Source organism: Vibrio sp. LaRot3, assembly GCF_027587025.1.
Classification (GTDB): Bacteria; Pseudomonadota; Gammaproteobacteria; order Enterobacterales; family Vibrionaceae; genus Vibrio.
Genome location: NZ_JAPPTI010000001.1, coordinates 575,128 through 690,470, shown reverse-complemented (window position 1 = coordinate 690,470; position 115,343 = coordinate 575,128). Strand labels below are relative to the sequence as shown.

The 115,343-nt window shown below is 45.1% G+C and carries 102 protein-coding genes, 1 pseudogene, 1 riboswitch and 1 other annotated feature (2 of these 105 only partly in view); of the genes and pseudogenes, 65 read left to right on the top strand and 38 right to left on the bottom strand.

The window, feature by feature from the left end:
• Positions 1 to 574 carry the 5' end (the start) of a ShlB/FhaC/HecB family hemolysin secretion/activation protein gene (locus tag OH461_RS03270; RefSeq protein WP_270019196.1) on the bottom strand. It extends 1,124 nt beyond the left edge of the window, so only the first 574 of its 1,698 coding nucleotides appear in the window; the start codon lies at positions 572 to 574; its stop codon lies beyond the left edge, outside the window.
• Positions 575 to 1,001: 427 nt separating this feature from the next.
• Between OH461_RS03270 and OH461_RS03265 the strand changes: the two genes are divergently transcribed.
• Both OH461_RS03265 and OH461_RS03260 read left to right on the top strand, forming a co-directional pair.
• On the top strand, positions 1,002 to 2,564 hold the full coding sequence (locus OH461_RS03265) for a hypothetical protein (RefSeq protein ID WP_270019195.1): 1,563 nt from the start codon (positions 1,002 to 1,004) through the stop codon (positions 2,562 to 2,564).
• Between the two features lie 192 nt (positions 2,565 to 2,756).
• On the top strand, positions 2,757 to 3,239 hold the full coding sequence (locus tag OH461_RS03260) for a hypothetical protein (RefSeq protein WP_270019194.1): 483 nt from the start codon (positions 2,757 to 2,759) through the stop codon (positions 3,237 to 3,239).
• Between the two features lie 33 nt (positions 3,240 to 3,272).
• Here OH461_RS03260 and OH461_RS03255 read toward each other — a convergent pair whose 3' ends face one another.
• The 5 genes from OH461_RS03255 to OH461_RS03235 all read right to left on the bottom strand — a co-directional run bounded on the left by OH461_RS03255 (position 3,273) and on the right by OH461_RS03235 (position 6,649).
• Entirely contained in the window at positions 3,273 to 3,710 is a 438-nt protein-coding gene (locus tag OH461_RS03255) for a hypothetical protein (RefSeq protein ID WP_270019193.1), read from the bottom strand.
• Positions 3,711 to 3,839: 129 nt separating this feature from the next.
• Positions 3,840 to 4,466, bottom strand: coding sequence for a sugar O-acetyltransferase (locus OH461_RS03250; RefSeq protein WP_270019192.1), 627 nt, complete (start codon positions 4,464 to 4,466; stop codon positions 3,840 to 3,842).
• Between the two features lie 117 nt (positions 4,467 to 4,583).
• Positions 4,584 to 5,132, bottom strand: coding sequence for a GNAT family N-acetyltransferase (locus OH461_RS03245; protein ID WP_270019191.1), 549 nt, complete (start codon positions 5,130 to 5,132; stop codon positions 4,584 to 4,586).
• Positions 5,133 to 5,416: 284 nt separating this feature from the next.
• A complete protein-coding gene (locus OH461_RS03240; protein WP_270019190.1) occupies positions 5,417 to 6,109 on the bottom strand; it encodes a DUF4336 domain-containing protein in 693 nt (230 codons plus the stop codon).
• A gap of 54 nt (positions 6,110 to 6,163) precedes the next feature.
• Complete coding sequence (locus tag OH461_RS03235; RefSeq protein ID WP_270019189.1) at positions 6,164 to 6,649, bottom strand: hypothetical protein; 486 nt, start codon at positions 6,647 to 6,649, stop codon at positions 6,164 to 6,166.
• Positions 6,650 to 6,920: 271 nt separating this feature from the next.
• Here OH461_RS03235 and OH461_RS03230 point away from each other — a divergent pair, with 271 nt between their 5' ends.
• From OH461_RS03230 to OH461_RS03220, 3 genes are all read left to right on the top strand, one after another.
• On the top strand, positions 6,921 to 8,258 hold the full coding sequence (locus tag OH461_RS03230; protein ID WP_270019188.1) for an MATE family efflux transporter: 1,338 nt from the start codon (positions 6,921 to 6,923) through the stop codon (positions 8,256 to 8,258).
• Positions 8,255 to 8,701, top strand: a complete 447-nt coding sequence (locus OH461_RS03225; RefSeq protein WP_270019187.1) for a hypothetical protein — start codon at positions 8,255 to 8,257, stop codon at positions 8,699 to 8,701. Before OH461_RS03230 ends, OH461_RS03225 begins: the two co-directional genes overlap by 4 nt.
• Before the next feature lie 174 nt (positions 8,702 to 8,875).
• Entirely contained in the window at positions 8,876 to 9,805 is a 930-nt protein-coding gene (locus OH461_RS03220; protein WP_270019186.1) for a DUF7916 family protein, read from the top strand.
• A 72-nt stretch (positions 9,806 to 9,877) separates the two neighbouring features.
• On the opposite strand, the gene queD is transcribed toward OH461_RS03220, so the two are convergent.
• Positions 9,878 to 10,240: a 6-carboxytetrahydropterin synthase QueD gene (queD, locus tag OH461_RS03215; RefSeq protein ID WP_005376896.1), complete on the bottom strand. Its 363-nt coding sequence runs from the start codon at positions 10,238 to 10,240 to the stop codon at positions 9,878 to 9,880.
• A gap of 334 nt (positions 10,241 to 10,574) precedes the next feature.
• On the opposite strand from queD, the gene asnS reads away from it, so the two are divergent.
• Both asnS and OH461_RS03205 read left to right on the top strand, forming a co-directional pair.
• Positions 10,575 to 11,975, top strand: coding sequence for an asparagine--tRNA ligase (gene asnS, locus OH461_RS03210; RefSeq protein WP_270019185.1), 1,401 nt, complete (start codon positions 10,575 to 10,577; stop codon positions 11,973 to 11,975).
• 258 nt (positions 11,976 to 12,233) lie between these two features.
• Positions 12,234 to 12,533 carry a hypothetical protein gene (locus OH461_RS03205; RefSeq protein WP_270019184.1) on the top strand — a complete coding sequence of 100 codons (300 nt, stop codon included), beginning with the start codon at positions 12,234 to 12,236 and terminating at the stop codon, positions 12,531 to 12,533.
• Between the two features lie 135 nt (positions 12,534 to 12,668).
• Here the strand turns inward: OH461_RS03205 and OH461_RS03200 are convergent, their stop codons facing one another.
• Positions 12,669 to 13,175 carry a TetR/AcrR family transcriptional regulator gene (locus OH461_RS03200; RefSeq protein WP_270019183.1) on the bottom strand — a complete coding sequence of 169 codons (507 nt, stop codon included), beginning with the start codon at positions 13,173 to 13,175 and terminating at the stop codon, positions 12,669 to 12,671.
• A gap of 625 nt (positions 13,176 to 13,800) precedes the next feature.
• Here OH461_RS03200 and OH461_RS03195 point away from each other — a divergent pair.
• Positions 13,801 to 14,991, top strand: coding sequence for an amino acid aminotransferase (locus OH461_RS03195; RefSeq protein ID WP_270019182.1), 1,191 nt, complete (start codon positions 13,801 to 13,803; stop codon positions 14,989 to 14,991).
• Between the two features lie 54 nt (positions 14,992 to 15,045).
• On the opposite strand, the gene OH461_RS03190 is transcribed toward OH461_RS03195, so the two are convergent.
• From OH461_RS03190 to OH461_RS03180, 3 genes are all read right to left on the bottom strand, one after another.
• The gene (locus tag OH461_RS03190) at positions 15,046 to 15,675 is read right to left on the bottom strand and encodes an outer membrane beta-barrel protein (RefSeq protein ID WP_270019181.1); all 630 of its coding nucleotides are present in this window, start codon (positions 15,673 to 15,675) and stop codon (positions 15,046 to 15,048) included.
• 129 nt (positions 15,676 to 15,804) lie between these two features.
• Entirely contained in the window at positions 15,805 to 16,182 is a 378-nt protein-coding gene (locus OH461_RS03185) for a transporter (protein WP_260258628.1), read from the bottom strand.
• Positions 16,183 to 16,414: 232 nt separating this feature from the next.
• Entirely contained in the window at positions 16,415 to 18,763 is a 2,349-nt protein-coding gene (locus OH461_RS03180) for a helicase-related protein (RefSeq protein ID WP_270019180.1), read from the bottom strand.
• Between the two features lie 219 nt (positions 18,764 to 18,982).
• On the opposite strand from OH461_RS03180, the gene OH461_RS03175 reads away from it, so the two are divergent.
• The 3 genes from OH461_RS03175 to OH461_RS03165 are packed head-to-tail and all read left to right on the top strand — an operon-like array spanning position 18,983 to position 21,786.
• Positions 18,983 to 20,671, top strand: coding sequence for an NAD-dependent malic enzyme (locus OH461_RS03175; RefSeq protein WP_270019179.1), 1,689 nt, complete (start codon positions 18,983 to 18,985; stop codon positions 20,669 to 20,671).
• Between the two features lie 51 nt (positions 20,672 to 20,722).
• On the top strand, positions 20,723 to 21,046 hold the full coding sequence (locus OH461_RS03170; RefSeq protein ID WP_270019178.1) for a DUF3392 domain-containing protein: 324 nt from the start codon (positions 20,723 to 20,725) through the stop codon (positions 21,044 to 21,046).
• Positions 21,019 to 21,786, top strand: coding sequence for a SanA/YdcF family protein (locus tag OH461_RS03165; RefSeq protein ID WP_270019177.1), 768 nt, complete (start codon positions 21,019 to 21,021; stop codon positions 21,784 to 21,786). The genes OH461_RS03170 and OH461_RS03165 overlap by 28 nt, the downstream gene beginning before the upstream one ends.
• Positions 21,787 to 21,874: 88 nt before the next feature.
• On the opposite strand, the gene OH461_RS03160 is transcribed toward OH461_RS03165, so the two are convergent.
• A complete protein-coding gene (locus OH461_RS03160) occupies positions 21,875 to 23,200 on the bottom strand; it encodes a GGDEF domain-containing protein (protein WP_270019176.1) in 1,326 nt (441 codons plus the stop codon).
• A 292-nt stretch (positions 23,201 to 23,492) separates the two neighbouring features.
• On the opposite strand from OH461_RS03160, the gene OH461_RS03155 reads away from it, so the two are divergent.
• Positions 23,493 to 24,323, top strand: coding sequence for a DUF2797 domain-containing protein (locus OH461_RS03155; RefSeq protein WP_270019175.1), 831 nt, complete (start codon positions 23,493 to 23,495; stop codon positions 24,321 to 24,323).
• A 34-nt stretch (positions 24,324 to 24,357) separates the two neighbouring features.
• Here OH461_RS03155 and OH461_RS03150 read toward each other — a convergent pair whose 3' ends face one another.
• Both OH461_RS03150 and OH461_RS03145 read right to left on the bottom strand, forming a co-directional pair.
• Positions 24,358 to 25,587, bottom strand: a complete 1,230-nt coding sequence (locus tag OH461_RS03150) for a cysteine desulfurase-like protein (RefSeq protein ID WP_270019174.1) — start codon at positions 25,585 to 25,587, stop codon at positions 24,358 to 24,360.
• A complete protein-coding gene (locus OH461_RS03145) occupies positions 25,571 to 26,227 on the bottom strand; it encodes a 2OG-Fe dioxygenase family protein (RefSeq protein ID WP_270019852.1) in 657 nt (218 codons plus the stop codon). Before OH461_RS03145 ends, OH461_RS03150 begins: the two co-directional genes overlap by 17 nt.
• Positions 26,228 to 26,639: 412 nt before the next feature.
• On the opposite strand from OH461_RS03145, the gene trxB reads away from it, so the two are divergent.
• The 11 genes from trxB to OH461_RS03090 all read left to right on the top strand — a co-directional run bounded on the left by trxB (position 26,640) and on the right by OH461_RS03090 (position 36,107).
• Entirely contained in the window at positions 26,640 to 27,602 is a 963-nt protein-coding gene (trxB, locus tag OH461_RS03140) for a thioredoxin-disulfide reductase (RefSeq protein ID WP_270019173.1), read from the top strand.
• Between the two features lie 164 nt (positions 27,603 to 27,766).
• Positions 27,767 to 29,554, top strand: a complete 1,788-nt coding sequence (gene cydD, locus OH461_RS03135) for a heme ABC transporter permease/ATP-binding protein CydD (RefSeq protein ID WP_270019172.1) — start codon at positions 27,767 to 27,769, stop codon at positions 29,552 to 29,554.
• Positions 29,547 to 31,268, top strand: a complete 1,722-nt coding sequence (cydC, locus tag OH461_RS03130) for a heme ABC transporter ATP-binding protein/permease CydC (protein WP_270019171.1) — start codon at positions 29,547 to 29,549, stop codon at positions 31,266 to 31,268. Before cydD ends, cydC begins: the two co-directional genes overlap by 8 nt.
• Before the next feature lie 280 nt (positions 31,269 to 31,548).
• The gene (locus OH461_RS03125; RefSeq protein ID WP_270019170.1) at positions 31,549 to 31,956 is read left to right on the top strand and encodes a lysozyme inhibitor LprI family protein; all 408 of its coding nucleotides are present in this window, start codon (positions 31,549 to 31,551) and stop codon (positions 31,954 to 31,956) included.
• Positions 31,957 to 31,965: 9 nt separating this feature from the next.
• Complete coding sequence (locus OH461_RS03120) at positions 31,966 to 32,565, top strand: hypothetical protein (protein ID WP_270019169.1); 600 nt, start codon at positions 31,966 to 31,968, stop codon at positions 32,563 to 32,565.
• Positions 32,562 to 33,362 (top strand): hypothetical protein, encoded by an 801-nt coding sequence (locus tag OH461_RS03115; protein WP_270019168.1) that lies wholly within the window; start codon positions 32,562 to 32,564, stop codon positions 33,360 to 33,362. The genes OH461_RS03120 and OH461_RS03115 overlap by 4 nt, the downstream gene beginning before the upstream one ends.
• 1 nt (position 33,363) lies before the next feature.
• Positions 33,364 to 33,900: a hypothetical protein gene (locus OH461_RS03110; protein WP_270019167.1), complete on the top strand. Its 537-nt coding sequence runs from the start codon at positions 33,364 to 33,366 to the stop codon at positions 33,898 to 33,900.
• Positions 33,901 to 33,903: 3 nt separating this feature from the next.
• The gene (locus OH461_RS03105; protein WP_270019166.1) at positions 33,904 to 34,347 is read left to right on the top strand and encodes a hypothetical protein; all 444 of its coding nucleotides are present in this window, start codon (positions 33,904 to 33,906) and stop codon (positions 34,345 to 34,347) included.
• A 5-nt stretch (positions 34,348 to 34,352) separates the two neighbouring features.
• Positions 34,353 to 34,964 carry a hypothetical protein gene (locus OH461_RS03100; RefSeq protein ID WP_270019165.1) on the top strand — a complete coding sequence of 204 codons (612 nt, stop codon included), beginning with the start codon at positions 34,353 to 34,355 and terminating at the stop codon, positions 34,962 to 34,964.
• A 104-nt stretch (positions 34,965 to 35,068) separates the two neighbouring features.
• Positions 35,069 to 35,401, top strand: coding sequence for a hypothetical protein (locus OH461_RS03095; RefSeq protein ID WP_270019164.1), 333 nt, complete (start codon positions 35,069 to 35,071; stop codon positions 35,399 to 35,401).
• A gap of 88 nt (positions 35,402 to 35,489) precedes the next feature.
• Entirely contained in the window at positions 35,490 to 36,107 is a 618-nt protein-coding gene (locus OH461_RS03090; RefSeq protein ID WP_270019163.1) for an HAD family hydrolase, read from the top strand.
• 89 nt (positions 36,108 to 36,196) lie between these two features.
• Here the strand turns inward: OH461_RS03090 and rluB are convergent, their stop codons facing one another.
• From rluB to rnm, 3 genes are all read right to left on the bottom strand, one after another.
• Positions 36,197 to 37,138, bottom strand: coding sequence for a 23S rRNA pseudouridine(2605) synthase RluB (gene rluB, locus OH461_RS03085; RefSeq protein ID WP_270019162.1), 942 nt, complete (start codon positions 37,136 to 37,138; stop codon positions 36,197 to 36,199).
• 118 nt (positions 37,139 to 37,256) lie between these two features.
• Positions 37,257 to 37,877, bottom strand: coding sequence for an L-threonylcarbamoyladenylate synthase (locus OH461_RS03080; RefSeq protein ID WP_270019161.1), 621 nt, complete (start codon positions 37,875 to 37,877; stop codon positions 37,257 to 37,259).
• 83 nt (positions 37,878 to 37,960) lie between these two features.
• Positions 37,961 to 38,827, bottom strand: a complete 867-nt coding sequence (gene rnm / locus OH461_RS03075) for an RNase RNM (RefSeq protein ID WP_270019160.1) — start codon at positions 38,825 to 38,827, stop codon at positions 37,961 to 37,963.
• 157 nt (positions 38,828 to 38,984) lie between these two features.
• On the opposite strand from rnm, the gene OH461_RS03070 reads away from it, so the two are divergent.
• From OH461_RS03070 to OH461_RS03035, 8 genes are all read left to right on the top strand, one after another.
• Positions 38,985 to 39,110, top strand: a complete 126-nt coding sequence (locus OH461_RS03070) for a Trp operon leader peptide (protein ID WP_270019159.1) — start codon at positions 38,985 to 38,987, stop codon at positions 39,108 to 39,110.
• Positions 39,057 to 39,167: a sequence feature (Trp leader region), on the top strand. (Overlaps the previous gene by 54 nt.)
• A 147-nt stretch (positions 39,168 to 39,314) precedes the next feature.
• On the top strand, positions 39,315 to 40,892 hold the full coding sequence (locus tag OH461_RS03065; RefSeq protein ID WP_270019158.1) for an anthranilate synthase component 1: 1,578 nt from the start codon (positions 39,315 to 39,317) through the stop codon (positions 40,890 to 40,892).
• Between the two features lie 4 nt (positions 40,893 to 40,896).
• A complete protein-coding gene (locus tag OH461_RS03060; protein ID WP_270019157.1) occupies positions 40,897 to 41,532 on the top strand; it encodes an aminodeoxychorismate/anthranilate synthase component II in 636 nt (211 codons plus the stop codon).
• Positions 41,533 to 41,543: 11 nt separating this feature from the next.
• Positions 41,544 to 42,542, top strand: a complete 999-nt coding sequence (gene trpD, locus OH461_RS03055; protein ID WP_270019156.1) for an anthranilate phosphoribosyltransferase — start codon at positions 41,544 to 41,546, stop codon at positions 42,540 to 42,542.
• Positions 42,543 to 42,549: 7 nt separating this feature from the next.
• Positions 42,550 to 43,983, top strand: a complete 1,434-nt coding sequence (gene trpCF / locus OH461_RS03050; RefSeq protein WP_270019155.1) for a bifunctional indole-3-glycerol-phosphate synthase TrpC/phosphoribosylanthranilate isomerase TrpF — start codon at positions 42,550 to 42,552, stop codon at positions 43,981 to 43,983.
• 11 nt (positions 43,984 to 43,994) lie between these two features.
• Entirely contained in the window at positions 43,995 to 45,185 is a 1,191-nt protein-coding gene (gene trpB, locus OH461_RS03045; RefSeq protein WP_270019154.1) for a tryptophan synthase subunit beta, read from the top strand.
• Positions 45,185 to 45,991 (top strand): tryptophan synthase subunit alpha, encoded by an 807-nt coding sequence (trpA, locus tag OH461_RS03040; protein ID WP_270019153.1) that lies wholly within the window; start codon positions 45,185 to 45,187, stop codon positions 45,989 to 45,991. Before trpB ends, trpA begins: the two co-directional genes overlap by 1 nt.
• A 324-nt stretch (positions 45,992 to 46,315) precedes the next feature.
• Positions 46,316 to 47,575: a dicarboxylate/amino acid:cation symporter gene (locus tag OH461_RS03035; protein WP_270019152.1), complete on the top strand. Its 1,260-nt coding sequence runs from the start codon at positions 46,316 to 46,318 to the stop codon at positions 47,573 to 47,575.
• A 99-nt stretch (positions 47,576 to 47,674) separates the two neighbouring features.
• Here the strand turns inward: OH461_RS03035 and OH461_RS03030 are convergent, their stop codons facing one another.
• A complete protein-coding gene (locus OH461_RS03030) occupies positions 47,675 to 48,427 on the bottom strand; it encodes a hypothetical protein (RefSeq protein ID WP_270019151.1) in 753 nt (250 codons plus the stop codon).
• 320 nt (positions 48,428 to 48,747) lie between these two features.
• Between OH461_RS03030 and OH461_RS03025 the strand changes: the two genes are divergently transcribed.
• From OH461_RS03025 to OH461_RS03015, 3 genes are read left to right on the top strand one after another with little or no spacing between them, the layout of a single operon-like run.
• A complete protein-coding gene (locus OH461_RS03025; RefSeq protein WP_270019150.1) occupies positions 48,748 to 49,470 on the top strand; it encodes a CDP-alcohol phosphatidyltransferase family protein in 723 nt (240 codons plus the stop codon).
• Positions 49,471 to 49,475: 5 nt separating this feature from the next.
• Positions 49,476 to 50,408, top strand: coding sequence for a phosphatidate cytidylyltransferase (locus tag OH461_RS03020; RefSeq protein WP_270019149.1), 933 nt, complete (start codon positions 49,476 to 49,478; stop codon positions 50,406 to 50,408).
• 9 nt (positions 50,409 to 50,417) lie between these two features.
• Positions 50,418 to 51,065, top strand: a complete 648-nt coding sequence (locus tag OH461_RS03015; RefSeq protein WP_270019148.1) for a lysophospholipid acyltransferase family protein — start codon at positions 50,418 to 50,420, stop codon at positions 51,063 to 51,065.
• A 67-nt stretch (positions 51,066 to 51,132) separates the two neighbouring features.
• Here the strand turns inward: OH461_RS03015 and OH461_RS03010 are convergent, their stop codons facing one another.
• The 3 genes from OH461_RS03010 to OH461_RS03000 form a co-directional block, all read right to left on the bottom strand.
• Positions 51,133 to 51,654: an outer membrane beta-barrel protein gene (locus OH461_RS03010; RefSeq protein ID WP_270019147.1), complete on the bottom strand. Its 522-nt coding sequence runs from the start codon at positions 51,652 to 51,654 to the stop codon at positions 51,133 to 51,135.
• A gap of 181 nt (positions 51,655 to 51,835) precedes the next feature.
• A complete protein-coding gene (hrpA, locus tag OH461_RS03005; protein WP_270019146.1) occupies positions 51,836 to 55,777 on the bottom strand; it encodes an ATP-dependent RNA helicase HrpA in 3,942 nt (1,313 codons plus the stop codon).
• 129 nt (positions 55,778 to 55,906) lie between these two features.
• The gene (locus tag OH461_RS03000) at positions 55,907 to 57,229 is read right to left on the bottom strand and encodes a MipA/OmpV family protein (protein ID WP_270019145.1); all 1,323 of its coding nucleotides are present in this window, start codon (positions 57,227 to 57,229) and stop codon (positions 55,907 to 55,909) included.
• 99 nt (positions 57,230 to 57,328) lie between these two features.
• Between OH461_RS03000 and OH461_RS02995 the strand changes: the two genes are divergently transcribed.
• The 4 genes from OH461_RS02995 (at position 57,329) to OH461_RS02980 (ending at position 60,925) form a co-directional block, all read left to right on the top strand.
• Complete coding sequence (locus tag OH461_RS02995; RefSeq protein WP_260258672.1) at positions 57,329 to 57,694, top strand: hypothetical protein; 366 nt, start codon at positions 57,329 to 57,331, stop codon at positions 57,692 to 57,694.
• Positions 57,695 to 57,705: 11 nt separating this feature from the next.
• Positions 57,706 to 59,616: an alkaline phosphatase D family protein gene (locus OH461_RS02990; RefSeq protein WP_270019144.1), complete on the top strand. Its 1,911-nt coding sequence runs from the start codon at positions 57,706 to 57,708 to the stop codon at positions 59,614 to 59,616.
• Between the two features lie 71 nt (positions 59,617 to 59,687).
• On the top strand, positions 59,688 to 60,137 hold the full coding sequence (locus tag OH461_RS02985) for a tellurite resistance TerB family protein (RefSeq protein ID WP_270019143.1): 450 nt from the start codon (positions 59,688 to 59,690) through the stop codon (positions 60,135 to 60,137).
• A gap of 194 nt (positions 60,138 to 60,331) precedes the next feature.
• On the top strand, positions 60,332 to 60,925 hold the full coding sequence (locus OH461_RS02980) for a DUF2726 domain-containing protein (RefSeq protein WP_270019142.1): 594 nt from the start codon (positions 60,332 to 60,334) through the stop codon (positions 60,923 to 60,925).
• 85 nt (positions 60,926 to 61,010) lie between these two features.
• On the opposite strand, the gene OH461_RS02975 is transcribed toward OH461_RS02980, so the two are convergent.
• Positions 61,011 to 61,541, bottom strand: a complete 531-nt coding sequence (locus OH461_RS02975; protein WP_270019141.1) for a 3'-5' exonuclease — start codon at positions 61,539 to 61,541, stop codon at positions 61,011 to 61,013.
• A gap of 329 nt (positions 61,542 to 61,870) precedes the next feature.
• On the opposite strand from OH461_RS02975, the gene OH461_RS02970 reads away from it, so the two are divergent.
• The 14 genes from OH461_RS02970 to OH461_RS02905 all read left to right on the top strand — a co-directional run bounded on the left by OH461_RS02970 (position 61,871) and on the right by OH461_RS02905 (position 77,849).
• Positions 61,871 to 62,503 (top strand): DUF2760 domain-containing protein, encoded by a 633-nt coding sequence (locus OH461_RS02970; protein WP_270019140.1) that lies wholly within the window; start codon positions 61,871 to 61,873, stop codon positions 62,501 to 62,503.
• Positions 62,504 to 62,545: 42 nt separating this feature from the next.
• A complete protein-coding gene (locus OH461_RS02965; protein ID WP_270019139.1) occupies positions 62,546 to 64,447 on the top strand; it encodes an Hsp70 family protein in 1,902 nt (633 codons plus the stop codon).
• Positions 64,448 to 64,521: 74 nt separating this feature from the next.
• On the top strand, positions 64,522 to 67,347 hold the full coding sequence (locus OH461_RS02960) for an Hsp70 family protein (RefSeq protein WP_270019138.1): 2,826 nt from the start codon (positions 64,522 to 64,524) through the stop codon (positions 67,345 to 67,347).
• Between the two features lie 72 nt (positions 67,348 to 67,419).
• On the top strand, positions 67,420 to 67,773 hold the full coding sequence (locus OH461_RS02955) for a hypothetical protein (protein WP_270019137.1): 354 nt from the start codon (positions 67,420 to 67,422) through the stop codon (positions 67,771 to 67,773).
• A gap of 43 nt (positions 67,774 to 67,816) precedes the next feature.
• Positions 67,817 to 68,416, top strand: a complete 600-nt coding sequence (locus tag OH461_RS02950) for a thiol:disulfide interchange protein DsbA/DsbL (protein ID WP_270019136.1) — start codon at positions 67,817 to 67,819, stop codon at positions 68,414 to 68,416.
• Positions 68,417 to 68,485: 69 nt separating this feature from the next.
• Positions 68,486 to 69,172, top strand: coding sequence for a DNA-3-methyladenine glycosylase I (locus tag OH461_RS02945; protein WP_270019851.1), 687 nt, complete (start codon positions 68,486 to 68,488; stop codon positions 69,170 to 69,172).
• 241 nt (positions 69,173 to 69,413) lie between these two features.
• Positions 69,414 to 70,064 carry a hypothetical protein gene (locus OH461_RS02940; protein WP_270019135.1) on the top strand — a complete coding sequence of 217 codons (651 nt, stop codon included), beginning with the start codon at positions 69,414 to 69,416 and terminating at the stop codon, positions 70,062 to 70,064.
• A 10-nt stretch (positions 70,065 to 70,074) separates the two neighbouring features.
• The gene (locus tag OH461_RS02935) at positions 70,075 to 70,773 is read left to right on the top strand and encodes an ABC transporter ATP-binding protein (RefSeq protein WP_270019134.1); all 699 of its coding nucleotides are present in this window, start codon (positions 70,075 to 70,077) and stop codon (positions 70,771 to 70,773) included.
• Positions 70,761 to 72,023 carry an ABC transporter permease gene (locus OH461_RS02930; protein WP_270019133.1) on the top strand — a complete coding sequence of 421 codons (1,263 nt, stop codon included), beginning with the start codon at positions 70,761 to 70,763 and terminating at the stop codon, positions 72,021 to 72,023. The genes OH461_RS02935 and OH461_RS02930 overlap by 13 nt, the downstream gene beginning before the upstream one ends.
• Positions 72,016 to 72,798 (top strand): outer membrane lipoprotein-sorting protein, encoded by a 783-nt coding sequence (locus OH461_RS02925; RefSeq protein WP_443088433.1) that lies wholly within the window; start codon positions 72,016 to 72,018, stop codon positions 72,796 to 72,798. The genes OH461_RS02930 and OH461_RS02925 overlap by 8 nt, the downstream gene beginning before the upstream one ends.
• Positions 72,799 to 72,800: 2 nt before the next feature.
• Complete coding sequence (locus OH461_RS02920) at positions 72,801 to 74,105, top strand: hypothetical protein (protein ID WP_270019132.1); 1,305 nt, start codon at positions 72,801 to 72,803, stop codon at positions 74,103 to 74,105.
• On the top strand, positions 74,105 to 75,148 hold the full coding sequence (locus OH461_RS02915) for a sensor histidine kinase (protein WP_270019131.1): 1,044 nt from the start codon (positions 74,105 to 74,107) through the stop codon (positions 75,146 to 75,148). Before OH461_RS02920 ends, OH461_RS02915 begins: the two co-directional genes overlap by 1 nt.
• Positions 75,145 to 75,918 carry a LytR/AlgR family response regulator transcription factor gene (locus tag OH461_RS02910; protein ID WP_270019130.1) on the top strand — a complete coding sequence of 258 codons (774 nt, stop codon included), beginning with the start codon at positions 75,145 to 75,147 and terminating at the stop codon, positions 75,916 to 75,918. The genes OH461_RS02915 and OH461_RS02910 overlap by 4 nt, the downstream gene beginning before the upstream one ends.
• 374 nt (positions 75,919 to 76,292) lie before the next feature.
• Positions 76,293 to 77,849, top strand: a complete 1,557-nt coding sequence (locus tag OH461_RS02905; protein ID WP_270019129.1) for a purple acid phosphatase family protein — start codon at positions 76,293 to 76,295, stop codon at positions 77,847 to 77,849.
• 100 nt (positions 77,850 to 77,949) lie between these two features.
• Here OH461_RS02905 and OH461_RS02900 read toward each other — a convergent pair whose 3' ends face one another.
• The 4 genes from OH461_RS02900 to OH461_RS02885 form a co-directional block, all read right to left on the bottom strand.
• Positions 77,950 to 78,627: an ABC transporter permease gene (locus OH461_RS02900; protein ID WP_270019849.1), complete on the bottom strand. Its 678-nt coding sequence runs from the start codon at positions 78,625 to 78,627 to the stop codon at positions 77,950 to 77,952.
• 3 nt (positions 78,628 to 78,630) lie between these two features.
• Positions 78,631 to 79,371 carry an ABC transporter permease gene (locus OH461_RS02895; RefSeq protein ID WP_270019128.1) on the bottom strand — a complete coding sequence of 247 codons (741 nt, stop codon included), beginning with the start codon at positions 79,369 to 79,371 and terminating at the stop codon, positions 78,631 to 78,633.
• Between the two features lie 120 nt (positions 79,372 to 79,491).
• Positions 79,492 to 80,259 carry an ABC transporter substrate-binding protein gene (locus tag OH461_RS02890; protein WP_270019127.1) on the bottom strand — a complete coding sequence of 256 codons (768 nt, stop codon included), beginning with the start codon at positions 80,257 to 80,259 and terminating at the stop codon, positions 79,492 to 79,494.
• A 75-nt stretch (positions 80,260 to 80,334) separates the two neighbouring features.
• Positions 80,335 to 81,105: an ABC transporter ATP-binding protein gene (locus OH461_RS02885; RefSeq protein WP_260258698.1), complete on the bottom strand. Its 771-nt coding sequence runs from the start codon at positions 81,103 to 81,105 to the stop codon at positions 80,335 to 80,337.
• Between the two features lie 656 nt (positions 81,106 to 81,761).
• On the opposite strand from OH461_RS02885, the gene OH461_RS02880 reads away from it, so the two are divergent.
• The 9 genes from OH461_RS02880 (at position 81,762) to OH461_RS02840 (ending at position 95,976) form a co-directional block, all read left to right on the top strand.
• Positions 81,762 to 83,309 (top strand): DUF3360 family protein, encoded by a 1,548-nt coding sequence (locus OH461_RS02880; RefSeq protein WP_270019126.1) that lies wholly within the window; start codon positions 81,762 to 81,764, stop codon positions 83,307 to 83,309.
• Between the two features lie 315 nt (positions 83,310 to 83,624).
• Positions 83,625 to 85,901 (top strand): formate C-acetyltransferase, encoded by a 2,277-nt coding sequence (gene pflB, locus OH461_RS02875; RefSeq protein WP_270019125.1) that lies wholly within the window; start codon positions 83,625 to 83,627, stop codon positions 85,899 to 85,901.
• Positions 85,902 to 86,090: 189 nt separating this feature from the next.
• Entirely contained in the window at positions 86,091 to 87,071 is a 981-nt protein-coding gene (locus OH461_RS02870) for a lipid A deacylase LpxR family protein (RefSeq protein ID WP_270019124.1), read from the top strand.
• Positions 87,072 to 87,286: 215 nt separating this feature from the next.
• Complete coding sequence (pflA, locus tag OH461_RS02865; protein ID WP_270019123.1) at positions 87,287 to 88,027, top strand: pyruvate formate lyase 1-activating protein; 741 nt, start codon at positions 87,287 to 87,289, stop codon at positions 88,025 to 88,027.
• Positions 88,028 to 88,227: 200 nt separating this feature from the next.
• Entirely contained in the window at positions 88,228 to 88,728 is a 501-nt protein-coding gene (locus OH461_RS02860) for a YfbU family protein (protein ID WP_270019122.1), read from the top strand.
• 282 nt (positions 88,729 to 89,010) lie between these two features.
• Entirely contained in the window at positions 89,011 to 90,945 is a 1,935-nt protein-coding gene (locus OH461_RS02855) for a PrkA family serine protein kinase (RefSeq protein WP_270019121.1), read from the top strand.
• Positions 90,946 to 91,028: 83 nt separating this feature from the next.
• On the top strand, positions 91,029 to 92,300 hold the full coding sequence (locus tag OH461_RS02850; RefSeq protein WP_270019120.1) for a YeaH/YhbH family protein: 1,272 nt from the start codon (positions 91,029 to 91,031) through the stop codon (positions 92,298 to 92,300).
• Positions 92,301 to 92,310: 10 nt separating this feature from the next.
• A complete protein-coding gene (locus OH461_RS02845; protein WP_270019119.1) occupies positions 92,311 to 93,855 on the top strand; it encodes a SpoVR family protein in 1,545 nt (514 codons plus the stop codon).
• A gap of 222 nt (positions 93,856 to 94,077) precedes the next feature.
• Positions 94,078 to 95,976, top strand: coding sequence for a methyl-accepting chemotaxis protein (locus tag OH461_RS02840; protein WP_270019118.1), 1,899 nt, complete (start codon positions 94,078 to 94,080; stop codon positions 95,974 to 95,976).
• Positions 95,977 to 96,028: 52 nt separating this feature from the next.
• On the opposite strand, the gene kdsB is transcribed toward OH461_RS02840, so the two are convergent.
• From kdsB to OH461_RS02815, 5 genes are read right to left on the bottom strand one after another with little or no spacing between them, the layout of a single operon-like run.
• Positions 96,029 to 96,775: a 3-deoxy-manno-octulosonate cytidylyltransferase gene (kdsB, locus tag OH461_RS02835; RefSeq protein ID WP_270019117.1), complete on the bottom strand. Its 747-nt coding sequence runs from the start codon at positions 96,773 to 96,775 to the stop codon at positions 96,029 to 96,031.
• The gene (locus OH461_RS02830) at positions 96,775 to 96,954 is read right to left on the bottom strand and encodes a Trm112 family protein (protein WP_270019116.1); all 180 of its coding nucleotides are present in this window, start codon (positions 96,952 to 96,954) and stop codon (positions 96,775 to 96,777) included. The genes kdsB and OH461_RS02830 overlap by 1 nt, the downstream gene beginning before the upstream one ends.
• Positions 96,935 to 97,942: a tetraacyldisaccharide 4'-kinase gene (lpxK, locus tag OH461_RS02825; RefSeq protein ID WP_270019115.1), complete on the bottom strand. Its 1,008-nt coding sequence runs from the start codon at positions 97,940 to 97,942 to the stop codon at positions 96,935 to 96,937. Before lpxK ends, OH461_RS02830 begins: the two co-directional genes overlap by 20 nt.
• Positions 97,943 to 97,944: 2 nt before the next feature.
• The gene (gene msbA / locus OH461_RS02820) at positions 97,945 to 99,696 is read right to left on the bottom strand and encodes a lipid A ABC transporter ATP-binding protein/permease MsbA (protein WP_270019114.1); all 1,752 of its coding nucleotides are present in this window, start codon (positions 99,694 to 99,696) and stop codon (positions 97,945 to 97,947) included.
• A gap of 31 nt (positions 99,697 to 99,727) precedes the next feature.
• Positions 99,728 to 101,953, bottom strand: a complete 2,226-nt coding sequence (locus OH461_RS02815) for a DNA internalization-related competence protein ComEC/Rec2 (protein WP_270019848.1) — start codon at positions 101,951 to 101,953, stop codon at positions 99,728 to 99,730.
• An 83-nt stretch (positions 101,954 to 102,036) separates the two neighbouring features.
• Between OH461_RS02815 and OH461_RS02810 the strand changes: the two genes are divergently transcribed.
• Positions 102,037 to 102,546 carry a DUF2062 domain-containing protein gene (locus OH461_RS02810; protein WP_270019113.1) on the top strand — a complete coding sequence of 170 codons (510 nt, stop codon included), beginning with the start codon at positions 102,037 to 102,039 and terminating at the stop codon, positions 102,544 to 102,546.
• A 179-nt stretch (positions 102,547 to 102,725) separates the two neighbouring features.
• Here OH461_RS02810 and lolE read toward each other — a convergent pair whose 3' ends face one another.
• The 3 genes from lolE to lolC are packed head-to-tail and all read right to left on the bottom strand — an operon-like array spanning position 102,726 to position 105,852.
• A complete protein-coding gene (gene lolE / locus OH461_RS02805; protein WP_270019112.1) occupies positions 102,726 to 103,970 on the bottom strand; it encodes a lipoprotein-releasing ABC transporter permease subunit LolE in 1,245 nt (414 codons plus the stop codon).
• On the bottom strand, positions 103,971 to 104,657 hold the full coding sequence (lolD, locus tag OH461_RS02800) for a lipoprotein-releasing ABC transporter ATP-binding protein LolD (protein WP_270019111.1): 687 nt from the start codon (positions 104,655 to 104,657) through the stop codon (positions 103,971 to 103,973).
• The gene (lolC, locus tag OH461_RS02795; protein WP_270019110.1) at positions 104,650 to 105,852 is read right to left on the bottom strand and encodes a lipoprotein-releasing ABC transporter permease subunit LolC; all 1,203 of its coding nucleotides are present in this window, start codon (positions 105,850 to 105,852) and stop codon (positions 104,650 to 104,652) included. The genes lolD and lolC overlap by 8 nt, the downstream gene beginning before the upstream one ends.
• A gap of 248 nt (positions 105,853 to 106,100) precedes the next feature.
• On the opposite strand from lolC, the gene OH461_RS02790 reads away from it, so the two are divergent.
• The 3 genes from OH461_RS02790 to OH461_RS02780 are packed head-to-tail and all read left to right on the top strand — an operon-like array spanning position 106,101 to position 110,950.
• Entirely contained in the window at positions 106,101 to 106,667 is a 567-nt protein-coding gene (locus OH461_RS02790) for a PilZ domain-containing protein (protein WP_270019109.1), read from the top strand.
• A gap of 7 nt (positions 106,668 to 106,674) precedes the next feature.
• Complete coding sequence (gene mfd, locus OH461_RS02785; RefSeq protein ID WP_270019108.1) at positions 106,675 to 110,151, top strand: transcription-repair coupling factor; 3,477 nt, start codon at positions 106,675 to 106,677, stop codon at positions 110,149 to 110,151.
• Between the two features lie 37 nt (positions 110,152 to 110,188).
• The gene (locus tag OH461_RS02780; protein ID WP_270019107.1) at positions 110,189 to 110,950 is read left to right on the top strand and encodes a peptidoglycan binding protein CsiV; all 762 of its coding nucleotides are present in this window, start codon (positions 110,189 to 110,191) and stop codon (positions 110,948 to 110,950) included.
• Between the two features lie 147 nt (positions 110,951 to 111,097).
• On the opposite strand, the gene OH461_RS02775 is transcribed toward OH461_RS02780, so the two are convergent.
• The 4 genes and pseudogenes from OH461_RS02775 to OH461_RS02765 form a co-directional block, all read right to left on the bottom strand.
• Positions 111,098 to 111,592 carry a DHHA2 domain-containing protein gene (locus tag OH461_RS02775; protein ID WP_270019106.1) on the bottom strand — a complete coding sequence of 165 codons (495 nt, stop codon included), beginning with the start codon at positions 111,590 to 111,592 and terminating at the stop codon, positions 111,098 to 111,100.
• Positions 111,576 to 111,634: riboswitch (Fluoride riboswitch) on the bottom strand. Its footprint overlaps the gene before it by 17 nt.
• Positions 111,635 to 111,637: 3 nt before the next feature.
• A pseudogene (locus tag OH461_RS20110) lies at positions 111,638 to 112,003 on the bottom strand (DHH family phosphoesterase); the annotation flags it as partial.
• Between the two features lie 238 nt (positions 112,004 to 112,241).
• Positions 112,242 to 115,016 carry a M16 family metallopeptidase gene (locus OH461_RS02770; RefSeq protein WP_270019105.1) on the bottom strand — a complete coding sequence of 925 codons (2,775 nt, stop codon included), beginning with the start codon at positions 115,014 to 115,016 and terminating at the stop codon, positions 112,242 to 112,244.
• A protein-coding gene (locus OH461_RS02765) for an ABC transporter ATP-binding protein/permease (protein WP_270019104.1) crosses the window boundary here: on the bottom strand, positions 115,013 to 115,343 show its 3' end. Its footprint extends 1,373 nt past the window's final position; 331 of the gene's 1,704 nt are visible here — the last part of the coding sequence; its start codon lies off the right edge, out of view — the gene reads right to left on this strand; its stop codon occupies positions 115,013 to 115,015. The genes OH461_RS02770 and OH461_RS02765 overlap by 4 nt, the downstream gene beginning before the upstream one ends.

Here is a 115,343-nt window from a genome sequence, read left to right as displayed (position 1 = left end):
GTTCGATGTCTCTCAGGTTTAGTAAATCTCCAGCCTTAACTGGATATGCTTGAGTAATCGCGCCTTGTTCTTTCCCATTCAACATTCCCTTCTCTACTTGACCTTCGATAATGATTAGCTCAAGAACACCATCACTCAAATCCTGCGGTGCTAAAAATGCCCGTGAAGTAACATAGCCTAACGAAATGTATTCATTAGTTATTACTCTTAAGTATTCGTTAATATCGGTAATAGATAAGCACGAAGGAACAAATTCTATTAGTTCAAGAAGTTCTTCACTTGAAAATAGCGTACTACCTTTAAACTCGATTTCTTTTATTTCAAAGCATTGATGACTATCTTGAGAAGGTAATTCTGGTAGTGGTTCAAAGGTGTTTAAGCGTTCAATATCTTGTTCCGAGCTTTCAATATTCTTTAATCGCTCAGCTTGTTCTTGCTCAATTTGGTCTCGAGCATTAGGCGACAATAATGCAACAGATGCACTAAACGCACTTGACGAAAAAAAACAAACCACTAAATAAGTAGACAAACAGCTTGAACGCTTGGGCATTAACCAATCAATCACAGATTTCACATACATTTATCTTATGAATAATTATCCAGGCTAATTACTACTAAAGTTCATTGCAATACAACTAATATAAACTAAATGACGTATGTCTAATTCGCCTACACCCTACACCTCAAATTTCCAACACTCGTCGTAAAAACAATTTAAAATATTATTATCAATTACATTGCTGTTATTAACAATACTCTCAGCAATCATGATCGATAATTGAATTCAAATAAACAAAATGACACCCTGCAATAACCAGAGCAAGTTTTCAGACCGACGTTTTATATAAATTATTGAAACTTATTTTTCTTAGATAGCTCATCTTACAAACACATCAACAGAGAGAAAATTCGTCATCTTTGCTATAAATCTTGAAGTGATAAATTGTTTCAATTATGAGATGTGGTATGTTACTGATCTTATTAAAACAAATCCTACCATTATGAAAAATTCGCTATTTCGCTTGGGTGCGCTCGCTCTAATCGCATCAAGCTTTTCAGCCTATTCCGCTGAACCGATTCTAGAATGCAGTAACCAAGCGACGGAAAAAGCAAGGGCTCTGTTTCTCGACCATTACCAAAGAAAAGACTACGACGCAGCGTACTATGCGCTCTATTTATATACTGACGCCTGCCCTAATCAATTTGGTGCATTAGCAAGTGAGCAAGCGTTATGGCTGCTAAGCGACTATGCATTGGTTGCGACCAAGTTTGAAAAAGCGGAACGGTGTAACCAAGCGTCAGAACTTATTCAAGCAAGCTCGAATAACCGAACCGAGGGTCTAGAACGCGCCTTTCAAACTAACCTTAGCCTTTGTTCAGTCCAGCAACTAGAGAAACAAACTGAACAATATTTTTCTCGCAGTAGCTGCGCTCACGACAAATCGATGCTCACCCTACCCGTGAGCTGGCAAGCTCGTTTCGCAGGCTATCAGAACGTGGAATGTATTGGTCCTAAGACCCTCAAGCCTAACGAGCAATTACATCTATTGGTGAAAAACGAAACTGGCGGCTTAGATAAAGTAACCATAAAAACCGACCAAGCTATTGAAGGCGAGCAAACACGACTACTCTTCCTCGATGAAGATAAGCCGGTGATATTAGCAAACTTGTTTAACCCAAAAGGCTCAGAGACACTTCAACCCGCAGATAAACCGATTGAGTACCTTACCGCAAGGAACGCTCAGCCAAGCCCGCAACAACTGGCGCAGGTTAAAGCCATCAATAAAGGGATGAGTTTGATTATTGCGGATAAAGGCGCTCAAGCCTCGCAAGAATATATGGAGAAGATGAAATCGCACGTCGCGTCCGATTTCACTGTAAACTCTAACGCCACTTGGTACGGGAAAGAATTGGTCACCGAGCAATCTTTCTCATCCTCCACCAGCTATGTTGTCGCGCAATACGATGGCCAAGTGAAAGTGATATTTTCTCGAGTTTCCTCTCCTGAGATACGTCAGTTAGATTTACTGACTGGTGAAGAGTCTTTGTTATATACCATGCCAGCCGATGTTCAAGTATCCGCTGTTTCAGGTTCTAAAGTCTACCTAACCTATTATGATGACCGACTAGACGCGTGGGAAATCGACCTTGGCCAAGACGAGATTAAAGCGCTACCCACCGATAACCCGCCTAACAAGATCACAGGTTATGCGAGCGATTTTGTCCCATCTTCTGATGGCAAAGCTTATATTACGGCCAGTGACAGTGCCCTAAAAGTTGAGAGCAACCAACACGATTCAATTATCATCGATGATGTCTACAACGGTTGGGTGATTAACAATCTTGGGTGGGGTATCGACAACTACGAGTTTTACTTCGATAACTCATCGGCTTATGCCTGCATTTGGCGAGCAGATTTACTAGAGAAACGGTTAGAACGAATTGTGCCTATTGAAGATGCAGTAAGACCGTATGCGTTTCGAATCGGTAATGTCCCTTATGTGCTTTACTCGCGCTACTGGGAGAAGAAGCTGTTTATTGCGAGCCCGAAACCAACCAATTAACTCTCCATTAAGCCAAAGACCCTAAATAAAGAGAGCAGTGAAATCGCTGCTCTCAACCTATCGAGTAACCTTCACACCCTACTCTACACCCCGACTCGCGGGTTACGTCTCGCGAATGGCAGTTATTGATTGATAAAACAGCACGTTGACGCTAAGTTGCAAATTAAACGACTTTATTAATACCAACAACCAATGACTGATTACCACCAAGCCGCTGTAATACAAGCTGGCCCGCACGCAATTTGCGTCGCTGAACCCGGCTTTGAGAGCTGCCCTGCGAAATACACCATGTGTTTCTTTATAAGAGAGAAAGCCAGTTCGCTCGGTGGCTGTCAATCACTTGCATTTACCACAGCCTTTCGAGGAATTCCTCTTAATGAAACCATAGGCCACTACGTATTAAGAACCAATCGTAAATTCACTTTTGAGTACTTTCCAGCCAAAGACATCGCCCAAGAAATCAGTATCAAGAAAGTCTATGAAGATGGCCATAAACTTAAATATATGGTAATTTTTCAAACTAATGATGGGGATTACGGCGGCTTTGTAAAAGCAAAAGAAGAGATTAGCCAATTGGATGAGGAAGAAGTTTGGCAGAACATTGTTGAAAACAATGCCTTTTTGCTGCCAAACGATCTCGCGCTACTGTTTGAAAACGATCCAAACCACGGCTAACTCAGCCATTTCTTAGTCCGCTTGTTTATCTCATTATTTGGTAAACATACTTGCGATGGCTTCTTGATCAACATAATGCGCATAGTTAGAGATTGAGCTCGTCACCGATTGGTCTGCCAACAATTCTTGCATCGCTACTTGGCCAACAAACTCAAACGCTCGTTGAATCGCTAACGGATCTTGGTGCATTGCGGTCACCACTTGCTCAGAACAATCTTTTGTCAGTAAGCGTGTCATCAACTTCGCCACACTCTTATCCATTTCGAGACGGCTATCTTGACTTACTGTCGCAAACTCTTTCAACTCAGGATGAGCTGCCATTGCATAAAAGACCCACGTCGCAAGCTGTTTACGCTCTTTTCCATTCAGCGAGTCTGCTAAGCAGATAGAGAGATCATTAACATTCGCTTGAACAGGTGCAACGAGAGCACAAGACAGAGCTAATGCCGCTGCGGTAAATACCTTTTTCATACGTAATCCTTAGTAATTGGTCAGAATGACTCTATTTAGATTAGTCCAAATCATTGATAGAAATAATAAAAAAGGATTATGCCACAGCATCCAAGCGAATTTTATAAATCATCCACAAAAATTTGCGGCCTAGCTCTCTGTTTGGTTGATTAGCGATTCTGGGTCGAAGCGCTTATCTCGGTAGTAGAACTGCTTATCCCTCTCACCAATCTCTCGCAGTACCTTACAAGGATTACCAACCGCCACCACATTGGCTGGGACATCTTTCGTCACAATGCTGCCAGCGCCTATTACGCTGTTTTCTCCGATCGTCACCCCTGGCAATACCACCACATTCGCACCTATCCACACATTATCTTGAATAACGATGGGGATATTAAATTGAGCCGCTCGTTTGCGAGTATCAGGGTCTATGGGATGACCGGCCGTCGATAATGTCACATTTGGGCCAATCATTACGTAATTGCCGATGGTGATATAGGTATCATCGACCAAAGTAAGATTAAAGTTAGCGTAAAAATAGTCACCAACAGATGTATGTCTCCCCCAGTTTGCTCTTAACGGCGGCTCAACGTAACAATCTTTACCTGCACTGGCTAAGATATCGTGCAGAAGCTGGCCCCTCTTTTCCGTTTCTGAAGGTCGTGATTGGTTATAGTCATAAAGGCGCTCCATACAGGCTTTTTGCTCTTCGATGAGCGCACTGTCTGCGCAGCAGTAGATTTGTTGGCTATGGATTTTGTGTTGAACAGACATCAGTTGGCTACCTTATGTTTGATTTAGTCCTCAGTGTAATGAAAACGAACAAAAAACAAGCATAAGGAGCGATGAGATGCGACTAACACCAAAAACAGCGTTAGTCGCTCATTCAGATTACAGAGATAAGAACCTTTCGCGCTCTATTTGGTACAAGCAATGTGGCGCAAGCTCGTGTTCTTCTGGTAGTCGAGGGTGAATGAAGTCGTTACAGGTGTTGACCATCCCTAAACGGGTCATGACTTCTTGTGAAGGTAAGTTTGTTTTTGCTGTAAATGAATACACCTGATCAAAATCAAGTACGTAAAACGCATAGCGCAATGCTTGTTCCGCCGCTTCTGTTGCGTAACCTTTATGCCAGTGAGATTTGGATAAACGCCAACCTATTTCTACAAATGGCGCATTCGGTAACCCACTGTTCTTATCTTGATAATGCAGACCGACAAAGCCGATAAACTGAGACGTCGCTTTATGTTCAACCGCCCACAAACCCCATCCATTTTCATCAATTGAGGAGCGAATTTTATCCGCTAATTCATTACTCTCTTGTGCAGAAAGTGGCTTCGGGAAGAATTTCATCGTCATTGGGTCAGCGCACATGCGCGCAAAATGAGGATAGTCCTCATCTTCCCATTGTCGAAGTATCAGTCTTTTTGTTTCCAGCATCCGAGCCCTACCTAATTTAACAATGAATAGGCCGCGGTTTGCTTTCTCATGCACTTTCGTATTAGAAACAACACCAGCCCAAACAAGCAATTAAATGAAACTGCTTTAATATCATTATCATATCAGTGACTTGTATTAATACTGAGGAAAAATGTTAATTGAAGTCCAAAAAAGGGACTCTACACACATAAGTTACCACCGTTTTCATGGCAAGCACTCAATAGCGTAACCCTTTTGACACGCCAAAAAAATGCCATGCGTAAATCATCTAAAATTAGGCCGGTTTATAGTGGATTCAACCAACTGAAAGAACGCGTTAAAAAGGCAACCGCGTCTTGTTCAACAATATTGCCATGGGACATCACAATGCGTTTTGGCTGCCACGCTAAAATCGCGCTGACATGTTCCCTCGCCTCTCGCTTACTAAACGAAAAGGTGAACCGCCAATCAATCGGCATTTTTCCATTTGGTGCAACAATCCCCACTAATCTGCCAACACACCGTTGAAACGGAGTGAGTTTACTTGGTTCAAAGTTTTCAATCAGATCGGTAACAATCAAAGTGGATGATGGCTGATGGAAGAAAATGCTCTCTTGCATCGCTGGCGAACCTGTGAAAAACAGATGGGATATCGACTCTCCCCATGGTAATAACGTATCGCTATCTAACACGCGATCAAACTTAAGATCTTTTCGTTTATTGATGACTTGCTGAGTGCCGAGTGTCATTGCTAATGGGTAAGCAACTTGCCACTCGCGTAGAAACAGATGGTGTAAATGGTTTGGAGCAACGAGAAAGGCTACCGTTCCCAGTTTATCAATACGATGCTGGAGTTCATCGCTTATCCGAATAGGGCTGTGAATCCATAAACGGCCATCGTCTAGACGAACAATGGTCATTCTGGTCGAGAAAGGAAATGAGTAAAACGAAACCACTTCTCCTTCCACTATCCATACATTGTTATCGAGCTGCTGCATTCAAACCTCCTTTCAAAGCCTAATCATCGCTTATCAGTGAGGCCAGACGCCCCACTAGACTGAGATTAAGCGTAAGTTGTCTAACGCCACTTCTGACACTCTTTGATAATCAATTTGGCAATAGTCCTGCTTATCAATTTTACGTACCGGAATATCATAGAAACTCAGCGCTTGTTTCGCCTCATCAAAATGATAATGGACCTGAGGAGAGAGCATCACGAGAGACACTTTTCGCCCAAAATCCTCCAAGAAACTTGGGGTAGACAATAGCGTCACTGCAGAATACATCACGTAATAAGGCAGTTGGTGTTGATCAAAATAATTTTGCATTGCTCGCGCGAGCAAACTTGAAGTAAAGCCACCGACGCACATCAGTGCTATCACTTGCCGATCACCAATATCTTGCTGAGTTTGGTGGTCAAACGGCGATTCCATTACGTTGTCCTTAACTGTATCGAATTCAAAATCGTGATAAGGATCAATATTGAGCCCGAACTCAGCAAGCGCTTTTACTAACTCGTGGCCAATTAATAGACGCATGTCGAAAAAATAACCGGTTTAGCATATAGCATCCATTATAGAAATGGTTGACAACGTCAATTTACACTTCTACCGAACCCCCTAAAACCCTCAGTTTACCGTATAACTACCAAGACAATACCAAGCGTGGAGAACAGCCTAAGCCGGCTTGATTCCCGCAGAATGAAAAGCGAACAAAATTTAGGATAAAAGTCATTTGAATCACAGCGCAGAATGCAGTTAAATGTCTCAAAAAGTAGACAAAATAATTCACTAATCTTAGAGCAATCCTTTGAATAAAATACTTTCACTCGCTTTCCCACTGATCATCTCTCAACTGATTGCTATGGCATTAGTGCTTACTGATGTCTGGATGATGTCCCAACTGAGCATCGCGGCTCTCGCCGCAGGCGGTTTAGGGGCATCTATTTATACCTTTGTGTTTATTATTGCCGGAAGCACTATCGGCTGTGTCGCAAACCTCATTGCAATTGCCTATGGTCAGAGGGTCGCTCGCCCTGACTTTGGTAATCAACAAATCCGCCTCAACGTTAAAGGCGCAGTACTGCTATCCGTTATTCTTTCTTCACTGCTGACCATCAGCTTTATATGGGCTCCAGAATTACTGACGTTGGCCAAACAGCCAACCGAACTCATTGACCCTGCAATGCAATATATTGGCGCATTAAAATGGGCTATGCTTCCGTCCCTCCTAATGTTGGTATTGAGAGGTCTCACCAGCGCCTTTGGTAATGTTCGTTCCATTATGGTGGTCTCTGTCGCGACGGTGTTACTCAATGTACCCATCAGCTACGTGCTCGCATTTAACTTTGGTTTCGGGTTATCTGGTCTAGGGGCTGGCACTGCATTAGCTGCTGCCATCACAACTGTGCTTTACGCCTGCTGGGTATTTAGCCGCGACGAGTACAAAGAATTTGCACCTTGGCTCAACCTTCATGAATACTCTTTTTCTTCCATGCTGCCGCTACTGGGCATGGGGCTACCTATCGCACTTGCGGCGCTGTTAGAACACGGCCTAATTTACGGCGGAACATTAATGGCAGGTATGATTGGCGTTGCTTCATTAGCGCTACATCAAATACTGCTACAATGTTTAAGCTTTACGTGGAATGTCAATTTTGGTTTCTCGCAAGCGGCGGCGATTTTAGTCGGACAGCAATATGGCGCGGAAGATTACCCTGCAATTAAGCTGACGGTAAAACGCAGCTTCTTTTTAACCTCAGTCATCAGCATCATCATCGCCGCAGGTTTTATCATTTGGCCGCAATTTATTGCCAACCTATTTAGCCTTGATAATGCGCTCACCACACTGCTCGCCAGCGTTCTGTGGGTGGTTGCGCTATCATTTATTGTCGACGCATGGCAGTTACTCGCCATCAACCTACTTCGAGGTATGAAAATCGTCGTCGGTCCAACGATAATTACTGCTATCGGCTACTGGGTAATTGGCATACCTGCCGCTTGGTGGCTCGCAAGTCACTTCGATCTCATGGGCATCTGGGCAGGGATCGGTATTGGGCTAGGAGCAACAGGCATTATGCTACTGGCCTTGCTGTTAAAAGCACTGCATAAACATCAACCAATAAGCCATGTGCAGGCTAACTCATGACTGATTTGGATATCGAGTTTGAACACCTATGGCTAGAGCTTTCAGCCCAGCGTTGGGTAATGGTCGAGCGGTTTCTATTTAACTATTATTGCTTTCGCGAAGGCTACCTATCAAAGCAAGGTAAACCGGATTGGGAAACCGCACGTTTATCTGCAGCAAAAGCCGATGGCTGCACATCGATTAAACATGCGGAACTTGAGCCTATCGTGCCCTTAACCGTTATTATTGGCGAGCTAAAACGCTATGAGCGCGATGGTGAATTAAACCGACAGTCGACGCGTCGAGTCCTTGATAGCCTGCTTGATTTTGCTGTCATTACCAAACAACAAAAACAAACCTTACGCCAGCTTGGCCTTGCGGATTCAATGCCAAAGGAGTGGTATACCAGTACCACCCGCGATCCTTATGCCCGCTTTGCAATAGCCGGTATTCAGCTCCCTTAACGCCTCTGATTCCATTAAGATCAAGTTAAGATTTTTGACTCTGTCGCCCAGTTCCAAAAAGTCATTTCTAATTCAGAATAACATGCTGGGAGTTGCTACCCTTTTGGCAGTTTTCATTTACCTAAGCCATTAGCTATTTGGCTAATGAGCGTTATGGTGCATTAAGGATTCGTTATGACAAAAAGATATTTAGATTGTTCAGCTTCAGAAATCAAACAGCTTCAAGGCCAATCTCTCCTAGACTCTCTTCGCATGAGTGAAGGTCGCATCATCATGGCCGAAACTATTGGCGCGTTACAGCCAATGCTGCTCTCAGTCAGCAACGCAGAATTAGCCGCGAGCCAAGGTGCTGACTTACTTCTACTCAACCTGTTCGATGCGGACAAACCTGAAATCAAAGGTATGCCTGACAGCATCGAGCCTCAAAACTTACTCTCTGAATTGGCGCATTATACTGGCCGTGCAGTTGGCGTTAACCTTGAAGCGGTTGCCCCTGACTTTGAGCCAACCCACCAAGAGTTCTGGCAGGTATCCGCTGGTCGTTTAGCCACCGGGAAAAACGCCAAAAAACTGTATGACATGGGCGCGCGCTTTATTACCGTGACAGGTAACCCGGGCAATGGTGTGAGTAACGAAGCCATCTCACACAGTCTGAAATCTATCCGAGCGTCGGTTGGCAAAGACATGGTATTAATTGCGGGCAAAATGCATGCTGCTGGCATTCTTCGCTCTGGCAGCGAGAAAATCATCACCAAAGAGGATGTTAAAGAGTTTGCCGACAATGGCGTAGATATTGTGTTGATTCCTGCGCCGGGTACAGTCGCAGGCATCACGACGGAATATGCTGCCAGCCTGATCGATTACGCACATGATATTGGCATTATGGCGATGACGGCAATTGGCACATCGCAAGAAGGGGCTGGTATTGAAACCATCCGCCAAATCGCGTTAATGAGTAAGATGGCTGGCGCAGACCTACATCATATTGGCGACACTGGCTGCGCGATTGGTATTGCCGCACCAGAAAACATTCGCGAGTACAGCATTACCATTCGTGGTGTACGCCACACCTATACACGTATGGCTCGCTCAGTGTGTCGATAATAAAAAGCGCGTAACCCTTAAACGAAAAAAGCCAATCTCTCGATTGGCTTTTTTATCTAATGCGGCAAAGAATTACTCGCCTTTGTAAATACAACCTGCGGTGCAAGTTTCTTTAATTTCCACTTTGCTTAACAGTGGCAGTGATGGTTTTAGCTGCTGCCAAATCCACTTTGCTAGCACTTCGCTGGTCGGGTTTTCAAGACCTTCAATGTCATTCAAATAGTAGTGATCTAAGCGGTTGTATATAGGTTTAAACGCCGCTTTGATTTCAGCAAAGTCCACTACCCAGCCTGTATGGGGATCAACTTCGCCTTCTACATAAAGACGAACTAAAAAAGAGTGCCCGTGCAGACGACCACATTTGTGCCCTTCTGGAACGTGAGGCAAGTGGTGAGCGGCCTCAAACATAAACTCTTTGTACAATTCTGTTTTCATCTTAATTCTCAGGCTTTATAAAAGTGACGCAATACTAAGGATTTCAACCAGTGCTGACAAGTCAATCTCCCCACATCCCCTTATTTCATCGATTGCTCAAGCTCGATTTCGTCCAGTTTCTACTCATAAAACAAAGCCATCACTGAAAATAATGAAATTATCGCAAGCATTTTGACAATAAAGGTTGAAGCATTGGATTTGACAGGTAATATGGAGGTTCGATTAAAAAATATCGCCAACCCAATGTTTTGACGAATTTTTGGCCACATCCAACCATAAATCGTCGCCAAAGACATTGGGTTGAATTTTTACCTCAATGGAGATTATTTTAAACATGACTTACGCGCCTGTAACAGACGTTTTGAGCGGTAAGCTAGCAGTAGACAGTGAAGTCACTGTTCGCGGCTGGATTCGTTCACGTCGTGATTCCAAAGCTGGAATCTCTTTCCTTGCCATTTATGACGGCTCTTGTTTCGACCCGATTCAGGCCGTGGTCCCAAATAATCTAAATAATTACGAAGACGAAGTACTTAAGCTAACCACAGGCTGCTCTGTTGAAGTAACTGGTAAGATTGTAGAGTCTCCTGCTAAAGGTCAAGACTTCGAGCTAGCAGCCACTGACGTTAAAGTTGTGGGCTGGGTTGAAGACGCAGATACTTACCCAATGGCAAAAACTCGTCACTCTATTGAGTACCTACGTGAAGTGGCGCACTTACGTCCGCGCACTAACGTCATTGGTGCGGTAGCACGTGTACGTAACTGTCTATCTCAAGCAATCCACCGCTTCTACCACGAGCAGGGTTACTTTTGGGTTTCTGCGCCACTAATCACAGCTTCTGATGCAGAAGGTGCTGGTGAAATGTTCCGCGTATCTACGCTAGACATGGAAAACCTACCTCGCACAGAAGAAGGTAAAGTGGACTACAACGAAGACTTCTTCGGTAAAGAAACCTTCCTAACGGTATCTGGTCAGCTTAACGGCGAAGCGTATGCTTGTGCGCTAAGCAAAGTTTACACATTCGGCCCTACTTTCCGTGCTGAAAACTCAAACACTAGCCGCCACCTAGCGGAATTCTGGATGGTTGAGCCTGAAGTAGCGTTCGCAGATCTAGAAGACATCGCTAAGCTGTCTGAAGATATGCTGAAGTACGTATTCAAAGCTGCACTTGAAGAGTGTCGTGATGACCTTGAGTTCTTCGCTCAACGCATCGATAAAGAAGCAATCACTCGCCTAGAGCAATTTGTTTCTTCTGACTTCGCACAAGTTGACTACACAGATGCAATCCAAATTCTTCTAGATTCTGGTAAAGAGTTTGAGTTCCCTGTTGAATGGGGCATCGACATGTCTTCTGAGCATGAACGTTACCTAGCTGAAGAGCACTTCAAAGCACCAGTTATCGTTAAGAACTACCCGAAAGATATCAAAGCTTTCTACATGCGTCTAAACGACGACGGTAAGACAGTTGCAGCTATGGACGTTCTTGCACCGGGCATCGGTGAAATCATCGGTGGTTCACAGCGTGAAGAACGTCTAGACGTTCTAGATGATCGCATGCGTGAAATCGGCATCGACCCAGAGCACATGAACTGGTACCGCGACCTACGCCGCTACGGCACAGTGCCACACGCTGGTTTTGGTCTAGGTTTCGAGCGTCTAGTGTCTTACGTAACAGGTATGGGTAACGTTCGTGACGTGATTCCATTCCCACGTACTCCACGTTCAGCTAACTTCTAATCTGAACGAATAAGACTATTTAAAGCCCTCTTTTTAGAGGGCTTTTTTTGTTATGCTACGTTCGCCAATCCACAGCTTTAGTTACTATTCCCCTACTCTTAGTCAACAAACTTCAATAATGGCTATGAGATCACTTTCTTTCTCACAACGTATATTACATTTAGCTCAGGTTCTATAATTAACCTATCGTTTAATACGCTTGCGCTAACGAGACCAAGGTTGGTCAATAAAGTCAGCAAATAACTGGTGAGAATAACAATGAAAAAATACGACGAATCCAATATCGAATATAAAGGTGAAACCAACGGCGTGCACACATGGTCTACCCCTTCAGGCCAACCGTACTACTGGCACCCTGATTGGCTGCACATTGCTGAAGATGCAACCGGAACACACCCTAAAGAAGAAATTGCGGTGAAAACGGATGAAGCTCCAACTCAAAAGCACGCGGTAAAAGCGATTTTGAGTCATTTGAATAAATGGGCAAGTGATAAGATGTCATCAAACCCAGATTTCGAGACAAATGCTCACGAATCAGAAATTGACCTTAAAAAATAATCCGTGGTGAATTAAAAATCTAAAAAGCCTCAAGAATTACACAAACTCTTGAGGCTTTTCTCTATAGGGTCATTCCGCACAACTTAAAAGTTGAATTTATAAATAGAGCAAATGCTTAATCAGTACCAGCACCCATTAAGCATGGTTTTCTTCGTTGCACCATTGGCTACCATCGTACTTTAGTAGCGCTTTATGAACCAACACACCACCAAGCATCTCTGAAATCGCCATTTCAGCATCATGCTTACTCATGTGCTTCATCATATTTTTTCTAAGTTTGAGCAGCGGTTCTAATGCATCTTCACTGTCTTTACCACTCATGATCACACTAATATAAATTCGAACCAATTGCTCAAACATCTCATCTTTGTTAATGAGTGAGAACCAGGATTGACGAAATCCTTCGACACTTGTTTTATCGAACTTTTCTCCGCTAATTTTACGAAATTTCTTCGTAATCACTACGCCAAAATCTTCCTTGGTTGGATAGTAATTCTGCATGGTGGTCTTAGGCACACCACAAGCATCGGCAACACTGCGATGGGTGATATAATCCCAACCTTTAGTAATAAACAAATCAACGATCATTGCATCAAACTGTGCTTTATTACGATCCTTCTCTTTCTGTGAAATCCTCGGCATTACGACTCCTAACTCTATTTGGTATTTATACCCAATAAACTCTATTTTTAAATTAAATCTATTTCTTTTTAATCAGTAACTTATGAGCACTCCAAGGTATCGCGTTCAGTATAATACAGTTATAAATTAAGGTGAATGCCTAAAAAGTGTTAAAGCAACAAGTTGCACTTAATCATTTCGGCCTTGGGCGCGTAAGCCCGCTTCCTTTGCTCAAACTTCTTCATCCCTTTGCTATAAACTCTAGCTCAAAATGACTAACCGTCCCTCAATTTAGCTCCCAAAAGCAGTGAGCTATTTAGCTGTTGTACGTCAATCAAGTAAAACTGAGCTTTTCACCCCATAACCATTCCTTATAGATACACCAAAATCCCCGATGGGATATGGCCTTAACCCTGAGTTTTCTGCAAAAACTGCTTATAACTAAAACTTTAAAAGTGATGGAAAAGTTACGAGTAATTGGATAAATCACTGCTATGCAAATAGATAAATTCCCCCCTTAATCCGAAAACAAAGCAGACTAATGAATAAATTTGCATTTTATTTGTGCTAGCTGTTGTCAGTATGGCTTCATAAAGGTATAAATATTCGAAGTATTTTTCCCTTCGACTTTACATGGATGACGATTATGTTTGAAAAAGTAGTAGCTGCACCAGCAGACCCTATTCTCGGGCTTACTGAAGAGTTTAAAAAAGACGCGCGCGCTGAAAAGATCAACTTAGGTGTTGGCATTTACAAAAACGAGCAAGGTGAAACACCCGTCCTCGCTACAGTAAAAAAAGCAGAAGCAGCACTGGTTGAAACCGAAAAAACCAAGTCATACCTAACGATCGAAGGTACGGCGGAATACGGCCTAGCAGTACAAAAACTACTATTCGGTGAACAAGCAGAAATCGTCACCTCTAAACGTGCGAAAACCGCACAAGCTCCCGGTGGTACTGGCGCTCTTCGCGTTGCTGGCGAGTTCATTAAACGCCAACTAGGCGATGTGAAGATTTGGATCAGTAACCCAACTTGGGCGAACCATAATGGCGTATTTACCGCTGCTGGTATTGAAACCGCGCAATACAGCTACTACAACGCTGAAACGAAAGACAAAGACTTTTCAGCGATGCTGGCTGATTTAGAGAAAGCAAACGCAGGTGATATCGTTCTTCTTCACGGCTGCTGCCATAACCCAACAGGTATCGATCCAACAGCTGACGAATGGGAAACATTGGCAAAACTGATTGCTGAAAAACAACTTCTACCTCTGTTTGACTTCGCATACCAAGGTTTTGCAACGGGTGTTGAAGAAGATGCCGCTGGTCTTCGTACTTTTGCTAAGTACAACAAAGAGATCCTAGTTGCTAGCTCATTCTCTAAAAACTTCGGCCTTTACAACGAGCGTGTCGGCGCGTTCACGCTAGTGGCAGAAAGTGAAGAAACAGCAACCACTGCGTTCTCTCAAGTTAAAGCCATCATTCGCTCTATCTACTCAAACCCACCAGCGCACGGCAGTGCAGTTGTGACATATATTTTGAACGATGCCGATCTTCGTGCAGAATGGGAAGCAGAAGTAAAAGAAATGCGTGACCGCATTCAAGAGATGCGTGAACTGTTTGTCGCTACATTAAAAGAGCAAGGTGTCGATGCAGACTTTAGCTTCATTGAACGTCAAAACGGTATGTTCTCGTTCTCTGGTCTAACAAAAGATCAAGTAAACCGTCTAAAAGAAGAGTTCGGTATTTACATTGTTGGCTCTGGCCGTATCAGCGTAGCGGGCATGACCAAAAACAACATGCTACCACTATGTAAAGGTATCGCTGCGGTTCTATAACACTAAGCGACCACCTAATAGATATTGAGCCAGCACTTTGCTGGCTCTTTTTATTTAGAAATGGACTCTTAACGACACACCACCCTCATTGGTGGTACTGTCACCAGAATTTCGATGCGTATAAAATCCGCCAAAGCTAATTCGCGGAGAAACCCGATAATTAGCGCGTAATGAGTAGGCATCGACGTCAATAATATCACTGCGATTCCATTCAACATCAGCGATGGCACTCCACCTCTCATTAAGCTGGTAGATTAAACCTAGCTCACCGCCCCACGTAAATTCGTCACTGCTAGACAAGGTGGTATTGGTTAGATCATTGGTCTGCTCAGCCCACTGCATACCAGCCTTAACTAACGCCTGCATCGCGAGATTTTGAGCGAGATTAAACTGCAAACCAGCGCCGGGTAATAAGGTGTAAATTTCCGTCGTGGTTTCGTCAGGATGAATAAACCGCGCCGAATAATCGAGACTAGCAAGCAAGCCAAAGCTAATTGGCATAACGCCTCCGACGCTCAATGCGGTCACATTGCTGTTTGTCCCAATATCATCGTCCAATGCCCCTGCCGCTAAATCCGCGTAGAAATACTTAGGTGGATCAACCATCGCCACCGCAGGCAGCGAGGCGAGACCGAACATACAACAACCGAAAACGGGCAATGCTTTGAGTGGATTTATGCGCATAACTGACCTCACACTGTTTTTGATCAGCGTAGTGCACAGTTAAGAAATTCGCCTATAAGCGGTTATATTTATGTGGGTTTTGTGGCAAAAACGCAGTAGTAAAAATAAAAAAGGCCCAAATAGGGCCTCTTAAAAAGTAATCATTAATTCATCTTGTTGAAGATTTTGAATATCCACTTTTGAACGTTTTTTTAATCGCTCTATTTGTTCTTGTTCTAGCTCGTATGGCATGACAAGTTTTATTTCGTGAATACCCTCCGTTTTTGCAAGCTTTAACAGCGTATGAATATTCGATTCATCACTTCGACTCGCAGAGAGCGACTTCATGGCTTGATTCCATAAACGCTCTTCGGCCGTCTCTTGTGATTTGATACCGTCTTTCCATGCTAGCCCAAAGATAGGTGCAATAGAGCTAATTGCTTCGAGAAATGTCCATTTCTTACTACAAGAAGCGCCTAGAAAAGAGGTGTAATCAAATACCACACATGCCTTGCCTTGATGTTCCATATCATCCCCCGTGATCGCGGCAACACAGTGAATTTAATATCGGACATCATTCTTCATATAGCAATAGGATATAAAACAATAGTCTTTTATACCCCTAATTTCAGCAGAAAAGCTATATAAAAACCAAAGCGGTAACAAACCGTGAACAAGACAATTATATAAGGAATCAGTTGCTTAATATTTACGCTACCAAAATAATCCATTCCAAAAAACAAGAAAGGATCCCATCCCGTTAAACGACATTGATGATGCGACTCGCTTTTTTGTACTGAACTCGCCAGCCCTTCCAGCGTGGGAGCTCCCACCTCTTAGGGTCGCCTTTTCTTAGACCGTCTCGGTATATTACGTAAACTAATTTTTTATCCGCATGATATTCAACATCTAAATTTAAATCCCCGAGCAAAAGTGTAAACGGATAGGTTTGAGCAAACTCTTCATACTCCCAATATGGGATTCCCTCGAACTGAAAATCGTCATCACTGAATAACTCAAGATCTTCCATGGAGTCCAGTTCTAGCATGATTAACTGCTCGGTAAACCAGCTTTCAAAAGTTACTTGTTGGTGATCTTTTACCTCGTCGCTCAAGCCGAGTTCAACGTATAAACGCCAATGTTCGATTTGCTGTTTACGCTGCGAATAAAACCCTTGCAGTGCATCACCACTTTTTACAGCCTCTAGCATTGGCTTAATCGCCAACGCACCCTCGGCTTGTTGCAGCTCCCGAGCAATAACCCGACCAGCGTACACCAAGTGCATCTCTACTTGAGTAGAACCATCTTCACAAACCGTTTCACCTTGCTGCCATTCGCCAATATCTAACGCCTTCATCTGCTCGAATGAAAATGGCATCATCTGCGTCGCTAAGGTGAGTGTTTGTTTTACTCCTCGCCCCGGTAAACTGTGAGTATCTAATACAATTGCGCCTTCAGAGCGCGCTGAAAAGCGACTTTCTCTGCCTAGCACAACTTCTAACCCGCCATTACTGAACGCTTCTTGCCTGCGCTCACGTCGCACAAACACCAACTCTGGATGCAAAGTAGCAATGGCGTTTACCCATTGGCGATGCTCATAACGAGATGCTACGTCTAGTTGTGGTAACTCAAACACCTCACGCATCTGAGATGATAACGCTCTCGCTTCATTCAGCGCCTCGTTATCCACATCGACTCCCGGTAAGGTTTCACCACGAATGATTTTTATCGCGAGTTGGCCGTCACAACCCAGCGGCTCTTGCAACGCTAGTTGCTCACGAAGTTCTTCTCCGGTTTTTAACCGATACAATTTGCCGGGCGTTGCTAATATTGCCGTATAGTCAATCATCACTTCTTGCAACGCTTTGGTTGGCATGCGTGTTACAAGGTCAGCCAACAGTGCATCAATAGGCAGCGGATAAATCTTTTTACCATGCTCAGTTGCGAACCCTTGAGGCGTAATGGCGTTCATTGCCAGCAATAACGTTTTCGCTTGTTCCATTGATCGCACTGGTAAAGGTTGTAAAAATTCCAATTGATCTAGAGCTATACCGCAACTCGCTGAGGCCAGCATCGCCTCCGTTAGTGACTCTCTAAACATTTCAGGTGGTGTCACTTCGCTTAGTGCAGCGTGTTCACCATACAGGCGAATGCAGAGACCATCCATGACACGGCCTGCTCGGCCTGCGCGCTGCTTAGCACTAGATTTTGAAATATGTTTCAAGCTGAGGGTTGTGCGCCCGTTGCGCTGCTCGGTTCTGCGCTCTAAACCTGAATCAATCACCGCGACAATGTTGGCGATGGTCAATGAGGTTTCGGCAACGTTTGTGGCCAGTACCACCTTGGTTTTACCTTGCGGATTTAACGCAATATCACGCTGTTGGTTAGTGACCGACGCATGAAGCGGCGCCACGATAATCTCTTCAATATGACTCAGTGCCGATTGGCATTGTGCTATCTCCTTTCTTCCCGGTAGAAAGACCAGAATATCCCCCTGACAATCAGGTAATAGTGCTTCCACTTCTTGGCGTATTCTTTGCTCTAAATGACGCGCATCTGGCAGTTGGCGAGACTCCTTCGCTCGATGGCCAATCGCGACATCATAAACACGCCCTTCGGCATGCAGCCTTTTCGCGCCCAGATACGCGGCAAGTTTTTCACCCTCTATGGTTGCCGAGGTCAACACTACTCGATGCTGTTTGTTCTGTTTCAACAACGCTACTAATAGGTCGGTATCCCAGCGACGTTCATGAAACTCATCCACAATGATGGTAGAAAAGTCACTCAACTGGTTTTCACTCATCCACCGTAGCGCAACCCCTGGAGTAACAAACATCACTTGTGTTTGCTCGTTAGCACAATGATGAAGCTTTATTGAATAGCCAATGCTCTCTCCTATCGCCTGCCCCGCTTGTTTAGAAAGAAACTCCGCCAAAGAGGTACAAGCCAAACGCCTTGGTTCAACGACCAACACTCGACCATACTCTGCAGCCCATAGCGGTAAGCGTGTGGATTTGCCAGACCCGGTTTCGGCTTCTACGATAAGGTCGCTCTGTTTAAGCAAGTTTAAAAAATCAGATTTTAAGGAATCGATAGGAAGTTGGAGCATAGTTAATAGAAAGGAAGCAATAATTGGCGTCAGTATAACACGCTGAAAAGTGAGTTTTTTAACTCACCCCATTCTCATAGGTAAATGATCGCACTATTCCTCTAATCAATCTCTCACTCTGCGCTGTGATTGTTGTCGAGATTACCCATAGCAGTTTACAATAGTAACAATTTCCCTGTTCCCCCTGCCCAACTATGGGTCGAAATTAATAGGTTCGTAATGAATAACGACAAACGCCCTTTGTATATCCCTTTTGCTGGTCCTGCGCTTCTTAGTACCCCCCTTCTTAATAAAGGCAGTGCTTTTACTGCTTCAGAACGTATTTCTTTTAACTTAGAAGGTTTGCTGCCAGAAACCACTGAAACCATCCAAGAACAGGTTGAACGCGCGTATCAACAATACCGTAGCTTTGAAAGTGATATGGATAAACATATCTACCTACGTAACATCCAAGATACTAACGAAACGCTTTTCTACCGTTTGGTACAAAACCACATCACCGAAATGATGCCTATCATCTACACGCCAACGGTTGGTGCGGCATGTGAAAACTTCTCTAACATCTACCGTCGTGGTCGTGGTTTGTTTGTCTCTTACGCTAACCGTGAGCGTATGGATGACATTCTAAACAACGCGTCAAATCACAACGTAAAAGTGATCGTTGTAACGGATGGTGAACGTATCCTTGGCCTTGGTGACCAAGGCATCGGTGGTATGGGTATTCCAATTGGTAAGCTATCTCTGTATACCGCTTGTGGTGGTATTAGCCCTGCTTACACTTTGCCGATCGTACTTGATGTGGGTACGAATAACCCGCAACGTCTTGCTGACCCAATGTACATGGGCTGGCGTCATCCTCGTATCACAGGTGCGGATTACGACGCGTTTGTTGAAGAGTTTATTCAAGCGGTTCAACGTCGTTGGCCGGATGCTCTTATTCAGTTTGAAGACTTTGCTCAGAAAAACGCAATGCCGTTACTTGAGCGCTACAAAGATCGTATTTGTTGCTTCAATGATGATATTCAAGGTACAGCTGCGGTTACGGTAGGTTCGCTATTGGCAGCATGTCAGGCAGCAGGCAGCAAGTTATCCGATCAACGTATCACGTTCTTGGGTGCAGGCTCCGCTGGTTGTGGCATTGCAGAAGCAATCATTGCTCAGATGGTTTCTGAAGGCATTTCTGATCAGCAAGCTCGTTCTCAAGTTTACATGGTTGACCGCTGGGGTCTGCTACAAGAAGGTATGCCAAACCTTCTCGACTTCCAACAGAAGCTAGTTCAAAAATCTGACAACACTCAAGGTTGGGAAACTGACAACAACGCTTATTCGCTACTTGATGTCATGCGTAATGCTAAGCCGACAGTACTTATCGGCGTATCTGGTGCACCGGGTCTATTTAGTAAAGACGTGATACAAGAAATGCACAAGCATTGCGAACGTCCAATTATTTTCCCACTGTCAAACCCAACAAGCCGTGTGGAAGCAACACCGAATGACATCATTCGTTGGACAAACGGTGAAGCGTTAGTCGCAACTGGTAGCCCATTTGATCCTGTGGTTCATGATGGTAAAACGTACCCAATCGCACAATGTAACAACAGCTACATCTTCCCAGGCATTGGCTTAGGTGTGTTGGCGGTTTCAGCGCGTCGTGTAACCGACGAAATGCTTATGGAATCAAGCCGCGCGCTGGCTACGTGTTCACCACTAGCCATTAATGGTCAAGGCGCACTACTGCCGCCACTGGAAGCGATTCATTCTGTGTCGAAGAAAATTGCCTTCGCAGTCGCGAAGAAAGCCATTGAACAAGGCGTCGCATTAGAAATTACCGACGAAGCACTGGAAGAAGCGATCGATGCTCACTTCTGGCAACCTGTGTACCGTCGTTACAAACGCACAGCTTTCTAATCTCCCTACTCAAAGCCCCTTATCTAGGGGCTTTTTGCTTTGGTCATAAACATGTTGGAATTTTTAGCCCCTGCGGGGCGTTACATCGCCCCATACTTAAGTGAAATATCTACCGCTCTTATTGCTTGTGCATTAGTAATGTTTGGCGGTGAGATCAACGCCAATCTGCGTCGATTGCTACGAACTCAGAACTTTGTCGTAAGAACGGTAGTCTTTGTATTGATTAATGCATTTGGTTACGGCTTAATCATAGTAAAAGCATCCCCTTACCTAGCGCGGACATTACGCGACTTACCTTATGGCATGATGTTTTGCATAGTATTGACGAGCTTTATTTTGATAGGGCTTTGGGCACAAAGGAATCGACAAATCTAGTGAGAAAGATTTTTTACCACCGCTCTCCTAAATCCCGCTTTCTTGTTCGATGCAAGAAAGTACTTTGGACAATATTAGTATTGGCCATATTAGGCGTTGCCGCTGTTATCTCAATTGATCGATGGGTGAGTAATCAAACTCAGGGTCAACTCTATTTCGACGCGAGCGAAGTGAAGCCTCACGAAGTCGCTGTCGTACTAGGTACGAGTAAATACTTAGGCCGTACCCTAAACGAGTATTACACCAACCGAATCGATGCCGCTATTGCACTTTACCAAGACAAAAAAGTCAGTAACTTCATTCTTAGTGGTGATAATGCCCATCGCTCTTACAACGAGCCATGGACGATGAAGCGTGATTTACTCAAAGCTGAGATCCCAGAAGAACGTATCTATCTTGATTATGCTGGCTTTCGTACTCTCGATTCCATCATTCGCGCAAAAGAGATTTTCGATACCGATAACTTTTTGATCATCTCGCAAAAGTTTCATTGTGAGCGCGCGCTGTATATCGCGAATTATCATCAAATCAACGCCCGCTGTTTTGCTGTCCCGGGGCCAAGCTCTCACTCAGGATTCAAAGTCCGCTTTCGTGAGGTGTTCGCCCGTACCAAAGCGTTCATCGATCTTTATTTAATTGGTACACAGCCTAAATTTCTTGGCCCTAAAGAGCCCATCTCTAAAGCTGAGCCAGTTTCAGACACAAGCCAAAGTGCCGCTCAGCCGACAATCGCTGAATGAAACCCATTAAAAAGGTGACTCATGGTCACCTTTTTAATGTTCTAATCTCTTAGCTTTCGAATCCTTTTACTTTCTAACCAATCTGCTGCTAAACCATTGCTTCGGATGCGCGGTCTGCGACTTCCACTCGGTTACGTCCATTACGCTTCGCAAGGTAAAGAACTTCGTCAGCTCTTGCCAACATATCTGTTGGGCTCTCGTCACCTAAATCAGCAACACCTAAACTCGCGGTCAACACTTCACCATGTACCCAAATGTGCTGCGCAATTTTACGGCGTAAGCGTTCCGCGACAATCACTGCTTGGTCAAGGGACGTGAATGGGCTGAAAATGACAAACTCTTCACCACCCCAACGCACTAGGCGATCGGTCACTCGCAGCTGACCTAGAATCACCATAGTGAACTCACGTAAAATGTCATCACCCATTTTATGACCAAACTGATCGTTAACCTGTTTAAAGTGGTCAATATCGACGTAGATAACCGACAGTTCTAAGTTACTGCCATCGGTTGCGACGAATTCTTTGTCTAACCATTCGCGAATCGAATGGCGGTTCATCGCCCCCGTCAGTGGATCATGATGAGCCATCTCTGCAAACTGAACGTTCTGTTCACGCAGATTACGGTTTAATGTTTTCAGTTTTTGACGGCGATGCTCTGTGTCTGCAATCAGTTTACGGCTGTGACGAATCTCATGGACGCTGTAGGTTATACCAGTGAGTATCCACATGATAAGTAGCCCCATCATTAGGTCTTCGCCAGCAATATATTCACCAATAAACTCTATGCTATTGACGGTTAATTGATATTTCCCTTCAGGGCTGCCAGAACCGGTAGCAAATTCAATACGATTGATGTTATTGAATTCTGGCGAGGAATGCTTAATCGGAATTTGATTATCCACCAGCCACCACGTAAGCACTTGAAGACTTTTTAAAGGAATCTCAAGTGGCTCACTATAATCACCAAGGCGATAGTCTAAACCATTGTATTTGTGCGTATACTCGTTATCGATCTTTGAATAAGCGGGATTAAAGTTGCGTAAATAAAAGCGCATTGTTGGCTTTTCATCGCTATCCACACGCTCAAAATCTATATCTAGACGCACAGTGTGGTAATCGGACAAGTCGATGCCTTTTGCCGCGTTTTCAGGTTGGATATGAATAGAAAGACCGCAATACGGCCATGCATAGTCAGGGCTATTTTGTAATCGGCACTCTAAAACGGTTTTATGTGGTGTTTGGGTCAGTGAGCTTGTCGAGGCGCCTTTTTGAACTTGGTCGTTAGTTGCGACATATTCAAATTGATGGGGACTAATCTTAAAGACTTTGGTATCGCCATAAAGCCAGTGTAACCATACGGCCGTCACTGAAAATATCGTCATGACGAAAACGAGCTTGTGAAAACTTTTCAAGGTTACTCACCTTCCTAACCAGCGAAATATGAGTCGAAAGACCCTAGTCATTGTTGTCCTATTTTTGATACAAAATGTACGATAAAAATAGTCTGTTGCACAGAAAAATTGCCGTTCCTAAATCAATAATTTTAACCCCATCGAATAGCGCTCAATTATGCATCAGTGCCACTTCACACATAACGGTTGTAGTCCACACGTGCGGTACTTTCTGATAAAATAACAGAATAATCATTAGGGTTTATTGACCCAGCCACTCAAGTGGTCAAATAAAGCAATAAAGAGCAAAGTCATGTCATCTATCGCCACCGGAACACTGCGTAAAATGCGCGGTGTGCTTGAAGACGCGGTTCACTACCATTTACCTGTCGGTGAACACGCTATTGATCTAAAACCCTTCCTTGGACAATCCATTACGCTTACCCACACCGGCAATATTTTTTGCCAGTCATGCGGTAAAAAAACCAAGAAGAGCTACTCTCAAGGCCATTGCTTTGTGTGCATGAAAAAACTCGCAAGTTGCGATATGTGCATTATGAAGCCAGAAACTTGCCACTACGATCAAGGCACGTGCCGCGAGCCTGAATGGGGCGAAGCGAACTGCATGGTTGACCATTTCGTCTACCTATCGAATACCTCCAGCTTGAAAGTCGGCATTACGCGTCATACGCAAATTCCAACGCGCTGGATTGACCAAGGGGCAACTCAGGGCTTACCTATTTTTAAGGTGAAAAGCCGTTATATCTCTGGTCTGATTGAAGTAGAGCTCGCTAAACATATCGCAGATAAAACCAACTGGCGAACGCTGCTTAAGCAAGACGGAGAGCCAATGGCGCTTGAAGCGAAATTTGCCGAATTACTGCCATTAGTCGAAGAGAAGATCGCGCTAATCAAACAACAATTTGGTGAAGATGCGATAGAAATATTGCAAGACTCCATCACCGACATTCACTATCCGGTGACGAATCATCCAACCAAAATCATCTCTCATAACTTCGATAAGAATCCGGTTGTATCGGGCAAAGTTGAAGGTATAAAGGGTCAGTATTTGATTTTAGATACTGGTGTTATCAATATTCGTAAATTCACTTCTTACGAAGTTGAAGTGTCCGCTGATAGTTGATTCATCGCTAAGCCGCTCTTTAAGAGCGGCTTTTTTAATACAGCGCATCGAGCGCAGCGAAGAGTCCATCAATTTCTTCGATGGTGTTGTAGTGCATCATACCTATACGCACTACCCCGCTACTCTCTTCTAGCCCTAATTGACGAATCACACCTAAGGCATAAAAATGGCCACTCCAAACACAAATATTAAATTCCGCTAGATAACGAGCAATTTCCATTGGGCTATGACGTTCAAAAGTCAGTGCAAATGTCGGGGTTCTTAAGCTGCTTTCGCTATCATTAATACCCCAAAGCCGCAGATAAGCTCGCTCATTGACTCGTTGTAGAAAGTGATCGCTCAACGCTTGTTCATGCTGATTATAAACCGCATAAGATTGAGCCAACTTATCGCGCAACGCAGACTCAGGATTTCCCCATTGAGCAAGGTAATCGACGGCCGCCACCAAACCTGCCAACGCTTCAAAACTCTGCGTGCCCGTTTCAAATCGTCCCGGACCAATATTAGTGGCAGGCTCGACTTTATAGGGCAATAAAGTGTGTAGCCATTTAGGTGCTACATAGGCTATCCCAACGTGTGGCCCGAAGAATTTATACGCTGAACACACCAAAAAATCACACTCTAACTGCTGTACATCCACTAGATGGTGTGGTGCATAATGAACCGCATCAATGAAGACTTGCGCACCGTACTCTTGTGCTTTTCGAATGATTGGCTCAACATCGACAATACTGCCCGTCGCATTTGATGCTAACGTCACTGCAACTAAGCGCGTCTTCTCATTCATCAGTGACAGTAAGTGAGTCACATCTAACGTGCTCTCGTCACTATTGATGTTGGCATTGAGCACCTTAACATCCTTGTCTTCTGCTGCTTGCTGCCAACTGCTCACGTTTGAATAGTGATCGAGAGCAGTAACAATCACCTCATCTCCTTGTTGCCAGTTGCGGCTAATTGCGCGGCTAAGAGAGAATGTCAGTGAAGTCATATTGGCACCGAACACCACATTATCGGCGCTTTCGGCATTAAGCAGTGCTTTCGCGCTCGATCTTGCGCTTGCCATCAGCTCATCCGTTTTGCGACTGGAGAAGTAATGACCACCTAAATTAGCGTTGTAATGTCCAAGGTAGTTTTGCATGGCTTCTAATACCGAGAGCGGCACTTGAGAGCCTCCTGGGCCATCAAAGAAACAGACGTCACGCCCATTGTGTTGCTGATTTAACGCTCCGAACTGAGCGCGAACTGCGTTAAGATTGAAGCGCATTCACACCATCCTTAGCAGTTAACACGAACACATCCATATGACCTTCTTTGCCATGCTCTATAGCGCGAATTGGGCAGGCGTTATGCCAAAGTTTACCGTCAGCTAATAAAGCGACTTCACCATTTTCCAACACTTTGCGGAAAAACGGCGCTTCATGATTATCGTTATACAACATGATTTCACCGCCGACGATATTGTGTCGGTCAATACCAATGAGCGCGATGTGATCGAAGCCATCTTGGTGAACGCCCTCAGGGGCAACTTGGGTTTCATCAAACACCGCAGTGATACGAATCTGATGGATCTCAATTTCTTGACCATTCGGCAGTTCATTGCTTTCAACAAACAATTCACACATCTCACGCATCCCTTCACTGTTAATCGTTTTACTCAGTAAGGGCTCAAACTGACGAACGATGTCGCCTTGGAAATGGTTGATTTGCTCAGATTGGACGAAATCATGTTTATCCGTCGCTACAACGTTACCGTCAATAAACTGCACCACTGAATAGCGACGTAAACGATACTGACCATCTGCATGCTGAGTATGAGGTAAAGAGGTAAAGGTGGGAGAAAGTTGATGGATCGCTTCGCGACTTAATTGTGTCAACTGCAATGTGTTTTCATGACCGTGTAGCATCATCGACTCCTTAATGAATACGCTCAATTTAACAATGTATTTACATTTTACTATCACGCATAAATTCTAGTCAGTCAACTTTTTGCGATATATAACTCCATCAAAAAAGTTAATTCAGAAAATAACACCACCAAAGCTATGCTAGTCAGATTTTATGACTAAGTTATTCAACTGCATAGGCGGATTTTTGGAGTTCTTAACTAGGAAATACCTCGATTGTCTATTGTTTCAGGGTGTTACATCGTGTTCGTCAGTTTCAACCACTAATGCAACTGGTTCTAAGCTATAGCGATTTATTTATCCATTCAGGCTTGAATGCGCGTTTCCTATCCCCATTATTTTTATTACAATCGATTCTAATTCCCAAACAGTGATCAATAGCGATAACGCTATATGTAAAAATGGAGCGCCAATGAGCAACGTAAAACACTGTAACCTACTTATTCTTGGTTCTGGCCCAGCGGGTTACACAGCAGCGGTCTACGCCGCACGTGCAAACCTTAAGCCTGTTTTGGTTACAGGTATGCAGCAAGGTGGTCAGCTAACGACAACTACAGAAGTTGAAAACTGGCCCGGCGACCCTACTGGCTTAACCGGCCCTGATTTAATGGAGCGCATGAAAGAGCATGCTGAGCGCTTCGAAACGGAAATTTTGTTTGATCATATCAACGAAGTTGATTTCAGCCAGCGCCCTTTCAAGCTAAAAGGTGACAGTGCCGAGTACACTTGTGATGCATTGATTATCTCAACGGGTGCTTCGGCGAAATATCTTGGCTTAGAGTCAGAAGAAGCGTTCAAAGGTCGCGGCGTGTCTGCGTGCGCAACTTGTGACGGTTTCTTCTACCGTAACCAAAAAGTCGCGGTTGTTGGCGGCGGTAATACCGCGGTTGAAGAGGCACTTTACCTATCTAACATCGCATCAGAAGTTCACCTTATTCACCGCCGTGATACATTCCGCGCAGAAAAGATCCTCGTTAAGCGTCTGATGGATAAGGTAGAAAATGGCAACATTATTCTACATACCGATCGTACTCTTGATGAAGTGGTTGGTGATGACATGGGTGTGACTGGCGTTCGCGTTAAAGACACCAAATCTGATGCTATCGAGCAAATTGATGTCATGGGCGCGTTCATTGCGATCGGCCACCAGCCAAACACAGGCATTTTTGAAGGCCAATTAGCAATGAAAGATGGCTACATCATTGTTAACTCAGGCCTAGAAGGCAACGCAACACAAACCAGTGTTGAAGGCGTATTTGCCGCCGGTGATGTAATGGACCATAACTACCGCCAAGCAATTACCTCAGCGGGTACAGGTTGTATGGCCGCCTTAGATGCAGAACGTTTTCTTGATGGCTTAGCTGATCAAAAGTAACTGCCTGACATAATTTAAAACAATGATTTAAGCCCCGCGGTACTCCAGCGGGGTTTTATTTTGTATAATCGAGCGTTCACAAGTCAGAAAAAGTGAAATCTGAGCCATCGTAAACATAACAGTGCGCTTCAGGTTACCTATAAAAACAGCAGTAAGCCTTCATAATGGATAAAAATAAACAACGCAGCTTGAACAAATGGCTCAGACAGCAAAGTAAACTGGCGAAACGCTGGTTACTGGCCGCGGTCGGCCTCGGTGTGTTATCAAGCGTGTTTTTACTTGGGCAAGCGGCCTTACTTGCCTCAATACTTCATCAGCTGATTATTGAACAAGCCGATAAATATTCGTTACTCCCTCAATTCGCCGGATTGGCTGCACTGATCTCGCTAAGAGCGCTATGCTCTTGGGGGCGTGAAATTGCCGGCTATCGCTGTGGTGAACAGATTCGTACTTACATGCGACAGCTGATTCTCGACAAATTACGTGAATTGGGCCCAGCCTACATAAAAGGTAAGCCCGCGGGTACTTGGGCAACCCTGATACTTGAGCAAGTTGAAGAGATGCACGATTTCTTTGCCCGTTATTTACCACAAATGTCACTCGCTGTGATTATCCCTTTCATCATTCTCGTTGTGGTGTTTCCGGTTAACTGGGCAGCAGGTTTCATCTTCTTACTGACGGCACCTCTTGTGCCTTTATTTATGGCGTTGGTTGGTATTAAAGCGGCAGATGCGGGGCAAAAAAACTTTAAAGCCTTGCAACGACTGTCCGGCCACTTTTATGACCGTCTGCAATCCATGACCACCATTCGCCTGTTTGATCGCACCAAAGCAGAAACTGAGTTAATGCAAGGCGCATCTGAGGTATTTCGCTCACGCACGATGGATGTGCTCCGCATCGCCTTCTTGTCTTCTGCGGTTCTTGAGTTCTTCACTTCTATTTCCATTGCCCTAACTGCGGTTTATTTTGGTTTCGCGTTTATTGGTGAACTCAACTTTGGTTACTACGGAGTAGGCGTAACCTTGTTTGCAGGTATGTTTATTCTTATTCTCGCGCCAGAGTTTTATCAGCCACTGCGTGACCTAGGGACTTTCTACCACGCGAAACAGCAAGCGGTCGCTTCAGCGGAAAGCATTGTCGACTTTCTTGAAACCGATGTTACTGCGGTGAAGTCCGGTCAAACCTCAATGGAAGTATCTCAAGGGGTCGAGATTAAAGCGCAAGGTTTAGAAGTATTTAGTTTAGAAGGCAAACGCCTCCTAGGGCCCGTTGATTTTACCCTTTCAGCAAAACAAACAACGGCGTTAGTTGGCCCAAGTGGCGCAGGCAAAACCAGTTTAGTAAATGCGATTCTTGGGTTCTTGCCTTACCGTGGTTCTCTTCAAATCAATGGTATCGAACGCACAGAGCTTAACCTTGAGCATTGGCGCCAACAAATCAGTTGGGTTGGCCAAAACCCACTTCTGCTGCACGGTTCAATCCGTGACAACATCACGTTAGGCAAACATGAAGTGGATGAAAAGCGCATCGAACAAGTGCTCAAAGACTCGTTTTCAGACGAGTTTGTTTCTCAGCATGGCTTAGAGTATCCGATTTCTGATCGCTCAGGCGGCTTATCAGTCGGACAAGCACAGCGACTTGCACTTGCAAGAGCGATGCTACAAGACGGCGAGTTTTGGCTATTAGACGAACCAACAGCAAGTCTCGATGCACGTAGCGAGCGTCTTGTAACTCAAGGTCTTGAAAATCAAATCAAAGAGAAAAGCGCGCTTATCGTTACTCACCAACTTGCCCCACTACAAAGTGTTCAGCAAATTTTAGTGATGCAAGATGGTCAAATCATCCAACAAGGCGACTTTGCCCAATTGTCACAAGCAGAAGGACTGTTCCAAAACATGCTCAACGCGAACCAAGCCCTGCAACAACAAAATGAGGGCAGCCTAGATGCGTGATTTAATTCCATATCTCAAGCTCTTTAAAAAACATTGGTTTGGTTTGTCTCTTGGTATGTTCCTATGGTTCTTAACCCTTTTCGCATCCATTGGCCTACTTTCCCTTTCAGGTTGGTTCTTATCCGCAGCTGCTGTTGCAGGATTAACCATTGCGCGTGAAACCTTTAACTACATGCTACCCGGTGCGTTTGTTCGTGGCTTTGCCATGGGTCGAACAGCGGGGCGTTGGGGAGAGCGCGTAGTTAGCCATAATGCGACATTTAAGCTACTAACTGACCTGCGTATCTTCTTCTTTAAGAAGCTTGCGCCATTAGTACCGGGCAAAGTATCTAACCTACGTGATGCTGATATTCTCAACCGCATCATTGCGGATATTGATGCGATGGATCATGTCTATTTGCGCCTAATTAGCCCGGTTATCATTGGCGTTATAGGGATCGCTACCCTCACTGCAGTGTTGTGCTACTTCGATCCAGAGCTTGGTTTAACCCTTGGCGGCATCTTGCTGGTATTGGTACTGTGCTGGCCTGTTTTGTTCTACAAGTTAGGCAAACGTAATGGTGCTGAGCTAACTCAAAACAAAGCCGATTTGCGCATCAATACACTTGATTGGTTACAAGGCTACAGTGAGTTAACGATTTTTGGTGCAGAACAGCGCTACCGTGATGCCATCTACTCGGCGCAAGAGAAGCTGCTTAAGAACCAGTTCGTTAACGCCCATTTTGCAGGCCTTGCTCAAGCATTATTGATGCTTGCCAATGGTTGGACATTAGTGTTGATGCTATGGTTAGCCGCTGACGGGGTTGGCGGTGGACAACCTGATCCGCTGATTGCCCTATTTGCTTTTGCTACCATGGCCAGTGTCGAACTGTTAATGCCAATCGCAAGCGCTTTCCAGCACTTAGGACAGACGCTTACTTCGGCACGTCGACTTAACGACGTGATTCTAGCCGAGCCTGAAGTGGTGTTTAACGAAAAACCCGCAGAGCTAGATCAAGGTTTTGGTATTGAATATCGCAACGTTACCTTCACCTACCCTGATGGCCAAGCACCAGTAGTGAAAGATATTAACCTTGTTGTGCCAGCAGAACATCGCCTAGCAATTGTGGGCCAAACCGGCTCTGGTAAATCGACATTGCTTCAACTTCTCACCCGTTACTGGGATACCAATCAAGGTGAGCTGCTGATTGGCGAAAAACCACTTAAAGAGTTGTCTGAATCACAACTGCGTTCAGCAATGACCGTTGTTAGCCAGCGCGTGGACATCTTAAATGGCACGCTGCGAGATAATTTGATCATGGCAAAACCTGACTCGACTGACGCAGAAGTTTCAGCCGCGATTGGTAAAGTTGGCCTTGAGAAACTTCTCGAAGGCAAAGGGTTAGACGACTGGCTAGGTGATGGAGGCCGTCAGCTTTCTGGTGGTGAGAAGCGTCGTATTGGTATTGCACGCGCGCTGTTACACAATGCGCCTATTCTGCTACTCGACGAGCCAACTGAAGGTCTAGATAAACAGACTGAGCAGCAAATTATGCGTTTGTTTGATAAACATTTTGTTGGTAAGACTGTCGTATTTATTACCCATAGATTGGTCGAACTAGAAAAGATGGACAGCATCTGTTTGGTTGAAAATGGCGAAGTGGTCGAACACGGCTCGCACCAAGAGTTAATCGCCCAACAAGGCCGTTACTTCCAACTGAATCAAACATTATAAATCTTTAAAGCCGAAGTGTTAGCTTCGGCTTTTTTGTATCAAATCTTTATAAAATAATGACTTGTACCAAAGTTATTACCCTTCCATCCTGCTATCATATGCAACATTAATGTTCTGAAAGTAGTTTAACAGTTACAGTGCCGAATATACCTTGTATCACAAACTTCCCAGAATACTGCATAACAACATGAATTAAGCCTTTCTAGATGGGTTCACATCGCGTTTACCTAGAGCCTGTTTACTGACCTTAGCAATAACCTTATTTAGTAGATTATCCCTTATGAAACATCTCTTACTAGCTATCGCTGCTATCTGCTCGTTCTCTGTAATGGCCGAACAAGAAGTCGATTGCAGCAACCCTGTTACTACCCTTGATTTTAACTACTGTTTGGGGCTAGAGGCAGAACAAGCCTATCAGCAGCTTGACCGTTACTGGCAAAAAAGCCTAGAACGAAACAGCTTTGACCCAACCCTCGTAGAAGAAATGAAAGTGGCCCATGAAAAATGGCATGCTTACCGTCAGTCTCACTGTGATTCCATTTATACCATGTGGCGTCAAGGCACAATCCGAAACGCTAAATCACTAGACTGCCGTATCCAATTAACCAAGCAGCGAACCCACATTTTGTGGGAGAATTTTTTGACCTACGCAGACAGCACACCGCCAGTGCTACCAGAACCAAAATAGCCAGTAATAATGAACAACAATACTCTTCCTAAAACACAGCGAACCCCTTTAAACGTCGCGATTGCTTGGATCGCGCTGCTCTGTATACCTTTAGCCATGTATGGTTTCTTCATCGAGTTTGTGCCGACAGAGACGGTTAATAAAGTAGCCAAAACTTTATCCGTCATTTTGACTATCGTGATTTTGATCTTCTTCCGTAAAGGTGTCGCAAGCAAGATGATGTCAAAGCGCAAGGTATTCCAAGCTATTGAGTTTGGCTTTCGAGTACTGATGATCGCTTACACCCTACACATTTGTTTTGCTTACAGCGTCCCGGGGCTTCAAGCACGTCTACTAGGGAAACAACACGCGAATGTACAAATTGTTGTTCCTAGAGAGAATCACGCCACTCGAGAATGTGAGTTCGTCATCGAAAACGATTATTTGGAGCCAACGTTGCACGGCTATGTCTGTATTTCAGAAACCAGCTACTTAACCAAAGACCAAGTGTACATATTATCTGGCTATCAAAGCTCGCTAGGCTTTTATGTCAAACATGCCGTACCCAATTCAGCGTTTAAGAAAATCTTACAAGAAATTAAGAAAGAACGTGGGACAGTTCAATCATGAGAGTTTTAACCAGCCTATTATGTTGCCTGCCTTTGATTGCGATGACAGCAAGTGCAAGTGATGACTTCTGCTCCAAACAAAGTGATAAGATCATCAAGCAGCTTTACCCAAACTACTCGACTCAAGATGAGTATTATCCAAAGCTCAACGATAAATTGGATCGCTCGTTAGCTTCTATCGAATGCAAAGTGTGGCCTGCAAACCCTAAATTGGCAATCCTTGCTCTTAAAGCGGATCACCCAAACTCTTCTGAGCATTCTCGCGCAGCTGAGACGTCTGATCTGGTACTTATCATGGCCTCGACCGAAACAAATTCAATACTAAGCGTTCGCAAAGAAGACGATGCACTGTTCTCTGACGCCATTTATGTTTCTGACATCGAGATAGATACCGCCTATTACAAATTGTCGTCTGATACCGTTGCGTTCGGTATTAAAGTATTTCGAAGTGGCAGCTCCAATGTTTACGCTTTACATAACAAAGCCCTATCACTTTACACCTACAAACAAGGGCGCATCGTCAAAGTGTTGGACAATATGTTGGTACAAAATCTTGGTGGCGAATGGGACACACGCTGCGAGGGAAAATCGAGCGAAGATAAACGGATTATCATCGTCAAAGGCCAACAAACCAAAGGCTATGCTGATTTGTTAGTAAAAACCACCACCGTAGACCGCATCACTAAGCTCACTAACGATGAATGCAACCGCATCATCACCAATACCAGTAAGCAACAAACCACATTGAAGTTTGATGGTAACGCTTACCTCGTGCCTAAGCCGTTACAAGGGTTCTAGCATGTTTAGTAAGCTTTATTTCTATCTACAGCAGCGCAAAGTGCTGTTCGAGGGCAAGCAAGACATTACGCCTCAGCTAGGCCGACAGATGTTTAACAAACTTAACTCTGGCTATTACACCGAACAAGAAGAAGCGCTAATCCTAAAACTTCTGGTGAAAAAATCATTCATCAGCAAGCGTCATGGCGAATACGAGTTTATCAAGAAAGATAAACCCTACGTTCCGAACCGAATCTCACGCAATATGAGATTTGGCATGTTTGTCTTTGCTTTAGCACTTGGAGGTATGGGCCTTTACGCTTGGCAAACTGGGTATTTTTACTTACCGGGCAGACGCGGTGGTACTGATATCGTGGGTAGTGCTATCACGCCATTCGTGACAGCAATGGGCTGTTTTTCTTTGCTGGTATTCACGGCGATCATCGACCACTACGACACCAGAGACAACGAATACGTTTATAACTTTATATACAAAACCTTGTTTTTCTTAGGCTGGGGGATGTTACTGCTCTCTATCATCCTTGGGAATAGGGTCTAAGCCATGAAACAAATCCAGATACTCACTTTAGCTACGTTACTCTTCGGTATCACCCAAGCTAACGCTCAGCAACTCAGCATCGATACCCGCTGCTTCATGTCACCAGACGAGAAGTTAAAAGTAGAGTTTAAAACTTATCAAGATTCAGACATCGGCTGGGTGGGTGGCCAACTTCGATACCACACCTCTCAGCAATATATCCCATTAGTGTTTAAGACCAGTGAAGTGGTCACTGAAATTCCTGATAGACCATGGGAGTTTAAACATACTTGGCTTGAAATTGTTGATGGCCAAATCAACGGTAGCTACCAATACCATAGCCAAGGCGCGGTGGTGTTTAACTTCTCTTACCGACCTAGCGGTAGTGACCAAGTTTTCGACTTATCCAAAAACTCTCACTCAGTGGACCAAAATGGCCACTGTACGTGGGAAGCAATGTCAGAGTAACCATAATGATTGAACAAAGATTAGAGCAACTAAATGCAACCTTAGCTAATGAGCCGAATAACATCCCTGCCCTTTACGAACGCGCGCTGTGGCTTGCGGGTGACTACATCGCCAACGATGAATGCCTTTACGATGAGCATGCCCAAAACTACCGCCAATCCCTAGAAGACTTAGATAAGATCATTGAGCTTGATCCGAAGCACGCTCTTGCGCAGTACCACAAAGCTTGTATCTATTTTTCTCTTGATATCGACGATGAAGAAGCAGAATCACTTCTCTATACGGCACTTGAGCTAGAACCGAACAACGTTGACGCTATGTACAAATATGCGGAAGTCATTACCTACAATGGTGAGAACTCCGATCATGGTGTGGCTTTAATGGATCGAGTGATTGCTATTGACCCAAGCTCTAGTGCCTACATGATGAAAGGTGTTTACTTAATGGGTGATGCGGAATACAACTTCATCATTTGTGATATTCCGCAAGCATTGGATACGCTTCGCCTCGCAATCACCAATTTTGAGCACGCCATCAATCTAGACCCAGAGGCGCACAAAGAGTACGGTTTAGAGAAAATCGAAGAATGTTTAGCTCAGATAAAAGCGAACTCTTAACGAACTAAATTGAGTTCAGGAAATATCGCTATTCAACTAACTGAATGGCGATACCCGAGTTCATTCATGAAGTTCATATTGGACTCATCCACAAGGAAGCGGTAATGAAGAAAGTCATCTTTCTGTCGGTGTTATTGATCGTATCTAATCTCTTTTGGCTAGGAACTTTGGTTCTTAAGGCCATCGATTTAGGTGTGACTCAAACCTATCAGCAAGCCAGTTACGAAACCGCAGCACAGGCGCTCAAACAGGCTATTGTATTGGCTAAACATGACCTGATTGGTAAAGATGCTGAGCAGGTTATCAAGCTAATCCCGCGTGATGTTGATGACTTTGAACCCTTCATCAAAGAAGGTTGCCTCTACTATTCTGAGATCTGCTTGAAACTCGATGAAGCCCAAGTGATTACCGACATCACACTGTTTGATTCTCACTGACATTTATCGGACACAGTAGACAATAATCTCGTTATTCTGAACCATCACTACATCCCTCTTCATTCATCATGAATTAAGGAACTTCGCTATGGCCGCAACAAAAATCAAAAATGTGATCTTCGATATTGGCAACGTCGTGGTACGTTGGTCGCCGCTTGAAATCATCCGCCTGACATTTGGCGATAACATTGATGCGCCCGCCAAAGCTCGGGAAGTATTCCAACACTCTATCTGGATGGATTTGAACAAGGGTCGCTTAACTGAAGACCAAGCTAAACAAGCCTATCAACAGCAGCTTAATTTCAGTGAGCTTGAAAGCGAAAAACTGTTCTTTAACGTGAGACAAACTCTTACCCCGCTATATGGTTCTCAGCAATTAATTGAACGCTTAAAGCAGGCCGGTTACGGCGTTTATGCGCTGACGGACAACGTCACAGAACTGGTCGATTACTTAAAGCAACAGTACGACTTTTGGCCTCTGTTTGATGGTGCAACAGTATCTGCGGATGTAGATATGCTTAAGCCCCAAGCGGAGATTTACCACCACTTATTACAAAGCAATAACTTAGTTGGTGAAGAGTGCATCTTCTTAGATGACATGCCGCACAACGTTGAAGGGGCAAAAGCCGTTGGCATCGACGCTATTCAATTTGCGCATGCGCATCAGGCGGAACAAGAGCTAAAAGAAAGAGGATTGGCGTTCTAATTTGTTTCGTGCATGCCAGCGCTGATTCATTAAATTGAAGACAAGAAAAAAGCAGCCATCTGGCTGCTTTTTAAATATTGAATCATCTATTAACGATGCTTGCTACGTGCACCTGGCTTACCTGCCGACGATTTAGCTGGCTTACGACGAGCTGGGTTGTTACTGCGACCTTTTGGTGCATTCACACGCTCTTCGTGACGCTTAACTGCACGACGAATCTTCTGACTACGAGAACGCTCACGTTTGCGAGAGGTATTCTCTTTGCTTTCGTCAAGCATAGTTTGGCGCTCTGGACGAAGCTCTACCAGTTCACGTAGGTAGTTCACTTCTTTCAGAGTCAGCTCCATCCATCCACCACGAGGCAGTTTCTTGTCTAGGTAGATGTCACCGTAACGTACACGTTTCAGACGGCTAACCGTTGTCTCTTGCGATTCCCATAAACGACGAACCTCACGGTTACGACCTTCGTTAATCGCTACGTAGAAAGTGTGGTTCATACCCTCACCGCCTGCGTAAACAACATCTTCAAAACGCGCCATACCATCTTCAAGCTCAACGCCACGAACTAAGTTCTTCACCTTTTGTTCAGTCACTTCACCAAATACGCGAACTAGGTATTCACGTTCAACTTGGCGGCTTGGGTGCATTAGACGGTTTGCTAGTTCACCATCAGTAGTAAACAGAAGTAGACCTGATGTGTTTGCGTCCAAACGACCTACCGAGATCCAACGAGAACCGCGGATTTTTGGTAGACGGTCAAACACGGTACGACGACCTTCAGGATCGTGGCGAGTACACAGTTCACCCTCTGGCTTGTAGTAAGCAAGCACACGACAAATCACCTCTTCCTGCGCTTTTACAGAAACAGTGTGACCATCGATACGAACGATAGCATTATCGTCTTCTAGTCGTTCACCCAGCTTTGCAACGATACCGTTAACACTTACACGGCCCGCTTTAATCAACGCTTCTAGTTCGCGTCGTGAGCCATGTCCAGCTCGGGCTAATACTTTCTGAAGTTTTTCGTTCATCAATTTACCTATGTGTCGTCTTCGCAGACGTCGAATGAAATACGCGACTCAAATTCGCGGCCGCACAATATAGCAAAATACTGTGATGAAAGCATCAAATTTAGCAGACAATAAGTGACTATTCGAACGGTGCTGGATCACCTGAACCCACACGAGCAATCACAGGCTCATCATCGCTAAAATCAACCACTGTGGTTGGCTGTTCACCTAAGTAACCACCATTAAGAATCACATCAACTGCGTGTTCTAGCTTGTCACGAATATCTTCCGGATCGGATTCAGTGACTTCGTTACCCGGTAGAATCAAAGACGTCGACATTAATGGCTCGCCCAGCGCTTCTAGTAGATCCAGCGCGATACGGTTATCCGGAACACGAATACCAATGGTCTTACGTTTTGAGTTCATCAAACGACGCGGCACTTCTTTAGTACCTTTAAAGATAAAAGTGTACGGCCCCGGCGTATTGTTTTTTAGTAGACGAAATGCGGTGTTATCAACACGCGCATACAACGAGATTTCAGATAAATCGCGGCAAAGCAAAGTAAAGTTATGTTTCTCGTTTAGACGGCGGATCTGACAAATTCGTTCTAATGCTTGTTTGTTTTCTAGCTGGCAGCCTAATGCGTAGCCAGAGTCAGTTGGGTAGACGACTACCCCGCCATTGCGAATGATTGCTACAGCTTGATTAATCAAGCGAGCCTGTGGGTTCTCAGGATGAACGTAAAAAAACTGGCTCATGGTAATTCCTCATTATCGAGCCTCGCGGCTCTATAGTTATAATACCCAGTAAAATATAAACACGGCTTACTGGGCTTTCGATATTACTCTTGCTGATCAATATCAGCCTCGGTTGGTTCAATACCCCAATCTTTCCAGACTGGTTCTACACCTTTCGGTAACCAAAGATTGCGACCTAACTCCATCCATGGGGATGGGTAGTGGAAGTCGCTGCCTTGAGAGGCTAATAGTTTGTATTGTATAGCATAATCTGCAAGGTTGCGTCTTTCTTGTTGCGCTTGTTGAGGTTGCGCAACTTCCATCGCTTCGCCACCTGCTTCAACAAACGCTGAAATCAGACGTTTAATCCACTTAGCTGTAAAGCCGTAGCGCCCCGGATGCGCCAACACAGCTTGACCACCAGCGGCTTGAATGGCCGCAACCGCCTCGGCCATTGAGCACCATTGCGGCGGAACATAACCCGGATTATTACGAGTTAAATACTTCTTAAAGACCTGCTGCATGGTTTTAGCATAACCATTATCCACCAGCCATTTAGCAAAGTGAGCGCGTGTAATCGGTGCATCTCCTGCTATCTGCTGAACTTCTTCTAAAACGCCTTCTTGAGTCGCTTTTTGAAGGCGATGGGCAATCAGAGCAGCCCGTTCACTACGATAATTCTTTTGCTGCTCAATAAGGGCTTGCAGCTCGGCTGCATCAGGGTCGATGTTTAAACCGACGATATGAATATCTTTGTTTTGCCACACGGTCGAAATTTCAATGCCATTGATAATGGTCAGATCGTAATTATTGTCGGCCACATATTGCTTCGCCTCTGCCAACGCTTCGACGGTGTCGTGGTCTGTAATGGCGAGAACATCAAGCTCAAAACTCATCGCTCGTTCAATCAACTCAGGGGGAGTCAGCCGACCATCGGATGCTGTGGTGTGACTATGTAAATCAATTCTCATGTTCTAATTCTTATTTAGGTGAAGGCGATCCAATAGTGAGATTCTATTCGACCGATCACGACATTGAGATATTTTGGGGCTTGACAGCACAACAAAATACTAGTTAACTAGTACGCAAATACAACGTATTAAATGAACCTAATTCGGTAGACACGCTATGTTACAAGAATTTAACCAACAGCAAAATGTGAAACTTGATCTGAACTGCACGAAACAGCAGAACGCAGATTTAGTTTGGTGGCGCACTTGGACAAGTTCTTGGTGGGCTAACGTGTACTTTTAACAACACTTAAGTGTTAGAAAGATTGCCAAAGCCCGCTCAACCAGCGGGCTTTTTTGATTCCATTATTTACTTCCGATAAACATACTTGAACTGACTGGCGAAAGATTCAGCAAAACGAACAAATTCTAGATTGGGGTAACGTTTGCTTTATGCGAGTATGTAGATAAGGAAGAATGATTAAAACGATAACGAAAAGGAGGTCTTGTGAACAAGGCCATTGAAATTCGAAAGCTAGGAAGTGTAGAAGTTATTCAAACTGAGGTTCCCTACTCTCAGGATCCAACGCATTTATTCCACACTTTGTGTGAAAACAAAACCGACAGCTTATTGCTAGAGTCGGCTGAAATCGATTCTAAACAAAACCTTCAAAGCCTATTGATTGTTGACTCCGCGATTCGCATTGTTTGTTTTGGTCACACCGTAACAATGACCGCCCTCACCGACAACGGTCAGCACTTACTGGAACACATTCAAGCTAACGTCACTGAATCTGTTACAAGCCAATATCATCAAGGTGAATTAACTCTTAAATTTAGCGCACCATGTGACACATTAGATGAAGACTCTCGTCTACGTGAAGCGTCTTCATTTGATGCCCTGCGCCTTATCCAACACAGTTTTGATTTAACCAACCAGCCGAAACATGCTCTGTTTCTCGGTGGCTTATTTGCTTACGATTTAGTGGCAAACTTTGAACCACTGGGCGATGCTCAAGCAACTAACCAGTGCCCTGACTACGTGTTTTACGTTGCAGAGACATTGCTGGTGGTTGATCACCAAGCTCAATCTTGTTCACTGCAAGCAACGCGCTTTACGGAGAACGCAAGTGCTGAACCATTAAAGCAACGTCTCAATGAGATTGACCTTGCCTGCCAGCAACCTAAAGCCTTACCAGAGCCGCAAAAACTGACCGACGTAACAGCAGTGCCAAGCATCGCTGACCAAGATTTCTGTGAAATCGTGCGAGACCTTAAACAGTTCGTGGTAAAAGGCGATGTGTTCCAAGTGGTGCCATCACGTCGATTCACGCTGCCATGCCCTTCTCCACTAGCGGCATATAAAGCGCTAAAACAGAGTAACCCAAGCCCTTACATGTTCTACATGCAAGATGAGCTGTTTACTTTATTTGGCGCGTCTCCTGAAAGCGCATTGAAATACGAAACGCACACTAACCAAGTCGAGATTTACCCAATCGCAGGTACGCGCCGTCGTGGTAAGCACCAAGATGGTCGCATTGATTTTGATCTAGATAGCCGCATTGAGCTTGAACTGCGCAGCGATGTAAAAGAAAACGCAGAACACATGATGTTGGTGGATTTAGCACGTAATGATGTTGCTCGTATCTCTCAAGCAGGTACTCGCCATGTTGCTGACCTTTTGAAAGTTGACCGCTACAGCCATGTGATGCATTTAGTCTCGCGCGTCGTTGGTCAATTACGCGAAGATTTAGATGCACTGCACGCCTACCAAGCATGCATGAACATGGGCACATTAACTGGCGCTCCGAAAATTCGCGCAATGCAGCTCATCCGCGATGTTGAGCAAGCTCGTCGCGGCAGTTATGGCGGCGCTGTAGGCTACCTTACTGGCGAAGGCACATTAGATACCTGTATCGTGATTCGCTCGGCTTACGTTGAAAACGGCATTGCTCAAGTTCAAGCAGGCGCTGGGGTTGTCTTCGACTCTGACCCTCAAGCCGAAGCAGATGAAACTCGTGGTAAAGCGCAAGCGGTTATCTCAGCCATTCAATCAGCGCATCAAGCATCGGCACACAAGGAGTAAACCCATGGCGAACATTATTTTTATCGATAACTTCGACTCGTTTACTTACAACCTTGTGGATCAGTTTCGCTCGCTAGGCCATCAGGTGACAATTTATCGCAACCACATTGCCGCACAGGCAATTGAGCAAGCAGTTAGCAAACTGGACAACCCGGTCATTCTGCTTTCTCCCGGCCCGGGCGCGCCATCAGAAGCGGGCAACATGCCTGATCTGATCCAACGCCTAAAGGGCAAAGTACCAATGATTGGTATTTGTCTTGGTCACCAAGCGATTGTTGAAGCCTACGGCGGTAAAGTCGAAGGAGCTGGCGAGATTGTCCATGGCAAAGTTTCCATGATGGCGCACCAAAATCATGCAACTTACCAAGGTTTGCCGTCACCACTGGCCATTGCTCGTTACCACTCTTTGGTGGCGACAGAAGTACCGAACAGCCTAACCGTCACAGCGGAAGTCGATGGTCTCGTGATGTCAGTAGTACAAGAACAAGATAAGGTCTGCGGATTTCAGTTCCACCCAGAATCCATTATGACCACTTACGGTGCAACCCTGCTTGCGAATGCCATTGATTGGGCATTGGATAGTTCATCCACGGACAGCAAAATCAGTAACGACAAAAAGACAGACAATAAAAAGGATTAAGGAACAACGTCATGGAACAGATTATTAATAAACTATATGACCAGCAGTCACTCTCTGAGCAAGAGAGCCAACAGCTTTTCGATATCATTATTCGTGGCGAGTTAGATCCAATCCTAATGGCTTCTGCGCTGACTGCATTGAAAATCAAAGGCGAAACGCCAGAAGAAATCGCAGGTGCGGCTAAGGCACTACTGGCGAATGCCAATCCATTCCCACGCCCTGACTACGATTTCGCAGACATTGTTGGTACCGGCGGTGATGGCCACAACACCATCAATATCTCGACCACTGCCGCTTTTGTTGCAGCGGCATGTGGCTTAAAGGTTGCTAAGCACGGCAATCGCAGCGTATCAAGTAAATCAGGTTCTTCAGACCTACTCGATTCGTTTGGAATTGATCTGGCGATGAGCGCAGAAGACACCGCTAAAGCGGTTGACGATATTGGCGTTGCTTTCCTTTTTGCACCGCAATATCACGGCGGCGTGCGCCATGCGATGCCAGTGCGCCAAACTATGAAGACTCGCACTATCTTCAACATTCTGGGCCCACTGATTAACCCCGCTCGCCCTAACATCGAGTTGATGGGCGTTTACAGCGAAGAATTAGTACGCCCGATTGCAGAAACCATGCTAAAAATGGGTATGAAACGCGCAGCAGTAGTCCACGGTAGCGGCCTAGATGAAGTCGCCATTCATGGAGCTACGACAGTGGCTGAAATCAAGAATGGCGAGATCGTGGAATACACACTCACACCAGAAGACTTTGGCGTTGAAAGCTACCCGCTAGAGTCAATTAAAGGCGGCGACCCGCAAGAGAACAAAGCAATCATCACCAATATCTTAACGGGCAAAGGTACAGATGCTCAGCTTGGCGCAGTGGCGGTTAACGTGTCGCTTTTGATGCGTCTATTTGGCCATGAAGATCTGAAAGCCAACACAGCGCAAGCCATCGAAGCAATGAACTCAGGTAAAGCGTATCAGCTAGTACAACAACTGGCTGCGCGAGGATAACAGCACCATGACAGACCAATCTCAGCAAAACCAACTGTCGCAGCACGTTTCTGTAAAAGAAGCGCAAATGGCCGAAGTGTTAGCGAAAATCGTACGTGATAAATATCAATGGGTTGAAGCGCGTAAGCTTGAGCAACCTTTAGAAAACTTTAAAGCGGAGCTTGCACCCTCTGACCGAGATTTCTATCAAGCGGTCGGAGATGATCACACAGCATTTATCTTAGAATGTAAGAAAGCTTCGCCATCCAAAGGGCTGATTCGAGATGACTTTAATCTTGATTACATTGCTTCGGTCTATAACAACCATGCCGATGCTATTTCAGTATTAACAGATGAGAAATACTTCCAAGGCAGCTTTGATTTCTTACCACAAGTGCGCGGCCAAGTTCGCCAACCTGTGTTATGTAAAGACTTCATGTTGGATAGCTACCAAGTCTATCTAGCGCGACACTACTCAGCTGATGCCATTTTGTTAATGCTTTCAGTATTAGACGATGAAGAATATCAGCAGCTAGCGGATGTCGCCCATTCGCTCAACATGGGGATTCTGACTGAAGTCAGCAACGAAGAAGAGCTGCACCGCGCGGTAAACCTTGGCGCAAAAGTGATTGGCATTAACAATCGCAACCTACGTGATTTGTCTACAGACCTCAACCGCACGAAAGAACTATCTCCGACCATCCGCGAGCTAGCACCCAATGCAACCGTCATTTCTGAGTCTGGCATTTATACCCATCAGCAAGTACGTGACCTTGTGCCTTATTCAGATGGCTTCCTAATCGGTAGTTCTCTAATGTCAGAAGATAACTTAGAGCTCGCCGTTCGCAAAGTCACTTTAGGCGAGAACAAGGTATGTGGCCTAACCCACAATGATGACGCAGCAAAGGCATATCAAGCGGGTGCGGTATTCGGCGGTTTAATTTTTGTCGAACAATCGAAGCGCTACGTTAGCCCTGAAGAAGCACGTATCGTGATGAGTGGTGCGCCGCTTAACTATGTTGGCGTATTCCAAAACCATCCTGCTGAAATTGTGGCAGAGATAGCCACTCAGCTAAAACTCTCCGCGGTTCAACTGCATGGCGTAGAGTCACAAGAATACATCGAAGTGCTTCGCACCCAACTACCCGCCAGCATTGAGATATGGAAAGCTTATGGAGTAAGTGATAGCGCACCTACTCGCATCGCTCGTGGTATTGACCGCCACCTACTGGATGCTCAAGTTGGCAGCCAAAGCGGCGGCACTGGACAAACTTTCGATTGGTCACTGATTAGCGATGCCGAACAAACCATGCTTGCAGGCGGCCTATCCGCAGAGAATACACAACAAGCCAGCCAACTAGGCTGCTTGGGACTAGACCTAAACTCGGGCGTAGAAAGCGCTCCGGGCAAAAAAGATTCAACTAAGTTGCAACAAGCGTTTGCTGCAATTAGACAATATTAAGGAAGAGAGCAATGGCAAAGTTAGATGCCTACTTTGGCGAATATGGCGGTCAATACGTTCCGCAAATTTTAGTGCCTGCGCTAGATCAACTAGAGCAAGCGTTTATTGATGCACAACAAGACCCTGAGTTTCGCAGCGAGTTTATGGCGCTGCTGCAAGAGTACGCCGGCCGCCCAACAGCACTTACGTTAACTCGTAACCTGACTAAAGGGACTAAAACCAAGCTGTACCTGAAACGTGAAGATCTGCTTCACGGTGGTGCACACAAAACCAACCAAGTTCTTGGCCAAGCGCTACTTGCTAAGCGTATGGGCAAGAATGAAATCATCGCTGAAACTGGCGCGGGCCAACACGGCGTAGCAACAGCCCTTGCTTGTGCTTTGCTTGGTTTGAAGTGTCGCGTTTACATGGGCGCTAAAGACGTTGAACGTCAAAGCCCGAATGTATTTCGTATGAAGCTAATGGGTGCGGAAGTCATTCCAGTACATTCTGGCTCCGCAACACTAAAAGATGCGTGTAATGAAGCACTGCGTGACTGGTCTGCAAGCTATGAAGAAGCACATTACCTTCTTGGTACGGCAGCGGGCCCTCACCCATTCCCGACAATTGTGCGTGATTTTCAACGTATGATTGGCGAAGAAACCAAAAACCAAATTCTCTCGCGTGAAGGTCGTCTACCGGATGCAGTGATCGCTTGTGTCGGTGGCGGTTCAAACGCAATTGGTATGTTTGCTGATTTCATTGAAGAAGAAACCGTGCGCTTAATCGGGGTCGAGCCAGCTGGTAAAGGCATTGATACGGACCAACATGGTGCGCCACTAAAACATGGTAAGACGGGTATCTTCTTCGGTATGAAAGCGCCGTTAATGCAAGACCAACATGGCCAAGTTGAAGAGTCTTACTCTGTATCCGCTGGTCTGGATTTCCCATCGGTTGGTCCTCAACACGCGCATCTTAATGCAATTGGCCGCGCGGAGTACGACAACGTCACTGATGACGAAGCGCTAGATGCGTTCCAAGAGCTCGCTCGCAGTGAAGGTATCATTCCTGCGCTTGAGTCTTCTCATGCTTTAGCTCATGCGTTGCGCATGGCGCGTGAGAACCCAGAAAAAGAGCAGCTATTGGTGGTAAACCTATCTGGCCGTGGCGATAAAGATATCTTCACAGTGCATGCCATTCTAGAAGAAAAAGGAGTGATCTAATGGACCGCTATCAACAAATGTTCCAACGTCTTGCAGAGAAAAACCAAGGCGCGTTCGTTCCTTTCGTTACTGTGTGCGATCCAAATCCGGAGCAATCATTAGCCATTATGCAAACGCTGGTTGAGGCAGGAGCAGATGCTCTAGAGTTAGGTATTCCTTTCTCTGACCCACTGGCAGATGGCCCAACGATTCAAGGTGCAAATATACGTGCGTTAGATTCAGGCGCAACACCGGATATCTGCTTTGAGCAAATCGGTAAGATTCGTGCTCAATATCCTGAGCTACCAATCGGTCTTTTGATGTACGCCAACTTAGTGTACTCACGAGGCATTGATGATTTTTACTCTCGCTGCGCAAAAGCAGGTATTGATTCAGTTTTGATTGCAGATGTACCTACTAACGAAAGCGAAGAATTTGTTGCTGCCGCAGAGAAGCATGGTATTCACCCTATTTTCATCGCTCCTCCAACGGCAAGCGATGAAACATTGAAATCTGTTGCTGAACTGGGTGGTGGCTACACTTACCTACTTTCGCGCGCAGGTGTGACAGGGGCAGAAACCAAGGCTAATATGCCAGTGAACCACTTATTAGAGCGCCTAAATCAGTTCGATGCGCCACCAGCACTGCTTGGTTTTGGTATTTCTCAGCCTGAGCAAGTTAAGCAAGCATTAGAGGCTGGCGCTGCAGGGGCAATTTCTGGTTCTGCGGTGGTTAAGATTATCGAATCTAACCTTGAGCAACCAGAGCAAATGCTGAGTGAGTTAAAAGCCTTCATTTCACCAATGAAAGCCGCAACTCAAAAGTAATTCTGTAACATTGTTTAAAGATCGATTGCCCGCTCGTAATCGATCTTTTTATTAACATTCACCACACCAATCAACCCTCCCTTCCATACACCATTTTATAAACTAAGCACCTCAAACTTATAACAACACAAAGAGCAAACGTTTGCTTTCGTGCGAAATATCACCAAACACACAAAAAGCTGTTCAACTTTTAATCTTTGCCTCTTGTTGCTTATTGCTAATTGTAAAACAAACGTGTAAAAACCTTCTCGAAACAATTAACCAACACGACGAAAGCCGTTAGTAGTTAATTCTAGGAATTAAACATTTATTAGCACAGAGGTTATGGAAGTGTTAAAAGAAAAGAGTTTGCTAAGCAACATTGGCGTTCAAGTCGTCATTGCTATGATCATTGGTACTGCCGTTGGTGCCATGATGGGCCAAAGTGCCGCAATGTTCGCTCCACTGGGCGCTATTTTTATTAACTTAATCAAAATGCTGGTTATCCCATTGGTAGCGGTTGCACTTATCTCAGGTGCCGCTGGTCTTGGTAATAGCCAATCTGCAGGTAAAGTAGGCGTTGTTACCCTTGGCTACTTTGCTCTAACGTCAGCGTTAGCAGTAACACTTGCACTCGTTATGGGTACTGTATTCGAGCCGGGCATGGGTATCGACGTTTCTGGCGTTGAAGGCATGTTCTCATCAGAATACGCTTCTAAAGGTGAGCTACCTACTTTCTGGGCGACCATCACTGGTATGATCCCAACTAACGTTTTCCAATCACTGAACGAAGCAAACATCCTACAAATCTTGGTATTCTGCCTGTTCTTTGGTATTGCTATTTCTAAGCAAGACAAAGCCCGTCGCGAACCAATCATGAACGGTGTTAACTGTATCGTTGATGCTATGGTTTGGATGATCAACAAAGTGATGATCATTGCCCCTATCGGTGTATTCGGCCTGATGGCTGAAGCAGTAGGTACATTTGGTTTTGGCGCGCTAATGGTAGTGTTCAAACTATTCGTCGTTTACGTTGCTGCTATCTTAATCTTCGGTTTCGTTGCTTACCCACTGATGATCCAAATCTTCACTAAGACATCAGCGAAGAAATTCCTAACGGTAATGAAGAAGCCTCAAGCGGTTGCACTATCAACAGCATCATCAATGGCGACTCTACCAGTAACAATGGATGCATGTGAAAACGAGCTTGGTGTTCGTAACTCTACGGCTTCATTCGTACTGCCACTGGGCGCGACAATCAACATGTCAGGTAACGCGATTTACTACGGTTTGGTTGCTATCTTCTTCGCACAGCTGTTCCAAGTAGACCTAGGCATGGGCGCGTACATCGCAATCATCGTGACTTCTACGCTAGGTGCGGTTGGTCAAGCTGGTGTTCCTGGTCCTTCATTCTTAGTGGTAGCAGTACTGCTGGCGGCGGGTATTCCAATTGAAGGTCTACCACTACTGTTCGCTCTAGACCGTATCTTCGATATGATTCGTACAGCACTTAACATCACAGGTGATGCGGCATGTGCGGTAATTGTTGATTCTCTGATTGAAGATGAGCAACAAGTAGAAGAGCTAGAAAAGCAAAACGCTTAATCCCTTACAGCTCTAACAGCATTCTAAAGCCACTCCTCGGAGTGGCTTTTTACTTGCTCTAGAACCGTATCGAGACAGCGCATCATTCGTAAACATACATTATGCTTGGTCGAATACATTCTCTAACAAACAAGAAGTGATCTTTTGAGGCATAAAGTCTGTAGTATCAAGTTGGCCGCCGTCATCTTTGTATTCTATTTCATTCAATAAGCCGCTACCTTTGACGGTGATGTTCTTAATCCCCATTCGATCCAAGTCTTCCAAAGTATAGTACCAGCCATGTGTTTGCTGTTTGATCTGACAGCTATTCTCTATTGTCTGTCCGTAAGTGGTAATTTGTTGGTCGACGCCCATATGCCTAAAGAATGCCGTCTCTTTGGTTCGTAAACGATTTAGATAGGTCATAAATACAGCTTTATCGCTTTTTGGCACACTTTGTTGCCAAAGTTTATCCGTTTGCTTTGCACCACCGTGCCAACCAATCAATGAGTTGGTATTAATCACCACACTTTTCGCCGCAGGAAGTATGTAGTTAGCACAAGCAGAGAAGCACACCTCACTGATTTCGACATCAAGTTGGTTCTCTTTAACAAAATAACCAAACTCTATTCCAACCGCCATTTCGCCGCCAGTACTAGTAATCTTCAATTTCTTAATGGTTTTATCACTTTGCCTCACCATCCTTATTGCTTCTAGCACACCATCACCTGTGATCATTCCTTCATAAATCAACGTGTCGCCAGTTAGTAACAGTCGCTGACCTGTTGGGAAAACTGTCGGTGTGCTTTTGCAGCCCGTAGTAGTGCCCGCGAGTACCAAACCAAATAACGCTATGCCGACCAATTTCATCATCTTTTCCTGCCCTATTTCACTCTAAACCAAATGAGTCGATTTATAATATCCACCAAATTACCTGAGATTAGATAAAACCAAGCGCTTTGCGATAGAGGGAACAAGTTCTGTGTAATTGAGTTATCTATAAGCAGCGAGTTAGGCGTTAGACTTGGCCGTTCAGGCAATACTTTCTATCGTGTTTTCCCATATCGACTGCCTCTTCACACGATTGCAGTGGAGGGAGATCAAATAAGCCCATGTTTAAATACAACTTTTATATTTAGGTTATAAAACTATAGGTATAATGCCGACAATTATGAAAATGGATGTCTGGCATTATGGAATCACAACAAGAAAAGAACCGCCGACCACTTGCTGTTCGTAACCTTTCCATCGCGAAACGTATAGCGATGTGGTCAAGCAGTAAAAATATAACGCCCAATCAAATATCGCTAATGAGCATAGCCTTTGCCGCTTTAGGTTTGGCTTTTGGAGTTGGCTATCACTTGTTCCCGTCCGCTGTTTGGCTGCTGTTCATACCACTCGCCATCCAAATGCGTCTACTGTGTAATTTATTTGATGGTATGGTGGCTGTAGAAGGCGGAAAGAAAACACCCGCTGGTGAACTGTTTAATGATGTACCAGACAGAATTGCCGACCCCCTACTCATCTTAGCCGCTGGATTTGTTGGCGTTTCACAGTTTGCGTTGCCATTAGCATGGACAGCTGCGTTACTCGCCGTGTTAACCGCTTATATTCGCGTGCTCGGCGTTAGTATGGGTTGTGAGGCGGACTTTAGAGGCCCAATGGCCAAACAACATCGCATGGCACTACTTACATTGGTTTGCCTACTCATGTTTGCCAACCAAGCCTTTGATCTTCTCCCTGCTCCATTTATTTACACTATGGATGCCACGCTTGGTGTGATGGTTGTTGGCTGTTTGTACACCTCATGGCGCCGCTTAAAAACCATTTACGATACCAAAGCGAAACAAACCAAGACCGAAGCAGGCACTGGCACCGATACAACCTCTGAAAACAACGTAGATACCGCGAGCTAAAATCCATGATGACTATACCTACCCATTCGCTGCATATGATGGCGACAATTATCTTAGTTCTAGTAGTTGGAACGCTCGCCTATTTGTATTTATCACGACGCCATCCAGACAAAGACTATCAAGAGCTGAAACTGCGTATTCGTTCATGGTGGTGGATGATTGGCATTGTGTTTGTGGTGCTTTACCTACCCGTCCAATACACTCTCATTTTCGTCGGCTTTTTAAGCTTTATGGCGCTCAAAGAGTTTCTCTCTATTGTGCCTACCCGTATGACCGATCGCCGCGTGATCTTTTGGGCTTATCTTTCTATCCCTTTCCAATACTACTGGTTGTCCATTGGTTGGTACGGCATGTTCATCATCTTTATTCCGGTGTACATGTTCCTTTACCTACCGATGGTGGCGGTATTAATTGGCGATACTAAAGGCTTTATTCGCTCGGCGGGCATTATTCACTGGGCTTTGATGCTAACGGTATTCTGTGTCAGTCACATGGCTTACTTACTCGTATTACCAAGCAAGAATCCTGATGCCGGTTCGATGGGGATGTTGCTCTTCCTACTTGTCTTTACCCAGTTCAACGACGTGTGTCAGTACGTTTGGGGCAAGAGCTTCGGTAAACATAAAATTGTGCCAAAAGTGAGCCCAAATAAAACATGGGAAGGCTTTATCGGCGGCGCTGCTACCATTATTACCATTAGTTACTTTGTTGCACCTTACCTCACTCCACTGACTTCACTGCAAGGCATGGTGGCTGGTATGATCATTGCATTTAGTGGCTTTATCGGTGACTTAGTGATCTCTTCGGTTAAGCGCGATCTTAAGATTAAAGACACCAGCCAGTTCATCCCTGGCCATGGTGGTATCTTAGATAGAATCGACAGCTTGATGTTTACTGCACCGCTGTTCTTCCACTACATCTACTACTTGTACTACTAGGGGCTAAATATGAAGATTTTTAAGTTTCTATTTGTGCTGCTGCTGGTCAAGCCGTTGGTGTTTATTGGCTTGGGCCTTAACGTCATTCAACGACAAAATCTGCCAGAGAAAGGCCCTGTGATTGTCGCCGCCAACCACAATAGCCATCTTGATACCTTGGTGTTGCTCGCGCTGTTCCCAATCAGTATGGTGCACAAGGTTCGCCCAGTGGCTGCGGCGGATTACTTTCTCAAAAACAAGCTGTCTTCTTGGTTGTCACTCAATGTGCTCGGTATCATTCCTATTCGCCGTTCTCCTTCCAAAAGTGAACGAAACGCTGTATTTGATGAGTGCCACCAAGCACTGAAAAACGGAGACATCCTGATCATCTTCCCTGAAGGAAGCCGCGGTGAGCCAGAAGTGATGAGTGGTTTAAAGAAAGGGATTTATCACTTAGTCAAAGAGCATGACAACTGCCCAGTTGTGCCAGTCGTAATGCGAGGTTTAGGCCGCTCTTTGCCAAAAGGCACTGCGATGTTTGTACCGTTTAATTGTGATGTCGTACTTGGTGAAGGTATCGATAAGTTTGCCGATGCGGATGCTTTCCTTACAACCATGCAGCAGCAATACGATCAACTTAGTGAGCTATGCATCGTGACAACACTCGGTGATGAATAGCGACGTTAACCCAAAACAAAAAACCCAGCATCACTGCTGGGTTTTATCATTTCTTACCACTTAATCATTATAAGAAGTGGAATGTCGCGTTAAGCGTAAAGGTGTTGATGTTGTCACTCTCGCCTTCAACTTCTACCGCAAAGCTTTGGTAACCAGCACCAAGTGTTAGACCCGGTAGCACAGAGTACTCTGCACCAACACCGTACATGATATCGATGCCATCATCTGAAGGGATGCTACCAAAGTTACTGCTGTAACCGATATCGTAAGAGTGTAAGCCACCACGCGCGTAAACATGTAAAGGACCAAAATCAATACTTGGCTTAGCAGCAAAGTAAAGTGAGCTTGCGTCCGCTTTTGCAGTGATACCTGCACGTGGAGCAGAAAACTCTACTTGACCAAAATCCCAGTAACCTGCTTCTAGGCCGATGAATGGTAGGATACCCGTACCAACATGCACACCGTATGCTGTGTCATTCTCGCCTGAGAAATCAGATTGACCGCCTTGAACACCACCGTAAATCCAAGAGTCTGCAGAAGCAGTCGCTGATGCACCTAATAGCGCCAAAGCGATAAGTGTCTTTTTCATAATTAACCTTCTCTTTATCGTAATGCCAGTGAACGGCAAGGCTCTGCCGTTTCTCTGACATGGCTGTCTGTTGAGCAAAATAATGCAAATAGCATACCGTTATGACAGAACACTGTTAAATCTAAATAATCTAATCAGTTAGCGCCTAAAGACTATTCAATGAGCGCTGGCATAAAGGCAATTAACAGTTGTCGATAGCGTTTTTCACTCGCTTGTCAGACACTGGATATGGCGTACCCAACTGCTGAGCAAAGAAGCTCACGCGAAGCTCTTCAAGCATCCAACGCACTTCTTTGACGTTTTCCGGCACTGCCACACCTTTAGGAATCTTGTTCAGCAGCTCTTTATAATCATTCGCCACTGATTCAACCTTGAGCATGTGCAAACGGTCTTTATTTGGATCAATCGGTAATTTCTCCATACGACGTTCAACCGCTTTAAGGTAACGAAGAATATCTGGCAGACGTTTCCAGCCACACTCAGTGGCAAATCCTTTAAAGATAAGCCCTTCCACTTGCGCTTTAATATCAGACAGCGCAAACGCCATACTGAAATCAATCTTACCTTTAAGCTTCTTATTGATGTTGAATGCCGTAGTTAAGATCGTTTCCACTTGCTTAGCAATCTCAACCACAGTGTCACCGAGTTCTGCACGAATGTGTTCTTTCATCGCTTCGAACTTATCGGATTCCCAAACAAGGCCGCCCTGCTCTTCAATCAGCTTATCAACACCACAAGCGATACAATCATCAATCAGATCAAGTACTTTTCCGTAAGGGTTAAAGTACAAGCCAAGTTTAGACTTGTTCGGCAAGTTAGAGTGCAGATATTTAATTGGCGATGGTACGTTGAGAAGAATCAGACGTCGCTGACCTGCACGCATTGCAGTGTGCTGCTCGTACTCAGTTTCAAACAGTTTGATCTCAACACTGTCTTTGCTATCAACAATCGCTGGATACGCTTTTACATCGTAACCGCCACGTTTCTGTTGGTAGACTTGAGGCAGTTCACCAAAGCTCCAAGTATGTAAACCTTGCTGTTCGATATCATCGTCGGCCACTTTCGATAGGGTTTCTTGCACCTTATCTTTTAGGCTTTCTTTCAGCTCATGGAGGTCTTTATTCTCTTTGAGCTTACGATTGCGGTGATCGACAGCACGGAAAGTCACTTTCAAATGCTCAGGCACTTGCTCTAAGTTCCAATCCTCACGCAACAGCTCGGTACCTGTCATGCGGCGCAGCTCTTTCTCTAGCGCATCAAGCAATGGCATTTCCATTGGTGTTACGCGAGCAAGGAACGCATCGGCATAGTTTGGCGCAGGAACAAAGTTCTTACGCAAGGTTTTCGGTAACGACTTAATTAAGCTCACAATCAGCTCATGGCGTAGCCCCGGGATCTGCCAATCAAAGCCTGATTGGTCAATCTGGTTCAAAATAGGCAGTGGTACATGTACCGTGACACCGTCACTATCTTCGCCCGGCTCAAATTGGTAGCTCAGCTTCAACTTAAGCCCACTTTGATGCCAGAAGTTCGGGTAATCTAAATCCGTCACATGGCTTGCATCACCTTTGAAGAGCATTTCTTTTTCAAAATTGAGCAATTCTTTATTTTGCTGTGAGGCTTTCTTCCACCATGTATCGAAGTGCTTACCAGAAACAACTTCCGTACCCACACGCTGATCGTAGAAATCGAACAGTTCATCGTCATCTACCAAAATATCGCGGCGACGAGATTTATGCTCTAGCTCTTCGACTTCTTGCAATAGCTTACGGTTTTGCTTGAAGAAGGCATGCTTGGTTTCCCACTCCCCCTCAACCAATGCGCTGCGCACGAAAATCTCGCGGCTAATGACAGAGTCAATATTGCCGTAGTTCACCAAGCGTTTCGGTACGATAGGAATTCCGTACAGCATGACTTTTTCATAAGCCATAACTGCGGCACGTTTCTTCGACCAATGAGGCTCGCTATAGCTACGTTTAATCAGATGTTTCGCTAAAGGCTCAATCCATTCAGGCTGAATCTTGGCGATAATACGGCCCCAAAGCTTAGAGGTTTCCACCAACTCTGCTGACATAATCCACTTCGGCTGCTTCTTAAACAGACCAGAGGCAGGGAAGATATGGAAACGAGCGTTACGTGCGCCTTGATATTCATTCTTCTCTTGGTCTTTCATACCGATGTGAGAAAGAAGGCCAACTAAGATAGCCGAGTGCACGCCTTGGTACGACGCTGGCTCATCATTGAGTTTAAAGTCCATTTCACGCATGGCTTGGTGAATCTGGAAGTAAACATCTTGCCATTCACGCACGCGCAGGTAGTTAAGGTAATCCTGCTTACACTGCTTGCGGAACTGATTACCTGACAGGGCTTTTTGCTGCTTCTGAATGTAATCCCACAGGTTCACAAACGTTAAGAAATCTGACTCTTCATGGAAGAAGCGACGATGCTTATCATCAGATGATTGCTGCTTATCACTTGGGCGCTCACGCGGGTCTTGAATCGACAAGGCAGAGGCAATGATCATCAACTCTTTGGTCGCACCATATTTAGGTGACTCTAAAACCATACGCGCCAAACGAGGATCGATAGGTAAACGAGCTAACTGACGACCAATCGCAGTCAGTTTTTTCTTATCCCCTTCACGGCTATTTTTCGCATTTGAACTGATCGCACCCAGTTCTTCTAACAGACGAACACCATCTTGAATGTTGCGCTTATCTGGCGCTTCAACAAATGGGAATGCCTGAATATCACCTAGACCTAGCGCTGTCATCTGCAAGATAACAGATGCTAGGTTGGTGCGCAGAATTTCAGGATCGGTAAACTCAGGACGGGACTCAAAATCCTCCTCCGAGTAAAGACGAATACAGATACCCTCTTCCACACGACCACAACGACCTTTACGCTGGTTGGCACTGGCCTGAGAGACTGGCTCAATTGGCAGGCGTTGCACTTTAGTTCGGTAGCTGTAGCGACTAATACGCGCGGTACCCGGATCAATCACATACTTGATACCCGGAACGGTAAGCGAAGTTTCTGCTACGTTAGTCGCCAATACGATGCGACGCCCTGTATGAGGTTGGAAGATCTTGTTTTGCTCACCGGCAGACAAGCGCGCATAAAGCGGCACGATTTCCGTGCTCTTTAAGTTTCGTTTCGATAAAGCATCAGCGGTGTCGCGGATCTCACGCTCACCATTCATGAAGATAAGGATGTCACCTAAGCCTTCATCACACAGTTCATCCACCGCCTCGAAGATACCTTCAAGCTGATCACGGTCGCTGTCATCATCACCACGTAATGGACGGTAGCGCGTTTCAACTGGGTAAGTACGACCAGAAACTTCAATAATCGGAGCATTATTAAAGTGGTTTGAGAATCGCTCTGGGTCGATGGTTGCCGACGTAATAATGACCTTCAAATCAGGGCGACGCGGCAGTAACTCTTTTAAGTAACCCAAGATGAAATCGATATTCAGGCTGCGTTCGTGCGCTTCATCAATAATGATGGTGTCGTATTGATTTAAGTAGCGGTCGTGCTGAATTTCAGCCAGTAAGATACCGTCTGTCATCAACTTGATTTGGGTGTTGTCAGAGATTTGATCGTTGAATCGAACCTTATAACCAACAAACTCACCCAGCTGAGTTTCCATCTCCTCCGCAATGCGGTTGGCGACCGAACGTGCTGCCAATCGACGAGGCTGAGTATGACCAATTAGACCAAACTTACCACGGCCAAGCTCGGCGCAAATTTTCGGTAACTGGGTGGTTTTACCTGAGCCCGTTTCACCAGCCACGATAACCACTTGGTTTTCCTCAATGGCTTTGGCGATGTCATCTCGTTTCTGACTAACCGGAAGAATTTCTGGGTATTCGATAGTTGGCTGATACGCGCTGCGCTGCTCGACATCCATCATGGATTTAGCAATATCAAGCGCGATCTCATCAAACACTGCATTGCGCGCAGCGTCTTTCTTAATCTTGTTAGCACCTGCGATACGCTTACTTAAGCGTAATCGGTCGCGCAGCATGCATTGTTCAAGCGCTTTGCGCAGAGAGGCAGCACTGTTAGCTTGCGATTTTTGCTCTGCTGGCTTGTTTTTATTTGGCTGTGACGAAGTCAAAGCGTGTCCTATTCTTTGCTGTATCTAAAACTGGCGGGATTGTATCACAGTTTGCTAATAAAACGCCCATAAGTACCAGTGCTTATGGGCGTTAAGCAATCTAGGTTATAAGCCTATAACAACCAGCGGCTAAAACTCATATTGCAGATAAATTGTATTGTAGTTACTCCCACCTTTAATTCGGCCAAATTGGGAGGCTTTTTCAAAGATTGCACTACGGTGGTGAAGCGAATAACCAAACCACATGTTTTCCCATTCTGGTTGATTAAATAGCTGACCAACGTTCACATCTACAGAGAAATCTAAATAGTTGAGTAAGTTACTGGCGTTATAGCCTTTTCTATCCATTTCACTTTGTTCAATGTAGGTAATGTTGTCCACGTAAGAGAGACCTTCCGCAATACCCAAACGCCAATCAATAGGCCATTCGATGGTCACATAAGCCTTAATCGCAGCTACAAACTCAGTACTGGATGATTGAACCTCTGACGACCAATGATGCACGATGCCGGGAGTGAAATAGATATCTAACGGATAACCAAACAGTTCATCCGTTAGCGGATGACCATAAAACACTGAACTCAGTTGGTTGTTGAACGGATCTTTCTCTATGTTGAGCGTAAAAATGTCACCAATATTAGATGGTGTTCCCCAGCCGTGCGCCACGCGTAAATATGGTCGATTAGACAGCTCGGATTTGTACTCTTTGCTCTTGTCGTTAAAGAAACCAAAACCAACGTACACTTCGCTTTGATATCTATCTTCAACAGCAAGTGAATCGTATGCATTATCATCCAAACGCGTTACGCTGGTTGAACCGAGCAAGTAGAGGTTTGACGCGACGTGATAACGCACATCTAGCCCAATTTTGGCATCAACACCGCCGCCAATTTTCTCTCCCGTAGATTCATTAAACGCGAAATATTGGCTGTTAAAGTCCGCATCTTTGTATCGCAGCGTGGCAAATGGCTTGAATAGCCAATCGCCCTTATCAAATTCACCTCTTACCGTGAGGTTGGTGTGAAATCTTAACTCGTCATCGGTCATCAACTCTGTGTTTACATGCCACTGATCATCAAACTGATATTTAAGCTGGAAGCCATAATCCGCCGTATCTCCCTGCTCGGCGTTTTGCACTGATGCGGGAATATCAACAAAACGCATTCGAGTTAACAGGTTTAAATCTAATTGCTCTTGCTGCCAATCATAAAGGTGCACACCACCTTCTAATCCGTGGACGAAAACATAATCATTTTCTAAAAACATCATTGGGACAAAAGTACTGACACTTTGGTCCCCATCTTGACTAACAAAAGGAATGCTTGCGACGCGATACATGGCCGCTAGCCCCCATTCCTGTTCAGAAAACTGATGTTTATCTTCTGCACTTAACGCGCAGTTTGCGAAGCTTAAAAAGCACACTGGCAACAGCCAGCGAGTATTTATTGTCATTTTTTGGTCACTTAGACGTTATTAACGCGACTTTTTACTTATGTTTCAGGGCGATTAGCCGTTAAAATAGGATATTACGCTCTAATTACTCAAATAATTGTGAAAGTTTCCGAATTCAAGCATCTACTTAACCAACTACCCACCGACGCTGACCTTAATTTGGTGACTGGCGATGAGTGGTTACCAGAACGCCTAATTGCTACTAACCAAGTAGACGATATGCTGTTTCTGCAATTCGACAACGCCCCAGATGAAGAACAAGGTGAAGAAGAAGGCCGAGGCTTTGTTGAGCATGAGATTGAGTTAATTCGCGAACGCTTCGAACAGATCATAGCAGAAGATAGCGATGCCAAAAGTAAAGCTGATGCAATACTTGCATTGTTTTTAATGGGTCATGAGCGTTCTAGCTCGGAAATCGTCGAATTATTAGAAGCACCAGACTTAGAAAATGAATACGTTGAATAATTAGGATTTTGATGACAGCACATTCAACTCTCCCCCTTATTCTCGCAGGTCCTATTCTTAGAAAGACCACCGCTAACGAATTGGTTCTTTGGCTTGTCACTAGCCAACCTTTACAAGCCACATTTGAACTTTATGACGAAGCCAATCAAGGTTTGATTCACCAAGCTGAGTTTGATGTCTCTAATCAAATCCAAGTAGGCAAACATGCCCACGTTGTCTGTGCCCAGTTTAAAGGTGACTTTCCAACCAACGTTGCGCTCGGCTACGACATTCTAACCGCTCAAGGTCGATTAGGAGATCTAACCCCTGAGCTGTTATACCAGCAAGAAAATCGTCCCGTATTCAAAATTTCGACCAAAGCCGACTACCTATTACACGGCTCTTGCCGCAACCCTCATCACCCTAGCAAAGATGCGCTAGTACAAGCGGATTTAAAGGTCGCGAGCCAAACACTTGAACAGCGACCTGATATGCTAATGATGAGCGGCGATCAGATCTATGCCGACCATGTCGCAGGCCCAATGCTCGACGCCATTCATCAAGTCATTCAAATCTTAGGGCTATACGATGAAACGTTTACCGATGCGCCTATTACAACGTCTCAGCAGCTCTACTCGCACTCTTGGTGCTATTACCATCGCGATAAACTGTTGCCTAAATACCAACCCGAGCCTCGCTTACTCAATCGACTTTTCCCGCATACGCAAGAGCCTATTTTTAGTTCGCGAGAAGCAGAAAACCACCTGATAACATTCAGTGAGTTTTTTGCCATGTATCTCATGGTGTGGTCTCCGACTCTGTGGCGCTTTGTTAATCTGAATCGACTTGAAGAAGCGAACTTTGTTCAAGGTGGGGCGTTACTTTCTGCTGCGACTCAAAACAATTGGCGTGCTGAAAAGCCTATTATTGAACAATTTGTCGCAGGGCTAACTAATAGTCAGCGCTTAATGGCTCACATCCCGACTTACATGATCTTTGACGATCACGATATTACCGACGATTGGAATTTAACCGTCGGCTGGGAAAAGGCCGCCTATGAAAACCCATTTGCGAAACGCATTATCGGTAACGGACTGATCGCCTATTGGCTATGCCAAGGTTGGGGCAACGAACCAGACAATTTCAATCAAGATTTACTGGCTTTAGCCCAACGCTATGTCGCCACTCAGTCAGTACAAAGCCATGATGATTTTATCAATTACTTGTACAGTTTCGAACGTTGGCACTTCACCATTGATAGCTCTCCCAAGGTGGTGGTACTCGACACTCGCACTCGTCGTTGGCGCTCAGAGTCTCGCATGAACAAGCCGTCAGGACTGATGGATTGGGAGGCATTAATTGAGTTCCAACAAGAGCTCATGCATCAAGATAAAGTAATAATCATCTCAGCAGCACCGATGTTTGGCGTGAAATTTATTGAAGCGTTACAAAAAGGTATGACGTTGTTAGGCCAACCACTGCTGATTGACGCCGAAAACTGGATGGCTCATCCGGGCAGTGCGAATACTCTGTTAAGCATTTTTACCCACACCAAAACGCCAACTAACTTTGTGATTCTTTCAGGTGATGTGCACTACTCTTTCGCTTACGATATAAAGCTGCGTTTTCGAAAGTCGAGCCCAAACATCTTCCAAATCACTTGTAGCGGGTTTAAAAATCAGTTCCCTGAACCACTGCTCTCAACCTGTGATTGGATAGACCAAGCCATTTATTCACCGCGCTCACCGCTTAACTTCTTCACTAAACGTAAGCGATTAAAAGTGTATAAACGTGACCCAGATACTGAAGGTTCAAAGCGTTTGGTCAACGCAAGTGCGATTGGTGAACTCAAGCTAGATAGTCATGGAAAACCTAGCCAAATTTCGATTTTGACGGGCGAAGGAAAGCAAGTGCACTTTCCACCTATTAAACAAAACTTATAGCTGCCGACTTGTGATCCCTAACCTATGCCACTATGTATAGAAATAGACATAAATAAAAATGAGCAACGCGCATGCTAAATTCAATCACTAAATTATTTAAGCAACTACTCGAAGGCGAAGATCTCAGCAACAATCACCAAGCCGATGCCAATCTCGCCATTGCGTGCTTGTTATGTGAAGTTGCCGGCGCGGATCACCAAGTAGATGAAGCAGAGACTCAAGCTAAAATTGCACTGGTTGCTCGCCTACTCGACTTAGATGAATCGGGCAGTAAAGCTTTACTCGCTCGCGCTCAAAACCAAGCTAACCAATCCGCCTCTTTGTATGAGTTTACTTCGCAGCTAAGAGAAATGAGCCAAGAGACCCGCTTTGAGCTAATTAAAGCCATGTGGGAAGTCGCCCATGCCGATGGTGAGATTGATCCACTCGAAGACGCAGTCATTCGCAAAACCGCTGAGTTACTCTACGTAGACCACAGTGAGTTTATTCGCGCCAAGTTATCGGTCACTGATTCAAAGTAATTACAGCGAATATTTACAGTTTAAATAATACCAAAGCTAACTTGCCCTAGTTGTTGTCACAACTTCCAAGCAGAGTCGTAATCGCTTGTTTCAAAACCATTACGATATGATACTTTTTGCACTCCGCTAAATTGAGCCACATACAGGTTCAACGCATCAATCATTCATATCGTAATGAACGGGTAACTCAACTCATGCTTAAAGTGATATTTCTCATTGCTCTTGGATATCTTGTTTGGAAATTGATACAAAGCAAGAAAGCACCAAAACAATCATGGCGTGACAATGCCAAAGTCATTTCGAGTTCCAAGCAACCAACGACAAGCAATAAACAACTTATTAGCAACCATTTAGAATCAACAAAACCACTGTCCAATTACGTCGAACATACAAAGCAAAGCCATCTAGCCACTGAAAACGAAAAGAAAATGTACTTTGCTTTGCAAAAGGCGCTACCACCTGAATATGTCATTCACTGTCAGGTCTCGCTGATGGCCTTAGTCAAACCAACTGATTTCAAAAACAACTCGCGCACATGGGCGAAGCGGATGGACTACGTCATTACTGACAAAGCGACGAGAATTCTCGCAGTGATCGAGCTAGACGACTCTTCCCATAACAAGAAAAAGCGCCAAGAGAGAGATGAATACGTAAACAATGCCCTGCATGGTCATCATCCGTTGATTCGATTTCAAACCCAACGATTCTATGAGCCGTCTGAAATTGCACTTAAGCTAGAGCAACATAGTGAGATTCGCTGTAATTCATTGGAAGAACACTTAGCTTAGAGCAATACTTATTTTCTCGTTGATACCAAAAGAGCAGCCTTTGGGCTGCTCTTCATACGCAATAAGACAATAGACTGTTATCAATCTACAGCATGGTCAATGCTAGTTTTGCAAGATTATAGGCATCAACATAACCCGAGTGTTGACGCCCTTCCCACTCAATGCCCTTCTCTTCTTGCGCGGCTTTATGGCCAATGCGCTTATCTTTCAAACGGTTCTGAATACGATACAAAGTGGCAAGGTTAATAAACTCTTTAAAAGGCATGTCGATACCTTTTTCGGCACATTCTTGAGCAAGGATTAAGTCGTCTCTTCCCCATGCAGCGTAGATCTTATTGCTGCCACCGAAATTTTTAACCATCGACTTCATTACTTGCTCTAGCGGGCGGCCTTGCTTCTCAATTTTACGTGGCGTAATTCCCGTTAATTGGCTACAAAACAAAGACACTTCATCTTTTTCAGGCTTCGCGTAATATTGAGCGCGTTTAACAATCTCACCTTGGACCAAATCAATCTCGGCTAGGCCGATTTCAATGATCTCGCCAGTCGTGCCAACACCATCTTGGTTCCAGCAACACATTTCAAGATCAAAACATACGATACGGTTATGGTTCATTGCTTGCCTGTCGTCTTTTGGGATTTAGAATAAATCGAAGCGCAAAATTTTAACGTATTTCGCGCTCCAATCTCAAGGGTAGCCCTAAGCATTGCGCTTGCCCACCGCTCAACTGACGAGGAAATCAGCGAATTATCGCCTCGCAGCCTCAGGTGAACAAAAAACACCAACAATAAACGGCTAAAAACAAACCAAGTAACACCGTCTATACTGGTTTACGCTGCTTTTATACGGGCGCGAAGCCTTGAATATGTTAACATTCGCCCTTATTTATAGAGCAATGAGCAAGGGACACCCCTTGATATCTAACCTAATTTAAGAGATTCGCTATGATTGTCGATTTACAACTGATTCCTCAAACGTTCGATATGCTACACGCAGGCTTAACCGCTTCTAGTGTTTTGCTGCTTCTAGTTGCTGTTTCACGCAAATCTAAAGTGATCGAAAAAGTGGTTGAAAAGCCCGTTGAGAAAATCGTTGAGGTCGAAAAGCCTGTCGAGAAGATCGTCGAAGTTGAGAAAGTGGTCGAAGTCGAAAAAGTCATCGAGAAAGTGGTTGAAGTAGAATCAAAACTGGCAACTGCATCTACCGATTCAGCAATGCAACTGCTGTCAATCATGCAGCAAGAAGCGCGTTTAATCGACTTCCTTAAAGAAGATCTCACTTCATTCTCAGATGAAGAAGTGGGCGCGGCAGCACGCGTTATCCACACTGGCGGCCAAAAAGTACTGAATGATTACGTGACACTAAGCCATATTCGCACTGAAGATGAAGAAACTCGCATCACAGTAGCAGAAGGCTTTAACCCACAAGAAATTCGCCTAACAGGCAACGTAACAGGCCAAGCACCATTTAATGGCACGCTTGTGCACAAAGGTTGGAAAGCAACCGAAATGACCTTGCCTAAACTGGCAGAGAATTACGATGCGTCTGTTATTGCTCCTGCTGAAGTAGAGCTGTAATACAGCACTCCAGCAGCAAAATTAAGCACCAAAGAGAACACCATGCAACAAGCAAAATTTAGTGTTGGTATCGACTTAGGTACCACACACTGCGTTCTGTCTTACCTAGACACGACAGATGAAAACGCACAGGTTGAAGTAATGCCAATCGCACAGTTAACTGCGCCGGGCACAGTAGAAACTCGCAGCCAACTTGGCTCGTTCCTATATCAACCTCACGAACATGAGATGAACCCATCATCGCGCGTATTGCCTTGGTCTAGCGAGCCAACCGCACTGGTTGGTGCCATTGCGCGTAACCTTGGTTCTAAAACACCTATTCGTTTGATCGCAAGTGCGAAATCTTGGCTTTGCCACGGCGGCGTAAACCGTCGTGATGCATTTTTGCCAGCAGGTAGCCCAGAAGAAGTTGAGAAAGTTTCACCACTTCGAGCGACTGAGCTTTACCTAGAACATCTTAAACAAGCTTGGAATCATACTCATCCAGAGCATGACCTAACCGAGCAAGACGTAACGATTACCGTTCCTGCGTCATTTGACCCAGCCGCACGCGATCTTACCGCAGAAGCAGCTCGAAACGTCGGTCTAGCACACTTAACCTTGCTAGAAGAACCTCAAGCGGCACTGTACAACTGGATCGACAACAGCAACGATAAATGGCGTGATGAAGTCAGCGTTGGTGACATCGTATTAGTGGTCGATATCGGTGGTGGTACAACCGACCTTTCTTTAGTCGAAGTGACTGAAGATGACGGTAACCTAACTCTTAACCGCATCGCTGTAGGTGAGCACATCCTACTTGGCGGTGACAACATGGATTTGGCTCTCGCCTACCGACTAAAAACGAAACTTGCTCAAGAAGGTAAAGATCTTCAACCGTGGCAAGTTCAAGCAATGACACACGCTTGTCGTGATGCAAAAGAAGCGCTGCTTAACGATAGCGAACTGCAATCTGTGCCAATCGTAGTGCCAAGCCGTGGTTCAAAACTATTAGGCGCAACGCTAAAAACAGAGCTGACTCAACAAGAAGTTCAGCAAACTTTGGTTGATGGTTTCTTCCCTAAAGTTGCAGTAAGCGAGCATCCCGTACAAAAAGCGCGTGGCGCACTAACACAAATGGGCTTACCTTATGCGCAAGATGCTGGCATTACACGCCACATCGCTGCTTTCCTAACTAAGCAAGCGAATGCCCTTTCTGGTGAAGAATCTGCGCCTGCGCAAGACTTCAATCCATTTGCAAATATGCCGGGCATGCCAGGTTCTGAACCAGCTCCAAGCGCTGACTTCATCAAACCAACCGCAATTCTATTTAACGGTGGTGTGCTGAAATCTGGACTTCTAGCAAACCGTCTTGAAGAGACCATCGGTGAATGGCTAATTGAAGCAGATGCAGAGTTACCAAAACGTCTAACGGGTGTTGACTTGGATCTTGCGGTTGCAAGCGGTGCGTCTTATTACGGCTCTGTACGTCGTGGCCAAGGCGTTCGTATTCGTGGCGGTATTGCGTCTAGCTACTATGTGGGTATCGAAAGTGCGATGCCAGCGATTCCGGGGATGGCACCACCACTTGAAGCACTGTGTGTTGCACCATTCGGCATGGAAGAAGGTTCGAGTGTGGATGTGCCAAGCCAAGAATTTGGTTTGATCATCGGCGAACCTGTTCACTTCCAATTCTTCGGTTCAACGGTTCGTCGTGAAGATGAGGCTGGTACTCACCTTTACCACTGGGCGCCAGAAGAGCTTGAAGAACTACCAGAGATTCAAGTAACGCTGCCGGTTTCTGAAGGTCGTAAACAAGGTGAAGTGGTTCCTGTCACGCTCGCTTCACGAGTAACTGAGCTCGGTACCCTTTACTTAGAAGCCATCGCGGCAGACAACGGCCAAAAATGGCACGTTGAGTTTGATGTCCGTGAAGATTCTAAAAGCAACATTGAACAAGCATAATTAAGCCAATGGCACCCAAACTATGGGTGCCTTTCTTTTAGGTATTGGTCTGTTTGACCAAAGCAGAGGTTTGTATGGCATCTCCTCGTTTTCTCGTTGGTATTGATTTAGGTACGACAAACACTGTCGTCGCATTCTGTGAAATTACCGACGATCTGCAACACTCCCAAGTAAACCTATTCGACATAGACCAGCTGATTGGTCCGGGCGAAGTCGTTCGTAAGCCATTACTGCCCTCTTTTCGCTACCATCCAGCGAAAGGGCAAATTGCCTCCTCAGATCTTACGCTTCCGTGGCAACCAAGCCCCGTAAGCGGCGATATTGACCAAGTCATCATTGGCGAATGGGCGAGAGAGCTTGGCGCGAAAGTCGAAGGCCGACAAGTTTCCAGTGCCAAAAGCTGGCTCTCACACCAAGCGGTTGATCGCCATTCTGAAATATTGCCATGGGCAGGCGCTAGCGACGTTGAGAAAGTGTCTCCCGTCATCGCCAGTGCCAGTTACCTAAACCACATTCGCCAAGCGTGGAACTACCGCAACCCAAGTAACAAACTTGAGGATCAAGAAGTTGTCGTTACTGTGCCGGCATCATTTGATGAGACAGCACGAAAGCTGACTCTTGAAGCAGCAGAGCTGGCGGGATTACATAAAATCGTCTTGCTCGAAGAACCGCAAGCCGTCTGCTACGACTGGTACGCGCGCCACCAGCAAACTGCCGCAGAAGAGTTGCAACAGCTCCCCCTCATTTTGGTGGCAGACGTCGGTGGCGGTACCACCGACTTGAGTTTAATTGAAGCGACATTTACTCAGCCAGATGATCACAGCGAGAAAGAACTATCTCTAGATCGTATCGGCGTAGGTGAACACTTAATGTTAGGTGGTGATAACCTTGACCTTGCATTAGCCCATCTTGCAGAGCAACGCTTCAATCAAAGTAAGAAACTTAACGCTGCTAGCTTAACCAAGCTTATCCAACAAACCCGCAGAGCCAAAGAGAACTTGCTGTCAGCCAATGCGCCAGAGCAAGTAAAAATCACGATGCTGGGCAGCGGTTCGAAATTACTGGGCGGTACCAAGAGTATCGATTTAAGCAAACAAGAAGTGCATCAAATCGCCCTTGATGGCTTTTTCCCGTTAAGCTCATTCGATCAACTACCTGATAAGCGCCGCAGCGCTGTCGTAGAGTTCGGTTTGCCTTATGTGGCCGACCCTGCGGTCAGTAAACACGTTGCCGAGTTCTTAACCCAGCATCAACAAGTAAGCCATGCGGCACTAGGAACAGAAGCCTCGCAAGGCGCTGCGGTTCCTGTTGGTTTGCTACTTAACGGTGGTGTGTTTAACAGTGAATTAGTGACTGAGCGCGTCACAAGCCTTCTCTGCAATTGGCGAGGCGCTCCAGTCACCGTACTTGATAACCCGCACCCTGACTGGTCAGTGGCACTTGGCGCCGTTGCTTTTGGTAAAGCTCGCCGTGGGGCGCAGCTTAAAATTGGTGGTGGTGCAGCGCGCTCTTACTTCTTACATTTGCCCGAGAAAAACAAACTCGGCAAAGCGCTATGTTTACTCGCTAAAGGAACAGAAGAAGGCCAAGAAATCCGCCTAAGTGGTCGCCGTTTCTCACTCACATTAGGTGAACCTGTGCGATTTAACCTCCTGACCTCAACGCACGATTCGCTCACCAATAACCTTGCGATTCAAAATGGGGTCATGGCAGATATCGACCCAGACCTATTTGCGCCGCTGCCACCCTATATTTCAACGTTGGAAAGCCAAGGTGCTGAGCTGAAAGCCAACCAGAAAGAGCGTGTCGAAGTTCAACTCGCTTGCCAACTCACTGAAGTCGGCACGCTGAAAATGGAATGCGTTAGCGTTGAAGACGATAACCAGCGTTGGGAATTAGAGTTTGAAGTTCGCAATCAAAAAGCGGAAGACGAATCAAAGCATGAGCAACACCCGAACCTTATTCACTGTAAAGAGCTAATCGCGCGTATTTACAGTGGCAACAAAAAAAGCGGTGATGGAAAAGAGATCAAAACACTCGCTAAAGAACTGGAGCGAAAGCTAGGAAAACGCGACGAATGGGACTTCACCACTCTACGCCAACTTTTCGATAGCTTTGCTACCGGACGTAAACGTCGTCGCCGCTCTGAAGCGCATGAAAAAAACTGGCTCCGCCTTGCGGGTTTTGCGATGCGTCCGGGGTTTGGTGATGCCACCGATAGTTGGCGTATGGAACAAATTTGGTCACTTTACCAACAAGGTATCCAGTTTAAAAACCACCAAGGCTGGACCGATTGGTGGGTATTCTGGCGCCGCGTTGCGGGCGGCTTAAATCAAGAGCAACAAGAAACCATCTTAGCGGATATCGCCAAATATCTGCATCCGGGTGCGATGAAGAACCCTCAGTCGATGAAAGCGGCGCAAGAGCAAGGTTATGAATCTATGGTTCGCCTTGCCGCTTCACTAGAACACTTAGATGTTGAAGACAAAGTTCTTCTTAGCTCATGGTTCTTGAGCAAAGCGATGAACCATAACCAGTTCCAACAAGCTCACTGGTGGGCGGTTGGTCGCTTAGCCTCTCGTACTCCACTTTACGGTAGTCAACACAATGTCGTCTCGCGTGAGCAAGCCGAACAATGGCTGCCAAAGCTTCTCGAGCAAAACTGGCAAAAAGAGCCAATGATCGCCTTTGCCGCAGTGATGATATGTCGTAAAACGGGCGATCGTCTGTTCGACATTTCTGATCACTTCCGTGAACAAGTGATTGAAAAGCTCAAGCAAAGCAAAGTTCCAGATACATGGCTAGCACTGGTTAGTGAAGTCAAAGCGCTTTCTGAATCAGAATCGAAACGTGTGTTTGGTGATGCACTGCCAAGTGGTTTAACATTGGTGAACCAATAGCAATTGAGGCTGTCTATTAGGACAGCTTCATATTTGTAATACTTTGCACTAGATAGGGTCAAGGAAGCATAAATGCTTAAGGAACAACGCCATTTATTGATTGCTCAGATTTGCGCATTCAGCCTACTGTGGTTGAGTGCGATTTCGACTGTGCAAGCAAGCCCAACGGTTGCTTCCCCTATAATGCCCCAACCACACGCTGAGCACCTTAGCGATGGCACAGAGTGCCCTGATTCACCAGAGCACAAACGAGAAGTGAATCATCAAGGATGCTCATCTGTCTGCATTACTAAGTTGCCGAGTGAAACCGTATCGTTCTGTTGGCAGCTTGCCCCATCCACACTTGCACTGATTGGCCGAGAGCCGATCGGAAAAACGATTTCTCGCCCACAAACATTAATGCGCCCCCCAAAACGATTTTCCTAATTTCATTTGTCATCACTTATCAATCATATAATTAGGAATTACCATGAAAAAACTGATCACCGCATTCGCTGCATTACTGATTTCATTTGGCGCAAGTGCAACTCAATTCGAAGAAGGCACTTACTACACGACGATCAAAGGTCCAAAATCAAAATCACCAACCGTGACGGAGTATTTCTCGTTCTATTGCCCGCACTGTTTTCGTTTTGAATCTATCGTTAAGAACTTGAAACCAACGCTTGACCCAGAAGTCACCTTTGAAAAAGTGCACGTTGGATTTATGGGCGGAGAAATGGCGAAACCGATGGTGAAAGCCTATGCGACCATCGCAGAGCTACAGGTAGAAGAGCGTATGGTCCCTGCTATGTTCGAGCAAATTCATATCAAACGTCAGCCACCAAGAACTGAACAAGAACTACGTCAGGTATTCATCGACAATGGAGTAAGCAGTACAGCTTATGATCTTGCTTACAACAGCAAAGCGGTTGAAATGAAAATGAAAAAGTATGACCAAAAATTCAAGAAAAGTACCCTACGCGGTGTTCCTGCCGTTGTTGTCAATGACAAGTACATCGTAGTCGCTGACAAAATCCAAAGCTTTGATGAATACAACCAGCTAGTAAACTACTTACTTACGCTGTAATCAGTAAAAGCCAGAGCTTAGCTCTGGCTTAATTTTCAGCACCGTTTTTTCAATACAAAGGCAGCCATGATGCATTTAGAAAAGTTTGCAGATATCTATCAAAGAGCCGCAGAACGCAAAGGTGGCGAAGATCAACTTGAAATGCTGCTATCCCCCTCTTTGAGTTCAAGCGACATTCAATCGATCCCCAATGATCGCTGGTTGTCAGCATTTTCAATGAAAGTGTTCCAGTCGGGTATCTCTTGGAAAGTCGTTCGTAATAAATGGCCAAACTTTGAAGAACTGTTTTTCGGCTTCAAGGTTGAGCCATTACTTATGTTGTCTGACGAACAGTGGGAACATAAAGCCACTGATAAGCGCATCATTCGCCATCTGACCAAAGTAATGTCGATCGCTGACAACGCGAGAATGATTCATGAAGCCAGTATTGAGCATGGCTCGTTTGGCAAAATGGTCGCCAATTGGCCAAAAGAAAACATTACCGACTTGTGGCTATATATGAAAAAACACGGTAAACGCTTAGGCGGAAATACTGGCCCCTATGCTCTGCGCCAAATGGGGGTAGACACCTTCATCTTATCATCAGATGTAGAAGCGTATCTGCGCAGCTATAAGATCATAGAAGGTGGCAGGGATACCAAAAAATCACTGCAAGCTTGTAACCAAGCCTTTGCTCATTGGCAGCAAGAAAGTGGACGAAGCCTGACCCATATCAGCCAAGTTATCGCATTTAGTAGTGGCGATAACCGAGTATAATTCAATAACGCCAAAGCACACTTTGGCGTTATTCCTACTTAACGACATATCAACCAATGCGAGCAACTCGCGCTTCTGTTGCTCGGTTGTTTGTAATCGATAAATCCTCCCCGCGCAGCTCATCCTTTGGTTTAACCGCTTATCGCTGAATTTGACCATTTGTCTCATTGGTCAGCCCCCTACTCATCACTTCCTTATTCTGGCATCACTTACCCAATACATTGTCTTAAGGATTCGAGCGATGAACACAGTTAAAACTCTTCTATCGGCAGCGTTAATCAGCGCAAGCCTTGTAAGCACTCCGCTACTTGCAAACCCAACACCAGAGATATTAAGCAACTATAACCTTGCAGCAGAAGGCGACGAAGCCATGGTCGATACCGTTTACGGCCAATTAAACCAGTTGATAGACCAGCAAGGCGCGAAGCCATTGACCTTAGTCTACTTAGGTAGCACTCAAACCATGCAAGGCCGCGATGCTTTTCTGCCTTGGAATAAAATGAAGTTTACTGAGCAAGGGCTTGCAACAATCGCGAAAGGTATTGGGTTAATTGATACTTTGCCTGAATCCATCGACCAACAACAACGCATACAAGGCATTCCTGAAGCCTATCTTGCTCAGGCGCTGGCCGCGACCACTTACACTTCATTACCCGATATGTTCAACCACTTTGAGCGCGGTTATGACATGTTCCTCACTCTGCTTGCTCAACCTCAGTTTGAACAGCAACCTTTTGCCGCAACCAGTTGGATTTATCGCTATGCCATTGAAGCTGCTCTAAGAGCAGAAGACTTACCTCAAGCCAAGCAATGGTTAACCACGATGGAAAAGCTCGACGTTAAAGATAAGCAAACACAGGCGATGCAGCAGCTAATGAGCAATCAAAGCTAAGGAGAGCCTCATGATTACGTTCAACAACATCCAACGTCATTACCAGCTAGGCAGCCAATCAGTGCCTGCGCTTAAGTCGGTTTCTGGCGAAATACAAAGCGGAGAGATGGTCGCGTTATGTGGGCCATCAGGATCGGGGAAAAGCACCCTACTCAATATTCTTGGCCTTTTGGATATGCAATACCAAGGCGATGTCACGCTAAATGGCCAAGCAATTCCTCGAGCACCTAAACAAGCCGCGCGAATTCGTCGCTCGCAAATGGGCTTTATTTTCCAGCGTTTCAACCTTGTGCCCGTAATGAGCGCACTTGAAAACGTTGCGTACCCGTTGATGCTAAACGGACTCGACAAAAAACAGCAAATCGCTAAAGCCACACGCATGCTCGATATGGTTGGCCTACAAGACTACATCCACCACCGACCAGACAATCTATCCGGCGGTCAACAGCAACGCGTCGCCATCGCGCGAGCAATGGTACATCGCCCTAGCGTAGTTATTGCGGATGAACCCACCGCCAGTTTAGACAGTAAAACCGCAAATCTGGTCGTCGACATCATGCGTGACTTAGGACACGAGATGAATACCACGTTTGTGATTGCAACTCATGACTCTCGCATGGCCTCTCGTTGCAACCGCACCATCGAATTATTAGATGGCGAACTGCATGCACACAACTCAAATTTAGGAGTGATCTCATGGGCAAGCTAGCTGCACTCTTAATCCCTGACTCCATGCGTTTGGCTTGGCTAAACCTACGCCGTAACCAACGCCGAAGCTCACTGTCGATTTTGATAATCACCATCGCGGTCTTCGCATTAACCAGCACCGGTGGCTTTGGTTTATACACCTATGACAGCCTTAAAGAATCAACAGCACGCGATATTGGTCATTTAATTATCTCCACACCCGGCTACTTTCAAAAAGAAGAAGAAACGCCGTTAGCCAATGGTCTAAATGAACCAACCGAGCTCATTCGCCGCATCATGGCATTCGACCAAGTTCGTGGGGTACAGCCGGGAATCGAGTTTACCGGACTGATCTCCAATGGCACTAAGTCGGCCATTTATGTGGGGCATGGTGTTAACGATCGTGAATTTGATATGAAAGGGCCATTTCTCGATGTGAAGCAAGGCCAAACGCTATCCAACGTCCGGTCGCCACGTTACGATGCCAATGCGCCTGAAGTGATGCTAGGTAAGGATCTCGCAAGAAACTTAAACGTATCAATCGGTGACTGGGTAACGTTACTCGCCACTACTGTCGATGGTGCGCTTAATGCTTATGATTTCCAAGTCCACGGTATCTACTCCACTGGAGTCCCAGAGCTTGATAAACGTCAGCTCTATATTCACATCAATAGTGCTCAATCATTATTGAACAGCGATAAAGTCAGCACTATCTCGGTGTTTCTGTTCGAACTAGAACAAACACAAACCATTGCTGAACACATCTCTAAGCTGATTGATGATAGCCAGAAGCTTCAAATCACACCGTGGCATGAGCGCGCGTTTTACTACCAAAACGTAAAAAATCTTTATGACCGTATCTTCGGCATTATGGGCTGCGTCATGGCCATGGTGGTATTTGTGGCACTGTTCAACACCATGACAATGTCGGTCACAGAGCGAACCCGCGAAATTGGCACCCTATCCGCGCTGGGCAGCTACCCGCGAGAAATCGTTAATGGATTCTTAAGCGAAGCAAGCTTGTTGGCGCTGCTTGGTAGCTTGCTTGGAACATTTGCTTCGCTCGGTTTAACTGCGCTGCTGATGATTTTTGACGTGCAAATGCCCCCACCGCCGGGAATGACCGAGGGCTACCCTCTCACCATTTATTTCTCGCTGCCACTGGCACTATTCGCATCATTTGGCGTTCTGACCATTTGCCTAACTGCGGCGTATATCTCCGCGCGTAACGGCGTGAAAAAACCTATTACAGAGGCATTAACCTATGTGTAAACCATCAAGCCTAATTAAAACCGCCATTGCTTTCTTCGCGCTTTGCCTTTCCATGTCAGCAAATAGCGCACTATTGACACAACAGCAAGTAGACTCACTGATAGAGCAAGCGGATAGCTACCGCACGGATCAAGAGTCCGCACAAATCATCTCTATTGTTCGCCTCTACAAAGACAATAAATTGGATAAAACACGCCAGTACAACGTCTATTCTCGCCCTGAGCGTGAATCTTTGGTGGTGTTCAAATCTGCGGTAGAAGCGGGACAAAAAATGCTGATGCTACAGGATAACTTCTGGCTACAAATGCCCAAAAGTCGCAGACCCATTCGTATTACACCTATGCAGAAATTGCTCGGTGATGCCTCCGTTGGCGATATCAGCACCTTAACATGGAGCCAAGATTATCAAGGTAGTTGGCAAGCGGAAGAAATCCTAAGCGACTACTCAGATGTCAGCTATGCCACTCACCGTTTGGAGCTCATTGCCACGACCAAAGGCGCAAGCTACCAACGTATTGTTCTCTGGCTAGAAAAAGAGAATGGTTTTCCTATTCAAGCCGACCTCTATTTGCGTTCTGGCAAGTTAGCGAAGCAGGCACAGTTTACCCGAGGTGTTCGCGACAATAGATTAGCGGTCACCGCCATGACCTTACTTGATGCTATTCAACCCAATAAAAAGACCGAGATTGAATACCAATCGATTAAGCCTTGGCTTTTAGAAGATAAGTATTACAACCCGAGCTTTCTCGCTCGCAACAATACTTCGGAGCTCTGATCATGAAAGCCTTGCCTCTGGTTACTCTTATTTTCGCCTGTAGCGAAGTTCACGCTGCCGCACCGATTGAAATAGATTGGGACTGGGCGACCTCAGTTCAACACACAGAGCACCAAGAGTCTGCGTTTATCTCTCCTGATAAAACCTCCTCGGTGAAGTTTGACGCCCTATTGGATGCTCAATTGAGCCTAGGTAACTGGAATGGCTTGTTCGCCATCTATGGTCAACAGCTCTACAGTTCAGCGCACTATCTGAATACCAACCACGAATACTCAGATGGCTGGTTCGAACAGGAGCACACCGACTTAATTATCAGAGAACTGGCTTGGCAGGGCGAACTTACTGTTGGTGATAACATTCTAGATGTCACCCTTGGTAAAGTGCGAGTGGATTGGGGCGTCGGCTATGGCTACCGACCGCTCGATTTTTTTAAGCCATACGCACAGAACCCAATTGGATTAAGTGTCGAAGAAGGGGCTCTGGTCGGCGCGCTCTCCTACTTTGATCAGCAAGGAGAATGGACGGCCATCTATACCAATTCTCATTGGTCTGATCGTGAAGAAAATGCGTTTACTGAAGCCAACCAACAACATGGGGTGGGATTTCGTCGCTATGTACTCTCGGGAAACAGCGAATATCAGTGGTTAGCCTACTACGATGATGTTCGCGAGGGGTTGATTGGCGCAAGTTGGGTAACTGTATTGGGTGAAGCATGGGAGCTGCACGCAGAAAGCAGTTGGCAAAACCGATACCTTCAATATCAACTTCCTTCGCAGCCCTATCAATCCACCGCGTTAACAGAACACCAAAGCGCTTGGCAAGGTTTAATAGGGTTCACCTATACCAATATGCAGGGCCACAGCTTGATTGGCGAATATTGGTACGACCAACGAGCATGGACATCATCACAATGGGATGAAGCCATCAGTCAAGCAGACAAACTTGCTTCCTTGCCTCATACGAAAAGCTTGGCTAGCTCATACGCTCAAGGCTTAAACCACAGTAACCTTGTTCAACATACCTTATTGCTCCATTGGAGCTGGGACACACAAGCATGGGCACAATGGCAAACCACCGATTCATGGCATTGGCTAACCGATTTCACGCCAACTCTTGATTTAATGTATGCCCCACAAGATGGCGGCATTATCGCAACCCAATGGCTTAACTATCAATGGCTTGATAACGGTGACGCATCAGTAGAACTGGAATTTAGCGCACGATTTTTGAGTGGAGATAACAAATCTTCTTATGCCCAGATCAACGATAGACGTACACTAACACTAACTATTAAAGGGAAATTCTAATGGTCAACTTCTGCTGGAAGCTTACTGGGGGTAAACGCATTTTTGTGTTAACCACCATATTTTGTTTAATCATCGCCGTAACGACGTTGGTCACTTGGGGCGGGCCATTTTATATACACGTATTGACTAGCCTAGGATTTGGCTATTCTGCCCTGCTCTCTTCTTATCTACTCTCTGTCGTTTTACCTCGGTTAAACGAACAGACCACCATTTTGCTCTCGCTAATCTCTGCCGTAGGGCTAGGTTCTATCAACGCATGGTTTTGGTTAGAGAACTCGTTTGAAATTGGGGTAAAAGGGCTGTTACCTACGATATTACTTGGCATTATCTTTACCGGTATTTGTTACTACTATTTTCATAATCGAGAGCTAAAAGCGCAATCTGATCGAGCTTTAGCTCAAGCAAAACAAAAACAGGCCGAACAGGAAAAGGCGCTCATCCTTAGCCAACTGCGCCAGATGCAGAGCCAAATTGAACCCCATTTTCTTTTTAATACTCTGGCCAACATCAGTGCCTTAATGGAGCAAGACGTTACCAAAGCCCGAACGATGTTAGAACAGCTTACCGAGCTGCTCAGAACCACTTTGGCCGTCTCTCGTCAATCTCATACTACGGTTGGCCATGAAATCCGTTTAATTGAAGCTTACTTGGCGATTCAAAAAGTTCGCCTAGACCATAGATTAACCTTCGCGATAAATATCGCACCTGAGCTACAAGAGATAACCATTCCACCGATGCTCATTCAACCCCTCGTTGAAAACGCCATCAAGCATGGGATCGAACCACAAAAGCGAGGTGGAACCATTACAATCTCTATAGAAAAAACCACCTCTCAACGCCTTATTATCACCGTGCAAGATGATGGTATTGGCTTAGATGCAAGCGCTCAGACAAAAGGTTCTGGCGTTGGTTTAAGCAACATAAAACAGCGCGTACACGCCCTTTATGATAACCATGCCCAAATGTCCATCCAACAACCAGAGCAAGGTGGATTCAAAGTCACTATCGAGTTACCGATAACAGAGGAAAAAAGCGCGTTATGAGTGCATACACCGCCATTATTGCTGATGATGAGCCATTGCTTCGTCATCATCTAGACCGCAGCCTTGCTGAAGTTTGGCCTGAGCTAGAAATCGTCTCTGCCTGTGAAGATGGCCAACAAACATTGGATCATATTGCCAAGTTTAAGCCCGATGTGGTGTTTCTAGATATACGCATGCCCGAACTTGATGGTATGGGCGTTGCCAAACAACTAAAAAGTTGCGCTCATCAACCCCTAATCATTTTTATCACCGCCTACGACGAGTATGCCATTCAAGCGTTTGAACAAAATGCCGCTGATTATCTACTTAAACCGATCAATGAAAATCGCTTATTAGAATGTTGCGAGAAAATTAAGCTACGTCTTGCGCAAGCAACCCAACCAGAATCGCCAGATCTAAGCGCATTGATGGCCCAAATTAGCCAACTTTCAACACCCGAAAAGACCTCATTCCTGACTTGGCTCAAAGCGTCTAAAGGCGAAGATATTCATTTGATCGCCACCGATGATGTATTGTTTTTTAAAGCGGAAGAAAAATATGTCTCCATTTATACCAACGATGATCAAGAGTTTCTTATTCGCACTCCTTTAAAAGAGTTACTAACCCAACTCGACCCAGAGCAATTTTGGAAAATACATCGTTCAACCGTCGTACGAGTCAGTGCTATTGATAAAGTCAGTAAAGACTTTGCCGGACGCATGTTCGTTGCGTTAAAGAGGCACAAACTTCCAGTAAGTCGTGCCTCTCAAAATCTATTTAAAGGGATGTAACACATCAACGCAAAACGGCAGTGTTCTGCGCTGCCTAATGCGAATTTGTGACCTAACGCAATCTCAACAGCGTAGCACTCGTACAGCGTACTATCGCCATCATCCTTTCGCTTTATGCCTCTTAACATCGCAAGCTTCAAGCTTAGTAAACCGCCACTTCGAAACCCCAACCCTTTCACTTCTGCCAAAACGTAAGGTTTTTAGGCTATTTTTGGCAAATTGAAACTTGTGATACTGCTATAAAACTGAAATCTAGCGCCTGCCATAATAAGCATCGAAATAAATAGTAAATTTTATGCTTGCGACTGAATCATAAGATTTATCCATTAAAACAAAAGATAGCCAATGCTAGGAGTAGCATTTGAGGACCACTCATGAAAAAGACATTACTTAGCACTCTAATCCTTGCAGGGATCACTGGAACGAGTTTTTCTGTAACAGCAGCAGAACAAGATGCTTTTAAGGTGAGCCCTTACCTACAAAACCCAACGACCACCAGCATGACAATTATGTGGGTCACGATGGACAACAAAGCGGGTGAAATCCAAATTTCGGGTCAAGATTTCAAGAAAGCAATGACCTCGAAACCTCTGTTAGCAGAAGGACTAGAGTACTTCCCAACCGAAGTCGAAAAATACTTTGAGAACAAAGCCGACGCACAAACACCTTATATTCATACTGTAAAAGTTGATGGCTTAAAACCGGGGACCAAGTATCAATACACTGTCAAACAAGACGGTGAAACATACGATGCGTACTTTACAACTGTGCCTAATAAAGACAGCAGTGTACGCTTCATGGTTTACTCAGATTCAGAAACTGAACCAGAATCCACAGGGAAAACACGCCGTTGGTCTGAACCTTACGGTGATTTCAATCGCCAATACCTCGTCGATCAAACCATCGGCTATCAACAAAACATCCGCGTGATGTCAGAGCGTCAGCCAAACTTCATTGCCATTGCCGGTGATTTGGTCGAATCAGGCAATGAACAACGCGACTGGGATGAATTCTGGCGTCACAATGCAGGTGATTACAATAACATCGCCTCTTATGTACCTTTACTACCAGCAATCGGTAACCACGAAAACTACCCTGGACCTGATGGCGGTATGGCAGAGTACAATACTGAGCTTGCCCTACAAGCTATCGCTCGCTACAAAACTTACTTTGACTTGCCAGACAACGGCAGCGATGTGAAAGCCTACAAAGACCGCTATTACCGCGTAGATTACGGCCCAATTACTTACATCACAATTGATACGTCAGACGGCAAAGCCGACAAAACTGACAAGGACACTAACTGGCGTTTACCGGGTGAAAATGCACCTGACTTCAACCCCGGCTCAGAGCAATACAAGTGGTTAGAGAAACAGCTAGCGGACGCACAGAAGAACAGTCAATTTACCTTTGTGCAGTTCCACCATGTCCCTTACTCTGTCGGCCCGCATGGCTTCCCGACTGGCACTGAAGGGTTTGAAAAAGGCCAAGATAATCAATCAGGCGTGCCAGTACGAGTGCTGACTCCACTATTTGAAAAGTATGGTGTTGATGCGGTCTTTGCTGGTCATGATGAAATGTACGAGCACTCTTTAGTCGACGGTGTGCACTTCTACGATGCTGGTACAGGTGGTGATGGTCTACGCGGACCGTACTTCGGTAAAGATGGCAAATACAAAGTTGACATGGATAACCCATATCAACAGTTCCTTGCTCACCTAGATGCGCCAGAAGTATGGGAAGGAAAACAGCTTGTCAGTGGCGGTAAACACTATGGTCACTTGGAAGTGAATGTATTCCAAGACAAGCAAGGGACTTGGACAACTGAAATTTCACCCGTTTATGTGTTCCCGTTGATGGATAAACAAGGTGAAGTTACTGGCTGGGAACGCCGCGTGTATGATGACGTCGTAACCCTTACCGCTAAATAGCTTGCTGCTTGCGAATACAAGATTTTACTCGCATTGATAACAAAATCCCTCAACTGAGTTGAGGGATTTTTACATCTAGACCTTTGTACTTGTAAAGGGCTTAACTCAATGGTCTTAGATACGCTAAGAAGCGCTTCTCGGCCGATTTGAAGACCCACAAAATGATGAAGGTAAGCGCCATATAGAACATACCCGCAGCGATGAATGACTCAAATGGTGCATAAGCGCGTGAGTTAACCAATCGTGCCACACCTGTTAAGTCAAGAATCGTCACAATACCTGCTACGGCACTGCCGTGTAACATGAAAATCACCTCGTTACTGTAAGCAGGTAAAGCGCGGCGTAATGCACTTGGTAAGATAATACGGTAATAGGTTTTGGCTTTACTCATACCGTAGGCTTTCGCCGCTTCCACTTCCCCTTTTGGCAAGCCATTAATAGCACCACGAATAATTTCGGCTGTATACGCAGATGTGTTCAAAACAAAAGCAGAAAGGGCACAAAACCAAGCATGCTCCCATAACGTTCCCACGACTGGAAAGAATTGATCCATGCCGTAGTAGATTAAGTAGAGTTGCACTAGCAACGGCGTACCGCGAAAGAAGTAAATAAACGCCCAACTAGGAAGCATCAACAAATAGTTCGAACTGTTACGCGCAATTGCCAAAGGAATCGAAACAAACAATCCGATAACTAATGCTAGCCCCACTAACCATGCTGTAGTCCAAAGGCCTTCAAAATAGAGAGGCAGATTTTCGATAATTATGCTGAAATCCATCATCTACCTCGCATGAATTGAGAACTTACGTTCGACCAGTTTCAGTAAACCTGTCGACACGCTGGTGAAAAACAAGAAGATAATCGCCACGGCCATGTAAAAGGTAAATGGCATCTTGGTTGAACCAGCCGCAAGAGAGCTTACCCGAACCATGTCTTCTAGGCCGATAATAGAAACTAATGCTGTTGTTTTAAGCAGTACAAGCCAGTTGTTACCAAAACCCGGCAATGCATGGCGAACCATCTGTGGGAAAAGAATGCGCCTAAAGGCAAGAACCGAGCTCATTCCGTAAGCCTTAGCGGCTTCCAGTTCACCTTTATCCACCGCCATAATTGCGCCGCGAAAAGTTTCAGCCATATACGCGCCAAAGATAAAGCCTATCGTCAGAACGCCCGCGATAAATGGGCTCACTTCAATGTAATCAGGTAAATAAGCCGTCCACTCATGGCTAGGGTCGCTAGCGGTGAACCACTCGTTAATGTATTCGTTGATATAGTAAAGACCGTTATTCAGTAAGACTTGTCCACCGAAGAAAATCAACATCATCAGAACCAAGTCTGGAATGCCACGAATAATAGTCGTGTAGAGAGTCGCTATAGCGCGAGCCCAGCGATAAGGCGCGAGTTTGGCTAAAGCACCAAGCATGCCCAACATCATTGCAAGCAAAAGCGATAGAATGGCAACTTCGATTGTTACCAGAGCCCCTTTAAATATTGAGGCTTCGTATCCTTGAAGATCCAGCATAGGTGAGTTCCTAATCCCTAAACTCAATGGCCGATAGAGCAAGGGCTCTTGCCCTATCGACTATAGAAAGTGATTGCCGATGACTTCTAGGAACAAATCGGCAATCTATACGTTGTTGGCTTATTCGCCGTAAACGTCGTAGTTAAAGTACTTAGCCGCGATCTCTTGGTACACGCCTTTCTCACGCAGAGATAGGATTGCCGCATCAAGCTTCGCTGTTAGGTCTTTATCTTGCTTACGTACCGCAATACCAAAGCCTTCACCAAACCATTGAGGATCAGTTAGCGATGGGCCAACAAACTCGTAACCTTCACCACCATCTTTGTTAAGTACGCCTTCTTCAAGTGCTGACGCATCACCTAATACCGCGGCAATACGACCACTTGCAAGGTCAAGGTATGCTTCATCGAAAGAGCCGTAACGAACGATTTCAACTTTGTCGTAGTTATCGGTTAGGTACTTATCGTGTGTAGTTGCACGTTGAACACCAATCTTCACGCCATCTAGGTTTTCAAAATCTAAACCAGCACCCTTCTTAGCGATAAATTTGTTTGGGATCAGTGCGTATTTACCAGTGAAGTCAATTTTCTTTTTACGCTCTTCAGTAATAGACATCGCTGCAATGATTGCATCGTACTTACGAGCAAGCAGTGAAGGAATAATACCGTCCCAATCTTGAGGAACTATCTTACATTTCACTTCCATCTCTTTACACAGCGCATTGGCCATGTCGACATCGAAGCCTTTTAGCGAGCCATCGGCTTCTGTCCAGCTAAATGGAGGGTATGCACCTTCAATACCAAAGCGAACCGTTTTCCATTCCTTCGCTTGAGCCATACCCGTTACCGCTGTAACCGCAAGCGCTGCTACTACTAACCACTTTTTCATATCCATACTCCTGTGATTTCTTACTTATAGATGTTGTGTTTGTGCCACTTCCGCTTTCTCATTCAGAAAGCGTGGCTAATAAATCGATGATATAAATTGTTGTAAACGTTCAGACTCAGGGTTAGAGAATAGCTTGGCAGGATCACCTTGCTCTTCGACTAAACCTTGGTGCAAAAACATTACGTGATTTGAAACATCGCGAGCAAAAGCCATTTCATGAGTCACCACCAACATGGTGCGCCCTTCTTCAGCCAGCTCTCTCATTACGCCTAGAACCTCACCAACTAGCTCAGGATCGAGGGCTGATGTTGGTTCATCGAACAGCATCACTTCAGGGTCTACTGCCAGTGCCCTTGCTATGGCTGCACGTTGCTGTTGACCACCAGAAAGGTGTCCGGGGTAATAATCTTTGCGTTCATACAAACCGACTTTTTTTAAGAGTAGCTCTGCATTTTCAATTGCTTGCGCTTTCGGCACACCCAATACATGAACTGGGGCTTCGATCACGTTCTCAAGTACGGTCATGTGAGACCAAAGATTGAATCCTTGAAACACCATAGCTAAACGCGAGCGAATGCGTTGAACTTGTTTTTCGTTGGAAGGAACGGCTTCCCCTTTACGGTTATTTTTCATCTCGATCAATTCGCCATTGACCCAGATTTCACCAGCAGTGGGGGTTTCAAGTAGGTTGATACAACGAAGGAAAGTACTTTTGCCTGATCCGGAAGAGCCGATAATCGAAATCACGTCGCCTTTGTGGGCTTCTAATGAGATTCCTTTAAGCACTTCGTTTTGGCCAAATGTTTTATGTAAGTCTTTGATATTAAGCGCGGGTACATCTGTCATGCGCTGTCACTCCCTGTGTATTTGTATGATCAATCAGCGAACGGAGCCAATCAATCTTATGAGTTCCACTCATATTTCCACTCAAATTAGCACCACTCAAAAACAGATGCAACAAATTATTAACCTACACAAATGGGATATATAGCTATTTTATATGAGTAAAAATTCATCAATTAGATAAAATCACTTCACTCAATGAATAAAACCCAACAAAACGCACGCTCTTAAGCATACGTTCATGTTAACATTTTTGACATATAAACCACCAATAAGACTTGTTGCATAGTTTCAAACCACTGGACAAATACTCACCAAAGATCGCTTGCAAAAGTTACAATCTGAAATATTTTTTCAGCATCAAGGAAAAGACTAGCTAAAGATTAACCAAACTGCGTAGTTTTCTTTCACATTCTGTCATAAAGTGATCTAAATCAATCACTCCAAAGGGTTAGCACGTTAAAATCCGCTGCAGATAAAAGCCTCAAAAGCGTTCTTTTGTCGGGTAAATCGACTATGTTAAAGCACATAGGTGCCGTGCTTGAAGGCTGGCATCAAAAGAGAACTTTGCAGGAAGCTATAGCTTTTACGCCATCGCTTACATAACTCAAATAATAAGCGACCACAAAGAATCACTAACTTTTATATATGAGGAATCTATGTCAGACGCAGTAAATAAGCCGCACTCTGATTCGGATATCGAAAACAAGAGCTATCAAGAGCTGCACCGTCCAGCTTCTGAGTTTGCAAGTCGTTCCGACTACCTAGACCACGAACTGCAAATCATGAAGCCACGCCGCTTCGGTTTAAACCTTCCAGGTCGCGATTTCCGCTTCGAACTTGAAGATTTAGTCCCAGCGCTTGCAGGTACTATCGGCATCATCGCGATGTACTCGGCAGTAATGATGTCTTGGGCTGAAGGTCTAACCGCAGCTTGGGATCACGTTAATCTTGGTAAAGAATTCGCTATCGAAGTTGCGCGTGTTGAGATGTTAATTCCAGCACTTCTTTTTTGTATCATTTCTTCTGGTTTCCTCAACCCTCGCGCTAACCTAGCCGGTAACCACGGCCCAATGATTCCATTGATCGGTTCTATCGCTCTAGCGGGTGCTCACCCTCTTGCGCTAGCAATCCTTCTTGGTGTGTTCGGTCTGCTACTGAGTTACTTCAAAGGCGGTTCTAAACTCGTAAACCTGACCTCTGAAGGTACAGCCGGCGGCTTACTTATCTTCCTTGGTTTTACCGGTACGATGAGCCAAATCGGCTCGATTCAAGACTGGGCTGTAAGCCTACAATCAGCAGACGTTGCCTCTGGTAGCATGGGCTACGTTGGTCTTATCGTTCTTGGTATCACTATCGCGATTTACGCTTTCCTTGCGAAAATCAACATGCGTTGGTTAGCGATCCCAGTTTGTGCTTTCACTGGCCTACTTATCGCTCTAGTTCTTGGCGCAGGTTTTGACCTTCAGTTCGAAACTGAAATGGGTCTACCAAACCTAAACCCTGTTTACTGGTGGGGCAGCGAAACTGAAGGTTGGATGCTTGGTCTTCCAAACCTAAACCACTTCATTGCATCGCTACCATTTGCAATCCTAGCGGTAGCTATGTGGTCTCCTGACTTCCTAGGTCACCGTATTTTCCAAGAGCTAAACTACCCACGTAAGACTGAAAAAGTACTTATGGACGTTGATGACACTATGACTATGTGTTCTGTTCGTCAGATGGTTGGTACTGCGGTTGGTGGTGGTAACATCACTTCATCTTGGGGTACTTACATGATCCCAGCAGCAATCGCTAAGCGCCCTATCCCAGCAGGTGCGATTCTTCTTGGTGCTCTATGTATCATCGTTGCGATTCTTGGTTTCCCAATGGACGTAGCGGTATGGCCACCAGTAATGCGTGTTGCGCTTCTAGTAGGTGTATTCCTTCCTCTACTTGAAGCTGGTATGCAAATGGTTAAAGATACTAAAGACTCACAAGCAGCGGGTATCTGTATCTTTGCTTCTGTTGTTGCTAACCCTGTTCTTGCTTGGGCACTAACTATGTTCCTAGACAACAACGGTCTAATCGGTGACAAAGAACGTGCATCTCGCCTATCGTTTGCAGACAAGATTGTTATCCCTGTGGGTGTATTCGTAATCTGTCTAGTCGCAATGCTTGCGGTTGGTATGCTTGAAGGCCAATACGGCATCAAAGCGTGGCTATAATTTATAGTCTATAACTTGTGGGGAAAGCGCAAAGCGCTTTCCCTATTCTTTCAAAAAATTATCAACTTTTTTTATGATTTATTGATTTAGTTTAAGGTTTGCAATTTTTTTTTAGTTTACCCTTGAATCTATATCTTAAAGAACCCACATTATTGCTAGTGACAATTTCTATAGGTTTGTGATCGTTTGAAGTAAAAGATCAGTAAGGCTATACATATTGTTATTAATTAGAGTGTACTGTTCCTCTTCCCAGAGGATAGCTGGCTCAACGGCGAAACCAGTACGTGTTTTTTCTACTAAAAAGGTAGGTATGTCATGGCAGAGCAATTTGCTAAAGCTTGGGAAGGTTTTGCTGAAGGTGATTGGCAAAACGAAGTAAACGTTCGTGATTTCATTCAAAAGAACTACGCACCGTATGAAGGCGACGAATCTTTCCTAGTTTCTGAAGGTACTGAAGCAACTAACAAGCTTTGGGCTAAGGTAATGGAAGGTATCAAACTGGAGAACTCTACTCACGCTCCTGTTGATTTCGATACTTCACTTATCTCTACCATCACTGCTCACGATGCAGGCTACATCGAGAAAGACCTAGAGACTATCGTTGGTCTTCAAACTGAAGCTCCTCTTAAACGTGCAATCATGCCAAACGGCGGTGTACGTATGATCGAAGGTTCTTGTAAAGCTTACGGTCGTGAACTTGACCCACAAGTTTCAAAAATCTTCTCTGAGTACCGCAAAACACACAACCAAGGTGTTTTCGATGTTTACTCTCCAGATATCCTAAAATGTCGTAAGTCTGGTGTTCTAACTGGTCTTCCTGACGCATACGGCCGTGGTCGTATCATCGGTGACTACCGTCGTGTAGCTCTATACGGTGTAGATTTCCTAATCAAAGACAAAGTAGCTCAGTTCCACTCAACTCAAGAACAACTTGAAGCGGGTGAAGATCTACAGATGACTATGCAGCTTCGCGAAGAGATTCAAGAGCAGCACCGTGCACTAGGTCAAATGAAAGAAATGGCAGCTAAATACGGCTTCGACATTTCTGGTCCTGCGACTAACGCACAAGAAGCTATCCAGTGGACTTACTTCGGTTACCTAGCAGCTGTTAAATCTCAAAACGGCGCAGCAATGTCTCTAGGTCGTACTTCTACGTTCCTTGACGTTTACGTTGAACGTGATATTGCTAACGGTGTTATCACTGAAGAACAAGCTCAAGAAATGATCGACCACTTCGTAATGAAGCTACGTATGGTTCGTTTCCTACGTACTCCTGAGTACGATGAGCTATTCTCTGGCGACCCAATCTGGGCAACAGAATCTATGGGTGGTATGGGTGTTGACGGTCGTACACTAGTTACACGTACTAACTTCCGTTTCCTAAACACACTATACACAATGGGTCCTTCTCCAGAGCCAAACATCACTGTACTTTGGTCTGAGCAGCTACCTGACGGCTTCAAGAAGTTCTGTGCGAAAGTATCTATCGATACTTCTTCAATCCAGTACGAAAACGACGACCTAATGCGTCCAGATTTCGACAACGATGACTACGCTATCGCTTGTTGTGTATCGCCAATGGTTATCGGTAAGCACATGCAGTTCTTCGGCGCTCGTGCAAACCTTGCTAAGACTCTACTTTACGTTATCAACGGTGGTGTTGATGAGAAACTGAAGATGCAAGTTGGTCCTAAGACTGAGCCAATGACTGACGAAGTTCTAGACTTCGACAAAGTTTGGGCTGGTCTAGACAACCTAATGGATTGGCTAGCTAAGCAATACGTGACTGCACTAAACGCAATCCACTACTCACACGACAAGTACAGCTACGAAGCAGCGCTTATGGCTCTTCATGACCGTGACGTTCGTCGTACAATGGCTTGTGGTATCGCTGGTCTATCTGTTGCAGCTGACTCTCTATCAGCAATTAAATACGGTAAGGTTAAGCCTATCCGTGACGAAGATGGCATTGCAATCGACTTCGAAATCGAAGGCGACTACCCTAAATTTGGTAACAACGACGCACGTGTTGATGACATGGCTTGTGAACTTGTTTCTAACTTCATGGGTAAAATCCGTAAGCTTAAGACTTACCGTGATGCAATCCCTACGCAGTCTATCCTTACTATCACATCTAACGTTGTGTACGGTAAGAAAACTGGTACTACACCTGATGGCCGTAAAGCAGGCGCTCCTTTCGCTCCTGGTGCTAACCCAATGCACGGTCGTGATGAGAAAGGTGCTGTAGCATCTCTAACATCAGTAGGTAAACTACCGTTTGCTGACGCAAAAGATGGTATCTCTTACACATTCTCTATCGTGCCAAACGCACTAGGTAAAGAAGAGAACTCTCAACGTTCTAACCTTGCAGGTCTAATGGATGGTTACTTCCACCACGAAGCTGGCATTGAAGGTGGTCAACACCTTAACGTGAACGTTCTTAACCGTGAAACTCTAGAAGACGCAGTTAAGCACCCTGAGAAATACCCTCAGCTAACAATCCGTGTATCTGGTTACGCTGTACGCTTCAACTCTCTAACTGCAGAGCAACAAGCTGACGTAATCGCACGTACTTTCACTGAGTCTCTATAATTCTCAGCTGAATAAATAGTAAGAGCCCCGCTTTCTAGCGGGGCTTTTTTTTTGCTTCAAGCAACTCGCAGTTACGCACGATAAGACCTAGCGCACATGCCGAAAGTTTATTTGCGCTACTTCTCATTTTGTATAGTAAGATGGCAAGCTGTTATCTATTTGTCTGCACAGTTGCGAACTGAATTACCAATGAAATTATCACGTTACCTTCCCCTTTTATTACTCGCCTCTGCAGCAAGCAGTGCTTCAGAACGCTCAACCGTGACTTTTAGCCTCGACAATGATGGCTTATTTGGGGTTGATAAAGACTATACCAACGGTATTTTCCTTAGTTATACATCAGGGGCAATACAGCCCAACTGGCTTACAACACCTTTTAGCCTATCACTCTGGGGCGCGTCTTCTTTAGATAAAGTTGAATTTGTTCTGGGTCATAAGATGTACACGCCATCTGATATTGAAGCGACAGTACCTCTAGCCAATGACCGTCCTTATGCTGGTTTTTTACATGGCGAGTTAAATTACCTCAGCCTCCACCCTCAGCAAGCGCAGCGCTTCAACCTTACTTTCGGTACAACGGGTGAAAGTTCGTTAGCCGAACAAGCGCAAGATATCGTACACGGCATCACAGGCTCTGATGAACCTAACGGCTGGGCATTCCAAGTCGGTGACGAGTTTGTGGTTAATGCTGGCTATTTGAGCCACTTTAATTGGTATCGTGACCGCTCTATCGCCAATACCGATTTTGAAATCTCCAACGTTTCTGAGGTCAATGTCGGTAGTTTCCGTAGCGATGTGTCGACGGGCCTAATGCTACGTTGGGGTACTGATCTTGGTGGCAACATGGGTGCGGCAAACATCGATACCGAAAACCCGTTCCGACCAGGTATGCTAGGCGGTTCTACTAATGGCTGGTTTGTCTTCCTTGGATTGGAAGCCCGCTACCGATTTAATGACATCACCATTGAAGGTGATCGTCCGGGTATCACCCATCCAGAGCTTTATGAAGTAACGCTAGAAAATAACCAAGCAACTGCTGTTGCAGGCGTGGCTTGGTACAACCAATCTTTTGGCGCAAGTCTAACTACAACGGTCAAAACGCCTGACTACAAAGAAGCCACGACGTCAGTCTACGGTACTGGCGGACTTTCGCTATTCGCTTTCTTCTAAAGACGCGACAACCTCTCCTATTAAGCCACAGTACCAACTGTGGCTTTTTTGTCCACAAACCTATCATTTCGTTACATAATTACAGATAACCATTCTCATCTAGGGTGTATTTGACCAATAGTGGCAATTAATTGTGCTAGAAACATGGCAAGCCCTATTTATACCGCTTTTTTTGTAATAAAATGACATGACAATCACTTATAAGAGATGAGCTCATGTCAACAAAAGGTCGTATTCACTCCTTTGAATCTTGCGGGACAGTCGATGGCCCTGGTATTCGCTTTATTGTGTTTCTGCAAGGCTGTTTAATGCGCTGTATGTATTGTCATAACCGCGATACGTGGGACACGCATGATGGTAAAGAAGTGACTGTTGACGAGATCATTAACGAAGCAAAAACCTACCGTCACTTTATGAATGCATCAGGTGGTGGTGTGACTTGTTCAGGTGGTGAAGCGATGTTGCAACCTGAATTTGTTCGTGATTTCTTCCGCGCAGCTCAATCGGAAGGTATTCACACTTGTCTTGATACCAATGGTTATATCCGTAAACACACCGATGTTATCGACGAAGTATTGGAAGCCACTGATCTCGTGATGCTGGATCTTAAGCATATGCAAGATGAGATTCATAAAGACTTTATCGGCGTGTCTAACCACCGCGTTCTCGATTTCGCTCGCTACCTACACAAGCTAGGTAAAAAAACTTGGATTCGCTACGTTGTTGTACCAGGTTACACAGACAGCGAAGAAGCGGCACACCTTCTTGGTGAGTTCATTAAAGATATGGACAACGTTGAAAAACTTGAGCTTTTGCCGTATCACAAGCTTGGCGCTCATAAGTGGGAAGCATTGGGCCATGATTACCCTCTTGAAGGCGTTAACCCACCTTCAAAAGAGACGATGGACAAAATCGTTTCTATTCTTGAGCAGTATCATTCAAACGTTAAGTACTAAGCACGTTTTCACTGATTGATTTTAAAGGCCAACTCATAGGAGTTGGTCTTTTTGTTTCTACCTACCCTTAACTTGATCGAGTCATTACAAAAAAGTTTGTATTTTTACCATTAAATATGTGTTGAGATCATGTTTCACGTTAGCCCAAAACGATAACCTAAGCACATTAAAGATGTACTAGATTATACGAGGCCAACCTGATGGAAATGACAAATGCTCAACGTTTGATCCTATCAAATCAATACTACCTAATGTCGCAGATGGACCCAGAAAACAGTGATAAATACAAACGCTTACAAACTATTGTCGAGCGTGGTTATGCACTGCAAATGAATGAGCTCAACAAAGACTTTGGCTGTATCGAGCAAGCAGAATGTCGTGAAATTCTTGAAATCATGGAGATGTACCATGCTATGCAAGAATCAAACAAAATGTTATCCGAAGACGAACGTAAAGATGTAGACCAACGTCGTCTGCAGTTCCTTGGTTTTGATGCAGCAAGCGAATGCCAGCTGGTGAACTACGTTCGCTTCCTTGTTGATTCTGAAGGGCTCTACCCTCAGTTTGATAAAGGTGAACATCACTTCAACGCTCAAATGCCAATGCTAGCAAAATACCAACGTATGCTGAGCACTTGGAAAGCTTGCCCTCGCCAATACCATTTATCGGCAGCTGAATTCCGTCAAATCTTCAACGCGTAATCATACCGCGGTCATTGATTTCCTAAGGGCGCTCTTGCGCCCTTTTTTCTTTTCTAACTATGCAACAATGTTTTCCTAACTTTGCTCTTCCTTTGTCCATTTTTCGTATCTAAAGCTAAGCCATATTGCGTCTGGTCTGATCTCTCATTCTTGCGTCTACAAACGCAATTAAACACATATTTTTTAAGCAAAATTTGAAAAGCACACTAGGCTTAAAAATGAGGGAGCAAGTTATTAATGCGAGTGCTGTGTCAGTCAGACAGGTTCAGAGGGGAAATCATCATGAGTATTTTCGACCATTTTCAAGCACGCTATGAAGCCGCTAAGGATGAAGAACTATCTTTACAAGAATTCTTGGCACTGTGTAAAGATGATAAAAGCGCGTATGCAAACGCAGCTGAGCGTTTATTAATGGCTATTGGAGAGCCAGAAGTCATTGATACTGCGCAAGATCCACTATTAAGCCGAATTTTCTCGAACCGAGTTATTTCTCGGTACGATACCTTTAAAGACTTCTATGGCATGGAAGATGCCATTGAACAGATTGTGTCTTATCTCAAACACGCTGCGCAAGGTTTGGAAGAACGCAAACAGATCCTTTACCTACTTGGTCCAGTGGGTGGTGGTAAATCTTCACTGGCAGAGAAATTAAAAGCCTTGATGCAACAAGTACCTATCTTTGTTTTGTCTGCAAATGGTGAGCGTAGCCCAGTCAATGACCATCCGTTCTGTCTGTTTGATGTCAACGAAGATGGCGATCTGCTAAAACAAGAATATGGCATTGAAAAACGTTATCTACGTTCAATCATGTCTCCATGGGCCGCAAAACGTCTACATGAGTTTGGTGGCGACATTTCCAAATTCAAAGTTGTTAAAGTACGACCATCCATTCTTGACCAGTTAGCGGTCGCGAAAACTGAGCCGGGTGATGAAAACAACCAAGACATTTCATCATTGGTTGGTAAGGTCGATATCCGAATGCTTGAGCACTACTCACAAGATGACCCAGATGCGTACAGCTATTCTGGAGCTCTATGTAAAGCCAACCAAGGCTTGATGGAGTTTGTGGAAATGTTCAAAGCGCCAATTAAAGTGTTACACCCACTGTTGACCGCAACTCAAGAAGGTAACTACAACGGTACAGAAGGACTTTCTGCACTGCCTTTCGACGGTATGATTTTGGCGCACTCAAACGAATCCGAATGGCAAACGTTCCGCAATAATAAAAACAACGAAGCATTCTTAGACCGTGTTTACATCGTCAAAGTGCCGTATTGTCTGCGCGTATCGGAAGAAGTCAAAATCTACAAAAAGCTACTCGACCATTCAGAGCTTTCAAAAGCGCCATGCTCACCGAGTACATTGGAGTTACTATCTCAATTCAGCATCCTGTCTCGACTTAAAGAGCCTGAAAACTCGTCCATCTTCTCTAAGATGCGCGTCTACGATGGCGAGACGTTAAAAGACACCGATCCAAAAGCGAAGAGCTACCAAGAATATCGCGACTATGCTGGTGTTGATGAGGGTATGGCAGGCCTTTCGACCCGTTTTGCCTTCAAGATCCTGTCCCGTGTGTTTAACTTCGACCAAACCGAAGTTGCAGCCAACCCAGTACACCTGTTCTACGTTATCGAACAACAAATTGAACGTGAACAGTTCCCACAAGAAACCGCTGAGAAGTACCTTGAGTTCCTTAAGGGCTATTTAGTACCTCGCTATGTCGAGTTTATCGGTAAGGAAATTCAAACCGCTTACTTAGAGTCTTACTCTGAATATGGTCAAAATATCTTTGACCGTTACGTCACCTACGCTGACTTCTGGATTCAAGATCAAGAGTATCGCGACCCAGAAACTGGCCAGCTATTTGACCGCTCAGCACTGAATAATGAGTTGGAGAAAATTGAGAAAACCGCAGGTATTAGCAATCCGAAAGATTTCCGTAACGAAATCGTCAACTTCGTATTACGTGCCCGCGCCAACAACAACGGTTCAAACCCTGTTTGGACTAGCTACGAAAAACTACGCACCGTGATTGAGAAGAAAATGTTCTCTAACACTGAAGAGCTTCTTCCTGTCATCTCGTTTAACACCAAAACCTCTTCTGAAGACCAGAAGAAACATGACGACTTTGTCGCTCGTATGATGGAAAAAGGCTACACCGAGAAACAAGTACGCCTACTTTCAGAATGGTACCTACGCGTTCGTAAATCTTCTTAAATAGCGACGAAGCAGGCCATGACTACCGTTGACAGGTCTGGCTGTCAACGTGGTCAAGTACGATTGCAAATAAGAGGTGACTCATGGCGCAATTTATCGATAGACGACTAAATGGGAAGAATAAGAGTGCTGTTAATAGACAGCGTTTTATTCGTCGTCACAAAGAAAAAATCAAGGAATCGGTCGCCGATGCGGTGAATCGCCGCTCTATCACCAATACCGAAACTGGTGAAGATGTTGCCATTCCTCATAAAGACATCAATGAACCTGTTTTTCACCAAGGGCAAGGCGGTGTGAAAGAGAGAGTTCATCCGGGTAATGACCAATTTATTAAAGGGGATAAGATAGAACGCCCTAAAAGTGGCGGACAAGGTGGCGGTTCAGGTGAAGGGGATGCGAGCCAAGATGGTGAAGGCGAAGACGATTTTGTATTCCAAATCTCCAAAGATGAGTATCTCGATATTCTATTTGAAGATCTCGCGTTACCTAACCTAGATAAAACTCAAATCAACAAGATTACCGAATGGAAAACCCATCGCGCCGGTTATCAAACCGCCGGTGTACCTGCCAATATCGCTATCGTTAAATCGTTGCAACAATCTCTCGCTCGACGCACAGCAATGACGGCAGGCAAGCGTCGTATGCTTAACGAGCTTGAAGACGAGCTACAACGCATCAAAAACCAAGAGCCTGCGCAACTATTGGAGGAAAACCGTCTAAAAGACGAGATACAAGCACTTCGTAAGAAAATTGATAGCGTCCCGTTTATCGACACATTCGATTTACGCTTTAAAAACTACGAGCGCCGCCCTATCCCATCTAGCCAAGCAGTCATGTTCTGTTTGATGGATGTCTCCGGCTCTATGGATCAAGCGACCAAAGACATCGCCAAACGTTTTTATGTGCTGTTATATCTATTCCTAACTCGCACATACGAAAATGTGGACGTGGTTTTCATTCGCCACCATACCCAAGCAAAAGAAGTGGATGAGCATGAGTTCTTCTATTCCCAAGAAACTGGCGGCACGATTGTTTCCAGTGCGCTTCGGTTAATGCACGAGATCGTTGCTGACCGTTACCCTGTGGGTCAATGGAACATCTATGCAGCCCAAGCCTCAGATGGCGATAACTGGGCTGACGATTCCCCTCGCTGCCGCGATTTACTAATGAAAAAGCTGTTGCCACAATGCCAGTACTATTCATACATCGAAATCACGCGACGCTCTCACCAAACCCTTTGGCATGAATATGAAAAGCTAGAGTCTGAATTTGCCAATTTCGCCATGAAGAACATTCGCAGCGTCGATGACATTTTCCCAGTGTTTAGGGAATTGTTTAAGAAAGAAAATGCGTAGGGAGGCCACTATGACAACCAAAACAAAAAAGCCAACCGATACAGAAAATAAAGCGCTACCAGATGGACCAGACTGGACATTCAGCTTGCTTGAGCGCTACCACGTAGAAATCAAGCGCGTCGCTGAGCACTATCGACTGGATACCTACCCTAATCAGATTGAAGTGATCACGTCAGAGCAAATGATGGATGCTTACTCTAGTATTGGTATGCCCATCAACTATAACCACTGGTCATTTGGCAAAAAGTTCATTCAAACCGAGCAAGGCTACAAACATGGGCAAATGGGGCTTGCTTATGAGATTGTGATTAACTCTGACCCTTGTATCGCCTACCTGATGGAAGAGAATACCGTCACCATGCAAGCCTTAGTGATGGCTCATGCCTGTTATGGGCACAACTCCTTCTTTAAAGGTAACTATCTATTCCAAACATGGACAGACGCGAGCTCGATTATCGACTATCTGTTATTCGCTAAAAAATACATCGCAGAATGTGAGGAAAAATACGGCGTGCAAGAGGTTGAAGACCTGCTCGACTCGTGTCACGCACTGATGAACTATGGCGTCGATCGCTACAAACGCCCTGAAAAAATTTCGATTGCTGAAGAGAAGTCTCGCCAAGAAGAGCGTGAGGCGTATTTGCAATCTCAAGTCAACGATTTGTGGCGTACAGTGCCTAAATCAGCCACCAAAGAAGAGAGCATCAAGGAGCGTTTCCCTTCTGAACCACAAGAAAACATTCTCTACTTTATTGAAAAGCACGCGCCGCTATTAGAACCTTGGCAACGAGAAATAGTGCGCATTGTGCGTAAAGTGAGTCAATACTTCTATCCACAAAAGCAAACTCAAGTGATGAACGAAGGTTGGGCGACCTTCTGGCACTACACCATTCTCAACCACATGTATGATGAAGGTGTGGTCACCGAAAGACTCATCTTAGAGTTTTTACATAGCCACACAGGAGTAGTGGCACAACCATCTTATAACAGCCCCTATTTTAGCGGTATTAACCCTTACGCATTAGGCTTTGCGATGTTCCGCGACATTCGCCGTATCTGTGAAGAACCCACCGATGAGGACAAAGAGTGGTTCCCTGATTTAGCAGGTTCGGATTGGCTTGAAGCTGTTCACTTTGCCATGCGCAACTTCAAAGATGAGAGCTTTATTAGCCAATATCTATCTCCGAAGGTAATGCGTGACTTTAAGTTATTCTCAATCGTTGATGACGATAGAAAGAACTACATTGAAGTGAGTGAAATTCACAATGAGACGGGTTACCGTGCGATTCGTGAAAAACTCGCCGCGCAGTACAATTTGAGTAACTTAGAACCCAACATTCAGGTATATAACGTAGATGTACGCGGTGACCGTTCGCTCACCTTACAATATGTTCCTCATGACCGTATCCCACTCCACGAGAGCTCTAAAGAAGTGCTCAAACACCTCTACCGACTATGGGGCTTTGATGTCATTCTTGAAGAAGTAAAAGAGACTGGACGCCGGGAAATTATTGGTACTTGCCCACAACGAAACAATTACGACTCGTCGATTTAACCTCCTATCTCCCTTGCCTAAAGTTAAAGCCAGCCGATTATTTTTAGGCTGGTTTTCTTTATTAATCAAAGAGAAAAACAGCTCATCTACAGCCATATAAAATCAGACTAATATGCCGAATCATTATTATTGACTGACATCTCACTTAATACAGAATGTCGTTCACTTTATTTTCACATCTAATAGTATCAAGTTCGATAAAGTCAGCCACTTGTGAGCATTATGAAATCTATTAAAACCACTTTCGCCCTCTCGATGGCCGCGATGATGCTACTACTCAGCACCATTTTGGTCACCTATTCCACCATTGCGCTCTATGAAGAAAAACGCAGCTCAACAACTGTGGAAGCAAAGCAATCTCTCGCTGCACTCGACACCTTAGTGAGGTTTTGGGAAAGCAATAAGGTCGTTGAATTAGAATATATTCACGCCATGATCAGCGATCAAAATCTAACGGAATCTGAAGTTCGCAACATACTGCAAAAATCGTTGTCAGATAAAAGCTTACGCAATACCTACGTTGCTTATAACGATGGTCGATTTGTCCTCGATGATCTAGAGCAGCAGCAAATCGCGACATCGCAAGGTTACGATCCAAGGCAACGAGTTTGGTTTCAACAAGCAATTGAAGCGAATGCGCCAATACTAACCCAACCCTACGTGACCAACGACAACTCTCAAATTGTCGTGGCAACCATGGCAATGCCGCTGGTTATTGCGGGTCAAACTGTTGGAGTAATCGGTATTGATACCACTATAGAAAAGCTTCAACAATTACTGCGCAGTATCCCTGCTCCACCAGACGCACAAACCATGCTGATTGACCAAAGTAACCAAATTCTCGCTCACACATCGGATGGTTATGCATTACAAAGCACCGATTCAATTTCACCCGTTATTCGTCAACTGGCAGAAAATCGCTCTCAAACCGTCACAGATCGGGTAGAAGTCAACGGCGTTGACTCTCACATTGTCACCCTACCGTTACCGCATAACTGGACGCTGACCATGGTATTGGATCGTCAAGCTATGGTGACCCCGTTACGTGAACGAGTTCGCTCTTTGATCATATTCTCTATCGCTCTGATCATTTTTAGCACCATGACCATCATTTTTGTGGCAGGAAAACTCGCAAAGCCTCTGCTTAAAGTAAATCAGCTACTCGGTTATGCCGCTGATGGCGCTGGCGATCTCACGATTCGACTAGAATCAAAATCAAAAGATGAAGTCGGACAAATCAGTCAAAGCTTCAACCGTTTTAACCAAAAGCTCCAGTCAATGGTTAGAGAAATCAATGGTTCGATGAACCAAGTTACGGCGACGTCTAACTCAGTGAAAGATATTGCTAAACGTGCAGCCAATAACGTAGAAATGCAGCAAGTCGAAATTGAGAAAGTCTCTACTGCGGTACATCAAATGAACGCGGCCGCACAAGAGATTGCCCAGAACATTTCGCGCACAGCAGAAACCGCGATAGAAGCAGAGCAAAGTATCCGCTCTGGTAACCAAGAGGTCACAGCGACGTCGCAGCAAATCCAGTCCATGGCCGAGCAAATGCTAGCCACAACGGAAGCTGTTTCATCAGTCAGTCAACGCGCAGAAGAGATCAGCAATGTAGTTGATGTCATCAACACCATAGCAGAGCAAACCAACTTGCTTGCACTAAATGCGGCCATAGAAGCGGCCCGTGCTGGCGATAATGGTCGAGGTTTCGCTGTCGTGGCAGAGGAAGTACGTAACCTAGCACAAAAGACCCAAGACTCTACGGAAGAGATCCACAGCACCATTACTCGCTTACAAGAAGAAGCGCGCAGTCTTGTTGGAGTTATGCAGCAAAATAGCGAGATGACAGGTGAAACAGTCGCTCAAGCGACGCTCGCAGTGGAAAGGCTAAATACTGTTGTTACTGCAATTGAAAACATCTCCGAGATGTCAGCGCAGATTGCGTCGGCGTCAGAAGAGCAGCACATCGTATCGGCTGATATTGGCCGTAATATTGAAGCGATTCATGAGCTATCAAGAGAAGTAACTGACCAAGCACATCATACTGACGAAGCGAGTATCGAACTAACCGCCGCCGTCGATACCGCAACCAAGCAACTCAACCAATTCAAAATCTAACAGGCACAAAAAAAGGGTCTCACGAGAGACCCTTTTCTTTCGTGTTAGCGCATTATTTGCTAGCAATAATTGCTCTTACTGCTTCAAGATCTTCTGGTGTGTCGACACCTGCTGCTGGCGCTTCTTTCGCTACCGCAACATGAATCTTTTCTCCGTACCAAAGCACACGTAATTGCTCTAAGCACTCAATCTTTTCTAACGCACTTGGCTGCCAATTAATGTAAGTATTAATGAAACCTGCGCGGTAAGCATAAATACCAATGTGGCGAAGTAATGGCTGAACCACTTTGTTGTCACCAAAGTTATCACGATCCCATGGGATTGATGCACGGCTAAAGTACATCGCATAACCATCTTTGTCAGTGACCACTTTAACCGCGTTAGGGTTAAACACTTCCGCTTCTTCCTCAATTTCGACGCCCAGTGTCGCCATTGGTGCTTGGCTATTTGCCAAATTATCCGCAACTTGAGAAATAATAGAAGGTGGAATAAGTGGCTCGTCACCTTGAACATTCACGATAATGTGATCATCAGGAATGGCCATGAGTTTAACCACTTCAGCCAAGCGCTCAGTACCGGACTCATGATCTGGAGATGTCATGCAGACATCCGCACCGAAAGCTTGCGCTGATTGTTCTACACGCTCGTCATCGGTCGCGATAATCACGCGCTGAGCACCTGCTTGTAATGCTTGCTCATACACCCATTGGATCATCGGCTTACCACCGATATCAGCCAACGGTTTACCCGGCAGTCGAGTTGACTGGTAACGGGCAGGAATCACAACAGTAAAAGACATTATCGTCCCTCTTCCATACTCATTTGACGCGCTTCTGGCTCAAGCAATACTGGAATACCCTCTTTGATTGGGTAAGCCAGACGATCGACTTTACAAATCAGCTCTTGTTTATCTTTATCGTAAGTCAGTTTGCCTTTACACACAGGGCAAGCAACGATTTCAAGCAGACGGTGATCCATAATGTTCCTTTATTTGTTTAATTCTGTCTAAGATGCGCTGTTCATCTAGTGGAGCAAAAGTCGCCGATACTGGCAAATACCACCAGTTTTCTTTCGCCTGATGCCCACATTTAACCGCATCCTTTTCAGTCATAATAAGATGTTGACCTTTTTCAGCCAAGGCATCCAATTGCGATAGTTCAAAATCTTGATGGTCAGCGAACCCTTGCGTATGGGCCATCGTCGCACCAAGCTGTTGTAATGTATTAAAAAATCTCGGTGGATGACCAATACCCGCCATCGCGACTAAATCGGGCAATTGATCAACACTAGCTTTCTCACCTGTTTTAAGGTTAATCGCTAAGCTTGGCGTCAAACTCATCGCAATTTCACCTTGCTCGGCATGACCGCCGTTGGTGATGATAAAATCCACTTCCGTTAAACGGCTTACGCTTTCTCTCAGCGGCCCTAGCGGCAATAGTTGTTGATTACCAAATCGGCGCTTGCCGTCAACCACTGCAAATTCAATATCGCGCACGAGCGCATAGTGCTGCAAGCCATCATCGGTAATGATGATGTCTACTCCTAAAGGGAGCAACGCTTGCACCGCTTGCGAGCGAATTGGGTCAACCGCCACTGGCGCACCCGTGCGTTCAAAAATCAGCTTTGGCTCATCACCACTATATTGAGTGGAGGTATCACTGTTCACCAGCAATGGGTATTGCGGCGCTTTTGCGCCATAACCACGAGAGACCACTCCCGGCTTATAGCCTTGCGCTTGCAACATTTCAACCAACCACACAACGACTGGCGTTTTGCCATTACCACCAGCAGTAATATTGCCCACAACCACCACAGGGACAGGGGCACGATAAGCGCTTTTCTTTCCTGACTGGTATTGGCTGCGGCGAGAGCGGCTAATCACACCAAATAGCTTGCTTAGTGGCCAAAACAGTGGCCACAGCAAATAGTGAAACAGTGATGGCTTAAACCAAAGATTCTCAATCAAACTTAAGCACCAAATTGAATGCGATGTAATTGCGCATAAGCACCTTCTGGCTTAGCAATCAGCTCAACGTGGTTACCACGCTCGATCACTTCACCTTCATCAATCACCAGAATTTGATCCGCATTTTCAATCGTTGATAGGCGGTGAGCAATCACCAATACTGTCTTATCTTTTTGAAGCTCATCTAATGCCGCTTGAATCGCTTTTTCTGATTCGGTATCGAGTGCCGATGTTGCCTCATCTAAGATAAGTACTGGCGCATCACGCAGCAATGCACGCGCAATCGCAATACGTTGACGTTGACCACCAGATAGGCTAGCACCATTTTCACCAATCATGGTATCTAAGCCATCAGGAGTACTATTAATAAAGTCCATCGCATGAGCTAAACGAGCAGCGTGTTCGATTTGCTCGCGAGAATACTCATCAGCCGCAGCATAAGCGATGTTGTTCGCGATAGTATCGTTAAACAAATGTACGTTTTGCGATACTAACGCAAAGTGACTGCGCAGATTAGTCAGCGCGTAGTCCCGAATATCACGACCATCTAAGCTGATTGAACCTGAATCCACATCATAAAAACGTGTAAATAAGTTCGCGATGGTACTCTTACCTGAACCAGAACGCCCCACTAACGCTACCGTTTTACCTTGTGGTATATCAAACGAGACATTGGAAAGCGCAGGTTTCTCTTTGCCTTCATAACTGAATATAACTTCTTTCACTGATACGTCACCGCGAACAGTGTCGGCTTGGAACTTACCATTGTCTTGTTCGGTTTCTAAGTCCATCAAAGCAAATAACGTTTGGCTTGCCGCCATACCGCGCTGGAACTCTGACGTAACGTTAGTTAACGCTTTCAGCGGGCGCATCAAACCAAACATGGCTGAGAATACAACCGTAAACGTACCTGGAGTCAACGTCTCACGAATAGAATCAACACTGGCTAAAAATAGGACTGTGACTAGAGCAATCGATGCGATGATTTGAATCACTGGATTGGCAATCGCCTGTGCCGCGACAAGCTTCATCGATTGTTGACGCATTTGGTTACTCACAACATCAAACCGTTGACGTTCTACTTCTTGGCCACCATAACTCAATACCACTTTATGACCTTTTAACATCTGCTCAGCTGAAGAAGTTACATGGCCCATAGTGTCTTGCATATTTTTAGAAATCTTACGGAAACGCTTTGAAACCACACCAATTGCCCACGCGACAAGTGGCGCTACTACGATAAGTACCAAGGAGAGTTCCCAACTGTTCCAAAACATTAGAACAAGAAGACCGACGATGCTCGCACCTTCACGCACAATGCTCACCAATGCACGACTGGTTGCACCGGCTACCTGCTCTGAATCGTAAGTAATACGGGAAAGAAGGCCACCAGTCGACTCTTTATCAAAGTAAGAGACTGGCATGTGCATGAACTGGCTGAAGATTCGGCGGCGCATCAACATCACCACGTTGCCAGACACCCAGCTCAAACAGTAAGAAGAGACAAAGCCACTCAACCCACGGAGTACCATCATGCCAAAAATAATGGCAGGTAAAATACGAAGGAAATTAGATTCCGCATTACCGAAACCTTCATCAAGGAGCGGTTTAAGTAGCGATACCATGTAAGTATCGGCGATTGCGTTAATAACCAGTGCAACAACAGCTACGGCCAAACCTAGCTTGTATTGGCGAATGTAAGCCCACAAGCGTTTAAAGGTTTGCATCGTAGTTTCATCTTGATTCAGAGACATAGAATTGCTTTATTCTTTTACATTAATCTTCCTATTCTACTCGCTTACGCAGCATCTGCCTATACCATGCCCTCCCTTTCAAAGCCCTCAAGGTTGCCACTTGGCGATTTTTTCCTCGATATAAGATAGAGATTTGCCCATCTTCACCGGTGTCATACCAGATTGCGCCTGAATCAACATATCGTTGAACGACACGTTCATCAGGTAGCGCCCATCGACCTTGAAACGAACTGGAAGCAATCGCAATTTGGGGATTAACGGCATCTATAAAAGCTTTCGATGAAGACGTCCGACTGCCATGATGCGGCACAAGTAACACATCCACGTTCAAACGATCAGGCTTACGCACTAACATCCACTCGGCGATAGATTCAATATCCCCCGACAGCAGCACCGAGTGACCATGTAATTTGTCGTCAATTCGAATCACACAAGATTGAGGATTATAAGCACGGCTCACTACTTTGGGCGGCCATAACGCGGTTAACTCTAGTTGCCCCCATTGCCACCGTTTACCCTGAAGACACTCATCAAAGTTCCGTTGTTCAATCTTTTGACTTGATATCAGCTTTTGTATCGACCAATCTCGCGTCAAACTATTTAAACCACCTGCATGATCATTATCGAAATGACTGATTATCAGCGGATTGAGACTGCGTGTACCTCGTTTGGTCAGTAGCGGAGAAACCACACTATCGACATAGCTTCCTGCAGGCCAACTCGCTCCAGTGTCATACAGCATAAACTCTCCACCTTGTTGCACTAATACCGACAACCCATGCCCAACATCAAGCACATCCAGTCGCCATTGAGTTTGCATCAAGCCTTTTTCAGCCAAGCCACGAGTAGTTTCGTTGGGTAAGTTCGAGCCATCTCCTTGCATAACAGCATACTTCAAGCATAACAACCACAATACCAGCGACCTTTTTCCTACTTTGTATGAAACGGTAATCAAAGCACAAACGCCAATAGCAAGAAGGAGGTGTTCACTCGATATATTCACCCAGTTCATCTGGGCGTATTGTAGAGCGTAATCGACAGGTCTTAGGCTGAGCTCGACCCAATACCACGTATCTATGCTGGCTTCTCCAACAAGCAAAGTTATGAATAGAGCAATAAATATTAAAGGGACGACAACAAAACTAAACCAAGGTACAAAAACGAGGTTATAAACAAATCCCCCAAGTGATAAGCCATGGAAAAAATACGCACTTACCGGCAACATTGCTGCCACTAAACCAAACTGAATCCACACCGCTCGCATCCACAATGAATGCGCCTGTGTTTTTTTCGCAAGTAACCAAAAAATCACACCTACCGCATAAATTGAAAACCAAAAGCTAACCGAATAGATAGCAAACGGATCAACCACTAATACTAAGGCGATCATCAAAAGCCATTTGTAACTTGAACGAGTATGAATGCGCAGCAATGAGAAACTCATCACCAAGCTAAGCATGATTAAAGCGCGCACAGTGGTGATACCAAACCCAGCCAACCACGCGTACCCCAACGCGCAACTGAAACCAATCAAATAGCCACAATTTGGCCATTTCAATCCGACTCGCAGTAACATTAAACCTGCCGACCAACCAATAAAAAACGCAATACCAATGTGTAAACCAGAAATGGCAATAAGATGGCTTAATCCACTATGAGTTAATTGCTGCCACAAGGCATTGGAAAGTAAACTTCGATCGGCAAACGTCAATGCCATCATCAAAGGTTGACTATCTAAGTCATCCGTTAAGTTCAGCACGAGATCATGAAGATGTTGGTGGTATGAATAACGGCTCACCACCGCCATTGAACGAGAAGCCAGTACATACGAGTTTGCGACAACCCGCTGACTTATTGAATATTTCTCTAAATCAAACCCAACCTCATTCATCACACCAATAATGGGTTTCAACCTGACATGAGCGATGATTTCATCGCCCAACTTGAGCGGAGTAGGACTCACTAATTTCACTTTCGACTGAGAGAAATAGCTTAATCTTTGGCCATTAATGGATTTAACCTCGACAATGCCTTGAAAGCCGCGATTTATTGGTTTAAAAAGACTGTCAACTTCAGCATTTATGGTAAGATTCTGGCCTGCTCGATAAAGGGTATCTATTTGGTGGCGAATTAGGTTTCCATGCACAATGACAATAAACAACGCGGCAATGACACCCCAACCCCACTGAAGTCTTCTAAACTGAACACTAACGAATAACCATAATAGGCAAAATAAAAGCCAATTCCCGTTAGGCATCAGTGGCCAGTAAGCTGAAGTAATGATAACAAGCGCAAACGAAAAGAGCGTCCAATAGTTAAATAAGAGAGCCATATTTCCCTATGCCAAGAAAATTCATCAAACGCTTTATGCCTAACCATGAGACGATCAAGCGTCAAAAGGCATTAAAGATTTTTGGCAACGTACTTTATAACCCGAACTTATGGTGCCTTAATCGACGTTCTGCAGCCGGCGCTTTTGCGGTCGGCCTCTTTATGTCTTTTGTTCCACTTCCAAGCCAAATGATAATGGCTGCGGGGCTCGCCATTATATGCGGTGTAAACTTACCGTTATCTGTTGCATTGGTTTGGATAAGTAACCCCATTACCATGCCAGTATTGTTCTACTTTGCTTACAAAGTCGGCGCATGGGTAATGCACGTCCCTCCTCAAGCTTTTCATTTCGAGCTGTCTTGGGATTTCATCCTTAGCCAAATGGCAACCATTGGGCCTCCATTCTTACTCGGCTGTTTAATCTGCGGCGTAAGCTTTGCGATGTTCGGCTATTTTGGTATCAAAGGATTGTGGCGTTATTCAGTTGTGCGTAGTTGGCAAAAACGTCGTCTAAGATAAAACGTTATGTCGATGAGTTGGCGTAAAAAGCCCCATACTTAAAGCGACAAAACACCGATTAGCAACTTGACTGTTGAACAAGTATGAAAAAAGGACCTTTCGGTCCTTTTTTCTTTTTCGCTATCCTGACTGAGCACTTGTTTTCCCAATCAAGCCAATACCTGTGTTGATTGTTCTTACTATTTGGCACTCAGCACTGAAGCAGGGTTAAGCTTGCTTGCTCTAGAGGCTGGATACCAAGTCGCAAGTAGACTCAGTACAATTGCAGTACCAGAGACTAACAGCACATCCGTTGCAAAAACTTGCGATGGCAAGAAATCCACAAAGTAAATATCACCCGAAAGAAACTGATGGCCCACGGCGCTTTCAAGCATTTTGATCAAACTCGTCAGATTCAACGCCACAATCACGCCTAAACCACTACCAATTACGCTGCCCAACACGCCAGAAAAGACGCCCTGCCATACAAAAATACGCTTAACAAGACCGTCAGTCGCTCCCATTGTGCGCAATATGGCGATTTCGCCAGCGCGGTCTTTTACTGCCATCATCAAAGTGGACACAATGTTGAAACTTGCCACGCCAATCACTAATACCATCACCAAATAAATAATGGTTCTTACCAGCTGAATATCGCGATGAAGAAATCCATACTTCTGCTGCCAATAATTGATATACAGAGGGAGAGAAAAGGTATTGCCGACTTCACGTACGACTTGAGTTGCATTGAACACATCATCGACTCGAAGCGCGATACCCGTTACACCATCACCAATCCTTGCATACGTTTGTGCATCAGCAAGAGGCAACAACGCGAGGTTATGATCGATTTGACCATTCAAAGTCAGTAAACCAGCGACTTTAACTCTTACCCGTCTCGGCGCTTGCACCTTACTGGTGTTACCGGCGGTAGGAATCATCAAGCTTATGTAATCCCCCGCCTTCACCCCTAGAGTGTTAGCAACACCACTCCCCAAAATAGTTTGCTGCTCACCAGCATGAAAGTTCTGCCAAACGCTTGGGTCAATAAACTTGCTCAGGTTTGAAACTCGTGCCTCTAAACTTGGCTCGACCCCACGTACTTCTATCGCTTTCAGCTGTTGACCTTTCTCTGCTAACGCAGTGAACTTTACATAAGGCGCGGATGCTTCAACTGAGTGATGCTTCTCTGCGTGCTCAACCAACTCTGGCCAATCTTGCAAAGGCCCATGAATACCTCGTAGCTCACCATGAGAAATAACGGATAAAACGCGATCTTTAAGCTCTCGCTCAAAACCATTCATTGCCGATAAACCAATAATAATCACAGCAACACCGACCGCGATACCAATGGTAGATGAGAGCGAGATGAAGGAAACCATTTTATTGCGCTGCTTTGCGCGGCTAAAACGGCCACCAATATAAAGAGCTAACGAGGAAAACACTTACTCGCCCTCCACATTAACCAATAGACCATCTTGCATATGAAGCTGACGATCCATCTTAGCCGCCAGCTCGCCATCATGAGTCACGACTAAGAATGCGGTACCAGACTCGCGATTTAACTCACGCATTAAGTCGTAAATCGCCAATGCCGTCTTATGATCAAGGTTACCGGTTGGCTCATCGGCCAATACCAAATCCGGGCTGTTGACTAAGGCTCTTGCAATGGCAACACGCTGACGTTCACCACCAGACAGTTCTGACGGACGATGATCAATACGGTGAGCAAGCCCTACCTTCTCAAGTAATGCCTGCGCTTTCTGTTTAGCTTTCACTACTTTCATGCCACCGATCAGCAGCGGCATCGCGACGTTTTCTAATGCACTGAAATCAGCCAAAAGGTGGTGAAACTGATAAACGAAACCAAGGTGCTTATTACGCAAGTTCGCCTGCTTGTTGGAGCTAAGCTTTGAAAGCTCTTGGCCTAAGAAGGTAACATTACCCTCGGTGGCATCGTCTAACGCCCCCAAAATATGTAATAGCGTACTTTTACCCGAACCTGATGTCCCGATAATCGAGACTAACTCTCCAGCCTTAAGATCAAAACTCACCCCTTTTAAGACCTGAGTGTCTAATGCACCATCGTGGTAGGTTTTACACACGTTTTGACACTGTAATAAATCACTCATATCTCAAAGCCTCAGCTGGTTTTACGGAAGATGCTCGGTAAGAAGGGAATAACGTTGCGAGTAGGCTAAGCATCACCGCCAATGTCACTACAACGAAAATTTGTACAGGATTAATCGCAACTGGTAGCGAGCCGCCTACGGCAAACAAAGCAATGCCAGCACTCTCTAGCAGCGAATTTAAGTTACTCGCTAGCAATACGCCTAAAGCGCCACCAAATAAAGAGCCAATTACACCACTGCTCGCACCTTGTACCATGAAGATGGTCAATATTTGACGATCAGTCATACCTTGGGTTTTAAGAATCGCCACCTCAGCTTGTTTTTCCATTACCACCATGATGAGTGCAGAAATGATATTGAACGCAGCAACACCCACAATCAGACCTAGCATCAGTCCCATCATGTTCTTTTCCATTCGTACTGCTTGGAAAAGCTCTCCGCGCTGTTCACGCCAATCGCTCCACTGCCAGCCTTGAGGCAGCGTATTTTGGCTAAGCTCAGCCACGACAAACGGGTCATCAAAAAACAGACGCCAACCGCTGATGGTATCGCGTTTTAATCGCCCTAATCGCGCAGCATCATCAATGTGGGTAATCATTAACTGGCTATCGACATCAGAACCAGTGTTATAAATGCCCGCAACCGTAAACAGACGCTGGCTCGGCATTCGCCCTAATGGGGTAAATTGACTAGCACTGGTTACCATCAAGCGCACTTTATCACCGGGTCCAACATCTAATGAACGCGCAAGCGTGCTGCCAAGCAATACTCGATATTTACCTGCTTGCAAATTATCTAGATAACCTGCAATAAGGTGTTGTTGAATGGGATCGTCTTCACTTGGGTCAATACCAATCAATAAACCGGCGGCCAATTGTTGGGAACTTTGAATCACAGCCTCACTGCGCACAATCGGCTCTGGCGCTTTAGAGGAAAGCTGCTGAAGAAACTCTGGGGCTTGCGCCTCTGCTGGCGTACCACCCTGCTGCGAAACAACAGCCTGCGGCAATACACCCAAAATTCGCCCTTTTAGTTGAGCTTCAAAGCCATTCATTACAGATAACACCGTAATTAATGACATAACGCCGATAGTAATACCCGCTGTCGACATATAAGAGACAAAACGGCTGAACCTATCACCAGAGCGGCCACGTAAATAGCGCAACCCGATAAAGGTACTGACAGGATGAAACATAAACAAAACCAGAAACTTGTAATAGCGACTACTGTACCTATTAATCGAGAGCGCTTATAGCCCTAAATTGCTAATAAGTGGTCAAAAATAGGTGATGAAAGACAACCTTTAAACCTTACGACGTTTAAACGAGCGATTATTGAGCTCAATCCGGAAGCTAGGTAGCAAATCACCGTAACAAAAGGCGTATCGCTTGATTAGTTGTAAAGTATGACGATAATCAGAGTGTTAATAAAAGGAAAAGTTGCATGTCAGACCAAGAATACTTCACTGTACACCACCAGTTGACCGTCAATGTCGAACCTTTGGCTGACGATTTTTGTATCCCATCGTTAGATGACTTCCAAGACGAGATACCTGCACCCTTTATCGTTGCCAGTGAGTTTAGTTCTTTAGACCAACTCAATGACGCGGCTCGTGCTGAGCTAAAAAGCAATGACTTCAAACATGTGATTCAGTTGCTTGATACCCAAAACTCTAAGCTCAACCTTTTATTGACCTTCATGTTGTCGCAGCAAGACAACCCTGATTTCCGCCACCAAACCACTTCGTTTGGTGCTAGCCAGTTTAGCTATAAAAGTGCGCAAGGTTTAGAACAAGGCCAAAAAGTGCGAGTTAAACTATTCTTAGACCACCCTGCTGCTGCGATCTATTGCTATGGTGTTGTATTCGACACTCAGGTGGATAACGACGAGACCATCATCTCAATCAAATACGAACTACTGCGCGACCAAGACCAAGATTTATTGATCAAAGCTGCGCTGTATCAACAACAAAAATTATTACGACAACGCTCGCTCAATCGCGAAAAATAAAATCATCATGTCTAAACCATCTTTACTGTCACTGGTTAATCCGCAAGGTGCTGGTGACAAAAAACAGGTCGGAAACCTTACTGGTGCATCGCTTGCGCTCGCTATTGCCGAACTCGCTGAACAACACTCTGGCCATACGCTATTGGCAACGCCTGACCCTCAATCAGCTTTAAAATTACAACAAGAGATCGAACAGTTTACTCAACATGAGGTCGCGCTGTTTCCAGACTGGGAAACTCTACCTTACGATAACTTTTCACCTCATCAAGAGATTATCTCTGAACGTATCGCACGCTTATATCAGCTGCCTACGCAAGCGAATGGCATTACCATTGTACCGATAAGTACGCTTTTACAACGCCAATCACCGCGTGATTTCCTTCTTCAGCATACCCTGATGGTGAAAGCGGGCGATCTCTACTCGCTTGAAAAGCTGAGAATTCAACTAGAGAAATCCGGCTACCGCCATGTCGATCAAGTGTTTGGTCCGGGTGAATATGCAAGCCGTGGGTCAATTATTGATTTGTTCCCAATGGGTTCCCATGCCCCATTCCGCATCGATTTTTTTGATGATGAAATCGATACAATCCGAACCTTCGACCCAGAAAACCAGCGCTCTATTGAAGATGTAAAAGAGATACGTCTACTGCCCGCGCATGAGTTCCCAACCTCAGAAGCGGCTATCGAAGATTTTCGTATTCGTTGGCGCCAGCGCTTTGAAGCACGCCGCGAGCCTGAATCTGTCTACATGCAAGTGACCAAAGGCACTTGGCCTGCGGGAATCGAATATTGGCAGCCCCTGTTTTTTGAACAAACGGAAACGCTATTCGACTACCTTCCAGAGCAGAGTCAATTGATCACTTTTGGCGATATTGAATCGGCGATTGATACCTTCCTAGCTGACGTCGATTACCGTTATGACCAACGTAAAGTCGATCCGCTTCGACCGCTGCTACCACCGCATGAATTGTGGCTTAAAAAAGATGAACTGTTTTCACACCTGAAAACCTTCCCACAAGCTCAACTCAACATTGAACCGCTAACGGAAAAGTCCGGACGGGTAAATGCAAATATTCATGCTCTGCCAGAGCTTGCGGTCCAACATCAAAATAAAGAGCCAATGGCGGCTCTGCGTCAGTTTAGTGAAAGTTACACTGGCAAGATTATCTTCTCTGTTGAATCAGAAGGTCGTCGCGAAGCGTTACTAGAGCTGTTACAACGCATCAAATTACGCCCTATCGAATGTGAAGATTTTTGTGCAGCGTTAGAGCATAAAGAGAAATTCACTTTAGTGCTCGGGGCGGCTGAGCATGGCTTCCTCTACGGACAAAGTAGCGATGAGGTCGAGATTGCACTCATCTGTGAAAGCGATTTGCTCGGCGATCGCGTTATTCAACGCCGTCGCAAGGATCGTAAGACCACCAATAGCGATGCAGTCATCCGCAACTTAGCGGAGCTTAAACCGGGGCAACCCGTAGTCCATATCGACCACGGTATCGGTCGCTACATTGGCTTACAAACGCTCGAAGCTGGCGGCATGACGACAGAATACGTCACGCTTGAATATCAAAACGACGCCAAACTCTACGTACCTGTTGCTTCACTGAATTTGATTAGCCGTTATTCGGGTGGCGCAGAAGAGAGCGCACCACTACATAAGCTTGGTGGTGAAGCTTGGGCGAAAGCTCGTCGCCGCGCGGCAGAAAAAGTTCGAGACGTGGCAGCAGAACTGCTCGATGTTTACGCCAAACGCGAGCTAAAACCCGGCCATAAGTTCGCCCTAGACCGCGGCCAATATGCCACTTTCAAAGCAGGTTTCCCATTTGAAGAAACCGACGACCAAGCGATGGCGATTAATGCTGTGCTGTCAGACATGTGCCAAGCGAAAGCAATGGATCGCCTAGTCTGTGGTGACGTTGGCTTTGGTAAAACAGAAGTAGCGATGCGCGCAGCCTTTGTCGCGACCGATAACGGCAAGCAAACCGCAGTGCTGGTGCCGACTACCCTACTCGCGCAGCAACACTTCGAAAACTTCCGCGACCGTTTCGCTAACTTACCGATTCGAGTTGAAGTGCTTTCTCGCTTTAAGAGCGCAAAAGAACAAAAGCAAGTACTACAAGATATTGAAGACGGCAAAGTCGATATTATCGTTGGTACTCATAAGCTACTTTCTAGCGACATTAAATTTAAAGATCTTGGTCTACTGATTGTCGATGAAGAACACCGTTTTGGTGTCCGTCAAAAAGAAAAGATGAAAGCGATGCGTGCGGATGTCGATATCCTTACGCTTACTGCGACCCCTATTCCGCGTACATTAAACATGGCGATGAGTGGTATGCGTGATCTGTCGATTATTGCGACACCACCAGCGAGACGCTTAGCCATTAAAACCTTTGTTCGTCAGCGAGACGATGCGGTAGTGCGTGAAGCAGTACTGCGTGAAATTATGCGTGGTGGTCAGGTCTACTTCTTGCACAATCAAGTAGAAACCATAGAGAAAGTTGCCGCTGACTTAGAAAAACTTATTCCAGAAGCTCGCGTTACCGTTGCGCATGGCCAAATGCGCGAACGTGAACTAGAGCGCGTGATGAATGATTTCTATCACCAGCGTTTTAACTTACTCGTTTGTACCACCATTATTGAAACGGGTATCGATGTCCCGACAGCAAATACCATCATTATGGATAGAGCAGACCACCTTGGCTTAGCGCAACTACACCAATTGCGTGGCCGTGTAGGTCGTTCGCACCACCAAGCCTATGCGTATCTGTTAACGCCTCATCCAAAGGCAATGACAAAAGATGCCATCAAACGTTTAGATGCCATCGCATCTCTGGAAGATTTAGGCGCAGGGTTTACCCTTGCGACCCACGACTTAGAAATTCGAGGGGCGGGTGAACTGCTCGGTGATGAGCAAAGCGGACAAATTCAATCGGTGGGCTTTACGCTCTATATGGAAATGCTCGAACAAGCCGTTGAAGCTCTTAAAGAAGGTAAAGAGCCATCACTAGATGATCTACTCAGAGAGCAAACTGAAGTCGAAATGCGCTTGCCAGCACTGCTACCTGATGATTATATTCCTGACATCAACACTAGGCTGTCAATGTACAAGCAAATTGCAAGTGTTGATGACCTTGAAGAACTGAATCAACTGAAAATTGAACTGATTGACCGCTTTGGTCTTCTACCTGATGCAACCAAAAACTTACTGTCTGTTGCTGAGTTAAAACTCGATGCAGCGCAGTTAAAGGTGAAAAAGATAGAAGCTCATGACAAAGGTGGATATATTGAGTTCTACCCAGATGCTGAAATTAACCCAATGTTCCTAGTGAAACTGCTACAATCTCAGCCTCAAAAATTTGCAATGGATGGACCAACTAAGTTCAAGTTTGCGATACCATTAGTAGATAGACGTAAACGAATTCAGTTTGTTAGTGACATGTTGGACGAATTCCAACAGAATTTATTACCAAAGCAAAAGTAAACATTACGGGTGTAAGTCACCCCGATACGGAGTTGTAATGAAAAATCTGATCCCACTGCTACTCTTCTTTGTTGCGATGCCAAGTTGGGCTGCGCGACAATTTGATATAGAAGTGATCATTTTTAAACGTGCAGTGGATGCCGAGCAGACAACTGAGTCTTGGCCAAACACGTTACCAAGCATTGATATGACCAACGTGGGAAGCTTTAGTGATGCAAACTATCGCTCTCGTAAAGGGGCATGGATGCTTCCGCATTCTAGTTACCGACTAACCAATCAAGCTCAGAAACTGCGTAACCACGCAGGCTTTCAAGTGTTAATGCATAAAGCATGGCGTCAAGGTGACCGAGGTCGTCTATCTGCGCCAGTTTTCCGCATTACTGGTGGCAAAGACTACTCAGCACAATTTAACCGTGATGGTTCTCAAAAAGGCTCTGTGAACGAGTCTGTAATTGATGGTGTGACAGAGCAATCAATCCCTGGCCCACTGTTTGAACTGGATGGCAAGTTCCAAGTCTATGTTGAGCACTACTTATATGCTGATGTAGAACTTGATATTAAAGCGCCGAGTGTGCGAGACGTGACGTTGGAAGACCGTGAAATCACCATTAGCGATATCGACAATGCTAACAATACTGTGCAATCCGGTTTCATGACTGAAGTAACCCCAACAGTGCATAAGGAAGAGTTTCTGAAAAGCTACCGCATGGATCAAAAGCGTCGTATGCGTAGTAGTGAAACTCACTTCCTTGACCACCCTCTTATGGGCATGATCATTCAAGTGCGCCGCGTACAATAATCACGACGTCAAACCCACAATCTAAAAAGCCTGATAACCCTATCAGGCTTTTTTTGTACTAATACTTTCCGCCATTAAAACGTCTACAAAAAAGCCCCAGTTGCTGTATAGCAACTGGGGCATTAAATCTTAATCAACGTTAGCTAATTACACTAGCTCGTTTTGTAGCCATGGCCAGCCTTGCTTCTTACGGCTTAGCGTATTTTCCATCATCAGCATGCCATCTTTCTCATGCTTAACTAGCTTCTCTGCCCACTCACCTTTGTACAGTAGACGAGTTTGCGCTGTAGTGATATCAGTTAGCATTACAGCAGCAAATGCTAGGCCTTCTTCGTTACAACGACGTTCAAGGTCAGCGTCAAGCTCTTCAATCATGCCGTCAACTTGCTCTAATGTTGCAAGCTCAACTTGACCAACAACAACGTCACGACCGTTGAATGGGTAACCTTTTAGGTCTTTCTCTACAAGTTCAGCTGCTGATAGACCTTCGATGTTTGTTTTCGCGATTAGAAGATCTTTGATGAACGTATCTACGTCCGTTACGCCTGCGATTTCAGCAAGCTCAGCCACTGCATCTTTGTCTTTTTGCGTACAAGTTGGAGACGCGAAGCCTACTGTGTCAGACAGAATTGCAGACATCATCAGCTTAGCGATTTGAGGAGTGATTTCATGACCTTCAATCTTAAACATGCCGAATAGTACTGTGTTTGTACAACCAACAGGCCAGATCCAAGCTTCCATTGGGTTCACTGTCATCACGTCACCTAGACGGTGGTGGTCAACGATACCTAGGATTTCAGCTTCAGCCACGTCATCTGGTGCTTGAGCTAGATCTGAGTAGTCTACTAGCCAAATTTTCTCACCAGCTACAGAAGTGCGTAGTTCCGGCGTTTCTGCGCCAGCAACTTCTAGGATGTGCTGAGTTTCGCGGTTGATTTCGCCTTGACGGATTGGCATTGCTTCAACGCCACGAGCTTTTAGTAGCTCAGTTGCTACTAATGCACTACAAATACTATCACTGTCTGGGTTTTTGTGACCTACAACTAGAATCATCTTTCTTCCTACTTAAAGCTTATTTCGCCTCTTAAAAGGCATTTACTCACAAAGGCCGTTACTTTACCTGATTTAAAAAATTTGTCATTGGTTAGAAATAAGAAAACTGTAACCACTCTATATTTGATGCAATCATTTTCTTATTTTCAGACGAAGATTTATCGACAATATTCATCCCATAAAAACAAAAAGCCCTCAAACGGGTATTTGAGAGCTTTTGTTATATAGCTATCTTGTTTTATTGCTTAGGCATTAATACCGCTTCAAAGGCTTGAGCATTTCGCAAGAAAGGCAATATCACCGCATCAACCGATGCTTTGGTCGCTTTCTCATTAGCGACAATGCCTGAGCGAACTAAATCTGGGCTATCAACCAGCATGTAGCTCTTTTCAAGTGCATCTAACATGCCCAAGTCAGAACGAATATAACGATCCATTTGGTCTTGACGTTGAATACGTTTATTCACCAGAGCTTCACCATCTACGCCCTGTTTAGACACTTGCTCTAATACTTGATGAGTTAAAGCAAGCAGCTCATCAACCCGTTCAGGTGCACATGAAAATTGAATTCGACCTTCCGCTTGAACAGAGTCTGCATCTTGCCAGAACCAGCTAGATACACTGTAAATACCTGACGCTTGCTCACGTAATTTTAAACGCAGTTGCTCTTGTACTAGCTCACCACCCATTTCTAAATAATAAGCGTTGTCTGGTCTCCACTGGCTATCCATGGTGAGGTAAAGCTCAACTTCTGCTCTCGGCTCTAATGATGTTTTAGCGGCAAATCGCTGCTGCGGCGAATGCGCTTTTATCATTGTTGGCTCACGCTCTTGCTGACGAACTGGCACTGATGCGAGGTATTTTTCTGCTAACGTTTCTAACTCGCGCGGTGCAATATCACCTACGATGAAGTAAGTAAAATCTGTTTTATCCGCCACATAGTGCTGGTACACATCTGAAAGCTCTTCTGCACTAATCGTCTCTACTACATCACTGTTTTCACTATAGACCGTTTCAATACCTGGATAGCGCAGTTCTGATACGTCACGAACAAACTCATCTTCAGCATCTAACCCCACTTGTCTTTCTTCAACTCGGTATTGGTTCAGTGCTTTTTCTGATACAAGGTTCTGCCCTAGTTTTAGGTGGAACAGAGTGAACATTTTGCTCAAACTGTCTGTCTTCGCCCAACCAGAGAAACCTTGTTGGTAATTGCCCATCAACGTCGACATCACTACGGGGTTACCTCTAAAGATGGTTTGCAGATCTTGCAGTGGCAATTCACCCACACCGGTTTCATCGACAAGGTATGTTGCCATACGCAATTTATGGTAATCCTCTGCGGGGATAGAACGTAAGCCACCCTTGGTCAGCGCTTTAAAATGAACCTGACCAGGATTGCTATCACTGTAGCGATAAATCAACTTACTACCATTGCTTAAGCGATACTCAGTAAGACGATATTTCGCCCATTGCTTCTCTTTCTTAACCGTGCCTGATGTTAAATCCAAAATAGGTAATTGAGCGCTATTCTCATCAATAGACCACTTAGGTTGCGACTTAGCCATTGAGTTGTTCCACCACGACTCAACGTGATTAACAGGTAATGCATGCTGCTCTTCATTGGTTGGATAGGTAGTCAGGAGCAAGCGAGATTGGGGCTCAAATATAGCTTTAAACTGCTGATTCACTTCTTCGCTCGTAATCAAGCTAAGCAGTTGTTGATTCAAACGATATTGATCTTCAGGGTTAATCAACCATTGTCCACTTGCCGCAGACATCATCAAATCACCCGCTAAATCAATACTGTATTGCTTGTCATCTTTGCTTGATTCAACCAATCGTTGCAGACGTTTTATCTCTCCTTTCACTTCAGCATCACTAAAGCCATGCTGTTGTGCTTGAGCGATAAAATCGAATAGCTGCTGAGTAGCGTCTTGATAATCCGGCTGTGAAAGTTGCAGTGAAAACACAGATTGGCTAGTTTCACGACCTAAGTTAGACGAATAGAAGTTGGCCGAGCTGATCGAATGCTCGTCGTTTTGCTCCCAACGTTGAAGACGAACATTCAACAAACGCGTCGCAATTTGGCTAACTAAATCTTGACGATATCTGGCAACGGTATTTTCCGGCTCAAAGTCAGAGAAAAAACTGAGCTCGACTGACGGCGTTGAAATACCCGGCTCGCTCACGCTGGCCGTTCGCCAATGTTTTTTTAATGGAATACTGTAATCGACACTTTCTAGCTCTCTTTCAGGCTTAGCTTGGGCCGAAAGTCTTTGTTGTACTTTGTTTAGAATGAGCTGCTCATCAATATCACCAACCACCACGATGGACATATTATCGGGGCGATACCAACGGTGATAAAAATCGGCCACTCGATACTTAGAAACGGTTTTTATGGTCTTTGGGTCACCAATCGGGTCGCGTTCAACATAGCGAGAGCCTGCCATCTCGATCGCACTTTTCTTATCACCTAGACGCAACATAGGCCCAAGTCGAGCGCGCCACTCTTCAAGCACAATTCCTCGCTCGGCATCCAAATCACCTTTCAGCATAGTCACGTTACCCGCCCAATCGGTTACGATATCTAGTGCAAGATCAATGGTCTTCTCATCATTACTCGGCAAATTTAAGGTATAGACCGTGTTCTCAAAGTCAGTGAATGCGTTGATGTCTGCGCCAAACTTCATTCCCGCTTTTTCGAGCTCAGAGATCACTTGGTTGCCCGGATAGTTTTTAGTACCGTTAAATGCCATATGCTCAACAATATGGGCAACACCGCGCTGATCATCATCTTCGTTCATCGAACCAGCGTTAACCACGAAGCGGATATATACTCGATCTTCTGGAGTTTTGTTATCTGCAATGTAGTACTTGAAGCCATTATCTAACTCTCCAGTCATCACTTGAGGATCGAAAGTCAGATCTGTCGGAAGGTTTTGTTGTTGTATGCTCTTACAACCCGCTAAGCCAATCACAAGACTTAGCAATGCAATTTTATAGTTCTTCATGCGTTTAATATTGCTTGTATTTTTGAATTTAATACCAACTCAGATTGAGCGGTCGCTTGTTCTTTGTGAGTAATTTCTACGACACGAGTCGCGTGTAATTGCTCGGCGATCACTTGTTTCATCTGAGCGTAACTCTCTGGGTCCAATGCGGACAAAGACTCATCTAAAAACAGCCACTTAGGTTTATTGACTAAACATTTAGCCAACATGATCTTTTGTAGCTCACCACCAGATAATCTTTGTTGCCAATTGCTGATACTGTCGAGCTCTTCAACTAGCTCTGGCAGTTCAGCAAGATGAAGCGCCTCCACCAGTTCTTGGTGTGCA

Coding starts and splice junctions, on each gene's coding strand:
- OH461_RS03265 (WP_270019195.1), top strand. CDS start 1,002: ATGAAAAATTCGCTATTTCGCTTGGGTGCGCTCGCTCTAATCGCATCA.
- OH461_RS03260 (WP_270019194.1), top strand. CDS start 2,757: ATGACTGATTACCACCAAGCCGCTGTAATACAAGCTGGCCCGCACGCA.
- OH461_RS03255 (WP_270019193.1), bottom strand. CDS start 3,710: ATGAAAAAGGTATTTACCGCAGCGGCATTAGCTCTGTCTTGTGCTCTC.
- OH461_RS03250 (WP_270019192.1), bottom strand. CDS start 4,466: ATGTCTGTTCAACACAAAATCCATAGCCAACAAATCTACTGCTGCGCA.
- OH461_RS03245 (WP_270019191.1), bottom strand. CDS start 5,132: ATGCTGGAAACAAAAAGACTGATACTTCGACAATGGGAAGATGAGGAC.
- OH461_RS03240 (WP_270019190.1), bottom strand. CDS start 6,109: ATGCAGCAGCTCGATAACAATGTATGGATAGTGGAAGGAGAAGTGGTT.
- OH461_RS03235 (WP_270019189.1), bottom strand. CDS start 6,649: ATGCGTCTATTAATTGGCCACGAGTTAGTAAAAGCGCTTGCTGAGTTC.
- OH461_RS03225 (WP_270019187.1), top strand. CDS start 8,255: ATGACTGATTTGGATATCGAGTTTGAACACCTATGGCTAGAGCTTTCA.
- OH461_RS03220 (WP_270019186.1), top strand. CDS start 8,876: ATGACAAAAAGATATTTAGATTGTTCAGCTTCAGAAATCAAACAGCTT.
- queD (WP_005376896.1), bottom strand. CDS start 10,240: ATGAAAACAGAATTGTACAAAGAGTTTATGTTTGAGGCCGCTCACCAC.
- asnS (WP_270019185.1), top strand. CDS start 10,575: ATGACTTACGCGCCTGTAACAGACGTTTTGAGCGGTAAGCTAGCAGTA.
- OH461_RS03205 (WP_270019184.1), top strand. CDS start 12,234: ATGAAAAAATACGACGAATCCAATATCGAATATAAAGGTGAAACCAAC.
- OH461_RS03200 (WP_270019183.1), bottom strand. CDS start 13,175: ATGCCGAGGATTTCACAGAAAGAGAAGGATCGTAATAAAGCACAGTTT.
- OH461_RS03195 (WP_270019182.1), top strand. CDS start 13,801: ATGTTTGAAAAAGTAGTAGCTGCACCAGCAGACCCTATTCTCGGGCTT.
- OH461_RS03190 (WP_270019181.1), bottom strand. CDS start 15,675: ATGCGCATAAATCCACTCAAAGCATTGCCCGTTTTCGGTTGTTGTATG.
- OH461_RS03185 (WP_260258628.1), bottom strand. CDS start 16,182: ATGGAACATCAAGGCAAGGCATGTGTGGTATTTGATTACACCTCTTTT.
- OH461_RS03180 (WP_270019180.1), bottom strand. CDS start 18,763: ATGCTCCAACTTCCTATCGATTCCTTAAAATCTGATTTTTTAAACTTG.
- OH461_RS03175 (WP_270019179.1), top strand. CDS start 18,983: ATGAATAACGACAAACGCCCTTTGTATATCCCTTTTGCTGGTCCTGCG.
- OH461_RS03170 (WP_270019178.1), top strand. CDS start 20,723: ATGTTGGAATTTTTAGCCCCTGCGGGGCGTTACATCGCCCCATACTTA.
- OH461_RS03155 (WP_270019175.1), top strand. CDS start 23,493: ATGTCATCTATCGCCACCGGAACACTGCGTAAAATGCGCGGTGTGCTT.
- OH461_RS03150 (WP_270019174.1), bottom strand. CDS start 25,587: ATGCGCTTCAATCTTAACGCAGTTCGCGCTCAGTTCGGAGCGTTAAAT.
- OH461_RS03145 (WP_270019852.1), bottom strand. CDS start 26,227: ATGCTACACGGTCATGAAAACACATTGCAGTTGACACAATTAAGTCGC.
- trxB (WP_270019173.1), top strand. CDS start 26,640: ATGAGCAACGTAAAACACTGTAACCTACTTATTCTTGGTTCTGGCCCA.
- cydD (WP_270019172.1), top strand. CDS start 27,767: ATGGATAAAAATAAACAACGCAGCTTGAACAAATGGCTCAGACAGCAA.
- cydC (WP_270019171.1), top strand. CDS start 29,547: ATGCGTGATTTAATTCCATATCTCAAGCTCTTTAAAAAACATTGGTTT.
- OH461_RS03125 (WP_270019170.1), top strand. CDS start 31,549: ATGAAACATCTCTTACTAGCTATCGCTGCTATCTGCTCGTTCTCTGTA.
- OH461_RS03120 (WP_270019169.1), top strand. CDS start 31,966: ATGAACAACAATACTCTTCCTAAAACACAGCGAACCCCTTTAAACGTC.
- OH461_RS03115 (WP_270019168.1), top strand. CDS start 32,562: ATGAGAGTTTTAACCAGCCTATTATGTTGCCTGCCTTTGATTGCGATG.
- OH461_RS03110 (WP_270019167.1), top strand. CDS start 33,364: ATGTTTAGTAAGCTTTATTTCTATCTACAGCAGCGCAAAGTGCTGTTC.
- OH461_RS03105 (WP_270019166.1), top strand. CDS start 33,904: ATGAAACAAATCCAGATACTCACTTTAGCTACGTTACTCTTCGGTATC.
- OH461_RS03100 (WP_270019165.1), top strand. CDS start 34,353: ATGATTGAACAAAGATTAGAGCAACTAAATGCAACCTTAGCTAATGAG.
- OH461_RS03095 (WP_270019164.1), top strand. CDS start 35,069: ATGAAGAAAGTCATCTTTCTGTCGGTGTTATTGATCGTATCTAATCTC.
- OH461_RS03090 (WP_270019163.1), top strand. CDS start 35,490: ATGGCCGCAACAAAAATCAAAAATGTGATCTTCGATATTGGCAACGTC.
- rluB (WP_270019162.1), bottom strand. CDS start 37,138: ATGAACGAAAAACTTCAGAAAGTATTAGCCCGAGCTGGACATGGCTCA.
- OH461_RS03080 (WP_270019161.1), bottom strand. CDS start 37,877: ATGAGCCAGTTTTTTTACGTTCATCCTGAGAACCCACAGGCTCGCTTG.
- rnm (WP_270019160.1), bottom strand. CDS start 38,827: ATGAGAATTGATTTACATAGTCACACCACAGCATCCGATGGTCGGCTG.
- OH461_RS03070 (WP_270019159.1), top strand. CDS start 38,985: ATGTTACAAGAATTTAACCAACAGCAAAATGTGAAACTTGATCTGAAC.
- OH461_RS03060 (WP_270019157.1), top strand. CDS start 40,897: ATGGCGAACATTATTTTTATCGATAACTTCGACTCGTTTACTTACAAC.
- trpD (WP_270019156.1), top strand. CDS start 41,544: ATGGAACAGATTATTAATAAACTATATGACCAGCAGTCACTCTCTGAG.
- trpCF (WP_270019155.1), top strand. CDS start 42,550: ATGACAGACCAATCTCAGCAAAACCAACTGTCGCAGCACGTTTCTGTA.
- trpB (WP_270019154.1), top strand. CDS start 43,995: ATGGCAAAGTTAGATGCCTACTTTGGCGAATATGGCGGTCAATACGTT.
- trpA (WP_270019153.1), top strand. CDS start 45,185: ATGGACCGCTATCAACAAATGTTCCAACGTCTTGCAGAGAAAAACCAA.
- OH461_RS03035 (WP_270019152.1), top strand. CDS start 46,316: ATGGAAGTGTTAAAAGAAAAGAGTTTGCTAAGCAACATTGGCGTTCAA.
- OH461_RS03030 (WP_270019151.1), bottom strand. CDS start 48,427: ATGATGAAATTGGTCGGCATAGCGTTATTTGGTTTGGTACTCGCGGGC.
- OH461_RS03025 (WP_270019150.1), top strand. CDS start 48,748: ATGGAATCACAACAAGAAAAGAACCGCCGACCACTTGCTGTTCGTAAC.
- OH461_RS03020 (WP_270019149.1), top strand. CDS start 49,476: ATGATGACTATACCTACCCATTCGCTGCATATGATGGCGACAATTATC.
- OH461_RS03015 (WP_270019148.1), top strand. CDS start 50,418: ATGAAGATTTTTAAGTTTCTATTTGTGCTGCTGCTGGTCAAGCCGTTG.
- OH461_RS03010 (WP_270019147.1), bottom strand. CDS start 51,654: ATGAAAAAGACACTTATCGCTTTGGCGCTATTAGGTGCATCAGCGACT.
- OH461_RS03000 (WP_270019145.1), bottom strand. CDS start 57,229: ATGACAATAAATACTCGCTGGCTGTTGCCAGTGTGCTTTTTAAGCTTC.
- OH461_RS02990 (WP_270019144.1), top strand. CDS start 57,706: ATGACAGCACATTCAACTCTCCCCCTTATTCTCGCAGGTCCTATTCTT.
- OH461_RS02985 (WP_270019143.1), top strand. CDS start 59,688: ATGCTAAATTCAATCACTAAATTATTTAAGCAACTACTCGAAGGCGAA.
- OH461_RS02980 (WP_270019142.1), top strand. CDS start 60,332: ATGCTTAAAGTGATATTTCTCATTGCTCTTGGATATCTTGTTTGGAAA.
- OH461_RS02975 (WP_270019141.1), bottom strand. CDS start 61,541: ATGAACCATAACCGTATCGTATGTTTTGATCTTGAAATGTGTTGCTGG.
- OH461_RS02970 (WP_270019140.1), top strand. CDS start 61,871: ATGATTGTCGATTTACAACTGATTCCTCAAACGTTCGATATGCTACAC.
- OH461_RS02965 (WP_270019139.1), top strand. CDS start 62,546: ATGCAACAAGCAAAATTTAGTGTTGGTATCGACTTAGGTACCACACAC.
- OH461_RS02960 (WP_270019138.1), top strand. CDS start 64,522: ATGGCATCTCCTCGTTTTCTCGTTGGTATTGATTTAGGTACGACAAAC.
- OH461_RS02955 (WP_270019137.1), top strand. CDS start 67,420: ATGCTTAAGGAACAACGCCATTTATTGATTGCTCAGATTTGCGCATTC.
- OH461_RS02950 (WP_270019136.1), top strand. CDS start 67,817: ATGAAAAAACTGATCACCGCATTCGCTGCATTACTGATTTCATTTGGC.
- OH461_RS02945 (WP_270019851.1), top strand. CDS start 68,486: ATGCATTTAGAAAAGTTTGCAGATATCTATCAAAGAGCCGCAGAACGC.
- OH461_RS02940 (WP_270019135.1), top strand. CDS start 69,414: ATGAACACAGTTAAAACTCTTCTATCGGCAGCGTTAATCAGCGCAAGC.
- OH461_RS02935 (WP_270019134.1), top strand. CDS start 70,075: ATGATTACGTTCAACAACATCCAACGTCATTACCAGCTAGGCAGCCAA.
- OH461_RS02930 (WP_270019133.1), top strand. CDS start 70,761: ATGGGCAAGCTAGCTGCACTCTTAATCCCTGACTCCATGCGTTTGGCT.
- OH461_RS02925 (WP_443088433.1), top strand. CDS start 72,016: ATGTGTAAACCATCAAGCCTAATTAAAACCGCCATTGCTTTCTTCGCG.
- OH461_RS02920 (WP_270019132.1), top strand. CDS start 72,801: ATGAAAGCCTTGCCTCTGGTTACTCTTATTTTCGCCTGTAGCGAAGTT.
- OH461_RS02915 (WP_270019131.1), top strand. CDS start 74,105: ATGGTCAACTTCTGCTGGAAGCTTACTGGGGGTAAACGCATTTTTGTG.
- OH461_RS02910 (WP_270019130.1), top strand. CDS start 75,145: ATGAGTGCATACACCGCCATTATTGCTGATGATGAGCCATTGCTTCGT.
- OH461_RS02905 (WP_270019129.1), top strand. CDS start 76,293: ATGAAAAAGACATTACTTAGCACTCTAATCCTTGCAGGGATCACTGGA.
- OH461_RS02900 (WP_270019849.1), bottom strand. CDS start 78,627: ATGGATTTCAGCATAATTATCGAAAATCTGCCTCTCTATTTTGAAGGC.
- OH461_RS02895 (WP_270019128.1), bottom strand. CDS start 79,371: ATGCTGGATCTTCAAGGATACGAAGCCTCAATATTTAAAGGGGCTCTG.
- OH461_RS02890 (WP_270019127.1), bottom strand. CDS start 80,259: ATGAAAAAGTGGTTAGTAGTAGCAGCGCTTGCGGTTACAGCGGTAACG.
- OH461_RS02885 (WP_260258698.1), bottom strand. CDS start 81,105: ATGACAGATGTACCCGCGCTTAATATCAAAGACTTACATAAAACATTT.
- OH461_RS02880 (WP_270019126.1), top strand. CDS start 81,762: ATGTCAGACGCAGTAAATAAGCCGCACTCTGATTCGGATATCGAAAAC.
- pflB (WP_270019125.1), top strand. CDS start 83,625: ATGGCAGAGCAATTTGCTAAAGCTTGGGAAGGTTTTGCTGAAGGTGAT.
- OH461_RS02870 (WP_270019124.1), top strand. CDS start 86,091: ATGAAATTATCACGTTACCTTCCCCTTTTATTACTCGCCTCTGCAGCA.
- pflA (WP_270019123.1), top strand. CDS start 87,287: ATGTCAACAAAAGGTCGTATTCACTCCTTTGAATCTTGCGGGACAGTC.
- OH461_RS02860 (WP_270019122.1), top strand. CDS start 88,228: ATGGAAATGACAAATGCTCAACGTTTGATCCTATCAAATCAATACTAC.
- OH461_RS02855 (WP_270019121.1), top strand. CDS start 89,011: ATGAGTATTTTCGACCATTTTCAAGCACGCTATGAAGCCGCTAAGGAT.
- OH461_RS02850 (WP_270019120.1), top strand. CDS start 91,029: ATGGCGCAATTTATCGATAGACGACTAAATGGGAAGAATAAGAGTGCT.
- OH461_RS02845 (WP_270019119.1), top strand. CDS start 92,311: ATGACAACCAAAACAAAAAAGCCAACCGATACAGAAAATAAAGCGCTA.
- OH461_RS02840 (WP_270019118.1), top strand. CDS start 94,078: ATGAAATCTATTAAAACCACTTTCGCCCTCTCGATGGCCGCGATGATG.
- kdsB (WP_270019117.1), bottom strand. CDS start 96,775: ATGTCTTTTACTGTTGTGATTCCTGCCCGTTACCAGTCAACTCGACTG.
- OH461_RS02830 (WP_270019116.1), bottom strand. CDS start 96,954: ATGGATCACCGTCTGCTTGAAATCGTTGCTTGCCCTGTGTGTAAAGGC.
- msbA (WP_270019114.1), bottom strand. CDS start 99,696: ATGTCTCTGAATCAAGATGAAACTACGATGCAAACCTTTAAACGCTTG.
- OH461_RS02815 (WP_270019848.1), bottom strand. CDS start 101,953: ATGCCTAACGGGAATTGGCTTTTATTTTGCCTATTATGGTTATTCGTT.
- OH461_RS02810 (WP_270019113.1), top strand. CDS start 102,037: ATGCCAAGAAAATTCATCAAACGCTTTATGCCTAACCATGAGACGATC.
- lolD (WP_270019111.1), bottom strand. CDS start 104,657: ATGAGTGATTTATTACAGTGTCAAAACGTGTGTAAAACCTACCACGAT.
- lolC (WP_270019110.1), bottom strand. CDS start 105,852: ATGTTTCATCCTGTCAGTACCTTTATCGGGTTGCGCTATTTACGTGGC.
- OH461_RS02790 (WP_270019109.1), top strand. CDS start 106,101: ATGTCAGACCAAGAATACTTCACTGTACACCACCAGTTGACCGTCAAT.
- mfd (WP_270019108.1), top strand. CDS start 106,675: ATGTCTAAACCATCTTTACTGTCACTGGTTAATCCGCAAGGTGCTGGT.
- OH461_RS02780 (WP_270019107.1), top strand. CDS start 110,189: ATGAAAAATCTGATCCCACTGCTACTCTTCTTTGTTGCGATGCCAAGT.
- OH461_RS02775 (WP_270019106.1), bottom strand. CDS start 111,592: ATGATGTCTGCAATTCTGTCTGACACAGTAGGCTTCGCGTCTCCAACT.
- OH461_RS02770 (WP_270019105.1), bottom strand. CDS start 115,016: ATGAAGAACTATAAAATTGCATTGCTAAGTCTTGTGATTGGCTTAGCG.